Below are 115,343 nucleotides of genomic sequence, written 5' to 3'. Positions count from 1 at the left end.
GATAGAGAAATACGCTAGAGAAAAATATTTAATGAAAAAACCTAAAGAAGAAATATACATCTTAGTAGATGATGAAAATCAGCCTGTTGAGAAGTAATATATCTCTGAAACAAAACGGAGTAGAATCACAACCCCTCAATATTATTACCCTTTTTGAACTATATGATTAAAGTCCTGTTTGTTTGTACTGGAAATATTTGTCGTTCGCCGATTGCGGAGGAAACATTCAGACGTGCTGTAAAAAACAGAAATTTACAAAGAGTAATCCAATGCGATTCAGCGGCTACGCATAGCTATCACATTGGCGAATTGCCTGATCATCGCACTCGTAAAAATGCTAGTAGTCATGACATCGAATTACTTCATCGTTGTCGTAAACTGACTGGAGAAGATTTCTCCGTATTTGATTATATCGTTGGTATGGATGACTACAACATGGACAACATTCAGTCTATCTCATACCGAGCTACAGGGATGCATCAACCTGACGATATTTGCTTTATGTACCGTCGTTTCGATCCAGAGGTTGCTATTCCGAACAGAGATTTTCTAATAGATTCCTCTGAATATAAAATTCCAGAAGTTCCAGATCCCTATTATGGACAAAATGAAGATTTTGAAAATGTCTATCAAATTGTGAGTCGTTGTGCGGAGGAGTTTTTAGACTTTTTGGTTAGAACACATGGATTGCAATAAGTTATTGGAATATAGAAAAATTGAGACGTTTCATGTAATGTCTAAAAACCGAAATTTATGGTGAAGCAACTCTGTCTTTTATTCGTAGGTTTATGCCTTGCTACTCATACTCATGCACAAGCATGGAAGGATTCGGTGGAAGTTTTTCGTGAAAAATATAAAAAAGCGTTTCTAGAAGAAGCCAATAGTCCTCTCAAAGCAGATGATTTACAGTATCTCCAGTTTTACCAGCCCGACTCACTTTACCAAGTCGAAGGGCGTTTTTCCAAAATAAGTGATGGGACTATATTCAAGTTTCCTACTTCTAATGGAAAAATTAAGGAATACATCAAATATGGAGAAGTAAGTTTTGCTATTAACGGTAAAGCTTTAAAGCTGAATATCTACCGTAGTTTGGCCCTAATGCAAATACCAAAGTATCGAGATTACTTGTTTGTGCCTTTAAAAGATCAAACTTCTGGTAAGGAAACCTATGGTGCTGGGCGGTATTTAGATGTAAGCATAAAGGATATTAAGGAGGGAAAAATAGCGTTGGATTTCAATAAACTTTACAATCCTTATTGTGCTTTTAGTGAAGGATATAGCTGCCCGATTCCTCCTAAGGAAAATCATCTGTCTATTCGAATAGAAGCAGGCGAAAAATTGTTTTTAAAAGAAAAGAGCAATAATCACTAATTCCAGTGAGCAATGATAGGGTAGTTGAGTGTAAGTCGAAGACTATTTTCCCTAAAAAGGATTAACTTGCATAAAAATCCCTTTTGAAGGTCGTACTTCACAAAGTTCGACTTGAATAAATAATAATAACCAATTAACCAAAAAATTACGTGAACAAGAAGGTCGTATTAATGATTTTGGATGGCTGGGGTATCGGTACTAAGCCAGAAGTATCGGCGATTGAAGCCGCTAAAACGCCATTCATGGATTCTTTATATACAAAGTATCCACATTCTAAATTGGAAGCCTCAGGTTTGGCTGTAGGTTTGCCAGCTGGTCAGATGGGTAACTCAGAGGTAGGTCACATGAACTTGGGTGCAGGTCGTGTAGTTTACCAAAACTTAGTAAGAATTAATAAAGCAGTTGACGAAGGTACATTGGCTCAAGAGCCAGTATTGGCAGAGGCTTTTGAATATGCAAAATCAAATGGTAAGAAAGTACACTTAATCGGTTTGGTGTCAAACGGTGGTGTTCACTCTCATATCAATCACCTAAAGGCGCTTTGTACTGCGGCTAACACAGCTGGAGTAGCAGAGACCTATATTCATGCTTTCACAGATGGTCGTGATACTGACCCGAAATCGGGTATAGCTTTCTTGACTGAGTTGCAAGCGCATATTGCTACTACAGGTACAAAAATCGCATCGGTAACAGGACGTTATTATGCAATGGACCGCGACAACCGTTGGGAGCGTGTGAAGTTGGCGTATGATGCCATGGTAAAAGGTACTGGTGAAAAAGTAGCGGCTTCTGGTTTAATTGATGCTATTGCCGCTTCGTATGAGGCTGGTGTAACAGATGAGTTCATCAAGCCAATTATCATAGAAGAAAATGGCGCTCCTGTGGCAACTATTGCTGAAGGAGACGTGGTACTTTGTTTCAATTTCCGTACTGACCGTGGTCGTGAAATTACGCAAGCCCTGACGCAACGTGATTTCCCTGAGCAAGATATGCAAAAACTATCTTTGTACTACTTGACAATGACTGAATACGATAAGTCATTTGAAGGTGTAAAAGTAGTGTTTGACGATAGCAATATTCCAATGACATTGGGTGAGGTATTGCAAAATGCAGGCAAAAAACAAATCCGTATGGCGGAGACAGAAAAGTATCCACACGTTACTTTCTTCTTCTCTGGCGGTCGCGAAGAGCCTTTCGTAGGACAAACTAATATCTTACGTGCTTCTCCAAAGGTAGCAACTTATGATTTAGCTCCTGAGATGTCTGCTCTTGAATTACGTGATGCTTTGATTCCTGAATTGGAAAAAGAAGAGGTAGACTTCGTATGTTTGAACTTTGCGAACCCTGACATGGTAGGTCATACTGGCGTTTTCTCAGCAGTAGTTAAAGCTGTCGAAACTGTAGATCAATGTGCTCAAGCGGTTGTAGAAGCTGGTTTGAAACATGGCTACTCTTTTATCATTATTGCTGACCACGGTAACGCAGACTTCATGATTAACGAAGATGGTTCGCCAAACACAGCGCACTCAACTAACTTGGTGCCATGTATTTTGGTAGATAACGAATACAGCAATCCAATCAAAGATGGTAAATTGGGCGATATTGCTCCAACCATTTTGGAGTTGATTGGCGTAGCTCAACCAAAAGAAATGACAGGAGTAAGCTTGTTGTAATTTCTTGAAAATATATTGTCAAATCCCCGTGTAGATAAGATTTACACGGGGATTTGTTATTTATGGGAAATCTATATCCTTATAAATATCTTCTTCTTAAACAGCCAATGTAGTATCAGCCAATAGATCAATAACATTAATCCTCCATGAATTAAGGTCTGGTACGAATCTCCTAGAATACTGGCGTAATTTTCACCTAGATGAATCTTCAGTGATTTTGAGATATAAACGCCTAAGGCATCAGCAATACAATAGGCTGCTATAGAGTTCATTCCAATAACCTTTAAAAAATAGGCATCTGTAGATTGCTTCATATCGATGACCCAATAAAAAAATGCCAATAGCAAAAAGCACCAACCACCACTAAAAACTACCCAAGTAGGTGTCCAGATACGTTTTACGTTTGGACATACTCCCAAAGCATCTAATACTAATCCCAAGATTATACCCGATATTCCCAAGATTAAAAAACGCTTCAACTTTTCTTGAGATGAGCTACTCGACAGAAAGATATTACCAGCCAATAAACCCAATATCATCGTTCCCAAGGTTGGAATAAAGTTTAAGGTCGCATAACCACCTCCATTAAATAAGAATGGTTTTTCTCTTGGAAAAAGATTAAGAAACCAACGGTCAAAAGCCCATGCCAAATTGGTATTCTTATTCCAATGGGCAGCAAATCCAGATAGGTTATATTCCCAATCTTTCGTAACACCCGCATCGGTATAATTGAAGTTGGCGTCAGGTAAGGGATAGAGCGCAAACGCTAACCAATATCCTATCAGAATAGTAATGAGTGCTACTATTTGTACTTTCTGTGAACGAAAAGCAAGTATAAATAAAAAGGTGTATCCCAAGCCAATTTGACTAAGGGTATCTTCAAAGGTGAAATACGTTTGTGTTTTGTATTGGGAACGCAAAAAGATACCAAGAGCAATTAAGATGAGTGAGCGTTTGATGGTATGCCAAAGCGCTTGACTAAAAGAGCCTCCTTTGCTGAGTCGGTTTGCTACAGAATATGGCAATACCACACCAACAAGAAATGAAAAAGAAGGCTGGATCAAATCATGTAAAGCACAACCAACCCATTCGACATGGTCTTGGTGATGTCCCAGAAAAGCCCAGAAAGAGCTATTAGGAAGTGCTTTTGAAACGTCGCCGAAATGTAGTACTTCGGCCATCATGAGTAGCATGACAAATCCACGGTAGATGTCCGCAGAGGCAAGTCGATTTTGAGATGTCATTTGTTTAGGGATTATCTCTCAATATACCTAAATGCCAAGATATTTCTGATAGGTAATATGCTGAATCGTTAGTGCAAATACGAAGAAATTTTATTGGTGCCAAATCTTTTATGGTTGTAATAATTCAGACAAAGAATTATTACCTGAGAAGAAGGAACGACATAAAAGGCTTTTGTGTTAATTTTGTATCATGAAAAACATTCTAGCTAGTTTATTTTTAATGCTTTCTGTAATGGCTTGTAATCAGCAAGTAGAGCAAAGCAGTCTTAAATATTTTGACTTAAAAGGTACTTTCGAATCGCAAATCAAAGAGCTTTCACAACGCAAACCTGCTGTTCAAAAATCAGTAAAGGTAGGCGCTACTGCCGATACACAAACAAAGGTGATTCAGGATTGGGAGAAAGAATTAGACTTTTTTATTCAAGCAGATTTAAACAAGCCTGCTTTTGTGAATAGTTATCAAGTTACACAAAATGACTCTTTGGTGACCTATACGCTCAAGCCTACTGAAACACAATTGGTGAAGCAAATAAAGTTGATTCTGATAAATGGGAAGCTTCAACAAGTATATGCTTTGTTGTCGGATGAAAATTATTTGTACAAAACCCGAAAGGAAATTAAAGCAGATTTTGAGCAAAATCAATTGAAACATTATGAAATAGATGGATTTCAACAATTAGTTTTTGGTGAGAAGAAAGCTTACCAAATCAAAGCAACTATTCAGTAAAATCCAATCTTCAATTTTTCTAGTATGTTACAAAAGTTTTGGCTTAAGCTAGCTTTGATTATCACAGTTCCATTACTGGCACTAAGTCTAATGGCTTATATGGTCGATTCGGGATTACGAAAATCAGACCATACTGTATTAGCCGATTGGAATGCGCTTTTCAATGCCAAAATCAATGCTGATTTGTTGGTATTGGGTTCTTCACGAGCAGCTTTTCATATTTCTCCTTATATTCTGGATACCACTTTACACCTCAATTCATATAATTTGGGTATGTCTGCATGGCGATTCGATATGCAATGGACACGTTTTAAATTATATTTAGAACATAATAAAGCACCCAAATACATTGTGCATAATGTGGATTTGTATGGTTTTGCTAAACGTAAAAATCTAGTAGATTATCAACAGTTTTTGCCCTATCTCAACGAGCCACTTTTACTCAATAATCTAACAGGCATAAAAGGAGAGTTTAATGGTTTTCAGAAATACATGCCTATGTATAAGTATGCCAACGATTGGGACTTAGCTTGGGAAGGTTTTAAGTGTTATACAGGCTCTAAAAATGTAGCACATACCAACAAATACAAAGGCTTCCAAGGAAATGATATTCCTTGGGATAATCAGTTTGAGAAGTTTAAGAAAAAATATCCTAAGGGCATCAATTATATCATCGAAAAGGATGTAAAGGCAAGTTTTGAAGAATACCTACAGTTTTGTCAGAAGAAGGGGATAAAAGTTATTCTGGTATATGCCCCAGAATACTATGAAGTACAGCCTTTTTACAAAAACAAAAAAGCATTTAATGCACTTTGTCAGAATGCTGTCAATAAATACGGTTGTGTTTTCTTAGATTACACCAACGATTCTTTATGTTTTGAGAAAAAATGGTTTTACAATTCTCAACATCTCAATAAAAAAGGAGCAGAGGTTTTTTCTGCAAAGCTAGCAGAAGATTTGAGGGAGATAGGAGTGGGAAGATAAAGCGCAATCTGAATAAGCATAAATTATCTCAGATTTAGTGAGTTGCGTTTGAGGGCATGAGTGATTTTTATAAAATTTGCATTCTAGCAGTAGAGATAACACTTTACCTCTGAAACGGAGTCAGAGATAACATAGTGGTATTAAAAAAGCGGTTGAAAATTGTTTTTCAACCGCTTTTTTAATGAAGTTTACAGAATCATCTTGGTTTTAAAATTCGGGATGACTCATATTTTTTGGGATGTTACTATTTTCTCTGCAAACAAGCCATATAAAAACCATCGTATCCATCCTCAGCAGGAGAAGTACGACGTTCTTCTAATAATTCCCATTGTTCGCCTTGTTCTGCTAAGAAACGACGTACATGGTCTTCACTTTCAGAAGGTAATAAACTACATGTAGCAAAAACCATTTTTCCACCCTTTTTCAACATAGACGAATATTGCGTCAAGATAGTATATTGAATCGTGCGGAGGTTCTCGATAAATTCTGGAGTGAGTTTCCATTTAGCATCTGGGTTACGACGAATCACACCTAAGCCCGAACATGGAACATCGAGCAACAAACGGTCTGCACTTTCCTGTAAACGCTTGATTGTTTTAGGCTCGATCAAACGTGTTTCAAGATTCATGGCACCAGCACGACGGGCACGTTTTTGTAGTTCTTGAAGTTTACGCTCTTCTACATCCATCGCAATAATACGCCCTTTGTTTTCCATTAAAGCTGCGATATGCAAGGTTTTACCACCTGCTCCAGCGCATGCGTCAATCACACGCATACCAGCTTTTACGTCCAACATAGGTGCTACCAATTGTGAGGCAGCATCTTGTACTTCAAAAAAACCATCCTTAAACATAGATGTTTTGAATACACTTGGGCGACCTTCAAGGATAAGTCCATCGGGTAATTCATTGTTGTAATCTGCATTAATATCCTCATCACCCAACAAATCTGCTACATGTTCACGATTTGACTTAAGAGAATTAACACGTAAAATAACAGGCGCTTGCTGATTTAGTGCGTGAATCTCTTTATTCCATTTCTCAGTGCCTAGTTCTGCTTCACCAAGGGCATCTAACCAATCCGGAACAGATTCGATTATTTTACGAATATTTTTTGCTTCTTCGTAGCGACTAAAAATACGGTTAGTATTTACTTTCGAAAACTCAACCCAATCAGGTAATCTGAAGAGTGCCTCATCAGAATTAGCATGTTTGGCTTTGAGCAATTGCCAAGCCCCAAATGCTTGCCAGAAGTGATATTTATTTAGTGATTCTGGTGCTTCAATCACAAAATGGAGCATACGCCACCAGCGAACGATTTCGTAAGTATTTTCGGCAATGAACCCACGGTCACGGCTTCCCCATTTACGGTTTGATTTTAGTACATATTCTATAGCACGGTCTGCTTGACGTTTATTCAAAAAGATTTCTTGTAAAGTCCCAACAACGGCATCTGCCAAAGGGCGATGTATTCTCATGTGATTGTATTTTTGTATGAAACCACAAAGTTCCGAATTTTTTAGGAGTTTGGAAAGGATAAAGAATCATAGAGTGTATATTTCATTCATTATCAATTCTCAAGAAAACCTTACGTTTTGATTCTATAATCACAAATCTTCCTGCTACCTTTGTAGCCCGATTCGCTAAATGCTTATCCCTTACCACGTAATCCTGTTAACCGATTACACAATCTCGTAAAAAATTTATGTTTTTAGATAAAATCAAATCAAAAGAGTCTGGTATCTTATTGTATGGAATTACGCCTCCCAAAGCGCAGGTTGGTCCAGAAAAAGTAGTAGAAATTGCTGAAAAGACGTTAGCTCGATTACATAATCTTGATATTGATGCCTTGGTGGTATATGATGTACAGGATGAGTCGGCTCGTACAAGCGAAGAGCGCCCATTTCCATTTATTAGTGCTCATGACCCTTTTGAGTTTGCCAAAAATCATTTATCCTCTCTACAAGTACCCAAAATCATTTATCGCCCAGCAGGGAAATTTACCAAAGAAGAATTAAATGTTTGGCTGAGTGATGTAGTAGCTCATGGTTTTTCACCTGTGTTTGTAGGAGTGCCTTCTCCAGATTTTGTACCTGTTACCAGTTTACCAGAAGCTTATAGTGTTTGGAGACAATATCAAGACCAATCGGTCATTGGTGCCGTAACGATTCCTGAACGTCATGCGGTATTGAAGGATGAAGACCAACGTATTTTAGATAAAGTATCGTCGGGCGTAAGCTATTTTATATCACAATGTGTATTTAATGTAGATTATGCCAAAGCGATGTTAGATGCTTTGGTTCAAGCGTGCGAAGCAAAAAACCAAGAGATTCCAACAATTATATTTACATTGACTGCTTGTGGCTCGGTAAAAACACTCCATTTTATGGAATGGCTCGGCATACATATTCCCGAGGAACTAAAAGAAGAATTTAAGACTTCAGAAAATATATTAGATAGATCAGTAGAAGTATGTATTACGATTGCTGAAGAACTCATTAAATACGGTGTTCAGCTAGGAGTACCAGTAGGTTTTAATATTGAAAGTGTAGCAATTCGTAAAGAAGAAATCGAAGCATCAATTGCTATGGTAAACCAAATAGGAGAGATGCTAAAAGCGGAAGGTTTACGTAAATAATAGTTGATGCCAACAGTAGAGACGTAATATTTTACGTCTCAAGCCAAGTCAGATCAAAAAAGCGGTCGAAAAACAATTTCCGACCGCTTTTTTGATGAAATAGTAAGAATATTTTAATACTAAAATCTATGATGCTATATCTTTAGACGCAATGCTTTGCATCTCTATAGATAACATAGTCACTAATTCACTCAACCACTAAATCACTCAATTAAATTCTGGTTTTACGCACCAAAAAGGTCACTCGACAAATATCTGTCGCCACGGTCACAGATAATACATACAATTACGCCTGATTCAAGTTCTTGTGCCAAGCGTACTGCTGCTGAAGCTGCGCCACCGCTACTCATTCCTCCAAAAACACCTTCCACTTTTGCTAAAGTATTGGCCATCGCACGAGCTTCATCTTCTGAAATATCCATCACACGGTCTACACGACTTGGGTCATAAATTTTAGGGAGATACTCTTCAGGCCAACGACGTATGCCCGGGATTTTTGAGCCTTCTGTAGGTTGACAGCCCACAATTTGGATAGCAGGATTTACTTCCTTCAAAAATTTAGAAGTACCCATAATCGTACCAGTCGTCCCCATTGAGCTTACAAAATGCGTTACAGTTTGGTTGGTATCACGCCAGATTTCAGGACCAGTACTGTGATAATGCGCCATGTAATTGTCTGGGTTGGCAAATTGATTCAACATCAAAAAGCCTCCTTTAGCTACCTGTGCTTCTGCATAGTCGCGAGAACCTTCGATACCCTCTGATGCTGGTGTAAGTGTGACCTTCGCCCCAAATGCTTCCATCGTCAATACTCGCTCACGAGTAGAGTTTTCGGGCATTACCAACTCTATGTCAATGTCAAAAAGACGAGCAATCATTGCTAGTGCAATACCAGTGTTACCAGAAGTAGCTTCGATGAGTTTAATACCCGGTGTGATTTCTCCTCTTTCCAAAGCACCTTTAATCATACCATAAGCCGCACGGTCTTTGACAGATCCTCCGGGATTGTTTCCTTCTAATTTTCCTAAGATTTTTACATTAGGATTAGGATTAATACGGTTCAGTTCAACCAGCGGGGTGTTTCCCAGCAAATCCAAAAGTGTTGCCATAATTTGTATTTTATATGAGCCAATTGCTAGGTGATTCTAATATGCTAGGATAAGCAAAACTATTAGAGTAGCAATTTGAATAGTTTCTAAGTACTTGACAGAAAGGTTATTTTAAAAGACAAGAAGAGTTTCTGTATGTCTACAGCTCGTAGCCTATATGCTTAATTCAATATCTTTACTTGTTCTTGATGGTAAATTTTTGTTTGTGGAGGTACGCTTCTGGTGAGCCATACATTACCCCCAATAATCGAATGAGCACCTACGACTGTTTCACCACCTAAGATAGTCGCTCCCGAATAAATCACAACATGGTCTTCGATTGTCGGATGGCGTTTGAGCGATGCCATTTCTTTACTGACAGACAGTGCTCCTAAAGTGACGCCTTGATACAATTTGACGTGTTTTCCGATAGTTGTTGTTTCGCCAACCACCACACCAGTGCCATGATCTATCATAAAATATTCGTCGATATCAGCGCCAGGGTGAATGTCAATCCCTGTTTTAGAATGCGCGTACTCTGTTAAAATACGAGGAAGCATAGGCACATTCATTTCGTAAAGTGCATGCGCCAAACGATAAAAAGCAATTGCATAAAAGCCTGGATAAGCTCTAATTACTTCGTATTCACTTTGAGCGGCTGGATCACCTAGCAAAGTAGCCTGAATATCTGTTAGTAGAACCCGATAAATTTCTGGAAGATTTTGAATGTAGTTAGACGCCAAAATACGAGCATCTTCGTCAAGATGCTTTTGCATAGAGCGCAATAAACGTGTAAGTCGTAGCTCAATTTGGTCAAAAGCTTCTTGAAGTTCATCCAAACAACCATAATGTCTTTGGGTTTGCTCTGGGAAAAGCGTGAGCATTATATCGGTAAACAACTCTTTGACCGCCGACGTAGAAGGGAAGGTATTGGATTTTGTATGTTTTTGGCTTAATGCCTCTAAAAAGTCTTTTGGTAACATGTAAGCTGAACGTTTGGTAAACGTCTATTAATCATTGAGAAATTATGAGACAAAATTAGGTAATTGCACCTAGACTAACGAATATCCTACTAATAAACTTGGTTATTGCTTTACTGCCTTAGGACATTCTAAGAATAAATCCATTAGATGGAATAGTAAAATGTGTCAGGTCATTCAAATATCAATGTTATTTTAACGATAATAATGCCAAATAGATTCGTATTTTTGTGAAATAATCTCAAGAAGATAAGTTCCTAAATCTTCGATTGACAAATAAACGCTTGTTATAAAAAGCTTCCTAATAATTGGCTAGTATAGGATGAGTTTGTTGTTGAAATACAGCTAGTTACTGGGGTGGGAATCATTTTTAGAAACGCTCCAATAGCTATATGTTTAAATTAGCTACTTTATTGTTGTTGCCAAATTATATTTTGTGTTTTTGTCAAAAAGCAAGGAAAAATTATTAATTTTGACTACTATCTGATTGAAAAATTAGGTATGGTACGTTTTTAACAAGAAAAAATTTCACTATGTCAAGTTTAGCTACTCAAAAAGGTGTATTGCATGGAGATGCAGTGCAAGAACTCTTCGAAGTTGCCAAAAAACATCAATTTGCATTACCAGCTGTTAACGTAACAGGTACAGACACTGTTAATGGTGTATTAGAAGCTGCAAAAGCTGTTAATTCTCCTGTAATCATCCAGTTCTCAAACGGTGGTGCTCAGTTCTATGCTGGTAAATCTTTACCAAATGGCAAACAAGAAGCATCTATTGCTGGTGCAATCTCTGGAGCTCATCACGTACACCAATTGGCCGAAGCGTATGGCGTGCAAGTAATCTTACACACAGACCACTGTGCAAAAAAATTGTTGCCTTGGTTAGACGGTCTTTTGGATGCAGGTGAAAAATTCTATGCACAATATGGTAAGCCACTTTTCTCTTCACACATGATTGACCTTTCTGAAGAGCCTTTGCACGAAAACATCGAAATCTGTGCAAAATATCTTGAAAGAATGGCTAAGTTAGGTATGACTCTTGAAATTGAGTTGGGCGTAACTGGTGGCGAAGAAGATGGCGTTGACAACTCAGACGTTGATTCATCTAAATTATATACTCAACCTTCTGAAGTAGCTTATGCTTACGAAGAATTGAGCAAAATTTCTCACCGTTTCACTATTGCTGCTGCATTTGGTAACGTACATGGTGTATATAAGCCAGGTAACGTGAAATTATCTCCAGTAATCTTACACAACTCTCAAGAGTTTATCAAAGAGAAATACGGTTTGGAAGCTGAGAAGCCAATCAACTTTGTATTCCACGGTGGTTCTGGTTCTTCTCGTGAAGAAATCCGTGAAGCAATCTCTTACGGTGCTATCAAAATGAATATCGATACAGACTTGCAATGGGCATTCTGGGAAGGTATCTTGAACTTCTACAAAGAGAAAGAAGGATACTTGCAAGGACAAATTGGTAACCCAACAGGTGAAGATTCTCCAAACAAAAAATACTATGACCCACGTGTATGGTTGCGTAAAGGAGAAGAAACTTTCGTTAGCCGCTTGAAATTGGCATTCGAAGATCTTAACTCTGTAGATGTTAACAAGTACTTGTAGTCATACAATATAACATAAGTTCGAAGCCGTTCAATAGGATTTATTGAACGGCTTTTGTTTTATCAATTAATGCAATCAATTTTGTTACCTACTAAACATACCGAAATACTATAGAAATTAAGAATTATGACCATTTTAATCGTAGAGGATGAAGCTATTGTAGGAATGGACCTCGCTGCCAGACTTGATGCCGAAGGATATGATGTACTAGAGGTAGCTGATAACGGAAAAGACGCATTAGCTTTATTTAAAGCCAATGAAGTGGATTTGGTTTTACTCGATATTCAATTAAAAGGTAGTTGGGATGGCATTGTTACGGCACAACATTTGAAACAAATTAAGTTAGTTCCCTTTATCTACTTGTCGGGCCAGACAGATGATGAAACCCTAGAGAGAGCCAAAGAAACCTCTCCCTCTGCTTATTTGACCAAACCCATTAGCAATGTCGCTTTGCGAATTTCAATAGATTTAGCTATTCATAATTTTGCTAAAGCAAAAGATGAGACTTCAAATGTGAAGGCTTTGAATATAGTCACGAAAGAGCCTAATGCGACACGTGAGTCGATTTTACAAATCGATAATTTCATCTTTATCAAACAAAGCTATCAGTTTAATAAAGTCAAACTGAGTGAAATTTTGTACCTAGAATCAGACAACAACTATGTACATATTATTACAAGTTCAAAGAAATACACCTTACGTTTGACTTTAAATGGTGTTTTAGAACGTATAAATTTCGACAAACTAGTTCGCACGCATCGCTCGTTTGCTATCAATATCGATCAAATAGAGTCTTTTAACGACCATGAAATCATCATGGGAAAACATACGATTCCTTTAGGTCGAAATTACAAAGACGACTTTATGCGTTATTTTGATTTTCTCTAAAATTATTTTTTCTTCTCGACTAGCGATGCAGTCACTTCGTTGAGCACTCGGATTTTTTCCTGAAAATCTCCTTGTATTGATTTTCGTATTTCACGAAGATTATCTAGCAAGTTTTGAATATTATCAGGGATAATGTCATCCAAAAACTCTCGAATGCGCTTGGCCATAGTTGGAGATTTTCCATTAGTAGAAATAGCAATTTTCAAATCTCCTTTTTGAACAATAGAGCCAAGATAGAAATCACACAAATGCGGGGTATCAGCCACATTACATAAGATTCTTCTTTGTTTCGTGATCATCTTTATATTGGCGTGTAGCTGTGGATTGTCGGTTGCTAGAATTACCAAATCCTTGTCGTCTAGGTCTTGTTCTTGAAATTCTCTTTCAATAATTTGAACCTGTTCAAAATTGTGGATATACTCCCTCAAGCTATCCAATATCATAGGCGCCACAACGGTGATGCGGGCTTCGGGGCTATTTTGTAACATAGCCGAAATCTTTTCAAGGCCAACATTGCCGCCGCCAACCAACAGTACGTCGAGCGTATTAAGTTTTAAGAAAATAGGAAATAAGTCGTTTTGTGTCATAATTTTGGAGTGATTGTCTCTTGGTAAGACGAAGTTCTATAAAAATGTTTGAAATCTGTCTGAAAACAAACAAAAAACCTCGTCGGGAAGCCCAACAAGGTTTACGTAATCAAGCATTTATATAAAACATTTTTGAACCAATTTAGGTCAAAATCGTATCAACCGTTGCACGAATGGCTTTTTTATCGATTTTCCCCACAGAGGTTTTTGGAATCATTGTCGTAAAATTAATGGCGTCAGGAATCGTCCAAGGAGTTATTTTACCAGCCTCAACAAATTGCTTCATGTGTGATTTAAGCTCTTCTTTACTGAGACTTTTTCCTTCTTTTAGAACAATGAGCGCATAAGGTCTTTCTCCCCATTTTTCGTCTGGGATACCCACCACGGCTACTTCTTGAACAGCCTCCAGCGTACCAATCATATTTTCTAAATCTATAGAGCTAACCCATTCTCCACCAGACTTAATCACATCCTTGATGCGATCACTGATTTTGAGTGAATAATTTTCATTAAGAGAAGCCACATCACCTGTATGTAACCAACCATCTCGCCAGAGCTCCTCAGATTTTTCAGTATCTTTATAATATCCTTGCGTCAGCCACGGCGTTCGTACCGTAATCTCTCCAATATCTTCACCATTGGATTCTATAATTTGCCCCTCTGAGTCTATAAGTCTTAAATCGACTAATACAGAAGGAGTGCCAGTACGGGTACGTGCCTCTACTTGAAAATCTAAATCTGGGTTCATCTTATCTACAGCATTCAGATAAACAGTAGACAAAATTGGGCAAGTTTCAGACATTCCATATCCTGTAATAACATCCACACCCCGTTGTAGTGCTGCTTTTGCTAGGGCTTTTGGTAGAGCAGAGCCCCCAATCACTACTTTCCATTTAGATAAGTCAATTTGTTGGGTGGCTGGGTGCGCCACAAACATTTGTAAGATAGTAGGTACACAATGCGAAAAAGTAGGTTGTTCTTTCACAATGCATTTTAAGACAACCTCTGGTTCAAATTTCCCAATATATACTTGTTTGGCTCCAGCCATAGTTGCAACATAAGGAAAGCCCCATGCATGCACATGAAACATAGGCGTCAAAGGCATATAAACATCGGAGCTATTGAATCTGCACGTGCCATCTACAGTTCCAAAGGTAAAACACAAAGCAAGCGTATGCAATACAAGTTGGCGATGTGTAAAAAATACGCCTTTAGGATTGCCCGTTGTGCCAGTGGTATAAAATGTAGTTGCTACAGCATTTTCATCGAAATCTTGAAATTGAAAATCAGTAGATGCCTGCAATAGTAAGGTCTCATATTCACCCAAAATAGGCAATTTATCACTCTGTGGCATCATTTGACCATCAGTACATACAATCACCCCCTTTACTGTTGTAAGCTCAGAAGCTAAAGATTCTAACAAAGGTAAAAAGTCAAGATGACAAATAATAAGAGCATCTTCAGCATGATTAATAGTGTACAAGATTTGGGCGGCAGACAATCGCCAGTTGATAGTATGTAGTACATTTCCTGTCATCGGAATGCCAAAAAAACACTCCAAATATCGGTGTGAGTCATAGTCCAAAACAGCTACAGTTGTAGCACCATCCATTCCTGCCGAAGAAAGTACATTTGCTAGTTGCGCTACACGTTGGTTGAGTGTGATATAATTATATCGAACGAGGTCACGATATACTATTTCTCGATTAGGTTCAAGCTTTGTAGAGTAAGCCAAAATACTTTTGATCAACAACGGATAGTCAAATGCCTGAGAAGCAACTGGAAGTTTCTTAATTTTCATAATTTCATAGAATTAAGCATTTTTACTTAAAATATTTATAAAAAATATAAAATGGTTAATGTTTATTTCAAAGATACAAAACTATTTGAATTAACAGCTACAAAAAAAATGAATCCTTAGAAGAATAAATTAGCTACGCAGAATTAAGTAATAGTAGAAATAAGCAAGAATGATATGAATCATTTTTGCCTTTGAAAAGGAGCTTATCGAAAAATTAAACTATTAAATGTTGATTATTTCTTATATGTTTGTCGAAAATTCGATATATTTCGAAAACCAATCTATTGCATCGCGCCTAAGAGCTAAGTAAAAATCAAAAAAAAGAAGCCGATTATTATTTCAATAAAATCTTAAATATTTCATAATCAACTTAAAAGCATTGTGTAAAGGGTTGGGATACTTTTTTTATGCAGTCAGTAGATAATTGAGTAGCGCTAAACAGTTGAGAAAATATGAAGGGAAACTTCTTGAAAAAGAAGAAAATAGCCATTATACCGTTTAAAAAGTTTACCTTTTTTTCTATGGTATATCATCACCCATCCCTTAAATTTACTTAGTGTTTAACTATTTAATTGCAACTTTGTGAATATTCAAACACTACTCATTTGAATTCGATTCGCATGCAATGAGTAATCTTAACCTAATATCGTTTCTTAAATACTTGTTAACTTATGAGCACCCTTACTCGCAACAGTTTTTTAGCTTTAGCATTATTAGTGGTAGGTTCTGTGACCTCATGGGCTAAGCCATTGACAGAAGGCGGAGTCTTGTCCAATAAGAAGCCAAAAGCATTGGTGGAAGCAGCGCCTGTTGCTCCTTATGCAACTTACAAGGTACTCAAATGTGGGTACGAGCTTAGTCCAAGTGATGAAGGTCTTTATGTAGGCTTAATTGCGGAGAACTGTAACTCAGGAACCGTTCACTGGTATAATAGTTCAAATAACTCGGAAATTGGTACAGGTGCATACCTTGAAAATCGTATTACCTCCAATACTAGTTATTATGCTAAGTGTGAAGAGAGTTCTGTGTACAGCTTACCTTCAGCAGCAGTAAATATTCCTTATGCTAAAATTCCTCCTAGACCACAAGTGTATTCTGTTAATACAGGAAGTTTTTCTTATTACGAGACATGTCAAGGTCAAGCTAAGGAACCAGTTCGTTTAGCATCTACTATAACTGACCCTAGCTTTGATTATATCTGGGATAGAAATGGTGCTAATGGGGTTACTTCTGCTAATACTCAAGGTCAGGGCACACCACAGATAGAAATAGACTTGGGTGGGACTTATAATGTAAAGGCAATTTCTCGTAATTGCCCTACACCTGCTGGTGTTCAATATTCTAGTAACTACGTTACTGTTTTATTTATTGAGATTCAAAAGCAACCAGTTATTACGGGGGACTCATTGTTTTGCCAAGGTAAAGTGGTTTCTCTGAAGTCGGATAGCGCAACTCACGTTGCTTACTATAAATGGTATGTAAACGGTGTCTATCAAGACTCACTAGGTAACAAAAGTTCAATTAAGTTCAATAAGACTGCAAAAATTCAAGTACAAACGATCGAAAATCGTCAGGCTTGTTACTCAAAATTGTCGAACCCAATCAGCTTGAAAGCACTTAATGTTCCTGCTAAGCCAACAATTACTCCATCTAAAAAGAATGCAGGAATTTGTAATGGTGATACATTAACATTGACTTCTAGCTTAGGTTATAAATACAAATGGAATACAGGTGCAACAACAGCTAGCTTGAAAGGTATCAATGCCGTAGGTAAATATGCAGTTCAAGTAATAGACACAAGTGGTTGCGTGTCGCCGACGTCAGATACTACGATTGTAAAAGTTTATGCTATTCCTGCAAAACCTACAATTTCGTCTGATGGACCATTAGCGTTTTGTGATGGTTTTAGTGTTAATTTAACATCATCAACTCAAAGTAAATACGCTTGGAGTTCTGGAGAAATAACTAAGTCTATCAAAGTAACTAAGGCTGGCTCTTACACAGTAGCTGTTCGCGATACTAACAATTGTTTGTCTCCAACTTCTGACGCAATTCGTGTAACAGTGTACGCTTTGCCTGCTAAACCAACAATTACGGTTAAAGGTGATGGATTGGTAAAAGTTTGTGCTGATAGAAGTATCGTATTAGAGTCGTCGGTGTTAGCTTCAGGAGAAACAACAAGATTTAGATGGACAACGAATGATACAACCCGCTCGGTAACAGTAAAAGTAACTACGAAAGCTGCTGTTAGAGTAGTTGATCCAAGAGGTTGTGTATCACCGTTATCAGATACTGTAGCAGTTACAGTATTACCACTTCCTGCCGCTCCAGTGGTTACAGCCGAAGGTACAATTACTTTTTGCTCAAGAGATGTTACAGATTACACAAAAGAAAATAGCGTAAGATTGACAGCTTCTAGCTCAAATGACGTTACATGGAATACAGGTTTGGTAAGTAAAGTTCTTGACGCAGTAAAACTATCAGGACAATATTCTGCAACAGCTAAAGATGCAAATGGTTGTGTTTCTGCTCGCTCAAATGTTATTACTGTTACAGTTAAAGAAAGCCCTAGTGCTTCTGCTGCAAGTATCGTAAAAGATGGTGCATTTACATTGAAAGCTACTAACTTCCCAGACGGTACAGATTATCAATGGAAATACGGCTCAGAAGTGTTAACATTTGTAGAGGAAAGCATCAAAGCTAACCGTTATGGTGACTATTCAGCTCGTAGAAAAGTGGTTTACTCAGTACCTGCTCCATTAAACACTTTAGTTTGTTATACCGATTATTCTAAGGCTTATACCTTCAAAGAAGAGCCAGAGTTGAAAGGTTTAGCAATCTATCCAAACCCAAGTAATGGTCTAGTTACAGTAGAAACGTTAGAAAACTACAACAAAGTAAGTTTCTCAATCTACGACATGATTGGTCGTTTGATTTATACAGGCTCAATTCCAACTATTACAGGTAAAGTGGTAGTAGACTTGAGAAACCAACCAGAAGGACCTTATTTGTTCCGTTTCCAAGCAGATGGCTTTGAATTAACAAAACGTCTTGTTGTAAATAGATAATCAAAATATTTCCAGAAAAGCCCCGTCATTTGATATAATGATGGGGCTTTTCTTTTTATAGAAACCTTCATTAATCAACAAACCGTATGAGAAAGATATTCCTAACTTTTCTATTACTTTCCTTTTTGCATCTATCATCAAAAGCACAATGGTTGCGCCAGAATATCAATACAACAGCAAGCTTTAGAACTGTACACGTTGTATCTGATAAAAACGTATGGGTCAGTGGGAGTAAAGGCACTGTGTTGAGAACTATTGATGGTGGGCAAAATTGGCACGTAATTAATGTGCCTAATGCAGAGAAATTAGACTTTAGAGACATTTATGCCTTTAATGAAAGAGAGGCAATTATTGTAAGTGCAGGAGAAGCCTCAGAAGGCGCCGCAAAAATTTATCGTACTGAGGATGCTGGACAAACTTGGAATTTGGTTTTCCAAACAGAAGAAAAGGGTGTGTTCTTTGATGGAATAGACTTTTGGGATAAAAAAACAGGATTAGTATTCTCCGATCCTATTGACGGACATTGGTATTTACTCAAAACAATTGATGCAGGGAAAACTTGGCAAAAATTAACCACAATAGATTTGCCAGCCAATAGAGGTACAGAGGCGGCATTTGCAGCTTCAGGCACCAGTATGGTTACAGTAGGAAAAAAACAAGCTTATATCTGTACTGGTGGAGCTGAGATTGCAAGAGTATTTAGAACATTAAACCAAGGAAAAACATGGGAAGCAATTGATACTCCTGTACCTGCAGGTAAAGCATCAGGTCTATTCGGAATGAGATTTTGGGATAACAAACACGGTGTGGCCGTAGGCGGTGACTATTTGGAAGTTGAAAAAGACTTACCCAATGTATTGGTTACTGCTGATGCAGGCAAAACTTGGCAGTTGGAAGCTAATACCAATCCTGCTGGTTTGAAGGAGGGAGTCGCTATTTTTCAAAAGAAAATCCTTATTGCTGTTGGACCTTCAGGCACAAGCTATTCGAAAGACTTTGGGAAAAGTTGGATTATGATTGATAAAACTCCATTTCATGCTATCAGTATTGTTGGAAATAGCGTGTGGGCAGTAGGAGGAAAAGGAATGATTGCACGCTTGAATACAGATTTTTTAAAGTAGATAAGTAAAATCAGGGTACTTAATAATAAAGGGACAAAGTATAAAGCTTCGTATTTGATCAATATGAACTCTACTACTTTGTTCCTTTATCATTATAAGTTATCACTTACCTTTTACAGAAATCATCAATACTCCTATTAAGACTATTATCGTGCCGCCTATTTGCCAAATACTGATGGGTTCATTAAGAAATATGTTTGCCATGATAATCGTGGCAACAGGGCCAATACTCCCAATAATAGAAGCATTTCCTGAGCCTATTTTCTTAATGCCATCCGAAATCATAAACGATGGAATCACGGTAGTGAACAAAGCCATCACAAAAGAAAGTAAATAAGCTTCTTTGGGATAGGAGAACAAACTTGCATGATTCGTTAAAAAGAAATGTCCCATCACAATCACTGTTGAAATCAACATGGCATAACATGTAAATCGCAAAGAGCCTATTTTAGGAATCATTTCACCACTGCCAATCAAATATAAAGCATAAGTAAAGGCACTCAGAAATACTAAAAACGAGCCTAATAATAAATCCTTCTGCATCCCAATTTTGAGATCAGGGATAAAGGAAAAAAATACGCCTAGATATGTCACAACAAGTGCCAAATATTGAATTCTAGTGATTTTCTTTTTCAAGAAAATGGCTGAAACAATTACTACAATTGTTGGATATAAAAACAGAATTAATCTCTCAACACTAGCTGTTACATAATTTAGCCCCCAAAAATCGAACAGAGCCGCCAAATAATACCCAACAATACCAATCAAAACCATTGTTAGCCACTCTTTGCTACTGAGCGTTGGCTTTGTAGTATCTTTTATATTTTTGAACACCAGAATGCCTACATAAAATGGCGCTGAAAAAAGCATTCGAAGTGCAAGTAGCGAAATAGTATCTACGTGATAGTGTAGATAGTTATATCGTACCAATACGGCTTTGCCAGCAAAAGCTACCGCACCTACAAAGACAAGAATAACTCCTGCGAAATAACTAGACTTGTTGGTTGATTTTGTTTTCATCGAGTTTGAGGGCTTTGTGCGATAAGAGATTTGGTTAATTATGGAAGAAAGACTCCTACGCTTATCGCAAAACAAAAAAGAGCCTTCCTTATGCAGAAAGACTCTTTTGAGTAGTACCTTTTACCCATGACAAACCTTCCTACAACAGAAAACTGTTGAGCCAGAGTGTCGAGATAATAGTACGATTGATATTCATATTTATTAAAGGAGCAATCATTTTTAGCTGATTGGCAATTCCTTATTTTTTTCTAAAGAATAATTGAATTGGTACACCAGTGAAGTCAAAGTGCTCACGCATTTTGTTTTCTAAGTAGCGTTCATAACTTTCTCTGATATATTGAGGTAAGTTACAAAATAATACAAAAGATGGTGCTTTTGTTGGTAATTGAGTCAAATATTTAATTTTGATATACTTACCTTTCCATGCTGGAGGAGGATAGTTTTCAATTACCTGTAGCATTACTTCATTCAACTTAGAAGTAGGAATACGTTTTGTTTTATTTTCGTAAACCTCCAATACCTTTTCAACTGCTTGGAAAATACGTATTTTATCCTTTACCGAAGTAAAAATCATTGGCATATAGTTGAGCGGAGCCATACGTTGACGGATTGCATCCTCAAGGCGTTTTGAGGTCATTGAATCCTTTTCAACCAAATCCCACTTGTTGATCATCAACACAATTCCTTTTTTTGCACGGTGTGCCATCGAAATAATGTTCATATCTTGTGCCTGCAAACCAGTAAGAGGGTCGATAGTAGTCGCATCAATAACCACAACGGCAACATCACACTCTTCCATTGCTTTCAATGAACGAAGAATCGAATAGTATTCTAAGTTATCGTCGATTTTTGCCTTGCGACGAATACCTGCAGTATCTGTAATGATAAACTCTTTTCCATACAAAGTATAGTGATTATCAATGGCATCGCGCGTTGTTCCTGCGATATCAGTTACAATACTTCTTTGTTTACCTAATAGAGCATTCAAGAAAGAAGATTTTCCTACGTTTGGTTTTCCTACAATAGCAATTTTAGGAATGTCTTGGTGAGGATTTTCAATACCTTCTTCTGGAAAATGACTTACAATCCCATCAAGCAAGTCACCTGTACCCGAACCGTTTTCTGCCGAAATAGCAAATGGCTCACTTAAACCTAATTCATAAAATTCAGCAGCCATTAGACCTTTTTCGAAGGTATCAGCTTTGTTGGCTGCAACATATACAGGCTTTTTTGAACGACGTAGTACATTAGCAAAGTCTTTGTCTAAGTCGGTAATACCTGTGTGACAATCTACTACAAATAATAACACATCTGCTTCTTCGATAGCTAATTCTACTTGCTCACGAATAGCACCTTCAAATGTATCCTCTGACCCGTGCACGTATCCACCTGTATCAATAACGGTAAAGTATTTACCTGTCCACTCGCCAAAACCATAGTGACGGTCACGAGTAACACCAGATACGTTGTCCATAATCGCCTTCTTTTGCTCGATAAGGCGGTTGAATAATGTAGATTTACCCACGTTTGGGCGACCTACAATCGCTAAAATGTTTGACATTGATTTGTTTGTTTGAGCTGTTTCTCCAATTCATCCTGTCGAGCTTGTCATCGCAAGAAGGTGATTAGAAATGGAGCACCTCTGGTTAAAGATAAACTATGACACAAGTGCCAATAAAGTCCTACTAGGCTTAGCTTAATGCTTCAAGAGCTAATAGGAGAGTAGCACGACTGCTTTTACTCATTAATCTTGGCTATAACCAAACTGCTTGAGTTTTTGTGCTTTCGAACGCCACTCTGGTTCGACTTTCACAAATTGTTCTAAGAACACTTTTTTTCCAAAGAATTTCTCTAGTTCTTCACGAGCTTGAATACCTACTTTTTTGATAGATTCTCCTTTGTGACCAATAATAATGGCACGTTGGGTTACACGCTCGACGTAGATTTCTGATGAAATTCTGATGATATTATCTTCCTCTTTAAATGCCGTAATAGCTACTTCACAAGAGTAGGGGATTTCTTTTTTGTAGTTTTTGAAAATTTTCTCACGAATAATTTCCGAAGCAAAGAAGCGTTCAGGCTTATCTGTTAGCTCATCCTTTTCAAAATAAGGAGGATGATTAGGGAGACTATTGACAATAGTGTCGAAAATAGAGCCTATATTCTTTTGCCCAAGTGCTGAGATTGGAATAATTGCTTGCGTAGGGAAACGTTCACGCCAGTGAGCGATTTTTTCTTGCACTTGTTCTTCTGTAGCTAAATCAATTTTATTGATCAACAAAAGCACAGGAACATGATTGATGCGTGCTAATTTGTTGATTACATCATCTTCGTCATATTTTTCGAAAATATCCGTAACAAACAAAATAATGTCTGCATCTTCTAAAGAGCTATGCACAAAACTCATCATGGATTTGTGAAGCTCATATTTAGGCAAAATAATGCCTGGAGTGTCAGAATAAACTAATTGAAAATCTACACCATTGTGTTGCCCATTCAAAATCCCCATAATACGATGGCGAGTAGTTTGAGCTTTGGAAGTGATGATAGATAGACGCTCACCTACCAAAACATTCATTAAGGTAGATTTTCCTACGTTGGGTTTGCCAATAATACTGACAAAGCCAGCTTTGTGATTGATTTGTTCCATGAACTAGTCCACGATTACCCTTGCCATGTTAATGGAGTCCCGTACAAGATGAGAAAACTCTATCTAGGATTTAGGATGGCTTTGCCACCGTTTTCTAAATTCTCTAAAGATGAGTGTTTTGATGATGCTCGGGAGTTACCGTATCGGGCGATACAGCTCCCTATGGAATGACAACGATAAATTATTAAAAAATAAAAAGACGAGCCTTTTCAGCTCGTCTTTGCCTTGTAGCAGGAGCAGGACTCGAACCTGCGACCTTTGGGTTATGAGCCCAACGAGCTACCTACTGCTCCATCCTGCGGTGTTGTTGTGTTTGTTACTGGGTTGCAAAATTAGGGAGTTGGAGTGTTAAATGCAAATTATTGAGAAAGAAATTTTTAAAATTTTTGAAAATAATTTGTAATTACTTGTATTTCAGTGCCTTGAAAATGTAAAAATTTTCAAGAAAAATGGTGTGCGTATCTCTATATTTCATAAAAGTCAAAAAAGTAGGCTTCCTTGAAAACCTACTTTTTTGACTTTTATATAAATGTGTATCATGAAAATGAGCAAAGATCAGCTTTTAGAACATCCCTTTTGCCTTGCGAACATCTGGGTTTATCTTGTCACTTTCTACTAAGCCATCTCTCAAACGCAAAATTCGGTGCGCGTATTGAGCAATATCATCTTCGTGAGTTACCATTACAATCGTATTGCCTTTTGAGTGTAATTGGTCAAACAAGTCCATGATTTCGTAAGAGGTTTTACTATCAAGGTTACCTGTTGGCTCATCGGCGAGTAGGATAGAAGGGTCGTTGACCAAGGCTCTGGCGATAGCCACACGCTGGCGCTGACCGCCTGAAAGCTCATTAGGCTTGTGACCTGCACGGTTTTCTAAACCAACTCCTTTGAGAGCGAGCATCGCTTTTTCTATACGGTCGGCTTTGGAATAGCCTGCATAGATTAATGGTAAAGCTACATTTTCAAGCGAGGACTGACGTGGCAATAGGTTAAAGGTTTGAAATACGAAACCAATTTCCTTATTACGAACTGTAGCCAAAGCATCATCGCTCATTTTACTCACATCTTGTTCATTCAAAATATATTGTCCCGAAGTAGGTGTGTCCAAACAGCCAACAATGTTCATCAAGGTAGATTTACCCGAACCTGAAGGCCCCATAAATGCTACATATTCACCTTTGTTGACAGAAATAGAAATCGATTTGAGTGCGTCGATTACCTCTTCGCCCATGATATAGCGCTTTGAAATATTGGTAGTTTCAATAATTTTCATGAATGTTTGAATGGTTAAAGTGAAAGTAAACTTCCTATGCAATGGGCAAAAGGAGACTTGAGCTTTTTTCCTAAAACAAACATACTTATTTATTGAAAACCTGCACTTTGTTTTTCGATAAGAGCGATTTTAGCTTGATATTGAGGCAGAAAACGCTGATAATCGGTAGGGAAGCGTTTTTGAAGATCTATCAAAGCATCTTTGGCATAAGGTTCCATTCCAATCGAAAGGCTTTGTAATATATACATTTGCCAAATGGCAGGATTATCTTTTCGCCATTTTAACGCATTATTCAAAATGCGATAAGCTTCTTCCGGTTTTTTATTATTGTTATAAAAAACACTCACTTTTTCCAAGACTTTTTCATTGAGAGGATGCTGATATATGGCTAATTGAGCAGCTTTAGCATCTACAATATTTTCGGAAAAGGTGTCGCTGGTGCTCTCTTTTTTGACCAAGGTATTTAACAGCACTTGGTAATACTGTGTTTTGCTTGAACTGGTATCTGAGCTTGCCCAAGCTTGTAATTGTTCAAAAGTAAGCTGTTTGTCACCTTTGTAGAATTGTTGCATAGCATGGGCAAATTCTAAGTCTTCTGAATATTGGTCATTTTCGGCTTTTTGAGCGAAGTCACGTAAAGGAATTACAGCGCCAAGATTTTTCTGGAATAAAGCCGCATTGTAAATCAAAGCAAAAGTAGATACATCCAAGGCTTTTTGTTGGTTTGCTGAAATCTCGATCACTTCAGACTGCGCTTGCGTACTTAGCTTAAGAGCAAGTGCGTTGGCCTGATAGCTTGGATAATCAATTGCTTTGAGCTGTTGCGTATATTCCTTTTGAGTAGCTAGTTTGCCATTTTTTGCCCAAAATGCTACCAAATTACTAGCAGTAATAGGGGAATTATTAGAAAATTCCTGAGCTTTTTCTAAATAAATCAAACTGGAATCTAGTTGTTTTGCTCTGTTATAGAGATACGCTAAGTTTGTAAGAATTTCAGTGTTTTGAGGAAATTGCTTACTTGCTTCTTTAAGGGTAAACATAGCGTCAAAAAAGCGATCACGATCAGAGAAAGAACGTGCCAGCCCTTCGTAAGCATACGGAGATGGATTTTTGGCTAAAGCTCTTTTAAAATAGACAGCTGCTGTTTCATTATCGTTTTGTAAGAGTGCTAAGCTAGCCAAAGCATAGTTGGTTTTATGGTTGCGAAATTCGGCTCCTATGGCTTGTTTATAGGCCACTTCAGCAAAACGATAGTCTTGATTTGCTACCTGATGGTCACCCAATGAATTATAATACGATGCTATTGCCTGATTGAGTGTGTAGAAGGATTTCATCGAAAATAATGCCACCAAAATAATTAATGCCATGATACGAAATACATAGATAGGCAGACTTAGAGGCTTGTATAGTACCTTCGAAACAGGCAATCCTTGTTGGAAAAGTCCATAAAAATTGGATAGCACATACAATAAGAATAATAGGCCCATCACTAGATTGGAATAAGTGATAATATCCTCCCAAACTTCAATCATTGGGTCATTGGCAGTGGCGAAAGCATAAAAAATTCCAGATGTACTCAAAATTGCTAAACCAATATATATCAAGGCTGTAGCAAACTCATGATTGAGTACTTTGGCAGCTAAAATCATTCGGTCTGTGATACTCCAAATCCCTAATATCGTGGATGCTCCAAATAGCAAAAATGGATTGAGATAAAGCATATCCCAATCGATTACTTTGTTGTTGTGTAGGAAAATCAATAGCACATTGATCCAGTAAATAAGTGTAAGTACTACAAAATTGAGTAAATTTTGAGAGCCTTGAGCACGAGTACTGATAAAAACAAACCATTTAGGTACTTCATAAGCAATCCCAAATACAAAAAGAGTGCCTAAGATAAAAACTTGAGGAATGAGTTGAGTAGAAAAATGGGTAATTGCACTTAAGTAAGAAGATGTCTTGATTATAGCGCCTCCAACAATTAACCAATAGACTAAAAAAGTCAGAAACCTTATTACCGTAGAGGCATCACGTTTGAAGGCATGAAAAAAGTAACTCAAGCCTACAAAACCAATAATTATACCGAATCCTACCCAATTTCCTGTACGATTGAGAAACAAATCCCATTGCAAGGTCATAAGTAAAAAGACACATATACCTGTAAAGATGAGATACCAAGTACGAGAAATAAAGGTAATGCCAGTATAAATGAGCGAAAGTGCGACAATAGCTAAAATAGTAAAAATCCAAGAAGCTTCGACGTTGATACGCATCGTCGAAGCCAGAAATTGTTCACGAATAATATATGCTTTGCTTGGAATATGTAACATTCCATCAGCACTTTGGGCAGGGTCGAGACTGATAGTAATGTCGTCGAGTTCGCTTAGAATATCCCAATGAATGACATTTTCTAGATAATTGACATAGTAATAGGCCAAACCAACCAAGCTAGTCAGTAGAAGAGCTAGTGCAGAGAGAAAAAGCCACTGAGTATTTTTTTGCCAATGTTTCCAAAAAGCGAAAGAATGATTCATGAATTTGAGGGAATAAGATGATGCTAAACCACTACTGGTCGAATTAGTAGCGCAATAATACAACGAATTCTTTAGAACGTATACCTGAAAAATTGAGCTATTTAGTCAAATTCAATAAACGAGTAAGTTGAATTTGAATTGTTAGCTGAATTTTTTTTTAGGAAAATTTCGAAAAAAAATCTCATTTCGAAAAGATGAAAATTTGCCTTAATTTTTTTTGTCAAATTCTGAAAAAAACGAATTATCTAAAACAAATAGATTTTTTTTGGAACATTGAAAAGGAAAAATATGGCAAAAGCAAGAGTGTGCTGTAGAAAAAGCAGGATGGCAATAAGAGCCAAACTAAATAAGATTCAACAAAACCTATACCTTTTCAGCAAAAAAACTGGTAAAAATCCAAAAACAACAATTGGTTATCTGAGATTTACAGAGTAATTTTGCGCTCCGAAACGGTATAGCAAATTCACACTTTGCTTAATCACTTGATAATCAGATAACAAAATCACAATACAAAATGGCAAATGCAGTCAATAAAGGAAAGGTTACGCAAGTAATCGGTCCGGTTGTAGACGTAAGCTTCGAAGGCGAAGGCTCTAAGCTTCCTGCAATCTTGAATGCCTTGGAGGTTCAGAAAGCCAACGGCACAAAAGTTATCCTTGAAGTACAACAACACTTAGGTGAAGACCGTGTACGTACAATCGCAATGGAAGGTACAGATGGTCTTCAAAGAGGTCAAGAAGTATTTGACTTAGGTCAAGCTATTTCTGTTCCTACGGGCGATGCTATCAAAGGACGTTTGTTTAACGTAGTAGGTGAAGCAATCGATGGTATTGCTCAACCATCATCTGCTACAAGATTGCCTATCCACCGTCATGCTCCTAAGTTTGAAGAATTAGCAACTTCTACTGAGGTTTTATTTACAGGTATCAAGGTAATTGACTTGCTTGCTCCTTATGTAAAAGGTGGTAAAATCGGTTTGTTCGGTGGTGCAGGTGTAGGTAAAACTGTATTGATCCAAGAACTTATCAACAACATCGCAAAAGCTTACGAAGGTCTTTCTGTATTTGCTGGTGTAGGTGAGCGTACTCGTGAGGGTAACGACTTGTTGCGTGAGATGATTGAATCAGGTATCGTGAAATACGGTGAAGCATTCAAACACTCTATGGAAGAAGGCGGATGGGATTTGAGCAAAGTAGATGAAGAAGCTTTGAAAGAATCACAAGCAACCTTTATCTTCGGTCAAATGAACGAACCTCCAGGTGCACGTGCTCGTGTTGCTTTGTCAGGTTTGACAGTTGCTGAATACTTCCGTGATGGTGATGGCGAAGGCAAAGGACGTGATATCCTTTTCTTTATCGACAACATCTTCCGTTTTACTCAGGCGGGTTCTGAGGTATCTGCCCTTTTGGGTCGTATGCCTTCAGCCGTAGGTTACCAACCAACATTGGCAACTGAAATGGGTGCGATGCAAGAGCGTATTGCTTCAACAAAACGTGGTTCAATTACTTCAGTACAAGCGGTATATGTACCTGCCGATGACTTAACTGACCCTGCTCCTGCAACAACATTTACCCACTTAGATGCTACTACGGTATTATCTCGTAAAATTGCTGAGTTAGGTATCTATCCTGCAGTAGACCCATTGGATTCTACTTCTCGTATTCTTTCTGCTGACGTATTGGGTGACAAACACTACAATACTGCTCAACGTGTGAAAGAAATCTTACAACGTTACAAAGAATTACAAGATATCATCGCTATCCTTGGTTTGGACGAATTGTCTGAAGAAGATAGATTGGTTGTATCTCGTGCTCGTCGTGTGCAACGTTTCTTGTCTCAACCATTCTTCGTAGCTGAACAATTTACAGGCTTGAAGGGTGCGTTGGTAGACATCAACGATACTATCAAAGGTTTCAACGAAATCATTGATGGTTTGTATGACCACTTGCCAGAAGCTGCATTCAACTTGGTAGGTACTATCGAAGATGCAGTTGCTAAAGGTGAGAAATTGTTGGCAGACGCAGCTAAATAATTTGGAAATTTGAAAATGTGTCAGTTTGAACAGAATTGACACATTTTTGATTTGAATTCTTTTCAAATTTTCAGGTTCTCAAATTTTCAAATTCTTATAGAAATGAACTTACAAATTATTACTCCGGATAAGACGGTTTTCTCTGGTGAAGTATCAGTGGTAACCTTGCCTGGAACTAATGGTTCTTTCCAAATTTTGAAAGACCACGCCCCAATCGTTTCTACGTTGGGTAAAGGCACTTTGATGGCTGATAAGCAAGAATTTACAATCGACGGCGGAGTGGTTGAAGTAGTTAACAACAAAGTGCTAGTTTTGGCCGAAGCTGTTTTGTAATTTGCTTTACAATGCCTTCTTCAAAAGCGATACAGTCTGACTGTGTCGCTTTTTGTTTTTTATATGTTTCTACAGTTATTTATTTCTCCCCAAATCTAAACTCACTTTTTCTTCGTAGATATTTTCAGAACACTTCAGATAAGTAAAAGAAGTTAGCTGTTATTAGTGTATTAGTTATTTTAGAATGCTTTCATAATCATCTGAAGAATACTACCAAAATCTGCCGCAGATATACTATTCATTTAATCTTTTTTGCCGTATGGAAGTAACCAATCCATGGATAAATGATTACTATATCTCAAGCTTTTAGTTAATTTTTATCTGGAGTCTTAGCGTGCTGTTGTTGTTTTGAGGCTTTTACTCCTGTTAAGAAAACCATTCTTAGTTCTTAAAATTTGAATCCTTTATTGTAAAAATATTGGTGATGCTCCTTTGCATTCACCCTGATACTTTATTGTCCTTATTTACTAACCTTATTTTGTTTTATGTGGTATAATTCATTGCTCGAAAAAGATCTATTGCCCGATTTTTTAATTCGATATGGTATTCGACAATTGGTCGAACAGCGTTTGAAAGATGAAAATAAAGGCGAAACAGAATTGCAACATCAACATTTACTGAATCTCCTTGAGGAGCTTCGTAACTCGCCTATTGCTATCAATACAGCAGAAGCAAACGAACAGCACTATGAAGTGCCAACCCAATTCTATCAATATTGCTTAGGGAAGCATCTCAAATATTCTTGTGGTTATTGGAAAGAAGGGGTAACAGATTTGGATACTTCCGAAGCCGATATGCTTGAACTCACTTGTCAGCGTGCCGAATTAGCCAATGGACAGGATGTGCTCGAATTGGGATGTGGATGGGGCTCACTGTCATTGTATATGGCTGCTAAATATCCTGCAAGCCGTTTTACAGTAGTATCAAACTCCAAGACACAAAAGGCTCATATCGACGAACAAGCGCGTCAAAGAGGTATTGTAAACCTTCAAGTAGTAACCTCAGATATCAATGTGTTCGATACTCATAAGGAACATTATGACCGTGTAGTATCTGTCGAAATGTTTGAACACATGCGTAACTACAGACTTTTACTACAGAAAATATCGTCATTCTTGAAGCCTTCAGGAAAGCTCTTTGTTCACATTTTTACGCATAAAGAATATGCCTATAAGTTTGAAGTAATTGACGAGTCCGACTGGATGAGTAAATACTTCTTCACAGGAGGTATTATGCCAAGCGACCATTTGTTATTTTACTTCAATGACCATCTTTCGGTAGATAAGCATTGGCATGTGAATGGTACGCATTATGGCAAAACATCAGAAGCATGGCTACAAAAAATGGATGCTCACAAAGCGCAAATTATGCCTTTGTTTGAGCAAACCTATGGGAAAGACCAAGCAGTGAAATGGTGGGTATATTGGCGTTTGTTCTATTTGGCTTGCGCCGAATTGTTTGCCTACAACGGCGGTAATGAGTGGATGATTAGTCATTATTTATTTAAGAAAAACTAGATGGAAAAAATAGCAATCATAGGGACTGGCATTGCTGGGATGGGATGCGGTCATTTTCTCCATCAGGATTATGATATTTCTCTTTTTGAACAAAATAACTATATCGGCGGGCATACAAATACCATGACCGTCGATGAGGAAGGTACTCCTGTACATATCGACACAGGATTTATGGTCTTTAACTTTCAGACCTATCCAAATTTGTGTAAACTTTTTGAGGAAATAAAAGCTCCTATCAAAAAGACAGATATGTCTTTTAGTGTACAACATTTGCCATCTCAGCTAGAATATTGCGGCTCAGGATTAAATGGCTTGTTTGCGCAGAGAAAACAGCTTTTTTCGTTGAAACACTGGAAAATGCTTTTGCAAATCGGTCGTTTCAATGAACAATCTGTCAAGATTTTGGACGACCCCAAATATCAGAATCATACCCTGGGAGAATATATCCGTGAGTTTGGTTTTGGCGAGGATATGCTTTGGAAATACCTTGTGCCTATGAGCTCGGCGGTGTGGTCGACACCTATGGAATTGATGCTCGATTTCCCAGCTGTTTCTCTGATTCGATTCTTTTATAATCATGGTTTTCTGGGACTCAACACGCAACATCAGTGGTACACGCTCGATGGTGGAAGCCGTATGTATCGAGATATTTTGATAAAACCTTTTCAAGAAAAAATACAGATAGGGTGTGCTGCGGTAAGTGTAAAGAAAGAAGCAAATGGTGTGAGCGTGTTACTTAGCGATGGCACAACTGAGCTTTTTGATAAAGTCATCATTGCCACTCATGGCGACCAAGCGTTGGGCTTGCTCGAAGAGCCCTCTGTTTTACAAGATAAATTGTTATCCAAATTTAAGTACCAGAAAAATATTGCAACGCTACATACCGACGAGTCTATTATGCCTCAAAATCGCTTGACTTGGAGTAGTTGGAATTATCGGATTGAGTCAACCGAAAAAGGTTTGCAGCCTTCAATTATTTATTGGATGAATCAGTTGCAGGGCGTTTCTAAGAAGAAAAACTACTTTGTTTCGATTAACGCTCAGCCTAATATCGATCCTTCCAAGATATTGAAAGTGATAGAATATGAGCACCCACTGTTTGATGTTCCAGCTATGCAAGCACAACAACAATTGCATTTGCTGAATACCGAAGGAGGTATTTATTTCTGTGGAAGTTATTTCAAATATGGCTTCCATGAAGATGCTTTTACTTCTGCGGTGAACTTATGTAGAACGCTTACGGGCAAAAATATTTATGGCTCATGAAATCCTGTATCTATGAATGTAAGGTAATGCACCAGCGAAGTGAGCCCATCAAACATGGATTCACGTATAAGCTGTTTATGTTTTACCTTGATTTAGATGAACTTGATATCATTCCAAAACATGTGAAATGGATTAGTCGAAATCGTTGGAATGTATTTAGTTTTTTTGATAAAAACCATTTGCAGTACCCAAAAGAAAAGCCTGAAACCAATAAAGATGTGAAGGAGCAAATCTTGACGTACTTGCATGCTAAAGGAATAGATTTGAAAGGTGGAAAAATCATGCTTTTGACCCACCTTACTACATGGGGATATCAGTTCAATCCTGTATCATTTTATTACTGTTTTGATGAAAAAAAACACCCTGTATGTGTAGTTGCGGAGGTGAGTAATACATTCAGAGAAATGAAGCCCTATTTGATTCAGTCTTTTCTGGAAAAGGAAGAACGCTTTGAGCATCGAGAAGTCAAGCATTTTTATGTGTCGCCTTTTATTGATATGGATGCCGAATTTGACTTCAAACTTCGTATACCCAATGAGTCGTTGCATATCAAGATAGATGATTTTAAAGGTGACAAATCCTTTTTCAAAAGTACGCTTTGGGGTAAAAAAAAGCCACTAAACAATGCCAATGTCGCTTGGTATGCGATTCGATTTCCGATGATTACCCTTCGTATTATGTGGCTCATTCATTGGAATGCTTTTGTACTGTGGCTGAAACGGCTTCCGTTTTATGCCAAAAAATCGCATCCAGAGCTTCAAAGAGACATATATAGACCTCTTTCTCACTAACCATAAATCCTTATTTTGTTATGACAACAACTTTGAAAAATACACAGCGTACCAAACCTAGTTTTTATCAAAAAGCGATTTTGGATGTTTTGCAAAAAATGACCTTGGGTAAATTACAAGTGACATTACCAAGTGGAGAAGTGTTGTTTTTTGGAAACACGCAGGTCTTTCCAACAGCTAAAATTGAGATTAAAGACGAACGATTTTTTAAGCATATCATGCTTTACGGAGATATTGGTTTTGGCGAAGCCTACGTAATGGGCTTTTGGGATACCAATAATATTACGCAGGTAATTCGTTGGTTTTTGGATAACCTCGAAAATGTCCCTGTTATTTCTGGTAATAAAACCCAAAACTGGCTTTTGAACCTACTCAAGTTGAGTAATAAAATCTATCATATTGGGCGTGCGAATAGCTTGGATGGCTCTAGAAAGAATATATCCGAACATTATGATTTGAATAATGATTTTTTTGCGCTGTTTCTTGACCCTTCTATGACCTATTCAAGTGCTTATTTTAAAGAAAAAGGCTTGTCATTAGAAGAGGCTCAACTCGAAAAGTATGAACGTTTGTGCCGTCAGTTGCATCTCAAATCTACTGACCATGTACTCGAAATTGGAAGTGGTTGGGGCGCTAATGCTATCTACATGGCCAAAAATTATGGTTGTAGAGTTACTTCTGTAACTATCTCGGAAGAGCAACACAAGCTGGCAACTGAGCGAGTAAAAGCCGAGGGCTTGAGCGATAGAGTCGAGATTTTGTTGAAAGATTACCGCCTGATTACAGGGAAATTCGATAAGATTGTTTCTATTGAAATGCTAGAAGCAGTAGGACATGAATTTTTGCCAGTCTATTTTGCTAAATGCAACGAACTTCTCAAAAAAGATGGTATTCTGGCTTTTCAAGTAATTACTAGTCCTGATTCTCGCTATGAATCTTTAAGAAAAGGCGTGGATTGGATTCAGAAATATATATTCCCTGGTTCGTTGTTGCCTTCGGTAGGAGCTATTAATCAGGCTATCAACAAAACTAGTGATTTTACATTGGTCAACCTCAAAGATATGGGCTTGGATTATGCCTATACTTTGAAATTGTGGTATGACCAGTTTCATCAAAATATTCAACAAGTCAAGGCGCTAGGCTTTGATGATACGTTTATTCGTAAGTGGAGTTATTATCTGAATTATTGCGAGGCTGCCTTTGCCAGCCGTAATATTCATGTAATGCAATTGACCTATACACGACCGAATAATACCACTCGATAAGTTTTTCGTACCTATATCGTTAACTCTCAAAACAAGCCTGTATTTTTGGCGAAGTATTCTTTGGGTAGAAGTAATTGACAGCGTTTTAATATGAAGTCACTTACTTTTACTCAAAGATTTTTTGCTGTTATCCTATCATAAAACAGGAGTATGTATAAGATAGAAATACCTGTGTTTTGAGAAAAATGAAATTCCCCTTCTATTGCTTTTTGTTATTACTAACATTTGTTTGGGCTTGTAACTCTTCGGAGCCTCCCAAGCAGATCACACCAGCTTTTTATTATTGGAAAACCGTTTTTAAGTTGTCCAATGATGAAGCGCAAATCCTTACAGATAATCATATTCAAAAGTTATATGTCAAGTATTTTGATGTGGATTTGGATGAGCGTACCGCAAAGCCGACTTTCAAAGCCGTATTGATACCCAAGCAAAAAGTACCTCAAGGAATGAGTGTTGTACCCGTGGTATATCTGACTAATCAAACCTTGAAATGGCTTGAACCTCGATATTTGGAAGATTTTACTGAAAAAATAATAGATAAAATAGAGGTTATTCATCAGGGTTGGATAGGCGAATCTGTCGGGAATAATGAAATTCAAATAGATTGCGACTGGACTTTATCTACCAAGAAAAAATATTTTACTCTATTAACGATTCTTCGTAAGAAGTATCCTCATATCAGCGTTACGATTAGGTTGCATCAAGTTAAATTTTCAGAAAAAACAGGCGTACCTCCTGTCGAACGAGGTATGTTGATGTGCTATAATATGGCAGATTGGAAAAATGAAAAAACGGCAAATTCAATTTTTACGCCCGATGTTCTAAGCCAATACATCGGCGAATTGTCAGAATATCCTTTGCCTTTGGATTTAGTAATGCCTGCCTTTCATTGGACTGTAGGGTATCGAAATCATCAATTTCAGTATTTTTTGAATGCCGTCAGTTCCAAGGATTTTAGCAGTATATCTCTATTTGAACAAGACAAAAATCGGTTTATCGCACAGCGAGATATCACTTTATGGGGTATTGGAATTCGTAAAGGAGACGTGTTCCGAACCGAAGAAGTGGCTTATGATGACCTCTCAAAAGGTTGTCGATTGATAAAGAAGAAAATATCAAATCAAAAACTTACATTTGCCCTATATCATTTAGATTCCGAAAGTCTCAAAACTTACACACATGAACAAATTAAAGAACTATATCAACCTGAGTAAAAAGTCTGTTGCCTCACTTGTGATTTTTACCATTTTGGCCTGTGGTCCTGGCATGGCAGATTACGATGAATTTATGAGTTTTTTCATGCCTGAATCTGCTACCGTAAAAGGGGGTGATTTAAAATATGCGTATTCGTCTCAGTTTTTTTATAATGATTATGACGATTATAACGTCGGCAATGAAGATACTATTGACCACGAAAAACCGCTCAATATCTCAGCTTGGAGTAAATACGTAGGAGGGAAGATATCTAAAAAACAAATTGAACAATCACTTTACGGCACTTCTTCAGCATTACAAGATTGGTTGGCAAGTCATCAAAAAGCTGAAGCTGCCGATTATATTACATTTGTGCGTGGTATTGACCAAGCGTATAAGCGTGAAACGGTTGATTACTTTACAGAAACTAAAGTAGATACAGTTGCTTTGGTTGAGTTATTTACAAATGCCAAAGCCGCATTGCCTCAGTTGAAAGATGAGTTTGTGAAAGAACGTTATGCCTTCCAAACAATCAAGTTGGCAATGATGAACGACCAACCGCAAGAGGCCTTACAAGTATATGATGCAGCAATAAAACCTTTGAAGAAAAAGACCTATATCTCCGACTGGGCATTGTCTCGTAAGGCAGGAGCACTTATTGCCTTGGGTGATTCGGTACAGGCGTATTACGATTTTGCTCAAGTATTTGACCGCTGTCCAAGTCGTCGCCATGCGGCAGACTTAAGTATTCGCTCAAGAGGAATAGGATTTCAGGAAGGGGCTGTTGCCTTGTGTAAAAATAGTCATGAAAAAGCAGCAGTGTATGCTTTCGCAGCAATCAAACCTAGTGAAGAAGGGTTGAAGTTTTTAGAAAAAATGGTTGATTTAGACCCAACGCATCCTTTGATAGAGCTCGTGATGTCACGAGAAATCAACAAGAATGAAGCGCTTTACTACAAGCAAGTAGACTATTGGATGGGCGAACCTGATGCTAATAAAGAAAAAGAAAATCACGATAAGGCTATTCCATATTGGCAAAAACTAAAAGATTTTGCCACAGCTTGTTCTACTAATCCACAAGTTCCTAAGACAGGTTTTTGGTTGGGAGCCTTATCTTATTTGGAATATATAGAAAAGAATTTTGATAAGTCTGCTGAATATTTGGCTGAAGCAAAATTAGTGGTTAAGCCAAATACTGGTTTGAGTAAGCAATTGGAAATCCAAGAATTGTTGTTGCTAAGTAATAAATCACCTAAAATTACCCCAGAATTAGAAGATGAAATTACACCAGTATTGGCATCATTTGGCAAGCCGAAAGATTTTCGCATGAGCAATGCTTTAGCAGAAGCTTCAAAGCAATTGATAGCACGCTATTATGGTCGTTTGCCACACGAGAAGGAAGAAAAACAAGGCTGGTTGGCTAGTTGTATGAATAAGAAAAGCGAACCCGAAAAGGTTACGATTCCTTATCCCAAAGCCAAGGCATATTTGTTGGCTGCATTGACCAGCTACCAAACAAATTCTGGTCATGAGTATGGAGGATATATGTCGCAAACCGATATGTATGCCATCGAAGACACCACCGAATCCAAAACCATTGAACAAGTAATTGCCTATTTTCAAGAGTCAAAAAAATCAGCTTATGATTCTTTGCTTCAATCAATGACAGGTTTTAGCCAAGATCATTTATATGTATTGTTGGGTCGCCGTGCCTTGTCGGAGCATGATTATGCCAAAGCAACTAAGGCATTTGAAAAAGTAGCGCCAGAGGTATGGCGTCAGGAGCCTTGGAAGAGCTATTTCAACGAAGATCCATTCTTTATGACTACAACTAATAAAGAAAAACGTAGTACTTACACTCCAGTAGCTTTTGCACAAAAAATGCAAGAGTTGGCTAGTCGTTTGGCAGATAACCCTAACGATTTTGAAGCTGCTTATTTATTGGGTTGCGGAGCATACAGTATGTCGTATCAAGGTAACTCGTGGGTGCTATTACGTCGCGAATGGAGTACAGGCGAAGTTAATGGATATGTGCAGAAAGATTATGAGACCGATTATTATTTGGCAACTAAAGCAAAAAGTTATTTTGAAACAGCCTTAAAAAGCCCTGATGCTGAGCTTGCAGCTAAGGCAGCATTCGGTGCTGCCAAATGTGAAAATGCAGCTTTCTTTGTCCATGCCAATAGCCAGTCTGGTGAAGAAGATTACACCGTATTTGAAGCCAGAATTGCTAAAGATAAGGCTCGTGATTACGAACACTATTTTACGCTTTTAAAAGAAAAATATAAGAATACTAAGTTCCAGAAGTCCTTAATTCGTGAGTGCTCAGATTATAGCACTTTTGTGAAAGTCAAGAAGTAATAGTTCTTTAAACGTCGGCTAGTCAAAGAGATAGAATACCTATTCAGTTTGATAAGCAGGCTCTTTTTTGTATTTTTACCGTCAAGAATTAACACAAAAAACAATGAAAAAAATATTTCTCTTCGTAGTACTGGTATTTTCTTTAACTAGTTGTCAAAAGACTGTTTATTTAACAGGAAGCTTGATGCACACCTTACAAGAAAACGAACTGGATTTAGCTAAAATACAATTCTACAATGATAATCCATTAGTTTTGGAGAGAGAGGTGCCTTCTTCTAACGCCAATATCAAATCTGGTAAGGTATTCTTCAAAAATGGGCGATATATCAATCGCATATCTTTGGATAAAAATACACCAGGGATGGTTCAGCGCGAAGAAAATGGTTCTTTGTTAATTACATTCGAACAAACTTCTGATGGAGAAAACTGGTTGCGTTTTGGAGCTGTTCCTGGAGAAAAAGGTGAATATTTTTATCAGTTGATTGACCAGAAGGGAAGTCCAAGTTTTTCAAGAATTGATTACGAAGGAAACATGTATTTAGTGATATTTCCAACTCGTGTAAGATTACTTCTTTCTAAGAGTGTATTAACTAATTTGAAAGTGAAAGAAAGACACATGAAAGGTGTCCGTGTAAAATAAATTGTGATTTCAGTTCACAAAAAAAGAGGCTTCGAAAGAGCCTCTTTTTTTTTATCCATTGAAATAGAGCACTTAACCATTGAAAGACTCAGTAATGTAAAATATAGTATTTTTTTGATTTTCAGGAGGTAAGTGGCGTGAAATTTGATTCAAATAAGATATCCGCCGTAAACCAACTAATCATTTATAAACTTGTATGAAATATACATTTTGGCTCAATTTATGCGTTTTGACAAGCGCTGTGATTAATCTATCTTTTGTTGCTCCATTACCATATCATCCCAAAAATAAAGTGAAGCAACTGGTCTATGACAAAGAAGTTGTATTTCTCTTAAAATCTCACGATGATAATAACGTCCCTAAGTCATCATTACGAGGTAGAGCTGTAGGTCTTTCTAATGAACTTATTAACCTTAAGACTATTCTGGAAAATGACCAAGTAAAGTTTACTTGGACTGCCGAAACCAACGAAGTAAAGCGATATATCCTTCAATCAAGCTCTGATTTGGAGTCTTATGTAGATATTGCTGAAATTAAGGGAGGGAAAAATAATGAATTACTTACTTATACAGATGAGATTCACTCACAGGAAGCTGCTAAGTTTTATCGTATTCTTGCCGTAAAATCAGATAAAAATATCCAAGTATATGCCCCTATGGCTATCTATCGTCCTGATTTTAAAGGTGTAACAATTCATAGTGACGAGCAATCAGATATGATTCGAGTAAAACAAGATGATGTTGATACAGCCGAAATTTTAGTAAGTACAGCTTCAGGGATGGGTGTACCATGCCAAGTAATAGTAAAAAGTAGCTCTGAAGCAATTTTATGGCCTAGTTACGAATTATCTAATGGCGAATATAGCGTACGTTTGCGCACAACAAAAGGCGAACGAAAATTCAGATTACTTGTAGCCAAACCAGACAAGATGTTTTAATATCAACTAACCCTAAATAAATTCAGTAAAAAAGGATAGTCAAAACGATTATCCTTTTTTTATAAATAAATATATTGTTATGCTTGCATAATAATATATTCTTGCACAAATTTACATTTATATTAGTATGCTTAGCATACCTTTTACTAACTGTAGTAATAGCCTAAGATATATAAACCACTTAAACTCTATTCACTCGTATCCGCGACAATTTTACAGTTAGATTCTTGCCTCTCGCCCTATAGTAAGTACTAATGCAGAACTGTGAGTTATGATCTTAAAATGCTTAATCTCAGAAACTATCACTCTTCATTTTGTACGCTAGCTTAGATGATTTATGTCCCAATAATGAAAATCTTGAAGAAATATGAAAGCTGACAAAACCGTAGATTATCACATTAAGGCAGGATGGCATGCAATCAGTAGAATGTATAATTCTTATGCAGCACAGTTTGATATGACCATGGCTATAGGATATGTTTTGTTGAATATCGACAAAAACGGAACTCCTGCCACTAAAATAGCTCCCGCACTAGGGCTTGAGCCTCGTAGCTTGACGCGTATGCTCAAATCGCTTGAAGATAAAAAGTGGATTCGTCGTGAAACCGACGAGGACGACCGCCGTGTTGTAAAAGTTTATTTGACCGAAGAAGGTAAACGTAAACGTGACAAAGCTCGTAATGGTGTAATTATGTTTAATAACCTAATTTATGAAAAAATTGGAGAGGAAAAACTACAGACATTTTTTGAGGTGATGGAGCAAATCAGTGAGGTTGTCGACTCTGAAGCTGCCAATTATAAGGCGGAGAATATTGAAGAGTTTTTGTAATAAATAAGCACTCTATGTAGATACCAACAGAAGAGTGGTTGATGCGTCTTTACTATTTTTGCTTCTAGAAATAATACTATTTTTACTTTTTTAGAAAATATTTTAAATGTTATGCTTGCATAACATTTTTTTTATTTATTATATTTACAGAAAATTAGTATGCTTGCATACGATAGTCTAGCTTTTAGAAAATTTTCGAATCGTAAAATATTCAAAATATGGTACTTACAGATAGCAAATCATCCATTAAAGGAGGAGAGTTCTTGATAAAAGACATTGATGCTTCTCAAATTTTCATTCCTGAAGAATTCAATGAAGAGCAACAAATGATTGCTCAGACCTGTGTAGATTTTTTGCGTACAGAAGTACATCCGAAACTCGATGCTATTGATTATGCAAAAGATACCAACCTAATGGTCGAGTTATTGGATAAGGCTGGAGAATTGGGATTATTAGGAACTGCTATTCCTGAGGAGTTTGGTGGTTTTGGCATGAACTTCAATACTTCAATGCTTGTAACAGAAGCTTGTGGTGGTGGACATTCGTTTTCGGTAGCGCTTTCGGCACATACAGGTATTGGAACCTTGCCTATTTTGTATTATGGAACAGAAGAACAAAAAGCCAAATATTTACCCAAATTAGCAACAGGCGAATGGAAAGCGGCGTACTGTTTGACAGAGCCAGATTCTGGATCGGATGCTAATTCAGGAAAAACAAAAGCAGTATTGTCTGAAGATGGCAAACACTATATCATCAACGGGCAAAAGATGTGGATCACCAATGGTGGTTTTGCTGACTTGTTCATTGTTTTTGCTAAAATTGATAATGATAAGTCATTGACGGCATTTATCGTGGAAAAGTCGTTTGGCGGTATTACCATGAACGAAGAAGAGCGTAAAATGGGTATCAAAGGTTCTTCAACACGTCAGGTATTCTTTAATGATTGTAAAGTGCCAGTCGAAAACCAATTGTACACACGTGAGGGAGGTTTTAAGATTGCTGTAAATATTTTGAATATTGGTCGTATCAAATTGGCTGCTGCCGTAGTAGGGGCAAGCAAAGGAGTTATTTCTACCGCTGTAAACTATGCCAACGAACGTAAGCAGTTTGGTACTAGTATCTCTAGCTTTGGAGCAATCAAGCATAAAATTGGCGATATGATTGCTAAAGTTTTTGCTTCTGAGTCGGCTTGCTATCGTGCAGGACAAAATATCGATGATGCTATTGATACTTTGCTAGCATCGGGTATGGAGAGTGGACAGGCAAAGCTCAAAGGCGTAGAGCAATTTGCGATTGAATGTGCTATGTTAAAAGTTCATGGTTCGGAGGTATTGGATTATGTTGTAGACGAAGGGGTGCAGATTTACGGAGGTATGGGCTTTTCGGCTGAAGCACCAATGGATCGCGCTTATCGTGACTCAAGAATCAACAGAATCTTTGAAGGTACCAACGAAATCAACCGTTTGTTGTCTGTAGGTACTATCGTAAAACGTGCTATGAAAGGTGAGTTGAATTTGATGCCTGCGGCTATGGCAGTTGGGAAAGAAATTTTATCAATTCCTGATTTTGGTGCAGAAGAGGAAGATGGCTTATTTATTCCTGAGAAAAAAGCACTCAAAAACATGAAAAAAGCCATTTTGATGATTGCTGGTGCATCGCTTCAGAAGTTTATGATGAAGTTTGAGGAGGAACAAGAAATCATCATGAATCTTGCCGATATGTTGATTGAAACTTATGTGGCTGAATCGGTGCTGTTGCGTGTTGAAAAATTAATTACACTTCGTGGCGAAGAGGCTTGTGCTTTGGAAAAAGATGCTGCTTTGGTGTATTTACATTCTGCTATTGATAAGTTGAATTCTGCAGGAAAAGTAGCAATTACTTCATTTGCTGAGGGCGACGAATTACGAGTAATGTTGATGGGTTTGAAACGTTTTACGAAAATCGAGCCAATTAATTTGAAGGATGCAAGAAGAAGATTGGCTGATGCTGCGATCCAAAAGAACGGATATATTTTTATATAAAGATTTAAAGTCTTTAGCAGGTAAAAATTGTATTCGTAATATTATTAGAAATACTTTTAAACTTTAGGCTTACAGCATAAAGCCTAGAGCTTAAAGCGGGTAAAATGCCCACTAACTTAATTCGCTTACAGTTATTAGATTAAAATTTATGAAGGGGATTTTTAGGTAAATAGAAAGGAGGTGATGTTTTTCACCTCTTTTTTTGTGCTATAACTTAGCTATTGGGCATAAAAAAAGTCACTCTGTAAAGAGTGACTTTTTTGTATATTGCTTTTGTCAAGAGACTATTTCTTTTTAGCTTCTTTAACTTTTGCAGCTCTACCGTGTTTGCCACGAAGATAGAACAATCTTGCACGACGTACTCTACCTTTACGCAATACTTCGATTTTGTCGATGTTTGGTGACAACAAAGGGAAAATTCTTTCAACACCTACACCGTTAGAAATTTTACGAACTGTGAAAGTCTCACCAGCACCGCTGTTACGACGTTGGATCACAGTACCTTGGAATACCTGAATACGCTCTTTGTTACCTTCACGGATTTTAACGTGTACGTTCAAAGTATCACCTGCTGAGAACTCGGGCAATTCTGCACGGCGTGCAGCGTTTTCAGCTTCTACCAATTTGATTAAATCGTTCATCTTGAATGATTTTTATTGTTTAAGTCCTAAATTTTTTGACTTGATTAATAACTAGCGGTGATATTAAAGGTCTGAAAAACAATACATTATTGTAGTTTGACTGCCCAATCACATAATTACTAAATCTTTGGGGGTGCAAAGTTCCGAAAAAAAATATGTAAAACCAATAAATTGCTTAAGGATTTTAGAAAAAACTTGGAGGCTTTATGATGCATTTGGCTGTAAGCTCTAAACATTAGATACAAAAGCTTCAATTTTTCATCAGAAATACTATTTAACTTTTAGCCTACAGCATAAAGCCTAGAGCTAAAAGCGAATAAAACTATTTTACTTTTGCCACTAACTTACTTTTGCACACATCTTTAGCTTTTATACAATGAAAAAAATATTTGATGCCCAGCAGATTCGTAACTGGGATGCTTATACTATTGCACAGGAACCGATTACTTCCATTGATTTGATGGAGCGAGCCTCTGAAGCATTTACGGATAGGTTATTGTCACTTTTTTCAGACACCGACTTTACGATTTTTTGTGGAAAAGGTAATAATGGAGGAGATGGGTTGGCTATTGCTAGAATACTTGCCTCAATGAATAAAAAGGTTGAGGTTTATGTCATAGAATATAGTGCTCAAGCTAGTGCTGACTTTTTGATTAATTACGACCGACTAGCTAAAATAACCACTGTGCATACCATTAGTAGCTTGAAGGATTTTCCCGTTATTGGGCAAAATTCTGTTGTGGTAGACGCGATTCTTGGGTCTGGTGTGAATAGACCAGTAGAAGGTATTTTGAAAGATGTTATTCAGAAAATAAATCAAAGCAAGCTTCCTATTATTTCAGTAGATATCGCCTCGGGACTATATGTTTCTCAGCCAATTGCTGGGGACAATACCATTATTTGCCCTGATTATACCCTGACTTTTGAAGCTCCAAAACTAGCTTTTTTGATGCCTCAAAATCTACAATATGTGGGTGAATGGGAATGTGTCCCTATTGGTCTTTCGAGTAAATATGCTCAAAATACAATAACTTCCTATTTTTGGACAGATATGGTGTCGCTTAAAAAAAGGGCGAAATTTTCACATAAAGGTACATTTGGGCACGCTTTGCTGGCTGTCGGAAGTTATGGCTCGATAGGAGCGGCGGTACTTTCAGCAAAAGCTTGCTTGCGTTCGGGAGTGGGTTTACTAACCACCTATATACCCTCTTGTGGATACCAAATTATGCAGGCGTCTGTTCCAGAAGCCATGTGCCAAACAGATCCAGCAGAAAAAGAATTAAGTATTTGCCCCAACCTTGAAAAATACACTGTTATTGGCGTAGGGTGTGGTTTGGGGAAAAGTAATAAAACAAAAGCATTTCTGAAAGCGATTTTACAACAAGCAAAAAGCCCCATAGTTCTCGATGCAGATGCTCTAAATATCATTGCAGAAGAGTCAAATTTATTAGAATTGATTCCTCCAAAATCGATTTTAACACCGCATCCCAAAGAATTACAACGTTTGATAGGAGCTTGGGAAAATGATTTTGACAAACTAGAAAAAGTAAAAGTGTTCTCTCAAAAATATGATTGTATTGTGTTGATAAAAGGGATGTACACTGCTATAGTTTTACCCAATCAAGAAGTTTATTTTAACTCGACAGGTAATGCAGGAATGGCAACAGGAGGTAGCGGCGATGTGTTGACAGGCATTATCACAGCATTAATAGCCCAAGGGTATTCGTCGGAAGAGGCTGCGATTATTGGTGTATTTAAGCATGGTGAAGCAGGAGATATGGCAGCACAGGAAAGAGGACAAATGGCAATGCTACCAAGTGATATTATTGAAAAATTGAGATGGTAAACACGTAAGTCATTTCAAATTTAGTGATTTAAGAAATTGTGAATGAGTGATTTTTTAATAGGAATTTTACTAGTAGAGACGCAATGATTGCGTCTAAAGCCGAGTCATGTCTAGCATGGTAGTCTCAAAAAAGGCGGTTGGGAAATATTTCCCAACCGCCTTTTTTGATGAAAACTTGGAGAATAATTCCAATCCTAAAATTCGGGATTACTCATATTCTTATTTCAACAATTGATACACAATAAATGCCGATAAATATGCTAGCGTAGTCATATAAACCAACTGAATAGCAGGATAACGCCATGACTTTGTTTCACGATATGTTGTAGCCAAGGTACTCATACATTGCATAGCAAAGGCATAAAATATCATGAGTGAAAAGCCTAATGCTGCGTCGTACATCGGTTTGCCAGTTTCAGGGTTTACTTCGGCACGCATACGATTCATGACAGTGGTGTTTTCGTCGTCTACTTCGCCTCCTAAACTATAAATTGTGGACATAGTTCCTACAAACACTTCACGTGCTGCAAAAGAAGTTAACAAGGCAATGCCGATTTTCCAGTCATATCCTAAAGGCTTAATAGCAGGTTCGAGAACCTTACCAAAATGACCCGCATACGATGATTCCAGTTTTTGAGCAGCAATTTTATTTTCTAAATCCGCTCCTGTTAAAGTTGGATTTTCAGTTTTCACTTTTTGTTCTGCTTCTTGCATTGCATTGCCTGGACCATAGCTAGCCATTACCCAAAGCACAATCGAAATAGCAACGATAATTTTACCAGCTTCAAATACGAAAGCTTTGGTAGAATTAAGCAAAGAAATCATAATGTGCTTGAAACGAGGACCTTTGTAAGAAGGAAGCTCCATGATGAAATAACTTCTTTCTTTGGCTTTTAATACTACTTTTAGTATCCATGCCGACAGAATCGCCATTCCAAAACCTAGTAAATACAAACCAAATAAGGCAACTCCTTGCAAACTGAAAATGCCAAAAAGGGTGCTCTTTTCTGGAACTACTAGGGCAATAAGCACCGTATAAATTGGCAAACGTGCCGAACACGACATCAATGGGGTTACCATAATAGTAATCAAGCGGTCTTTCCATGAACCAATGCTACGAGTACTCATAATGGCAGGTACAGCACATGCTACACCTGAAATAAGTGGCACAACGGATTTACCATTCAACCCAAATCGGCGCATCAATTTGTCCATGATAAACATCACTCTGGACATATAGCCTGTTTCTTCCAACAATGAAATAAACAAGAAGAGGAATACGATTTGAGGTACAAATACGACCACACCTCCAATACCAGCAATCAATCCGTCTGTCAATAAATTCACCAGCTGGCTTTCTGGAAGGGTGTCTTTGAGGTATTGATTGAGCCACGCTACACCATTATCAATCAAGTCTTGTGGATAAGCAGCCCAAGTAAATACTGCTTGGAACATAACAAACAAAATGCCCAAGAAAACAAAATAGCCCCAAAACTGATGAAGAAAGACTTTATCCAAACGATCAGTCCAAGTTTTTACAGGCTCGTCTTCTACAGGAATTTGATGTAAACAACCATCTACGATTTCGTTGAGTACCGCATAACGAGAAACAGTTTCTTGCGCTTGGAATTTTTTGGAATTCCAGCCATATTTTTCTTGAAGTTTATCAAAACCTACTCTTTGCTCGGTATTGAATTGTTTCAAATTATCGTGTTCCGAAAGCCATAACAAGGCGTGGTAATCGTCGGTATCACCATATTTCTCTTTGATTTCATCAATCAATTCAGGAGAATATTCTACAGGTAACGAATCGTTAGAATTGAATCGTTGCTCAAGCGTCTTGTTGACTGCAAGGCGTAAGCCATTGAGTCCGATACCTTTTTTGGCATTGACTTCTGCAACTTCTACGTTGAGCTCTTTGGCGAGCTTAAAAGAATTGATTACGATACCTGAGTTTTCGGCAACGTCAATCATGTTGAGCGCCAAAACGGTAGGAATACCAAGGTCACGAACTTGGCTAAATAGTAATAGATTGCGTTTAAGGTTAGACGCATCGGCTACTACTATGGCCATATCTGGATAGTCAGGATGTTGTGGATTGGCAAGGATGTTGATAACAACTTGCTCATCGACTGATTTTGGATATATACTATAAATCCCCGGTAAATCTAGAATTTCGGCTTCAGTGCCTGTCTCCAAATTCCATTTCCCAATCAACTTGTCCATAGTTACGCCAGGAAAGTTTCCTGTCTTTTGGCGTAGCCCCGTAAGGCTATTGAACAAAGATGATTTTCCAGCGTTGGGATTACCGATTAATGCTATTTTGGGTGATTTCTTCAAGGCTATTAGCAATTTTTGGCTTCAAACTAATAACGTAAAAACGCATAGTTTGTTCCTATCTATTCACTTTGTTATTGATTAGTCTTTTATGAAAATAGAATAAATCCAAGACCAACCAAAGTGGTATTATTTAAGCAACAACAATAGTTGAGGCTTCATCTTTTCGCATTGACAAAACATAGCCAGAAACCTTTACGGCGATTGGGTCACCAAAGGGAGCAATATGTGTCATTGTTACTTGAGTACCGGGCAAGCAGCCCATTTCTAACAATTTGAGTGATAGAAGTTCGTCGCTAAAGCTCACAATCACGCCCTTTTCCCCGATTTTCAAATCCGCAACTGTTCTCATGATTACGCTTTCGATTAATAGTAGTTGTAATATAAAGTACAAATTTCTAAAGACTTAACAAATTACGAATTTGCACTTTATTTAGACTTATTCAAAACAAGTGCAAATAAACAAAGAGTTCCTTGTTTAAAGAAATATTTGCGAACTAAACCTCAAATTTTCTTTTTGATTATGATTTTAATCATTTTGAAACATTAGTTTTTGCATTCTATTTGTCCTCTAAAAATCTCCCTACAAAGTTGTTGGGCAAATGTCTCAAAATATTACTTCCTTTTTGAGTTTGCAGTTTGTTTGTGTCGTAACTTTGCGGAAAATTTTGAAAAAGGCTATCCAAATTTGACTCATCAACATTATGCCAAATATAGCCTCAGAGAGTTATTCGACATGGTAAACGAAATAAAAGCATTAATTGACAAAGAGATACGATTGGAGTTGAGGCAAAAATATGCTATCAATGGGATGCTTTTATATATTGTGAGTACGGTATATGTGTGTTATTTGTCGTTTCGATTGAAGACAAACCATATCGATAAAATTACTTGGAACACGCTTTTTTGGATTATCATTCTTTTCACAGCAGTTAATGCTATTGCCAAAAGCTTCACGCAGGAGCGTTACGGGCGTCTTCTCTATTATTATACCTTAGCTAATCCAGTTGGAATTATTGTTTCGAAAATTATCTACAACTCTATCCTGATGTTGGTATTGTCATTGGTAGGATTTGGGGTGTATGGTTTGGTGATGGGTAATCCAGTAGGTGATGTAGGGTTGTATTTGGTGGCGCTTATACTGGGGGCAATTGGTTTTGCAAGCACACTCACGATGATTGCTGGTATTGCATCAAAAGCCGAAAACAGTGCAACATTGATGGCAGTATTGAGTTTCCCAGTGATTATTCCGATGTTGTTGATGCTAATAAAAATATCAAAAAATGCACTCGATGGACTAGATAGAGGAGAAAGCCTAGACGAAGTAATGATTCTTTTGGCAATTGATGCTATCGTATTGGTATTGTCGGTGATACTTTTCCCTTTTTTGTGGAGAAGTTAGAGAATTGAGTGGTTTATAGTTATTACTAGACATTTGTAAAAATTTAGAAAAAACTCAATGATTCAACATAGAGTTAATAAATGACAAAATGAAACAGAATTGGTATAAGTATTTGGCAGTATTGATGCTGTCGTATGTAATGGTTTGGGGCTTTTTGGGGCATATTCCTCGTCAGCCTGTATTGCACGAAACGGCTCGTAACTTGTATTTCCACGTGCCGATGTGGTTTTCGATGTTTGTGATGTTGACAATTTCGGTTATCAATTCGATTAAGTATTTGAGAAATCCACTTACTGCTATCGACGACAAAGCGGAGTCTTATGCCTATACTGGGATTTTGTTTGGTGTTGTAGGTTGTGCAACAGGAAGTATCTGGGCACGTTATACATGGGGTACTTGGTGGACCAACGATGTAAAACTCAATGGCGCAGCTATCGGATTATTAATCTACTTTGCTTATGCTATTTTGAGAGGCTCGTTTGAAGACGAACAACAAAAAGCACGTATTTCGGCGATTTATAACATTTTTGCTATAGCATTATTGATTCCTTTACTAATCATTTTGCCACGTATGACCGATTCGTTGCACCCAGGTAATGGTGGTAACCCAGGTTTTAAACCAATGGATACACAAGGTGCTATGCGCATTGTCTTTTATCCTGCTGTAATTGGATGGATTAGTTTGGGTTATTGGATTACCAATCTTCGTTTACGTATTCGTAAAATTGAAAGACAAGCGAACGAAGCTTAGATAAGTTTTGGATGGAGAGTTGAGCATAAGGAGTTTTGCTGGATTCATCATTTGTTACTTACAATTCGGTACCAAACAAGAGTTTACTTATTTCTCATTAATAAAAGTCTTTTACTAAATAAAAAGCCCCAAGTTTATCACTAAAGGCTCGATAGATAAAATGAAAAAGTTATTATCATTTTTAACATTAATGCTAGTTTCGCTAGCTTCTTTTGCTCAAGACAATGCTGCTGGTGAGCCAGAAATGGCTGATAAATTATATGCAGATGGGCGTATTTACGCGGTAGTCGCTGTGGTGGTTACTATATTTTTGGGTGTTGTAATTTATCTGATAACATTGGATAAGAAAATTTCAAAAATCGAAAAAACTCTCAATTCGAAATAAGCGAAATCTCAAAAAGACGCATCAATAATCATGAAAAAAACACACATCTTCGGACTAATTATCATTGCCATTGCAGTGGTGATTTTGGTGTCAACGGGTACCGACGCTAGTACTTATGTTGACTTTGGTGTAGCCGAAAATATGGCTAAAGACGGTAGTGCAGAGAAGGTACACGTAGTGGGTAAACTTAAAAAAGATGCTGGGGGTAATGTTACAGGAATGAGTTATAATCCTGCACTTGATGCCAATCACTTTGAATTTACATTGGTTGATAACAAAGGACGTGAACAGAAAGTTGTATATGATGCTCCAAAACCTCAAGATATGGATCGTTCTGAGCAAGTCGTGATTATTGGTAATATGGAAGGTCAGGTTTTTAAATGTGAGAAAATCCTTTTGAAATGTCCTTCTAAATACCAAGATGGAAATGTGGATTTCAAAGAAGTGGAAAAACCTGCTTCTAAATCATAATTCGGCAGTTGGCTGTTGCCATATAGTTGATTCAGACTTACTGCTTACTTCAACAGATACGACTTCCAAACTCTTTTATTGAGTGTAGGAGTCGTATTTGTCTTAAAAATGCCTCAATGGTATTCAAAAATTAGGGTCTATCTCCCCAAACCCATTTTATCAAGATGTTACATACAACTATCGGAAATGTCGGTCATTTGTGTATTATTATCTCGTTTGTGACGTCGGTAATATCTGCATTTGGCTATTTCAAATCACTTCAAATTAAAAACCTCGAAGAACAAGAGTCTTGGAAGAAATTTTCTCGCTATTCTTTTTACCTACATGGTCTTTCGATTGTAGGAGTAATTGTGGCGCTTTATTCCATTATTTATAACCACTATTTCGAGTATCAATATGCTTGGTCACACTCGTCGATTGCACTTCCTGTATATTATATTGTTTCATGTTTTTGGGAAGGTCAAGAGGGTAGTTTCTTATTGTGGATTTTCTGGCATGCACTTTTGGGCTTGATTCTTATCAAAACCAATCGCAAATGGGAAGCTCCTTTGATGGTAGTTTTTGCTACTGTTCAAGCTTTTCTTTGTTCAATGATTTTGGGGATAGTATTACCACTTATTGACTTCAAAATTGGTTCATCACCATTCTTGTTAATGCGTGAGGCTATGCCTGATTTACCAGTTTGGAAAATGAATCCCAACTTTGTTCCAGAAGATGGACGTGGTTTGAACCCATTGCTTCAAAACTATTGGATGGTAATTCACCCGCCAACCTTATTCTTAGGCTTTGCTACAACCTTGATTCCATTTGCTTATGCGATTGCTGGTTTGTGGCGTGGAGAGTACAAAGAATGGATTCGTCCTGCTTTGCCTTGGTCGTTATTTTCGGCGGCAGTACTTGGCATAGGCATTATCATGGGTGCTTATTGGGCTTATGAGACCCTCAACTTTGGTGGATATTGGAACTGGGACCCCGTAGAAAATGCTTCATTTGTTCCATGGTTGGTATTGGTTGCGGCAATCCACTGCATGATTATTTATAAAACCAATGAGTCGGCATTGCGCATCTCATTCATTTTGGTGATTACTTCCTTTATTTTGGTTTTATACTCTACTTTCTTGAACCGTAGTGGTGTGTTGGGCGAGGCATCTGTTCACTCATTTACAGATTTGGGTCTTTCAGGACAGTTGTTGTTATATCTATTGTTCTTCTTGGTAGGTGCAGTAGGTTTGTTGATTTATCGTTGGAAAAATATCCCAACAGAAGAACAAGAGGCGTCTGTATATAGTCGTGAATTCTGGATATTTATTGGCGCTACAGCTTTGTGTTTGTCGTCTTTCCAAATTATTGCGGCAACCTCTTTGCCAGTATATAACAAAATAGTAGAAGCCTTGGGCTTTGTGTCTAAACTAGCACCACCTGCCGATGCGCCAACGTATTATTCAAAATTCCAGTTGTGGTTTGCAGCCGCAGTGGCTATTCTGACAGGTACTGGGCAATTTTTTTGGTGGAAAAAAATCAAAAAGGAAAACGTATCTCAGCACTTCTTAACACCTGCTTTGGTGTCTTTGATTTTGACTTCTTTAGGTATTTTAGCAACGACCAAGTTAGAGTTGGGAGATTTTTTCAGTAATCCAACCTATATCGCTTTACTTTTTGCGTGTATCTATGCTTTTGTTACCAACGGAACAATTTTGTTTAATATCGCTCGTGGCAACTACAAGCTATCAGGTGGTGCTGTAACGCACATTGGTTTTGCGATGATGCTATTCGGTATTTTGTATTCGTCGGGTTATTCTAAAGTAGTTTCGATTAATACATCGGGTTTTGCGATTTCGAATAAAGACGAAGCTTTTACCAAAAATAACGATAAAGAAAATAAAGAAAACGTAGTATTGTGGTTGAATACACCTTTAGAAATGGGCAAGTACACGCTCACTTACAAAGGGGTACGAGTAGAAGGTCGTGAGCTACCTGAGTATGTTCGTCCTGAGCTGGTAGAATTAATTGAGAACGATTTCCATGCTGTGGCTCTTCAAGATATTGAGCAACAAGGTAAAAAGTATTATGCCAAAGGCGATACTTTGCCAGTTTTTCCAGAAAATAAATATTACGAAATAGATTTCCGTGATAAAGATGGCAAAGTGACAACGTTATATCCTCGTGCTCAAATCAACAAGAAAATGGGGAATGCTTTCTCGCCAGACTTGAAACACTCGGCATTGGGTGATTTGTATACTTATGTAGCTTTGGCACCGAATTTGGACGAGAAGGAGTGGAGCAAAACGGAGAAATTCACGGTTGCGGTAAAAGATACCTTTTTCTTGAATGATTATGTGGCTGTATTGGACGAAGTAAAACGTGTAACTGAGTTTGAAGGAAAACCTCTTGGTCCACAAGATGCAGCAGTTCAAGCACGTATTTTGATTTCAGGAAAAGAGGCTATTCCACATGAAATAAAGCCAGTTTTTGTGATTCGTGATGGTATGGTAGCTATGCCACCAGTGGAAAATGCGGAGGCTGGTGTACGAGCAAGATTTGTGAGTGTAGACCCTCAGACAGGGAAATTCACTTTTGATATTAACACCTCCCAAAGAGACTTTATCATCTTGAAAGCTATCGAAAAACCTTTGGTGAATATCTTGTGGATAGGTACAATTATCTTATCGATTGGTTTCGTGATGGCAACAATCCGCCGTTATCGTGAATTCAAACTGATGCGAGATAAAGGATTTTAATTAAGCACAAACTCATGAGCAGAAAAGAAATATTATTGCTGTCAGCAGCTTTAGGCTTTTTGATAATTTGGGTTCTTGACCTTCGTGCAGGAACACCGCCAGAGGTAAATACTTTTTGGACAAAGATTTTTTACCATTATAGCTGGCTGATGATGTCTGTAGGTTGTTTGTTTTACTTTCAGTACTCTAAACAAATTCGTTTGAAGAAAGAAGAACAATCGAACAAAAGTGATAAAAAAGAGCCTGTTGGAGACCTCAAAAAGTCGCAACGTCAGGCTTTGTTAAAAGGTAAGAAAAAGTAAAATCCAGCTGTTGGGCATAGTATTTAAACATTAAGATTTTGTAAAAAAGCCCACAGATGTCAAATTTTTAGGGAGAGCGGTTTGATAAATCGCTCTTTCTTTTTGAAATTTGACCAAAAATATGCAATTTGATGTTTAGAGAATGTGAGTTTTTCTAAACCATACCTTCGTATTGTGTTGCTAATCAAATCACATACGGTTGTCTAACTCACAGATATAGATGTATTTAACCAATCAAGCATTCGACATCTATGTCTTCTAATTCAAAATTGAAACCAACCCCAGATGGACTCCCAACAAGCAATAGGTGTTATATTATCAATGGTTTTTTCAGCATTCTTTTCAGGTGTTGAAATGGCATTTGTTTCGGCTAACAAGTTATATTTTGAGCTACAAGCCAAACAAGGTGTAATCACTGGACAAATTATTTCTAGATTTATCAAAAATCCTTCTAAGTTTATCGGCACCCTACTTATTGGCAATACGTTGTCCTTAGTAGCTTATGGTATTTTTATGGAGGGCTATTTACATCATCAGATTGAGCACTATTTTCCCGTTTTTGGTACAGGTCTAGTTCCTGGCCTAATTGCGTCAATCTTAGGGACTGTTATTATTTTGGGTACTTCTGAGTTTACCCCCAAAAGTGTGTTTCTACTCAATCCAGATGGCTTTTTGGAGGTTTTATCTATTCCAATCTGGATTATTTATACGCTCATGTATCCCTTGGTATGGGCAATTGTAGGACTTTCAAGCTGGTTTATCAAAAATGTACTTCGTCTAGAATATTCGGAGGAAAAACCTGCTTTTGGTTTGACAGATTTGAACCATTATATGCAAAATCTTAATCGTAAAATTTCGACAGAGGAGGAAGCTGAAGTAGATACCAAAATCTTTAACAATGCACTTGAGTTTAAGCAGGTAAAAGTGAGAGATTGTATGATTCCACGTACCGAAATTGTAGCTATAGACTTAGAGGACGGTATAGAAGAGCTAAAGAAAATTTTTGTTGAGAGTGGTCACTCAAAAGTACTGGTCTATAAAGATACCTTAGAAGATGTAATTGGGTATTGTCATTCGGTGGCTTTGTTTAAGAAACCTAAAGACATTCAGAGTATTTTGAAGCCTATTCTGATTGTCCCAGAAGCAATGCCTGCCAAAGATTTAATGCTTCGTTTTTCTAAAGAACACAAATCCTTGGCCTTGATTGTAGACGAATTTGGAAGTACTTCGGGTTTGGTAAGTATGGAAGACGTAATGGAGCAAATTTTTGGAGACATTGAGGACGAATATGATGATAACGAAGATTTGATAGAGAAGCGATTAGAAGATAAAGTATATCTATTGTCAGCTCGTTTGGAAATTGACTATCTCAACGAAAAATATGAGTGGAATCTCCCAGAAGGTGATTACGATACCTTAGGAGGTATGATTATCAGTATTAATGAAGATATTCCAGAAGTAAACGAAACGATTATTGCTCATCCGTTCAATTTCCAAATTATTTCCATGATGGATGCTCGTATTGATACCGTGAAATTGACCATTATTGGAGAAATTGAGCGAAAAACAGAAAGCTTTTCGATGAAGCATTGAGGTTGAGTGGAGAGTTTTAAAAAAATACATATTGTAACTCGCAATTCTGCATTAATATTTAAAAGATAAAGGAAAAGGGATAGTAGCCAACGGTTACTATCCCTTTTCCTTTATCTGCGATGAAAAACATCTTATAAAATAACTCTCAAAAGCGTTTGGCTTTTCATTTCCGTCTCATACCATTCTTTCACTGGGTTAGAATCTTCAGTAATACCACCACCTGCAAAAAGTGTAGCTTGGTTGCCTTGAATTTTCATCGTACGAAGGTTGACAAATAAATGGCTTTCGTCATGAATATTTACAGGTCCTAAAAAACCACTGTAATATTCTCTGGAATGCAATTCATTTTCGGCAATATAGCGCAAAGCTGGTTCTTTGGGCATACCACATACGGCTGAAGTTGGATGCAAAAGCTCTATCATGACTGTGCCCAATTGTGGAAAATTCACCTCATGGGTATTGACACTATAATCAGTGCGGAGGTGCATCAAATTTCCTGCCTGAACAGTTTTGGGACCTACTTCGTAGTATTCGCGAAGACGAATTTTCTTAAAGCATTCAATGATATATCTGCTAACAAAAGCTTGCTCTTCGATTTCTTTAGATGCCCAGCGAATTTCGGCAGGATGGTATTTTTCTCCATTTGGTCCAATAGCTGATTGCGTACCAGCCAAGGACATGGTTCTAAAAATACCCTCTTTGTCCATGCTAATAAGCGTTTCGGGGGTTGCACCAAGCCATAAAGCCTTTTCCTGTGGTAAATACACCAACGATACAAAAGCATTTGGATATGCCACACAAAGCTTATTGAATGCCTCAACGACCTCAAAGTTTTCTGGTAAAGTAATTTGCTTTGTTCTCGAAAGCACTACCTTTTGCATGTCACCTCGCTGAATAGCATCAATGGCATCAGATACCATTTCGGCATAAGTAATCTCGTTGTAAAGCGATGATTCGGTGGGCGACTCAAAGTTTTTGGTATAATTTACGGTAAAATTGGCTGATGAAATGGGAGTGTCCTCGTGTTGTTCGTCGTAGGTGAGCTGAACTTTTCTGAAAAACTCTTGGGCTTGTTCCGAACTAGGATGAATATTGTTTTCTACCAATTGATTGTCTTGATCAAAATGATAGTACAAATCTCCTTTTAGAAACAAGGATTCGCCAATAAAAGGACTCATCGCAAAGCCTGAAGGAAGCTCCTCTAAGTCGATTTTCGTTTGGCTAGTACGTCCAGATAAATCTATAAGTAATTGTTTTTCAGTGGATTTAGGTAATCTCCAGAGGGCAACAGGTAGCCCTTCTGAAATTGCAGTTTTCCAGAAAAATTCTAGTTGTGGCACTTGCGTCGAAATATGAGTTTCCGAAGTTGGAGTCATATTTTTGAAATGTTTATATACGTCTGAAAAATATGTTAACTATTTGTTTAATAGATAGTTGAGTAAAATTATCCCGTAAGCTATCTTTACATTTTCAAATATAACATAATTTAGAATTTACTTGTTTCAAAAAAACAGAAAATTCCACTAACCAATTGGCTATTACCTATTTTATATCAATCACCATGGTTGTTAATCGGCTTACACAGATCAAGTCGCCAGCTTCGTTGGTAATTTGGGTTTCCCATACCTGAATATTACGTCCAATTTTGATAGGAGTACATTTGCCATATACAAAACCCGATTTAGCAGATTTGAGGTGATTCGCATTAATTTCAACACCAACAGCGGTTTGTTTGGTAGGGTCGGGAAGGCTCAAAAAAGAAGCTACACTACCCAATGACTCAGCCAATACTACTGAGGCGCCGCCATGTAGAAGACCCATTGGTTGCTTAGTACGATGATCGACGGGCATTTTTGCAACGAGGTAGTCGGCAGTAAGTTCTACAAATTCGATGCCCAGATGATTGAGCATATTGTTTTGCCCCATGGCATTTAACTGCTCAAGGCTGTAAGAAGTATTAAACATAGTGAAGTGAATTAAATTTTTCTAAAGATAGAAAACCTTAGTTAGAGATTTGACCTATTTTTCATTTATTGGATTAAATCCAACTGTCAAAAATCCATTATTAACATAGCGAGCTATATTATCATTTTTTTAACAAAAACTTACTTTTCTGTCAAAAATCATCTCTTTTTTAGTCATGAGATAGCATAATCACCTAAAAAATGTATTTTTGTGACAATTTTTCATAGCTCTATATTACTCCATATCAACTAAATAGCATGTCTAATACCCAAAGCAATATTCCTACTAAAAAAACAATTTACCTGATACGTCACGGTGAAACAGAATTTAACCGCCAAGGTATCGTGCAGGGAAGTGGTGTAGATTCTGATTTGAATGAGCTTGGACGTGCACAGGCAGAGGCATTTTTCCAAAGCTATAAAAATATCAATTTTGACAAAGTCTATACATCTGCTCTTAAAAGAACTCATCAGTCTGTTCATAAGTTTATAGAATCAGGTATCCCTTGGGAACAACATTCAGGATTAAATGAGATAAGTTGGGGTATCAGAGAAGGACGTGTGCCAAATGATATAGATAACGAATATTATAAAGTTCTTATCGAAAGTTGGGTAACAGGAGGCGTTGATATGGCAGCAGAGGGAGGCGAAAGTCCTTTGCAAGTATTAGAAAGACAAAAGCCAGCTATTGAGACAATCTTGTCTCGTCCTCATGAAGAAACTGTTTTGGTTGCCATGCACGGTCGTGCCATGAGAATTATCCTGACGATGTTGCTCGATAAGCCTCTACATGAAATGGATACATTTGAGCACTCGAACTTATGTCTGTACAAGCTGATTTACGATTACGAAACACAATCATTCTTTGCCGAACTCGAATGCGATACTACGCACTTGTTTGGTCTTTAGTTTTGAGAAGTCTATAAGTTAAGAAGCCCATCCCCATGGGCTTCTTTTTTTATTAATAATCACACAAAGAACGATTTATTTTAATAGTGAAAAATCTGTAAATTGCTGTAAATTATATCTCAATAAGATGTCAAGATTTATTAATCCATATACCGACTTTGGTTTTAAAAAGCTTTTTGGCGAAGAAGCTAACAAAGAGTTGTTGATTGATTTTCTGAATCAATTGTTACCACCTCGACACCAGATTACGGAATTGAATTTTCGTAATGTAGAGAGCTTTGCAGAACTCTCGCATGAGCGAAAGGCAATTTTTGACATACATTGCCAAACTCAAAGTGGGGAGCGAATTATTGTGGAGATGCAAAAGGCAAAGGTTAATTACTTCAAAGACCGTTCTCTTTTCTATTCAACTTTTCCCATAAGAGAACAATCTAAACGTGGAGAATGGGATTTTAGATTAAATCCTATTTATATGATTGCTATTTTAGATTTTCAATATGATGAAAAAGAGGAGAAACAAAAGTTTTTAAGAAGTATAAAATTGAAAGACCCATACGGAGAAATTTTTTACGATAAGCTAAACTTTAAGTTTTTACAAATGCCTCTTTTTGATAAGCAAGAAAACGAATTAGAGAGTCATTTTGACAAGTGGATTTACTTCTTGAAAAAGTTAGAAAGCTTTGATGAAATACCATCTATATTGAAAGAACCTATTTTCGAAAAAGCCTTTGGTGTTGCCGAAATTGCCAATATGACATCAGAGCAGTACGCCGAATATCAAGAAAGTTTGCTTACCTACATTGAGGTCAAAGAGGTAGTCAAAACAGCTAAAGATGATGGAAAAAGAGAGGTGGCAAGTGAATTAAAAAAACTTGGAGTAGCCTTGGAAATTATAGCACAATCCACAGGATTGTCAATACAGGAAATTTTATCGCTTTAGGAACAAATAGAATGACTGAAGCCCATCGCCACGGGCTTCTTTTTTTATGCCTGATTATGGGAGGTAACTATTGAAAAATACATTTACTAATAGTTTTCTACCCTAAATCCAAACCTTTTATCATCTCCTGATGCCATTCAATGATTTTGTGGGATAAATGTGCTTATTTTAACTGTAATTTTAAAAGAATCCTCCTGAGCAAAGCAGACATGAGTTATTACTCTAAATAAAATTTTGAAGGTAATAGAAAATTGTCGATAACTCATTTTAGCATGATTCAAAAACGATTATTTGCTTGTTGATACGAGCATAAATTTTTATTAATACAGACGAATTAGATAAGAAATAATGCCAAGAATCAAATTATATTGGACTCTACAGATTGTTGGTTGGTTAGCTTGGCTAGCCAATGAAGCATTGATTTATGTAAACTCTTTTGGGTGGTCGATTGACTGGTTTATTTCGGCAGACTTGAATATTGCTTTTGCCATTTTCTTGACACATAATTTCAGAAAAGTTATCAAAAAATATGGCTGGGTCGAGATGCCCATTCGTCAGGTAGTACCTCGTATTTTGGGCTCAGTGGTGTTGATGTCGATGATGATGGCGAGTATCAATATTCCGCTAGATGGTTACATCTTGCGCGAGCGTGAGCATGCTGACTTTTGGTCGATATTTTTCTTCATACAGTTTAGTTTCAGCTTTATGAAGCCATTGATGATTTGGACTTTGTTCTATTATGCGTCTCATTATTTTGAAAGAAAATCAGAAATTGAGGTCGAAAAAGTTCGTTTAGAATCTTCTATTCGTGAAACTGAGTCAAAGGTGTTACGAGCACAAATGAACCCGCATTTTATGTTCAATGCTCTGAATAGTATTCGCGCCTTGATTTTGGAAGAACCCGAAAAAGCACAAAAAGCAGTGACACAGCTATCCAATATATTGAGAAGTTCGTTGCTGGCCGACCGCCGTAAGACGGTTTCTCTTTCTGAAGAATTGAGGACAGTTGAAGACTATTTGGCGCTCGAAAAAATCCGTTACGAAGACCGTTTGCAGATACGTAAGAATGTTTATCCCGAAACACTTACTTGTCAAATTCCACCTATGCTGTTACAAACTTTGGTCGAAAACGCTATCAAACATGGCGTTTCAAAGCCAGTGAAGGGAGGATTTGTGAGTATCGAAACCAAAATGGTTGATAGCAAAGTCGTAATCGAAATTAGTAATACTGGCGTTTTAGAGACCACAGAATCGGGAGGTTTTGGGCTCGAAAATACAGCACATCGTTTGGAGTTATTATTTGGTGCTGATGCCAAATTTAAAATTTACCAAGCGTCCAAAGATGTAGTGACGGCTGAAATTACCGTTCCTATACCGAGTCAGGTCGTAGAAAATAAAGATAATCCTTTTGCTAAAATCACGCATATCGTGCGAGGATAGGTAATAGGCATTAGTCTTCAGTAATATACTTTTTTAATATCCAACGCTATTACTCCAAAACCGAATGAAAGCAATTATAGTTGATGACGAAAGGTTAGCACGTAATGAATTGAAACGTTTGCTAGAAAATTTTCCTAAAATCAATATTGTAGGCGAGGCACCCAATGCCGACGAAGCGATTCAATTAATTGATGAACTTCACCCAGACCTTCTATTTTTGGATATTCAAATGCCTGGCAAAACAGGGTTCGACTTATTGGCTGAGTTGGACGGCAATGTTCCAGAAGTGATTTTTACGACAGCTTACGACGAATATGCCATTAAAGCATTCGAATTTAATGCGCTTGATTATCTTCTCAAACCAATAGAACTACATCGTTTAAGTGAGGCTATCCAAAAAGTAGAGGAGGAGTTTGAACGCCAAAAGCAAATTTCAGATACTGCCAAAGAAGGAGCATCAGTTTTGAGCGAAAACGATCAAGTTTTTGTCAAGGATGGCGAAAAGTGCTGGTTTGTTCGCCTAGGAAATGTTCGTTTGTTCGAATCAATGGGTAATTACGTTCGTTTGTATTTTGATGACCAAAAACCATTAGTTCTTAAGTCGTTGAATGCCCTTGAAGAACGTCTTGATCCTAAAGTGTTTTTCCGTGCCAATCGTAAACATATCATTAACTTAAAATATATTCAAAAAATCGAGCCTTGGTTTTCGGGAGGTTTGCAAGTAACTCTTCGTGAAAGTGGTGACAAAATCGAAATTTCTCGCCGTCAAGCTATTAGATTTAAAGAGTTGTTGAGTTTGTAATAAGGCATAAAGGCAACAGTAATAAAGGCACAAAGTGGTTTCTGTATTACTAGAACCACTTTGTGCCTTTGTCACTTTGCTGCTTTTTGCCTACTATCCCAATATCCTTCCCCCACCTTTATGATGAATTTCGGCTTCGCCTAGCAGGTAACCATAATGCTTTAGTGAGTCAATATTGTCAAATACTACCTTGAGTATTGCAATGAATGGCAAAGCCAATACCAAACCCGAAATCCCCCAAAGTTGACCTCCCAAAATCAGGGCAATCATAGCCGCTAGTGGATTGATACTTACTTTTGAGCCTACAATATGAGGTGTAATGAAGTTCCCTTCTAAAAATTGCACAAACAAAAATACGCCAGCCACTCCCACAGCATACATTGGCGAATCTTTGGTAATAAGCGCCATTAACATAGGTAAAATTGAGCCTATCATGATACCAATGTAGGGGATCAATAACAAGAATGCTGCAAGTGTACCAAAGAAAATAGCATATTCAATATCTAGCAACCACAAGCCCAATGTATTGAGTGCCGCCACAATCAAAATTACCGTAAATAATCCTAGCAAATAACTCTGTACTACAGTGTAAATTCTGGTACAAACGAGGTCTATCTTTTTACGATTTCCTCTACCAAAAGCTAGATAAAAGAAGCGACGGAAAAAGTCGCGATAGAGTAAAAAGAAAAACACAAAAATAGGAATCAACATTGCCGACGATAGCGAGTTGAGTGTTGTACCCAGAGCGTTAGTAATGATATTGCCACTATTTTTGAGCAAAGTCAACGACTGATTGCGAAGCTCTGTTACTTGTTTTTTACGACTAATATGTAAGTTGTGTGACGCCCAAGATTGCAATTCATTAATGAATGTTTCGCCTTTTTTCAGAAAAGTAGGAAAGGTATCTGAAAAATCGGCAATTTGCAGTGCTATTAGGCTAATGACCCCAGCCATGATGGCAAGCGTAACCAATAGACATACAAAGATGGCTAAGGTTCGTGGAAAATGCCATTTCTCAAGTCGATGACACAAAGGATAGAGCAACATCGAGAATAGCACCGAAAACGAGACTAAAATGAGAATTTCTTGTAATAGGTACATCCACCAAACGATAATCGATACCGTTAGAAGACCAATGAGTAATTTGATAGATGGAGGAAGCTTGATTTCTGATAACATAGCAATGGATTATAGTATTGTCGATGCCTGAGAATAAAAAGAGATAAACCTTATTTTCAAAAATACTTAAAAAACTGAAAATAGCTAGTTTTATTATCGAGAACCTACAAATTACCCCAAAACAGTTTATGCTCAAATACAAAATTCTATGGTTCTTATTTAACCTAAAGGCATCGTTGGCAAGTTACCGACATGAAGTTCATGAATTAGGTTTTCAGAAAGGAAAAAAACATTTAAAAGTTGAACGAATAGGATACCTGCCTCAGCAAGTCAATGAGAGCTCTGGATTGGTATATTTAGCTCAGGATTCAACCTTATTGACACATAATGATAGCGGTGGTGCCCCTTATATTTATCAAATAGATTTGTCTGGAAAGTTACTGAATACCTATCCTATTTCTCAGGCTAAAAATGTTGATTGGGAAGATATATCTGCCGATGAGCAAGGGAATCTTTATATAGGTGATATTGGTAATAATTCGCATCAGCGTCGGGATTTATGTATTTATCAAGTAAACAAAAAGATAGATGCTGTTTTACAAAAAATCCCTATTCATTATCCTGAAAAACAGACTGTTCCAGATGCAGAGGCTATGTTTGTTGCACAGGGTTCTATTTATGTTTTTACGAAGAATTTGGATAAATCAGGCACAGACTTATTTGTGAGAAAAATAGGAGATAATGCTGATACTTTACAATTCAAATCGCATATCAATCTGAGGACGCCAATAACAGGGGCAGCCATTAATCCACAGAAAAATAAATTTGTGTTAATAAGTTATGGAAAGATTTATTATTTTAGAATTATAGAACACCAAATAGACTTTTCGAACCCGCTCTATTGTTTAAATTTTCCCCATAAACAGACCGAATCTATAGCATTTTTAGATGAAAATGTAGTAATTATCACCAACGAACAGGGTGAAATATATAGGGTCTGTGAGAATTAACAATTCCTTAATATTGAGATAACTAATTTTGTATTGGCTTTTGAGTGCAAGTAGTTATTAGCCGCGTTACTTAATGACACTTAATGCTGGGGTAATATTGGATTAATTTTTAATTAATTGCATCCAGTGAGTTGATTTTGTTGAGTAATGATACTTTCGCTCAACGACTAATTATCAAATATATGAGCAATACGCTACCAACTCCCAAAATCCTTTTGGTCGACGACGACCCAGATATTATTGAGCTATTAGAGTACAACCTTACTAAAGAAGGATTTGATACAGCCTCGGCAACAGACGGGCTTCAAGCCTTGGAGGTGGCAAAAAAATTTAAACCAGATTTGATTTTGCTCGACGTGATGATGCCAAAAATGGATGGAATCGAAACGGCTCGTCAATTGAGATTGCTGTCAGAATTTAAGGATACCTACATTTTGTTTTTGACAGCTCGTGCAGAGGAATACACCGAAGTAGCAGCGTTTGATGTGGGTGCTGATGATTACGTTGTAAAACCTATCAAGCCTCGTGCATTGCTAAGTCGTTTGAAAGCACTTTTGAGAAGAGATTCGCAGCAGTCAGAGGCTGAAGATAAATTGGAGATAGGCTCACTTTTTATCAACCGAGTAAACTACACTGTACTCAACGATGGTAAATCTTTAGTAATGCCTAAAAAAGAATTTGAATTATTATCGTTTCTTGCCCATCATCCCAACAAAGTATTTAGTCGTGATGAATTGTTGGAAAAAGTTTGGGGTAGCGATGTTTACGTGGTAGAAAGAACTGTAGATGTTCACATTAGAAAACTACGTGAAAAAATCCCTGAATATTATATCAAAACGCTAAAAGGTGTTGGTTATATGTTTTCGGTAGATGCTTAGAATTAATGAGATAAGATATTGACGAAATATTTTCTATTAAAAATATAAAAAAGTCCTCTCGTAACGGGAGGGCTTTTTTTGTTGCCATTTACTCATTTTAATCCTACAACATAGGATAAATTTAGCCATTGAATCAAGAAAGGATAAGATTCTGACATTTTATGAATAACTTGCAAAATAATGCTGTTGAGGATTTTTTTCTAACTAAGCCACCAACTCCCAGCAAGCATTCCTGCCACAATTCTTTATCTGAAATAGAACTGTATATCCTTATTTTGATTTAAAATCCTAAAAAAAGAGTTGCTTACGTGGCATCGAGTAAGTGTTTTGGAATGTGTATGTATAAGATTATTTTCCATGTATGTCTGTTTTGTGTTTTAGTATGTTCTAGTTGTCATTCTCAACAAAACAGAACGGCTGAGCTAACTTCTAAATATGAATTTAGAGCCGTTTGGATAGCTACTGTCGACAATATAGACTGGCCCAGAAAAGGGCAATATAATTCAGAGGAACAAAAAAGAGATTTCATCAGAATTCTGGATGAGCATAAGCGTTCAAATATGAATGCTGTAATGGTTCAGGTTCGTGATGCTTGCGATGCCTATTATGCCAAAGGACTAGAGCCTTGGTCTGAGTTTTTGACAGGTACTCAAGGCAAATTTCCTTCCCCATTTTACGATCCCCTAGATTTTATGATTCAAGAGGCACATGCTCGAAACATGGAGTTTCATGCATGGCTAAACCTCAATCGTGCGACCTTCAAAAGGGCTGGCTCTATTATGCCTGAGCATATTAGTATGACCAAACCCGAATGGATGATTCAGTATGATGGACAAAAAGTGTTGAATTTTGGCATCCCCGAAGTACGAGATTATATTGTGCAAGTAGTGGTTGAGATTGTAAAAAACTACGATGTTGATGGCATTCATTTTGATGACTATTTTTACCCATATCCTGTGCAAGGGCAACAATTAAATGACGTTGAAACTTTTCGAAAATATGGCACAGGCTATAGAAATATCGAGGACTGGAGAAGAAGTAATACCGATATTTTGATTCAACAAATAGGTGAGGCAATCAAACGCATAAAGCCTTATGTAAAATATGGTATTAGCCCATTTGGAGTTTGGCAAAACTATAGCCCTATTGTTAAAGTAGGCTCAAAAACACAGGCGGGCACCACCTCGTATCAAACACTCTATGCTGATACGCGTAAATGGATAGAGAAAGGTTGGGTAGACTATATAGTACCACAGGTGTATTTTGAACGTAGTCACCCTAAAGTGCCTTACAAAGTCCTGACCGACTGGTGGAGTCAACATACTTATGGACGTCATTTATATATCGGTCACGGTATTTATAAAATCAAGTCAGGCTGGAATAATGTGGAGGCTACAAGTCAAATTCGCTTAGACAGAAGTAATGCCAATATTCAAGGAGGTATGTTTTTTAGTTCAAAGTGCCTAACCGAGAATTATGGAGGTGTTCAAGATTCTCTAAGAGCATCGTTATATCATTATCCTGCTATCATTCCTCCTATGAAATGGAAAGATAGTATTGCCCCAAAACCACCTCAAAGGGTTATTGCGTTGAAAGATAATGGACTGAATAAGTTAGTTTGGCAACCAGGAGAGAAAGCTTCAGATGGTAACGAAAATGTATATTTTGCCGTTTATCGATTTGAAAAAGCAGAAAAGATTAACCTTTACAGAGTTGATAAAATTCTTTACGTTGGTAGAGATATTACTTTTTTAGATTATACTTCCGAAAGAGCCAGAGGCTATGTATATGCCGTCACTTCTTTTGACCGTCTTCATAATGAGTCAACACCCACAATGGTTGTTGTCAATTATGGGGATACGCGATAATTTAACGATTGGCTTGTTACCTTGAGCAAAATGTAGGTCATTTAATTTCAAATCCCCTATAGCACCGTGCCTAAAAAAGAGGATTACTAAAATAGCAATGACCTGTCAAGTGTCAATTTATCATATTTGATAACTACACAGTGTTGAGTACTGTACGGAGGATTCCCAACTATTGCAGATTTGGGATTTCTGATTTCGGAAACATAAACAAACACCTTCTTTTTTTATAAAATATAGTAGATTACACTTCCGCAATCCGATATCAGAAATAGATGATTTGCAAAACCCTTCGTACACTACTAATTCAAAATTCACTATTATTACCTAATAATACTGTCCTCTATCGGCAGTATTCCAACGAAGACCGATTGAAAGAAGATTAGTGACATTATTAAGATTACTTTGCTGACTTTTAAAATCCCTACGTAAATAGTGTAAATCTACAAAGAAGTTGTGTTTGAACTGATATGAAGCTCTTATATCAAAAGTCAAATGTTGTGAAGCTACGCCCTGTCCCAAAGTATTGCCATTATTATCGTTATAATATGCTAAACGACTACGAGTATTATAATCGAGAAGTATATTTTTTCCCCAGTTTGATCCATTACTGTCCTCCCCATAATTAGCAAAAATAGCTCTACTAACCAGTTGTAGTTTTGAAAATGGTTGAGCACGCAATGTACTAGTCAATTCTGAAAAATTTGCGCCTAAAGGATGGGCTAATGCTTGATTATAGTGAGAGTAGCTGAGACCAGTTTTACTATGACTATAAGTGTAAGGGCGAGCCATATTATATTCTCCTTGAAAATCTAAATGTTTTATCCCCAGTATATCAATATATTTAACCCCAACCTGAGCGCCATATTTATTAGTCCAAGAGCCTGAATTGGAAAAAATCTCTTTTATAATAAATTCATCTAACATGAATTGACCATATAAAGAAAACTTTTTGGCAAAATTGTATTTAAAATCAAGTCCGACTAAGGCGTTATCACCACTTCCTTGAAAACTTTCTACAAATCGATAAAAGATTACAGGATTGAGATAGTTTAACTCAAACCCCCCTACGCCATTTGTGCTATCTCTTTTAAAAATCACACTTTCTGTAAATCCGATATTTAATTTTGAAGAGAGGTTCACACTGAGGTGATGCATTGCCATATATTTTTTGGGGAATATTTGATCAGGAGGAATACGACCTGGATTAATAAGTTCTGTAAAGAGATTTTGATATTGAAATGCGCCAATTTGAGTGGTTAATTTTAAAAATAAATATGGAGCTGAATTATCAGAAAGAATCATAGATCTAAAACCATTACCAATAATATTTTTATCGTGTCCAAATTGGATACTTATATTTTTACTAGCTTGGAAAGTTAGATAGGCACGTGCCGAGAAGAAGTCTGTTGTCAATAAATCTTGTTTAAAATATTTAGTTAACCCTTCTCCTGGCATTCCTGCTATAGGTATAGGAGATGTTGGTATATTTTGATTGAATGAATCAGCGTAGTCTTTGATATAATCTGGTACTCTAGAAATGTTATCTGTCATATAGGTATAGAAACCAATTCGATTGTTGATTATTCCTCTAATCTCAATACCACGTGTATTTAAGGAATAGTAGGATTGATTGCCTCCAGCTATCGAACCAATTTGGACATTCATTACAGGGTTAATGTGTACGTCGATATCCTCATTATGAAAGGAGTATGCATCTGCCTGTTTTTTATAAAAGTATTTGCCTATTCCTTTATGGCTGTCGCCAAAGTCTTCGGAAACCCATTCCCAGTTATCGTTTTTGAAATAATTGAAGTTAAATTGGTCAATCATATCAGCATGAAGGCTAGTGTCTTGGTCGATAGCTTCGATAAACTGGGCAACATCCTTACGGGTGTATGGTTTTATACCTGTGTGAAAAGTTTTTGAGAAACGCCCATATTTGATCTCATAGCGATCAAGTAGGTCATAATAGTCAGCATTGAGAGGCACAAAGACACTTTGAGCTTGGAGGCTAGTAATGACAGTAAAAATAAGAAATATGATACCAAGAAGGCGTTTAGAGAACATAAGTAAGGCTTGCATGAAACAAGATTAAGGTTTATATATAACAAATGACGATAGAGTTGTAACTTTGTCACGAATCAAAATTGCTACTTTGCTATGGCCATAGGGAAATATTTTACGGTAATGGTGGCTACTGCAATCAAATTTTTTAACGGTCCTATTGCTGGACTATTATTGGAATTGACATGGTGGGAGACCGCTGTTTGTACCATTTTGGGAATGATGCTTACCGTAATCAGTGTCTTGGTAATAGGGACAAGTGTTCGTAGCTTGATACAAAAATATAGAAAAACTCCTGCAAAGCTATTTTCTCGCCGTACAAGATTTGCGGTAAAATTGTGGAAGAGAGTTGGTATTTGGGGAATATCATGCTTTACGCCCTTGTTTTTCACACCAATAGGTGGCACATTATTGGCACTATCTTTTCGGGTGCCTGTGCTCAGAATTCTGGTTACAATGACCATTTTTGCTGTATTTTGGGGCATTACACTTACTTATGCACTTTTTCAGCTTAGTACTTTACAAATGCTACTTTTGCACAAATAAAAAGGATGAGGCAATAAGCCTCATCCTTTTTATTTGTATTATTTTTTCTTCATATAATCACCTCTAGAGAAAAACTTCTCAATCATACAGTAAAGTAAAATAAAGAAATAACGGCTACCCATTTCTTTGATTTTAAGCTTTGATTCACCGTACTTACGGTTAGTCCAGCTGTTTGGTACTACCGCATAGGAATAACCTCGTACGTATGCCTTCAGAGGTAGTTCAACCGTTAGATTGAAGTGTGGAGACATGAAGGGTTTAATCCCCTCGATAGTTTCACGCTTGTACAATTTAAAGGCATTGGTAGTATCGTTGGTTTTGATACCTGTGGCAAGTTTAACGATGAAGTTAGCGATGCGGTTGATGAATAATTTCAAACGAGGATAATCATATACTTTTCCACCTTTGATAAAACGACTTCCAAAAACAGCATCTACATTTTGTTCAACCATGGTGTTGTAATACTTCACCAAGTCTTCTGGGTCGTCAGACATATCAGCCATCATAACTGCTACACAATCGCCCGAAAAACGTTCTAAGCCATAGCGTACAGCGTACCCAAAACCATTGGGACCTTTGTTGGTAAAATATACCAAGGTTGGAATTTCAGACTGTAACGACTTCAACACCTCTTCAGTACGATCTTTTGAGTTATCGTTGGTTACACAAATTTCGTGGTCAATATTGTATTTTTTTAGTGTTGCATACAGGGTTCGTAGTGTTTCAGGAATAGATTCCTCTTCGTTGTATGCAGGGATAACTACACTTAATTTCATTTTATGATGTTGATTTATTTGGCAAATGATCTATAATATTAGTTAATCTTACAGAGCTCTGTCGAGTCTACTTGTTGTATTAATTCATGATATTCGAGTGCTGGAATAAAATGCTTTTGAGTTCGATAGTTCAATACAGTAAAAACTAAGAAAAGGGAACTCAAAAAGGCTTGTAGTATCACAATTACTGCTGTAGAAACAAGTGTTGTTGCCCAGCCTGGTGAAGCATAAGGCGTGGTAAGTCGAATAATGGATACCACCAATGCCACTAAAATAGACAAAACAACCAGTACCAGAGAACTTATGACGATTCGAACAGCAACGGTGTCAAGATACACTGAAATAGCACTCAACCCGTGAAGAATCAAGGATACAAAGTTCATTTTAGATTTGCCCGCCAGACGAGTACCTCTAATAATAGGAACAGAGTTGTATGACAGTTTGGAACGAATTACTCCGCCAGGAAAATGATTCCAGATTTCTGAAACGTAAGCTAATTTCTTGGCTTGCTCAAAGGGAAGTATACTGAAATTTCCAAATTCAATAACTTTTCCTGTTAATAATCCGAAGAGTGCTTTATAGATCAAATACCCTACTCGAAAGATAGGTCCTTCACTACGCTTGGCACGTTTTGCAAAAACAATTTGCTTCGTTTTTACACAAGCATCATATAAGCGCTCCATGTCTTCAGGGCGGTCTTCTCCGTCAGAATCCATTACTAAAAGATAATCAAAAGTGCGTTCCTTTGTCAAATAAGAAAGACCTAGTGCAATAGCTTTTTGATGACTTACATTACGCCAAAGCCTGATAATTTCAAGTTTATATGCCGCAAAACGATTTACATCACAAGGAATAGAAGAGCAATCATCCACAATTACAAAAGAAAGTTGCTCAAAAAAGCTAGCCTCAACGGTATGTTTAATACGTTCAAGTAGAAGTTCTAAAGCATCCCAATCGTTGTAAAGAGGAATGAGGATTTTTATGGAATTGGGCATAATATTTTAATTGTAATACCAATAAGTTGTTTGTATCAAACAAAATTAATGCAAATTTACCCCAAACCTATGTATTTCTCCCACTTAAATACCCTGAAAATACATCAATTAGTCCGAGTACTAGCTATGTCGTTCGTAAATCTTTTGATTTAGGGAGTAGTCGGGGTAGTAGAAATAAATAAGATGTAGCTTTTTGAAATGTAAATACTATCTATAGAAAGAATAAAAAAGGACTTAAGAGTTTGTCCTAAGTCCTTTAAAAATATTACAATCGGCTAGTGATACCGTCGTGAATCTGTTGGAGAGTTTCGTTCAAACCATATTTCCAGTTCCAAGTTGGATAATGCTCTTTAAACTTCGAAAGGTCTGAAATATACCAAATATGGTCGCCAATACGGTTTGTTTCTGAGTAGCTATAACTCATTTTCTTGCCAGTAATTTCTTCACAAATTGTGATACCTTCTAGCATTGAACAGTTAGCAAAACGACCACCACCAGCGTTATATACTTCACCTACACGTGGGTTTTGGTAGAAATGCCAGAACATATTTACCAAGTCATAAGAGTGAATATTGTCACGAACCTGCTTTCCTTTATAACCAAAAATAGTATAGTGATTACCCGTAATAGCACATTTCATCAAGTATGCCAAGAAGCCGTGCAATTGCGTACCAGAGTGATTTGGACCAGTCAAACATCCGCCACGGAAGATACCTGTTTTCATACCGAAATAACGACCGTATTCTTGTACCAAAATATCTGCTGCTACTTTTGAGGCACCAAACAATGAGTGTTTAGTATGGTCAATACTTAAGTTTTCATCGATACCATTTTCGAAATACTGGTGGTTGGTATCAATTTCCCAACGAGTTTCAGTTTCGATTAATGGTAAGAAGTTTGGATTGTCTCCGTAAACTTTGTTTGTAGATGTAAAAATAAATACAGCTTCAGGACAGTGCAAACGAGTCATTTCAAGCATGTTGAGTGTACCATTTGCATTCACTGAAAAGTCTGTAAATGGTTCTCTTGCTGCCCAGTCGTGAGAAGGTTGTGCTGCAGTATGTAAAATTAATTTGATGTCTGCACCAAATTCTTTGAAAATCACTTCTAATTGAGAAACTTCTCTAATATCAGCTTGATAGTGTTTATAATTAGCAAATTGTTCTTCTAGGCGATTACGATTCCAAGCAGTTGAAGCTTCTTGACCGAAGAAGTATTGGCGCATATTATTATCAATACCAATTACAAGGTCGAATTTTTCAGAAAAGAATGATACTGCTTCACTACCAATAAGGCCAGCTGAGCCTGTAACTAATGCAATGTTCATAATTATAAAAAAGAGGGGGTTAAATAGAAAAGGATAGGTTGAAGCCCTAGTACCCTTCTAACTAAAAAGCGTTACAAACAGAGTCGCAACGCTTTTTATCATCTATAAAAAAAGATTAAAATCTTAGAGTATTAATTTCCTTGAGTAATTTCAGCAGCAGGACCGTACAATTTCTCACGGATTTTTGCAGCTCTTACTTCGTTTTCTGGCTTAGCTGTGTACTTATTTTTTGTTTGACGTGCAGCACTGTCTGGGTGAACGCCGTACACATACTCATCTCCTGCGCGTAGGTCTTTTTGCTTGATAGTATTGTTTTTTTGGTAGTCACAAGCTACTGCTAACATGGCTACTGCTGCGATGGCTAAGATATTTTTGCGATTCATTGCTATGTATTTATTTGACTCGTTATCAGAAACTAGGTTACAAAAATAGCCCCAGTTTTTTAATTAAAAAAGTTTCTTGCAAAGTTAAACTACCTTTTTTCGCAAATATGATATATCAGTTCTTCTACAAGCATTTAGAATTACCCAAACTTGTACTATTCTTAGAATGGCAAACCTATCGCAATGTTTAGAATTAGGTTTTCTTTGCGCCAATCAGAGCTTGAAAAGTCGATGTCTTTAATAACCCATCTCTCTGCCTCTGGTAAGTATGGCTTACGAAGGGGCGTTGCTAAATCAAAGCGAAGTAAGAGATAAGTAAAGTCGAAACGTAAACCAACACCAGCTCCAACGGCAAGCTGCTTATAAAAATCCTTCCCAAATACACCATCTGCACCATATAAAACCTCATCTTTATACATCCAAACGTTACCTGCATCTACAAATAATGCTCCTTGTATAAAGTCGTTAACTTTGGCTCTAAGCTCGGTATTCATTTCTAATTTCATATCACCAGCTTGTGCTCCTAAGAACGTTGTGGCGTTATCACCAGAGGCATAATAAGCTCCAGGACCAATGCCACGTGCCACAAATGCCCTGATACTATTGCTACCTCCCACAATATATTGTTTTGGAAATGGAAGGGAATTGGAGTTGCCATAAGGTAAACCAAAGCCAAGCATGACACGATTCGCCCATTTGATTTTACTATTGATAGTTTTGCTATATCGCATATCCAAATCACTTCGGATATAGCGAGCATAGCCTACACCAAATAAAGTTTGGGCTTCATTCGTTGAATTGGCTGATTTAGCAAGCACACTTGCTAAATTTCCCGCAATTTCAAAACTTCCCGACAGGGCAAAGCTTGAGCTTTTGGTAGGTCTTGGATTATAAAAAAACTGATAAATAGAACTTGGTATAATCGTGTTTTGGTCTAAAATAGTACCTAATTGTTGTGGCGCGAACATAATCATGTAATTGATATAATCAAATGAAAAATCAAATGTTCGTACATAACTGATTGAGAGTGGTGTAAACGTATGTCTTAGTGTTGAGTTCTGACTCCAGTCATAGGCCAAAGAACCACTCAAAGAGGTAGTTCTATACATATTACCTCGATTGATATATTCGTAATTGACGTTGAATGTCGTAGAAGGCAAGGACTGATTACGCGTTGGATTGAACTTGATAAATGGTACTGCAAAACGTGGAAGTGTAAGGGAGGTTGCCACTTTGTAAGTCGAGTTATTGATGGCATTGGCTCCACCACCCACTTGAAACTGGAGACCTGTTGAGGCTGAAATGGTAAAAATTTCAGCACCTCTAAACAAGTTTAAATTACGCCAATTTACCGCAATATCTGTACCATTGAAGTTGTTTGATTTCGATGAACCACTCAATTCGGCCTGTAAGGATTTGTGTTTTTGTGGGGTCAAATAATAGTACACATCCAACAATGCCGAGTCTGAACGAGAAACTAATTCAAACTTATTTTTGACAAATTTGAAATTTTTGAGATTAATCAAACGAGATAAAGAAACGTCCTGAAAACGGCTAGAATAATTACGACCATGACGGAAGCCAATCGCATCTGCAAACACTTTTGGACGGTATCTGTTGAGGGGATCTTGAATATCAATTCCTTGATAGTTCGTTTGTTTAATATTGGTCGTATCTACTCTTAAATCTCCGTAATCAGCAATCACATGAATGTCGTTGATATAGTAAATCTTTTTGGCTACCTGAGCAACATTGGGTTTTATCTCGACCGAAATATCCACTTTTGTTTTTTTACTCATCGAATCTGCTTTGAAGATTACATAATCGGGACGGAAGTAATAAAATCCACGCTGTTTTAGCTCGCGTTCAATACGATTGCGCTCTGCCACTAAGGTTTCATAATTATACGGGTTACCCTTTACCAAAAGCGTTCTTTTCTGAGTATTGAGTAGCGCTTTTCCAAATACACTAGTATCTCCATCTGTTTCAAAATGTATCGAATCGAGCAGATATTGCGGTTTTAGATTGATGGTATAAACGGCTTTGGCTAGACGTTTTTGGTCAACAAGGTCACCTGTAGTGGTGGTTCTAAAAAAACCTTGGTTGTTCAATAAGACATTAATTTGTTTGGTATTGGCATTAATGACGCCACGACTTGCTAGCACAGGAGGCTCACCAAATTTGCGGCGAAACCATGATCTAAATCCTTTGGGTTTGCGTGGCTCGCCCATGACATAATATAGCCACACTCGATACGGAAAACCCATAATAGCTGTATTGGGTTTGGGTCTTACAAACTCGGCCAGTTCAGCATTTACACGTTCTATCTCTGATTTTTTGATGCTCGAATCGGCTTTGACTTTAATTTCGGCACCCGTGTATAGGCTTTCGCCAGCAGGGAGCTTTTTTGTCACTGAGCAGCTGGCTAGTAGAAGTATAAGGCCGATATATAGTGCACTCTTTTGAATCATGTTTGTAATGGCTATTTTAGGCTTTGAGCATTATGCTACAAGCTATCATATATAAGTTTAAATTATAGTTTTTGCTACAAGATGAGCTTTATTTCATCTGATAGCTATGACTTTTACATTATAAATTGCTGCTTTAAGCTCTAGGTTAAAAGCAACAATAAAAAGCTTTTGACTAACGTCTACGGCTTACAGCCTAAAGCCTAATAATGCAATCTCATTTTACCTTATTACTTATTATTTTTTTGAAAAAACTCTTTCACAGATTGGTATTCCAAGGTAATGACAAAACTCACGCCTGTTTCTACCACAAAACCTTCGAGTACTGTTTGAAATTGATTTTTACGGAATGCCCTAAAACGATACCTTCCATCTTCTGTAAGACTATAGTTTACAGCGACGTTATCAAATACTTCAGTTGGATTTCGTTGTACACCGTTGGTGTTTTCAAGTTCAAAGTTTTTCCCAACCTCAACTTTCAATCTATCATTGAAAAAAGCTTTGGAGAGTCCAAGGTTCAAATCTGTTCGGGCAGATGACTGCCCTGCAATATTACTTTGACTAGAATTAAGGTTTACACTCAAGTTTACCCCTTTAATCACATCAGCAGCCAATCTTTCGAGCTGGTCAGAAAGAAGTTTACTCACACTTTGACGAGCAATGGCTTCGGGGTTGATTGTAGAGAAAAAGTCGGATGATTTTTCTGAGAAAAATCTGTTTAAAATCAATAAAGCAAAAACCTGTTTGTTGTTTTCCGCAATATCTGTTTGTGCCAGATACTTTAATCTATCATTTATCTTCGTTTTGACGTCATTGTCTATGGCCAATTGTGTTTTGTCATTTAAGGTAATACTAAAAGACGTTTCCAATTTTTTCATTGGACCGTTAAGATTTAGGTTTACATCAAAAGGCATTTTTTGACGATATTGTGATTCTGTAGAACTCAACAGGTCGGAAGGAGAGGCCATGGTCTGGTAAATCGCTGTAATGTCGATATTACCGCTCAAAGGGTCACCCATCCAAACGATATTACTGCCGGGCTTGATTTTAAACTGCTTTTTGAGGAGTTCAAATGACAAATCGTAGCTCCCTTCTGTAAGTGAATACATCCCCAAAATGTAAGGTTGACCATTGGAGCTTATCCCTGCATTGAGTTGAGCTTTGCCACGTACTTTGAGGTTATCGCCGTTTAATTCATCTACAACAATAGTCATTTCTGACTTTTCGTCGGCTTCCAATAACAAACTTACTTCCGAGATAAAACTAGTATTGTATTTGGTCTGAGTGTTATTGGTTGAGTCTTTGGTCAATGCTTTTTTATTTTTATCGACAAAAACTACTACATCGTTGATGGCTTCTTCACTTACACTATTGTCGGGCATTAGTACGAAAATGCTACTTTTCTCAATCAACTTTACATTGCCATCTACAACCGCTGTACTTGTTGAGCCGCTGATATTCATGTTGGCATCAACAAAGGCTTTGCCATAGAAGAAATCATTGTCTTTGCGCGTTGAATTGAGCACCATGAAGTTTTTGGTCGAAATCGCCAGTTTATATTCTACTTCAGGTAGTTTTTGGAAAATAACTTTACCGTTGACTCTCAAAGGTTGGTTGAGCGTATCGCTGAGCGTAAAGTTTTTGAATTCCATTTCATGATTTTGGAAATAGATTTTTTGTTTATCAATCAAGAGTTTTGTGCCTAATTGAGAAACATCAAATGCCACTTTTTCAAAACCAATAAATCCTGCAATATCTGGTTGTTCGTTTGCTCCTTTAATTGTGATATTTCCGTTGAGACTACCATTGGCTCGGCGCATTTGTCCAAAACTAAACGCCTGAATAGTTTTTGTGCTCAACTTGTTGATATTCAGCGAGAAATTGAGTGGTTTTTTGTCGCCCAAGATGTAGTTTCCGATTAAGGCTATATCATTTTGGTCATTTTTTAAGGTGGTATTTACCGAAATCTTCTCAGGTGTCTCGTTATACACATGTGCTACCAAATCCCCAATGGGTGTATTTTGGAAGGTAAAACCTTGTACAGTTACATCACCTGTAAATGAGGGGGATTTCATGTAGTTTGCCAAAATGATTTTTCCGTCGATGGTTCCATCTGCAATTGTGGAGTCAGGATATACGAGCTTAATCATTTTGTGTAAATCCAATTTTTGGGCAATAATCTCTAACGGAGCATTGGGCGCCATCTCTGGGGTATGAATCTGAAGTAATTGTTCTTGATTTTGTAAAGAAAAATTACTCACAATCAGTCCTGCCTCACCGTATTGTAAGAAACCATTCTCGGCAACTTTCCACGGCTCGTAATTGAGTTTCAAACCATTTGGCAAAAGATTTATTCTGAATTGGTCTGAAAAGTTGGCGACTTGCCCTGCCACTCTATGATGCTCTTTTTGAAGAGAGTCTAATAAAACAAGGTTAAATTGTGCGATATCGTCGTTTACTTCTCCATCGAGTTTAGTCTTCAGCATTTGGAAAGCATTAAAACTCAATTTTTCTAAACTCGTTTGGTAAGTAATTTTGCTCGAATCAGAGCGCATGCCGAAGGCAATTTGTTGCACACGAATGGTATCATATTCAACAAAAGGTATTTTCAAATCCATTTGCATGGTATGACCCGCTTCGTTACTCAGTGTCGCGTTGAACGTGGTAGAGTCTAGTCTGGTCAGAGCTGGTACAAAAGCTTTGATGGCAGGGTGACCAATCGCTTTGGCTTTGATGGTAATGTCGTAAGGCTCGGTGATAAGTTTCGGATTTTGATTCGGGATTCTGAAATGACGATTAATATCCGAAATGATAATGTCAGCTAACTGCACATAATTAAATTGACCAAACATTTGGGCTTGCAGGAATGGCGCTTGAATACTGAAAGCATTACGCTCATTGTTGTTTTGCGCCAAAATCTTAATATCGTCCAGAGGTATTGGCTTACCATCTTGCGTCACAACGGCTTCATCAATCGAGATGCTGCCATTGAACTTAGCAGGATTAGTATTGGTCAAATTCATTTTTACTTGTCCTTTGATAGCTATATCATCGGGGTAAAGATGAAGATTTTTGAGCTTGAGCTGTTTAATAGCTAAAGTACCCTGAATAGCTGGATATTCGTTTGCTAGATTGGCTTTTGCTTGTAGATTGAAATTTGCATTTGGGTCTTCAAAAAGAGCATTAATCTGCGCTTCTTGATTACGAATCGTGGTGGAAAACTGCAAATCTTTGTAGTCATACCCCTTGATAACTGCTTGTTCTATCTTGCCTTTTATTTCGGCATCCATAGTTTTTGGATTTGTCCCTTTTCCATGAAAATCCGTTACTAAAGTCATTTTGCCATATTGCTCTGGCTGTTTGAGTAATTTGCCTAAATCAAACTCATTGAGTGACAACTGACCGTTGTATTGCTGTTTGTTTGGAACAGTTATATTGACAAGTGTACCTTTAAATTGTGCTTTGCCAAGGTCAGAAATCAATTGTGTATTTACATTTAGATTATTGACTTTACCTCCGATTATCCCTTTCAATACAATTGTTTCGGGCAGTTCAATCGCCGTTGGAAGCATTTCTTTTGGTACGATTTTCTGAATATCGCTTTTAGTCACGGATACTTCATCGATACCAACTTTTACACTTGTTTTTTCAACAGAAGGTAAGCCAACGATATTGCCATGCAACTGAATTTTGCTATGATCAAATCCTTGAATCGTCAAACCTGCGATACTCAAATTATTTACAGTACCTGTAGCTTTGCCTTTAAAACGCAATACTTCCTGACTATTTCCTGCGAGAGGAGGCGTTTGAGCCAGTTGTGGCGCAAGTAAGAGTATGTCAGAAAAGGCTAGTTTGCTATCTTTAAGGTTGACTAAAACTCTTGTTGCTCCTATATTTTTACTTAGCTGGTCGAGAGAGTTATAACTTAGACTTACCTCATCACGAATGATACTTTTGGGTGTTTGAATAGTAAGTTTTTTAAGGAATGCTTTTTTATCAGTATAAGCGAAGTCGGTTTGGAATTTTTGTAAAACAAAACCGCTTTTTTCCTTCATCGAGATGTTCTGAAGCCATCCTGTTACTCCTTTAGACGAGTATTGAATTCTTTCGGCTTCTATATTTAATGGCGTGATGCCAATATGTGCAGGGTCTAGACCTTTACTTTGACGAGGTTTTCCCAAATCATCATAAGCAATGGTGTTGTTTTTCATCAAAATCTTTTGAACACCAAACGTCCATCCTTTTTCTGGAGTTTTAGATTGTGCTACAGTAGGAGCAGGGACTGGCTTTTGGGAAGATTTTGGCGTTGGCTTGATATTGACTTTAACAGATGAATTGTCGAGGTAAAAGGTTTTGAGATGAATCAGTTGCTCTGCCATCGAAAACTTATCTGCTTCGGCACTGGCTTTGGTAATGTATCCTTTGGTTGAAAGTCCACCTACTTGGTCGCTAATATCAAAGGCTATATCGTCGAGATTAACTTTTTCAAAACCAAAATTTACGGGACTTGAATTTGTATCTGGAGGCGATACTTTTAATGCTGGATAGGTTTTTAATAGCAAATTAGCACCATTGAGCTTCGTAGTTGCTAGTTGGTAAGTAGATGAATTAAGGTCAATTTTCTTGAAAGAAGTTTCAAACGACCTGAATGCTACATCTGCATCAGTACCGATGACGTTATCTAGATAAGTAACATGAATATCTTTTAGACTTACCTTGCCAATGTTCATCAACAAACTACTAGGTGTTGTATCATTTTTGGTAGGAGTCGCATTAGGAGAGGCGAAAGCTTTTACAATATGGTCAAAATTGAAGGTAGTATCAGGTAAAGTCCTTTTGATTTTGGCACGAATACCTTCCAGTTCAATTTTATTGATGGTCACTTTGCTTTTGAGCAAAGCAAGCATATCCAAGTCTACATACAGTTTTTGGGCAGCTACGAGTGTATCTTTTTTATTATCAGCAACAAATACCTCGTCGAGTTCTATCCAATCGGGGATATGATAGGCAATACGTTTGGCTGATACTTTCGAGCCAAATTTGTTTTCTAAAAATTTTGTCACTTCCGTAGTAACTAGTGCTTGTCCACGTGGTGTTTGCAAATAGACAAAAGCCCCTATGACTAATAGGAAAATGATAGCAATTGAAAATAGTATGATGCGGATATATGACTTCATAAGTAGGGTAAAAAACATTATGAGTAGTGTTTTATGACACAGAATCATAAAAGAACTACTCATAATGTTATCTATCAAAAAGCACTTTGGGTTGTAAGGTTATTACAACTATTTTTTGAATACGCTGGCTTCAATTTTATCATTGAATGTCACCGTTGTTGTTACTTTAGTATTACGTTTTTCAACAGTGCTATAGTAAGTCGATGCACTTGGGTAGCTGATGCCGTATGGAGTTTTTGTATAGGTTGTAAACTCCTGAGTGATTTCTTCTCCTGAAGCCAAATTAGTTTTTAGTTTTGACAAAAGATAAGTCGTAGCATCAAAAAACAAGTTGTATTTTACATCTTTACCTGACAATTCAATCTGATGAACAGGTTTCCCGTTATCTGCTTTCAAGCCCACATAGGTTGCAATATATCCTTTTTTAGCATAATTGATAAATGGCAACAAACCATCTGTCATTTCACGCTTTAGTCCAGCTTTGTCTTTGTCGCTAAGGTCTTTGGTTTCGTAAACAACATTTTTGTCAAGGCTACCAGTTGGCACTCTGAAATAAGCTTCAGTTGGATTAGCACCGTAAATAAAGTCTCTTTTTAAGATAGTTTTCGTTTTTAAGATACCTTGATTAGCTACCGAAACTTTAGTTTCTTGGGTAAAGTCTGTTGGAGCATTTGCTACAAATGCCTGCTTGATGGTATAACTATTAACACCTTTCCACAATTCTGTGCCGCCAGTTGCGTCATAATATCTGTCAAAAATTTCGTCTGCAGTTTGAGCTTGGACCTGTAGAATAAGTGCAAAAAGTAGTCCAAAAATAAAGCTAATCTTTTTCATAAAATTGATTGTTTAATATGTCTGTAAATGCGGTATATATTTTCCTTTATTCTTGAAGTACAGTTTCTTGTAATGAGTACATAAACCTTTCCAAAAATCGAAAATATACATCTTTATAACAAATTTAACGGCATAATATTTTAATAGTCACCCTAAAATGTCATTGGTTAGACAAGAAATTGAGTATAAGGTTCAAAATAAACATTCAGGTTAGAATTTTCTTGAAAAAATCCTAACCTGAATGTTAGTGATGCATTAGGAATTTAAAAATCATTCATTTCGGATATCGGATGTTGGATTTCGGAAGTGTAAGCTTCTATATTTTGTAAAAAATAAAGGTATTTTTACTTTATTTCCGAAATCAGAAATCCCCAATCTGAAATTGTTTGAAATCCTTCGTTGCTACTTGAATTTTGCGTAGAGGGTAATAGTATTAGAATTCAAGCCATTCGAGCGCATATAGTGTCCATAGCGAAGCTCGAGCGAAGCCCAGCTTTGAATACCAAATACACCATGAGGAGGCATAATACGAATACCCGTGCCTACCATATTGCTATTAAGTTTTGATAAATCGTAGTCACTTGTATAATATTGGTCACTCAACTTATGCACACCATAAGCGGCAAAGTAGTCCGCAGCAGTTTGCGTATAATAACGATAGTATGGACTCAAGGTTAGGAATGGCGTCATTTTGATTGGCGTTTCCAATTCAAATGTATGAGCCTTTACGCCCCAGTTGTCTTGATAATAACGATAGAATGTACGAATTACGACTTTGTTTCCTGCAAAGTAATTCAAACGAGCACCAATAGGTAATTTGAAACGGGTATCAGGAAGTTCTTCTGACTTTACAGTTCCATCAGTAAAATATACACGTTGGTATTTGGTAGCCAACAAACCTGCTTGATAGGCTGGGTCAACTGTCAATAAAACCTGCATTCTTTTGTTGACAACTTGTGCCAAAGAAAACGAAGAGCTGTAAGAATTACGAGGTTTGTAATCGACTGGATATGGATCATGCTCTCCACCTGAGCCATAGAAGTAGTAAGTGCCATCTGCTCGATAAATGGTACGAAGCTCGGATGGTAGAATTACTTTCCATGTATCAAAAAACGCATTTACTTTGGCGCTAAACTCACGGTTGCCATCTTTAGAGGTTTTTGAAAAGTTTAGCCCTGTTCCATAAGATTTGTAATCGTACTCGGTCGAATACGATGCTACTGCACCAAAAGTTGTTCCTTTTTTGGCATTATTCACACTCCATGCCAACGACGGATAGATACGCTTATCAGTCATGGAAGCAGAGGATATAGTGTATGGGTCGATTTTGTCTGAGGATGCCGACGAATAAGCATCTACGCCTAATTCAAAAGTAAAAAAATGCTGACGAGCTTTGCTATCCCATTTCGAGAAACGAATATCAAAGGTATTACCAAAGTCGGTTAATTTTTCGGTACCAATACCGCCCGTTACAGCCGAGTTGTTACCATCTTGATGATAGTAACTAGACACAATATTAATTTCTTCTACTTTTAACTTACGGCTTTGGTAATTGCTAGTATCAGCCGTTTTTTGAGCAGATGCACTAAGAAGTACACCCATATATAAACCTATCGCCAGTGTAAGCTTTTTCATGTTTCAATGAATTTAGTGTAACTGCACCTGGAAAGAGTCTTGATGTTGAACACAAGAGCTATTGTTGGTCGTACACAATTGGTAAATGATTTTGCCTGTAATTTGAGTGTGAGATTCGAGAACTTGAATGGCTTGTGTAAATCGTGCTTTTTTTTCAAAATACACTACTTGTCCTTTCCAGAATGTGTCCCTCTCTTTGTGGGGATTAATAGATTTTAGCCCTCCAATAAGTTTAAAACTAGCATGGGGCTGAATCACCAAATAAGCAGGTTTAGGCCCTGGTACAACCTGTGCGTCGCTAGCATATAATTTCCAGTTAGGAAAAATTTGTGCTTCGAGTACAAGTTGAATCGTCTCGCCTTTTTTCGGATATTTTTTGGTAGTAGATACCGAAAAATTTGCTCGTTTGGTCTGTGCTTGTAGAGGGGAATAACCTATACAAAAGACAATTAGTAGTATTCTTAAAAAGCAATTCATCATAAATTAGTTACAGCCGCAACCGCCACCTGTTTTACCGCCGTTGGCACCCGAAGCACCTTCACGATACAGTTGGAAGTTTTGTTCAAATTTGACAACCTTACGAGAACTCAATTCCATATCAGAATCATTAATATACGCCTTTTGGTAAGGCTTTACAGTTTGGCAAGCGCTTGTGGCTAGGCCTCCCATCAATAGCAATGCTGCTATTTTTATGTTAAAACGTGTTGATTTCATACTGAGTAGTCGATTTGTTTGTGAAATATCAACAAAGCTTTGGCAATATGCGAAAAGTTGAAAATTGTAAAACGGACAAAATATAATTTTACGATTTGGTTATCATCGATTTTCGGACTGCATTATTACTTTATGTTAATATTCCGTGAGGTATAAATTTTGTTTTGGTCATCAATAATAATACAAGCTATCTGTCGCATCTGGTTGATTAAGTCTAGTCCTACTCTGATACCCATCACCATCACAGGAGTAGCCATAGCATCAGATAGTTCTGCGTTGGGACTTATAATAGTTACGCTTTGTATGCCTGACACAGGTAAGCCTGTTTGTGGGTCGATGGTATGTGAATATTTTTTGCCATCAATCATCACGTATTTTTCATAATTGCCCGACGTAGCTACAGCCACATCGCTGATCGACAAATACGAAAAAGGACTTTCGCCAGCTTGTGGATTGGCAATGCCAATGGTCCAAGGTTTTCCATTGGGCTGATTGCCCCAAGTAGTGAGGTCACCAGCAGCGTTGACAATACCGCTTTTTATACCTAACGATTTTAATAATTGTTTAGCTTTTTCGGCGGCATAACCTTTTCCGATACCACCAAATCCGATACGCATTCCTTTTTCTTTCAAAAAAACTGTGCGACGATCTGGATTCAAGATTACATGTTGATAATTAATCAAGCGAACAGACTCCAAGGCGATTTCTTTACTTGGCAAAGCAGTCATGCTGGTATCAAAATTCCATAAGCTTTTGTCAATCGAGCCATAAGTAATATCAAATGCACCTTGCGTCAGAGCTGATATTCGTTGTGCACGAGCAATCAAATCAAACATTTCGGCATCCACTTCAACAGGAGCAATCCCTGCCATTGCATTGACTTGATTCGTTTGACTTTGGTCGTTGAAGGTAGTCAGAAGGCGTTCAATGCGCTTGATTTCTTCTACGGCTTGGTCGATACAGCTATTAGCGTAGTCGGCATTATCGCTGACTACGCTAATTTCAAAATAATTACCCATCAAGCGATGACCTTGCTTATGTACTTCGACTTGGCTCATGCTATTTGGCATTCGTAATCTTGTTAATTTGAGAGATAAATTCTTCAGGAGGCGTGTTGGTATAGCCATCCCACGTTTTTACGACTTTACCATTGGCATCAATCAATAACGTGTAAGGGAATTTACCTTCGGGATTATATTTTTCTGCTAAAGCTTCATTATGCTCGGTTTGCTGTGGGCTTAACTTGTTTTTAGACAATCTAGGAAAATCCGCACGAACTAATACCAGTTTTTCAGTAGCGAAGTTTTGAAAAGTACCTGTTTCAAAAACATCCTTTTTCAATCTAATACAAGGTACACACCAGTCTGAGCCCGAAAAGTTTAGCAAAATATACTTGTGAGATTGTGTAGCTTCTTGCTTTGCAGAAGCAAAGTCGGTTTTCCATTCGGGAGCTAGGCTCAAAAGAAAGGAAATAACAAAAGCACTTAGTATTTTCATCTTTTTTTAAGTTATAGATGGCTTTATCCGAAAACATAGCCATCGAAGTTGACGTTACTCTTATGTTCTAAGAATAAATACGTAACGAATTTCCAGATAGTTCGGTTTTATACACACTTAATCCTGCACTTGCATAACTATTTAGTCCAACTCCTGCTGTAGTAAAGCGAGCGCCGTGTTCTGTACAATAAAATTCATTGTTTAGAAATACCACTTTTGTTCTTGCTTCATGTGTACAAATATGCGAACCTGCCACATAAGTGCCTTGCGATGTACGTGCTACTACAACATTGCTATTGATAATATAACCACCGCTATTTTTTAAGGCAGCGTTGGCTGAAGTTGTTAAGTCAAGTGTAAAATCTACACTTCCTGGGGTTGCAATAGGAGATAAATCAGAGCTTTTACTACATGCAGTAAGAAGAGTCATTAGGGCGGCTCCGCCAAACCCTGCATTTTTTAAGAATTCGTAACGTGTCATTGTTAATATGGTTAGTAAATGGACTTATTTGAGTTTTGAGTGTCGAATTAGGAGTTTTGAGTTTTAATAATTAATATAGGTAATTGATTGATATACAATCTTCTATATTAATTGTTAAAGGCTTTTTCTCTTTATTCAGAACTTAAGTATTAATGCAAAATAAAACTGCATTAATACGCTTTAGGCTGTAAGTCATAGGCATTAGGCAAAAGAGCTTAAATTATTTCATGAGAAATTCTTTTCAACTTTTAGTCTACAGCATAAAGCTTAATGCTGGTAAAATTTAAGATTGTGCTTGGTTTCAGGTAAGGGCTCTCGGCGGTGGGTTTTGGAAAAAGCATGGCTGTGGGTAATAAAAAACATTTTAACACTCTGTGCCTTGTGCCTGTCGCCTAGTGCCTAAACACATAACTTAAATCTTATTCTGCACGATTACTTATGATTATGAGCAATTTTATGAAATTTCTAATGTATTACCATTGACGGTCACTGTATATACTGCTAAACCTTTGGCTCCATAGCTGTTAAGTCCAACACCTGTAGTGCTATATCTGGCACCATGTTCTGAACAGAAAAATTCACCATTTAGAAAGGTCACTTTTTTCTTTGGTTCATGACTACAAGTTTGTGTGGCTGCCACATACGTATTTTGAGCAGTACGTGCTACAACAATACTGTTGACGATAATATAACCACCACTGTTTTTTAGAGCCGCATTTGCAGTAGCTGTTAAGTCTACAGAAGCTAAAAGCGTTGAGCCAGAAGAAGAGCCAGACGATGTGCCTGTACCTGAGGTAGAGCCGGATGTACTCCCCGAACTAGATGAGCTGCTACTACTTGATGACGAACTTGAACTGGTGGTCGAAGTGGGAGTAGGGTCATTATTAGATTGGCAAGAGGCAAGCAATGCCATTAATGCGCCTCCCTGAAAGCCCATCGATTTTAAGAACTCATAACGTGTCATTGGATGAAAGATTTTGTTAAAATATATGGTTAGTCTAAACGTAAAGATGGCACAGGTAATAAGTTTGTAGCAGAAAGATGAACGATTGGTTTCAAGATTTCATCCATAAAAACTATGGATGAAATCTTATGGCTATATTATGCTAGGGGATGTTGTTCTACCAAGTCAAAGAAATAAGTCGGATTTTTTTCTGACGATAAATCTTTTAATTCAAATGTAAGTTCTTGGTTAGCAATCGTAATAGCCATCTGAAAGCCTCTGAAAAGTTTTAACCCAAGTGTTTGTTTGCACCAATAACAACACTGAGAAAGCTTTTGTACAATTTCATCGTAATGAGGTCTTTGCGGGGTTTTAACCGTGCAAAGTGTCATACTTTCTGATACGTTCATAATTATTTGTTAATTAATTTGGGGAGATAGTTTTTGATCATAAATTTCTCGTTCCTCATCGGATTATCTGCATAATTTTCATGGGAGGTGTAATTTAATAAAATTCCTGCATTCTGACGAGCGCCATTGGTATTTGGTACCGACACGCCCATCACAGTTAAGGCTTTGTTAAATAACGGTTCATAATCGTTCCCCAGAGGCTGTAACGGCAATACATTGTCATCTACAGCATAAGTTGGTGCAATTCCGTTTATATTTCCATAGTCTGATTCCCCATTGGCATTTTGAGTAATACCTAACATCATGTAAATTCCCCATTTCCAACGCTTTTGGTCGTCAGCCACCAGCGTTCCAAAAAGGTTTTTTCCATAGGTATGTTCCCCAATCGTAATTACTTGCATATATGGCTTTAATCCATTGATCACCAGCTCGCTTGATGATGCTGTTCCGTTAGATGTTAATACGAACACTCGGTTTAGATTATTGCCAATATTATTTTTTTCAATAGAAAAATAGTTGTTAAATATATTGCTTCCATATTGTTTCGCAAAATAAGTTTGATATTTACTATTGTATTGATCTTTAAAAAAAACCTTATTCGTTGTTAAGTTGTTGACAATCAGTGATGCCAATGTTGTGGCGCTACTGATATACCCTCCTGGGTTAAACCTCAAATCCAATACTAATTCGTTGACCCCAGCAGCTTTAAAATCTGCAAAAATGCTACGCAACTGGTTATCGTATTTCAAGGTATCGCCACTGTCAAGTCCTGGCACAAATTGTGTGTAAACCAAATACCCGATGGTTTTATTAGCAGAGGTTTTTTGAACAATGCTTGAAAATGCTACAGGATTTTCAGTGACCTCTGTTTTGGTAACCGATACAGTATTCGAAGTGGCCGCAATACTGCCATTGGTAATACTTCCTAAAGTAAAAGTAACCGTTTCGTTACCCATCAAAGATGAAAAATTACTACTAGTAATATTCTGTCCATTGATTTTTACAATAATATCACCTCTGTTTAGTCCTACTACCGCAGCAGGGCTTCCTGTAATTACTTGAGTTAAAACAAGACCCACATTGGTTTGTGTATTGTCCAAATAACCAAGCATATAGCGAATGCCAAAAACTTTTGACACACCATTGAACTCTTTTTCGAGTTCATCAACATCGTCTGTTACCATCGAGAATCTATCGACGGTGCTGCGTTGATATACCAGCTTTTCAAAGAAACTATCAGAAGCATCCGTTAACGATAGCGTACTAATGGCTGGCAACTGATCATACCAATAATATGCGTCTGACATCGTATCATAAATCCACTGATTAATCTGCTGGGTATTGTCTGTAGGAGTAACTGTTGAGTCTTCCTTTTTTGAACATGCCGTAAACACCAACAGGCTAATACTGACTACGGTTATAAATTTGATGATGTTGAAACGTAGCATACTATTCATAAAATTTAGTGAGTTTTATAATGCTTGACTTCTTAGCTAAGACTAATTGTCACATAGCTGGAAATAATATTGATGTTTACGAACTTCAAAACGATAGTGTCTTAGTATCTGACTGGCCAACACTCGATGTCCAAGCGCATTGAGGTGCTTGCCATCGTGCAAGAAAAAATAGGGGTGAGGTTCAATCACCTCCATTGTTTTAAACCAATTGAAATCCTGTGCTTTACAAACGTCTTTAAGAATATCCTCCCCAAGATTTCTTAGCAATTGTGTGCAAGGATTCAAACTAGGCTGTGGTCCAAGTAAGATTACTTTTTCTTTAAAGTTTTGAAGCAAATTTATCATCACCTTGAGCTGTCGTTCAAAGTGCTTGATTACACCAAGCTTCCCTGTACTCGCCATTTTATTTAATAGCATCCTTTTGATATAAGGAAGACAAGGAAAACTTAGAGATGGTTGCTTCAGAGTAGGGTTTGGTCGATATAATTCCCGCATTAGTGCCAAATTAGATGGAACAATAATTGCTTTGCGGTACACTTCGTCTGTTTCTACTTGATGATTAAATGAATGGAATGAGTCACTAAATAAATGTGTCCAAGGACGCTCTCCATCAAGTTCATCTAATCCACTTTGAATGATTATTAACTGATAATTAGATATATAATTGCCAAGTCCCATGAGCGCCTCGATGGTTTTTTCCATAGAAAAATGTACCAAGGTGTCTACAGTTACCTGCTCGTGGTCGAGTGTGCTTACACTTTCGGTAAGCACATCGACAAATCCTTTAGATGCAGCGACACCATATCCAAAAACCTGATGCCCACCAATGACCAAGATTCTCATGTTGTATCAATGCTAATTTTTGAACCTGTTCCTCTATACGTTATTTGCTTTTCTTTTGAAGCGAATGATCAAATAAACCAAACTTCAAGCCTATATTTACCGACGGACCGTTCACTTGATTGTAATCTAACGTACTAGTTGAGCGACGATTGTCGATGCCAGCAAAACGATAATTCGCTCCTACAAAAACTTTAGCATATTTGAATAAATTACCTTCTAGATTTATGCCTCCCTGTGCTACGAAAAAGCGATTTCCAAAACCATTTCTCGATGGCCCGCCCCAAGGCTGTGGATTTCTATTGTCGTTGTCCATTCCTAGTCTATCATTAGCTGAGCCCATTCCTAACAATACTGGGACACTAAAGTGAAAGCGTTTGCTGGGTCTAAAAGTATATTCAACTTTTACGCCACCATATCTAAAATCAACTCCATCACCATTGCGAAATCCCCTTCCAGTACTATAACCACTCAACCCGATGCCTAATTTTTGATTTAACAGAATCATCGCTGAGCCCCCAAACAAAGGTTTTACATGACCATCCAGATAACTGATTTGTGTTTCGGGAGCCACATATACTCCTATCTGTTTTATTTTTACAGGTCTTAGTCCTTTCAAAATGTATTCTGTCTTACTAGAATCTTTTACAGCAGCGCTTTGCTGAGCCATAGCGCCAACAGTCATGGTAGTTAGGCTAATTAATACAAGTGTTCTTAACTTTTTCATAAAATGTATATAATAAATGGTTCTTACTATACAGTTACATACCAAGATTTGAGTTTACTCATTCTCAATATGTTATTGGTTTGAATTCAATAAACATGACCTCAATCGTGTGATAAAACGTTGCCTAATTTTTTTTTTTTTTTCAGGCAACGGAAAACACTAAATCTCAGTCAAACTATTTAGAAGAATTTCAGATAAGGGAAAATAGGAGATTATGATGGGTAGAATTGAATATCAGCCCATTACAATAGTAGATAGTCTGTTCAAATGTTTAACTTAGCTTTATAAAACACTTAAGCCTTTGTTTTTCAGAAAAAAAAATACCGACTTTGACAAGGATGACCTTGAAAGTGTCTTAAGAGCTTGCCGTGAACAAAATCCCGACGCTCAGAAGGTACTCTTCAAGAGTTACTTCAGTTATGCCAAAAATATCTGTCAAAGGTATGCCTCCAATCAGGAAGATGCGGAGGAAATACTTAATGATGGTTTTATGAAGGTATTTCAAAATATCCATCGTTATGAAAATATTCAATCGTTTAAGGCTTGGTTTAGAACGATTCTCGTAAATACGTGTATTAATTATTATCACAAACGAGAAAAGAACTTATACAGCCTAGAGGTTGAACATGCAACTATGCCTGTTTATGACGAAAACGTGATTGATAAAATGGCGGCAGAGGATATTTTGGCATTGGTGCAAAAGCTGCCCACTTCATACCGAACGGTTTTTATGATGCACGTAGTAGATGGATATAATCACCGTGAGATTGCAGAGATGTTGGGTATCAATGAAGGAACGTCACGTTCTAACTTTATGAAAGCCCGTTTGAAACTTCAAGAGATGATAAAGACATATTATCCGCATTTATTTTCAGTCGGATTAACGAACAATTTTTATGAAAACTGATCAATTTGATGATTCTATCAAGAAAAAACTTGATGGAATTCAGCCCACTTTTCAGGAGGAAGATTGGGACAAATTCCAAGCTTTCGCTCAAGCCCACCAAGTACCATACTGGAAAGTACTTGTGAGCAAACAAGCAATGTATATTGCCGCTAGCATTACGATTGTGAGTCTACTTTTTACCACCTTAACCCAATACTATGCAAAAAAAGATTTACAGCAACAATTAATTTCAGTAACAGAAACAAAGGATAGCCTTTTGGTGGAAAAGCAAATGCTAGCCCAGCAAGTAGAACAACAAGAACAAAAAAATGTTGAATTAGCTCTTGCTTTAAGTACTAGCCAAAACCAAGAAAAACAATTGAAAGCCTCTGTTCAACGATTGAATGTGGAGAAGCATTCATCAACTGAAGCTGACTTTAGCTCAGGTGACTGGCAGGTGGCTCATCAGGGTTCTTTACACAAAGGGCAAACTGCGATTGGAAATACTGAAAGAGATAGCCAAGGAAACTTGATTGTTAGGAGTGCTGATGAATCTGAAGAATCGATTGCGAAAAATTTGGCTATTCCAGATTGGCATAAGTTGAAGTCCAAAACATGGAAATTGGACTCAGCCGATACCAAGGCTCAGATTTCGAAGACTAATTTTACTTATTACGAACCTGAAGATACCACGCAAGGTCCACAACGAATGCGCTTCTCGCTAGCCGATGCCTATGTGCGCGCTGGTGTTGGAGGTGTGGTATCAAAAGCGCAATTGGGTGTTGGAGCACATGTAGAGTTATTTTTGGATAAGCGTTTGAGTATCACTGCGGGTATTCAATATTCGCAATTAGCTGTACAGCGTTATCCAAATGACGATCATTTTAAAATGCGCAACGATTTTGATTTTAGAGTAAATTTTGCTCCTAAAATTCCATTTGGTTCACCAATCAAGAACATTGAGGAACAAAGTACACTGGTACAAGTTCCAATCCGAATTGGCTATTATTTGCCGTTAAAGAGCGATTTTTATCTACTTGGGAAGGTAGGAACAGACTTAGATATTTCTGGTACCAGAAGAGTAGATTTTGATTTTAGAGATAAAAATATTGAACAAACTGTCAATAATGTCAATTCGTCAATAGAGACCAAATTGTTCAACAATTATGTGGTTTCATTGGGCATGGAGAAGCGTTTTAATAATTTCTCGATCCAACTGACACCAACTTATATTTTCGAACAAAAAAGTGTGAATTATCGTAAAGATTATGGATTAGGAGGGGAGTTGAAGTTGAATTACACTTTTTAAGAAAGAATCATTTTGAATTTTAGATAGAGGCTAAAGCCTGTCGTCCTTATCGAGATGGCAGGCTTTTTTGTTGTTTTAAAGTAAGGATCATAAAAAAAGCTAATCAAAAATTAGAAGATCCTGTGCACTGGATGTCCTAATTTGTGATTAGCTTTTGGGAAGCACTCAAGCATATTAGCTCATAGACTAATTTATGGACTGTTTGAGTGACTCGACATTAACACTATGCTCATGAGGCTTCTTTAATTCCCGCCATTGAATCAAAGAGCTATGACGTGCTTGTGATTATTGATTCAAAGGTACTCAGTTTATGTTTTGAAAAAATAGCGGAGATATGAACAGCACGATAAATGCAATGAACAGGCGATTTTAAATAACAAACAGTTTTTGAATGTATGATTACAATTATTTACGAATAGGAAATAGGCTCAGAAAGGCATACAGGAGAAGAAAAACAAAAAGCATTTGCTCTAGACATAATAAGTATAAACACTTATTATGTCTAGAGCAAATGCTTTTGAATATATACGGAGATAATCTATTAGCGATTCATCGAAGCTAAAAACTCTTCGTTGCTGCGGGTATTTCTCATTTGTTGTAACAAGAAGTCCATTGCCTCTACCGAGTTCATGTCGCTCATGTGCTTGCGCAAAATCCAAACACGTTGTAGTGTTTCTTTGTCCATGAGTAAGTCTTCGCGACGAGTACCAGAAGCAGGCACGTCGATAGCAGGGAACATACGACGGTTAGATAACTTACGGTCGAGTTGCAATTCCATGTTACCAGTACCTTTAAATTCTTCGAAAATAACTTCGTCCATTTTCGAACCTGTATCGATAAGGGCTGTTGCAATAATCGTTAATGAACCACCATTTTCAACATTACGAGCGGCACCGAAGAAACGTTTTGGTTTGTGAAGCGCATTGGCATCCACACCACCCGATAAGATTTTACCTGACGATGGAACGACGGTATTATACGCACGAGCCAAACGAGTGATAGAGTCGAGAAGAATAACAACGTCATGACCACATTCAACCATACGTTTTGCTTTCTCTAGAACGATACTCGCAACCTTTACATGGCGTTCAGCTTGTTCGTCGAACGTAGAGGAAATTACTTCTGCACGAACACTACGTTGCATATCTGTAACCTCTTCAGGACGTTCATCTATCAATAAAATTAGCAAATATACTTCAGGGTGATTTTTGGCAATAGCATTAGCAATTTCTTTCAACAAGACTGTTTTACCAGTTTTGGGCTGTGCTACAATCATACCACGCTGACCTTTACCAATTGGCGCAAATAAGTCAAGAATACGAGTTGAGTATTGGTCTCCTCTTGATGAAAGGTTTAATTTTTCATCAGGAAACAACGGCGTTAGGTATTCGAAAGGAATACGATCACGAATTTCTTCGGTAGTTTTACCGTTGACAGACTCTACTCTTAAAAGGGCAAAGTATTTTTCACCTTCTTTAGGAGGACGAATCGCTCCACGAACGGTATCACCCGTTTTAAGGCCAAAAAGCTTGATTTGAGAAGGCGATACATAGATATCATCTGGAGAAGCCAAATAATTATAATCAGCCGATCTCAAGAAACCATATCCACCATCTTGCATGATTTCGAGTACACCTTCGTTTTCGATGATACCGTCAAATTCACGGATAGCTTGATTATAGATAGGTTTACGAACAGTAGCAGCAGTATTTGGCGCAGTGTTCGGTTTGTTGCCTTCAGGACGAATATCTGTTGGGGGATCTTGTTTAAAACCTAAATCAAAATCTTCACCTCCTGTTGTGATAAAAGAAGTATCGATGTCAGCAAATTCGTTTTCTACATCTTCTGGCAAATCGATAACAATTGGGTCTTCATCAAAATCAAAGATAATATCTTCTACCGCTTCAGTTTTGGCTTTAGGCTCTTTAGCGGTTCTTGTTCTGACGGTAGTTTCCTTTAAAGCAGGTTCCGATTTAGTAATTGGTTCTGCTTTTGCGATTGTGTTGGCTTCTGCTACAGGATTATCAACTTTTTGAATACGTTGTCTTTTTGGGCGTGGGCTGTCTGAAGCAGGGGCTGTGTCTTTCCTCACTTTTCTCTCTGGTTTTTGTTCATTTTCCATAGCATCGCTAATTGCAGGAGTCGATAACGGGGTGTTACCTTTTACCTGCTGGTCAAATATTTTATAGATGAGTTCTTTTTTTGGTAGGTCAATTGTATTGTTGATATTTAATTTTTGAGCAAGTTCACGAAGCTCCGATACGAGCTTAAACTCTAATTCTTCAATAGTATACATACGAGTAAAAAATAAGGCTGATAGTAATGAAAAGAGCCTTACAGGAAAATGGTGGTTAAGTCGTCTTTACAGTCGTACAACAAGATGATAAATGTTACAATTAAAATTCGGAAATCTGGTACGAGGTGGAAGATAATTGTTAAGCAATTATTAGTAAGGAGCTTAACTGAAGAATATCACTGAACAGTTATTCGTGATGCAATGATAATACCAATCTTTTAATTTGTCAAGGAGTTTGGTTATTTTTTTAAGTCTATTCCCTGTATCCTAGGCTTTTATCATCTAATTATTTTTCTGACAATCTTAAGATAAAATGGTTTAAATCATTTCAGGAAAAATATTAAAACTTCAATCTCTATGGGCTAAAATCTTGCAATAGAACATACCCATCTTGTCTCAAGTGCATTGCATTGAGCAAGTTAGGTTAGGTCACTCAGACAAGTTTGATGATAGTGGCAGGTATTAGAATATACGAGAATTGGCAAATTGAAGAAGACTAATAACCAAAATCAGATTGTCATTTAACAAAGCTCTATTTTATTTCTGGAGAGTTTTACTTTTCCTATTTTTTCTAATTGTTTCAACAAACGAGATACCACCTCACGTGAGGTAGCGAGTTCACCAGCCAAAACTTCATGTGTGATATTGATGATAGAACTTTTACTTTGCTTGCTTTTGCGTTGCAACAAGTTGAGTAAACGTTCGTCGAGTTTATGAAATGCAATCTCATCAATGGCATTGAGTAAATCCTCAAAACGACGCTGATAGGTCAAGAATACAAACTGTTTCCAAGTACTGTATTTACACATCCATTCTTCTACTTTTTCGACTGGTATAGTGATAAGCGTTGTCTTCTCTTCTGTAACAGCTAATATTTCACTTTGCTTACGATCAAGACAGCAACTCAATGACATAGCGCACGAGTCCATTCCTCCCAAATAATAAAGCAGCGCTTCTCGTCCTTCATCGTCGGGGCGGAGGATTTTGATGGAACCACTCAGTACAATTGGTACAGTGCGGATATAGCCTCCAGGACGCATAATTACATGACCTTCATCGAGTTCCATGTAATTTCCTATTTGTTCTAATTCATCGAGCAATCCTTTCTCGAATATGCCTATAAATTTCTCCTTTACAAAAGATAAATTCATGTTAAGTGTGTCTATTTTAAGTTGGGGATAATGTTTGACAAGATACAATAATATATCAATATATGAATTACTATCAATATACTTTGTCAAGGTTTGATATGAAATAAGCCAAAGAAGGGTAGTTGTGAACTATCTTCTTTGGCTTGAAAATAAAGGGTTAGGTTATTAAGCTTTTCCTGTCAAAATTCTATTCCAATACAACCACGGTAAAACATATTTTTTGAGTAGCCACATCGTCCAGCGTGGTTTTGCTTGGTCAAAAGGGAAGGTCATTTTTGGTGTGTTACTGTAGTCAAACTCCGCTAGCATTAGTTTGCCATATTGCGTTGGGATTGGGCAAGCGCTGTAGCCCGTATATTCGGCAGTAGGAGTTTGTTGTGCCAATACTCTCAGTGTATTCTCGACAACTACAGGAGCTTGTTTGCGGATAGCAGCCCCCGTTTTGCTACAGGGAGCATTGGTACAGTCACCAAGGGCGAAAATGTTAGAATAACGACTATGTTGCATCGTATTTTTGTTGATTTCAACATATCCTAAAGCATTGTTAGGATCAGCTAAAGGACTTTTTTTGATAAAATCAGGGGCACTTTGTGGAGGCACCGCATGACACATATCGAAGTTCAGACTTTTCTGAACAATTTCTCCCTCTGCATTTTTTTGTTCATATAAAACGGTTTTGCTTTTTCCGTCAATTGCTACGGTATTAGCGCCAAAATGCGTAAGAATATGATTGTCTTCTACAACTTTTTCTAATGTTTGGGCATATTCCTTTACGCCAAATATTACACCAGCGCCTGATATATAGTGTACTTCGCACTGGTCGAGAATACCTTTTTTGCGCCAATAATCACAAGCCAGATACATGATTTTGTGGGGTGCTCCACCGCATTTAATGGCAGTACTCGGGTTGGTAAAAACAGCAACACCGCCTTTGAAGTTTTTGATAAGCTCCCACGTATATGGAGCTACATCAAATGAGTAATTACTCGTTACCTCATTTTTACCGAGTGTATCGTTTAAACCCTTGATTTTTTGCCAATCAATCTGGATGCCTGGGGCTACTATCAAAATCTTGTAGGTATATTTCGCTCCGCTTTTACAGGTCACTTGATTTTGCTCTGGCTCAAAGGTTGCTACAGCATCTTTAATCCATGTACTTCCTGCTGGAATATAATCCTTCTCGTTCTTTTCAGTTTCGGCAATATCAAACTCGCCAGCACCCACCAAGGTCCATGCCGGTTGATAATAGTGTTTCTCTGATGGCTCAACGATACCAATAGATAATCCAGATTTTTTTTGTAACAATTGTGCTGCAACAGATAAACCTGCGTTGCCGCCACCGACTATAAGAACTTCGAATTGATTATTCATGGCACAGAAATTTGGTTTTTTCTGCAAATTCTATAAATAAACAAAGATGTTCTGTGATATTTGTTACATAGCAAAGATGTTATTTGAAAATAGATAAAATGAGAAAAGCACCTTACAAGGGTGCTTTTCTCTTAACTAATAATACTTTAACGTTTCGTCTTGCTGACTCTAGTTAGGTAATTTTTCCTTAAAATATCCATACGTCCAAGTGCCAGCAATAGCACTCAAAAGTGTAACAAGTACTGCTACAAAACCGCTACCAATTTGAGCAAATAATGGCCCTGGACAAGCACCAGTTATCGCCCAGCCTAATCCAAAGAGTAAACCGCCATAGATTTGTCCTTGTTGGAATTTTTTGGGATGAAACTCTACCGTTTCTCCTGATATCGTTTTGATATTGAATTTTTTGATGAGAAATACCGAAATCATACCTACCACCACAGCGCTACCAATAACGCCATACATGTGAAAGCTTTGCAAACGGAACATTTCTTGAATTCTGAACCAAGAAATAATCTCTGCTTTTACGAAAACGATACCAAACATAATTCCTACGATGAGGTATTTTAGATTAGCAAAACCGCTTTCTGAAGTTTTCATGTCGTTTGGCGCTTCGCAAACGAATTCTTCTTTTTCTACTATCGGAGTTTCAAATGTCGATTTCATGATAATATTTTTATGGAAAATATATGAGAGGAAATAGGGATAGCTCTTTTAACACTCTGTGCCTTTGCTCCTTTGTGCCTGTTCCCTTTTAAAATAACTTAAATATCAATGGCAATAACAAGTGCGTTGAGGCAAAACCGCCAACCATAAAGCAACAAGTTGCAATGACTGATGGGACTTGTAAGTTAGAGATACCCATAATGGCATGTCCCGATGTACAACCGCCTGCCCAACGTGTGCCAAATCCTACCATAAAGCCACCAATTACAAAGAATATCAACCCTTTTAAACTAAAAATATTTTCAGTTGCAAAAATATCTGAAGGCATCAAGCCATTAAAGTCTTTAATCCCTAAGGCACTTAAATCTTTGATAGTTTGTGGATTGATCACAATGGAATTAGGGTTCGCTAAGAAATTGGTTGCGATAAAACCACCAATCAAAACGCCCAATACAAATACCAAATTCCAGATTTCTTTGCGCCAATTGTATTTAAAAAATGGTATATCTGCTGGCATACAGGCTGCACAGATATGTCGTAATGATGAGGATATACCAAATGATTTATTTCCGATTAATAGTAGGGTAGGGACAGTGAGTCCGATTAAAGGACCTGCTACATACCAAGGCCACGGTTGTTTAATGAATTCAAGTAGTTCCATGATTATGTTTAAATTAATTATAAATAATGTCTATAGATTAAGTATTTTATTTTCTAATTTCTTAAAAGAATATAGAATGTCTATAACGCTGAGTAATTTATTTGTAAAAAATGCTTGAAAATTAAAAGATGTCTATCTGAAGAAGTAGATAGCATAAGTATCATTTAAACAAATAGTTAGCGATATTTAGTTTCAAAAAGAATAAAGATAAGTCGTCACTGAGTAGATGATTATTCTTTTTTGATGATACAAAGTTATTTTAATGATAAGGCATTAAATGTAACTTTTATCACATAGCGCAAATTTTCTGTAAAGAGACTATTATTAATGGATAGAATTACTTTCTTGGGTGAAATAAAAAATGCCGAAAATGGTTTGATACCATCCTAGGCATTCAACTACTCGGATGTAAGAAATTTGCTTACAAAAAATGTTGATTAGTCTTTTGTTAACACTCAAGTTGATTATAAAATAGCTTTAAAGTGTTGAAACACGAGATGTTAATGCAAAATAAAATTCAGCTATTCGGCTGTCAGCCATGGGCATTAGGAAAAAGCTTTTCTGCCTAATGCCTACGACTTATTGCCTAAAGCGTATGAATACTTAAATGGCTACCAATTTTGTTTCTACTTTTTCTTCGTTCATGAACGACAAGTCAAGCTTGATGTTTGGCAATAATTCCTCTTCCAATTGATCTGCCCATTCATTGAGATATAGCATGACATCGTCACGGTAATTATGGCGCATTTTGTCGCGGCGCTCTAGAGGAATTCTAGCTAAAACTTTTTTATCACTCAAACGTTCTAGATTCTGTAAGTCGGATGTTGTCAAACCATGGTTGAGCATATCTGCGATGAGAAGATCCATTGGAAGCCCACTGGTAGGACAAAATTCCTCTACCTGTTCGCGCCAATCGCCACGGCCTTGCATCGCAAACTCATGAATTTGCGCTTTGCTAAGTTGGGTTAATTCTTGCGCCAAGTTGCCACAGTTACAACTTCCCATGTGCCCCCATTGGTATGGATTTCCGCTAGATAGCTTTTGTGCCGTACGACGCAAGGCTTGGATGAGTTCTGGATTTGCATGTGCCATAAAATACAATAGGATATAATGAAACAATCTTTTGAATGAAGGCTAAACTCGCTGTTTGTATATTTTGTTTAAGTAAATTTTTTATTAAAAATATTATATTTTATGCTTCCGATAACCTAATTGAGAAGGATAAGCATTTATGAAAATATGTGTATATTGGGAGTTATTGCTTGTAAAAATTTTGCCTAATATTTTTTTGCAAAGATTTTGGATAAAAAAGTATTAGTCGTTTCGTTAAAGCTTACTCGGTCTGAGTATTCAATACTATTTTTCAAGCTATAATAAAGATAAGAAATATCCCCAAAGACTAAAAATAATCCCATTTTCTTACTACTAAAAGACAAACTTATGGAAAGACGTAATGCCTTAAAAAGTATGGCGATGCTCATCGGAGGAGCGATAGCCTTACCCGAGTGGGCAAATGGTTGGTCGACCAACTCTCTGACAACACAAAATTGGTTGCGTCCTAATTTAGCAAGTGTATTAAGCGAAGCAGTTGAAACCATTATCCCAAAAACTAATACGCCAGGGGCAAAAGACCTTGGTTTGGATACTTTTGTACAAAAAATGATCGCCGATTGCTACTCCAAGGAAGTGCAATCAGCTTTTGCCAAAGGTATTGGTCAAATAGATGCTGTAGCGCAACAACAATATAGTAAACCATTCACGCAGCTCGATACTCCACAGCGAATAGAGTTATTGAAAGGCTTTGAAAAAGGTGCTGAAACCAAAGATTTTTATGGTTTGCTTAAAGGTTTAACGGTTCGTGGTTATCTCAATTCTGAGTATGTGATGACCAACATCACACATTATGAAATGGTACCAGGTAGATACCATGGATGTGTAAAAGTAAAATAAGTAATAAGGCTTTCGGAAATGAGCTATGGGCATTCAGCAAAAATGCCTCTATGATTTAAACAGAAGCGCTTTTTAGACATAAATCTGTAAGCCGAATCCCGACAGCTCTTCAAATAATCATTGATTCCATGAGTAATTTTAATATAGATAGTACAAAAAATAGAACCTACGATGCCATTGTAATTGGCTCAGGTATTAGCGGTGGCTGGGCAGCCAAAGAACTTACAGGAAAGGGCTTACGTACGTTGGTGCTCGAACGTGGTCGTGATGTGCGTCATGTGGTAGATTATCCGACCACAATGTTACAACCTTGGGAGTTTGAACACAGAGGACAATTGCCTTATGAAGTCAAGCAAGAAAACCCCATCGTAAGCAAATGTTATGCCTTTTATGAAGGCACAACGCAGTTTTTTGCCAAAGATAAAGAACATCCTTATGTACAAGAAAAGCCTTTTGATTGGATTAGAGGTTATCAAGTAGGTGGAAAATCGTTACTATGGGCACGCCAAACGCAACGTTGGAGTAATTTTGACTTCGAAGGACCAGCACGTGATGGCTTTGCGGTAGATTGGCCTATTCGTTATAACGACTTGGCGCCTTGGTATAGTTATGTGGAGAAGTTCGCAGGTATTACAGGCAATAAAGACGGTTTGGATACACTTCCAGATGGTGAGTTTTTGCCACCTCACGATTTGAATTGTGTCGAGAAGTATTTCAAGGAACAAGTTTCCAAAAATTACAAAGACCGCCATATTATTATTGGTCGTGCGGCGCATATTACCAAAGCACAACCAATTCACTTGCAGCAAGGTCGTGCGCAGTGTCAGCATCGTACTATTTGTGAGAGAGGCTGTCCATTTGGGGGATATTTTAGTAGTAATGCCTCAACAATACCTTGGGCAATGAAAACGGGTAAAATGACACTTCGCCCTGATTCGGTAGTTCACTCGATTATTTATGATGAGAAAAAAGGCAAAGCAACGGGCGTAAGAGTAATTGATGCGAATACCAAAGAAATGATTGAGTTTTATGCTAAAATCATTTTTGTGAATGCCGCAGCTTTGAACACCAATTTGATTTTGTTGAACTCTACCTCAAATCGTTTCCAAAATGGTTTGGGTAACGACAGTGGCGTTTTGGGTAAATACGTGGCTTTCCACAATTACCGTGCGCGTGTGTCAGGCGAGTATGATGGATTATTGGATTCAACAACCGATGGTCGTCGTCCGAACAGTGGTTATATTCCTCGTTTCCGCAATGTGTATAAGCAAGAAACGGACTTCTTGCGTGGATATGCCGCAGGTTTTGATGGTCGCCGTATAGAGTATAACAGTAGCGAAGGTATCGGAGAGGATTTGAAAGCAAATCTTGGAAAGGTAACACGTGGAGCATGGAGTGTAGGTTCGCACATGATGGGCGAGACTATCCCGAAAGAATCCAATTACGTTGCACTCGACAAAGCATTGAAAGACCCTTATGGTATTCCGCAATTGCGTATTGCTGTAGGTTATGATGATAATGACGAAAAGATGGTCAAAGATTACTTGCAACAAATGACAGATATGTTTGAAAAAGCAGGTTTTAAAAATATCAAGACCTATGATTCAAAACAAGCTGCTGGTTTGGATATTCACGAAATGGGTGGTGTGCGTATGGGTAAAGACCCTAAAACCTCGATGCTCAACAAGTGGAATCAAATGCACGCTTGTAAAAACGTATTTGTAACCGATGGCGCATCGATGACATCAACCTCAACACAAAACCCATCATTGACTTACATGGCAATGACAGCTCGTGCAGCCGACTACGCCGTGAAGCAAATGAGAATGGGTAATTTATAAGCTTATCCCAAAACACTTTTTAGCCCAATACACTGGTTGTATTGGGCTTTTTGTTTTACTACAAAAGAATAATGTTTGTAAAAAAGGTCACTAGACAGTTATAAAATCTACTCAATTCGCTCAACTCCTGACTTTACCCGCCAAATAGCATACAAAAACCAACTACTTAAAACTGTTTTTTTCTTAATTTCGTCAAAAACATTTTTCACCAACAAATCGACCATGAAAAAAATACTGTTGATTTTTTCTGGCTTGGTTGCTTTCTCTAATTTAGGGGCTTTGGCACAACAAACTGCCAACCCTTATAACGGCAACAAGCGTTTTGAACAACTAGGCACTGACTTGCCTACGCCAAACTCGTATCGTACTGCATCGGGTGCGCCTGGCAAGGACTATTTCCAACAACGTGCTGATTATGACATCAAAGTAGAACTAGATGATATTCAACGTAAAATCACTGGTTCTGAAACTATCACGTATTTCAATAACTCTCCTGATGAGCTTCGTTACCTTTGGTTGCAATTAGACCAAAACCTATTTAAGGAGGATGCCATCGGTAATACTACCAAAACAGGTGGTTTAGGTCCGCAAGCTAGTACAGCTCAATTCAAAAATTTGACTGATCCTAGAAAATACGGTTATAACATTACATCGGTTCGTGATGCTAAAGGTGGTAATTTACCTTACACCATCAACAACACAATGATGCGTATTGATTTGCCAGCTCCATTGAAGTCTGGTGCTAGTGTTTCTTTCTCGATTGACTGGAACTACTTGATTACTGAGTACTATGGTCGTTCGGGTTATGAATATTATGCGAAAGATGGCAATTGTAATTACTTCATAGCACACTGGTTCCCTCGTATGGCTGTGTACAATGACGTATATGGTTGGCAACACAAACAATTCTTGGGTCAAGGAGAATTTACTTTGAACTTTGGTAACTACAAAGTAGCTATCACAGCACCCAACGATCACGTAATTGGTGCTTCAGGTGAATTGCAAAACCCAGCTCAAGTATTGTCAGCTGAACAATTGAAGCGTATGGAGAAAGCAAAAACTGCTACTCGTCCAGTATTAATCGTTTCACAAGAGGAGGCAGAAGCTGCTGAAAAAGGTAAACCAACGGGTAAGAAAACTTGGGTTTATAAAGCTGATAATGTGCGTGACTTTGCTTTCGCTAGTTCACGTAAATTTATCTGGGATGCCATGCAAGTAGACGTAGAAGGCAAAAAAGTGTGGGCTATGTCTTTGTACTCTAAAGAAGGTAATCCACTTTGGGGACAATATTCAACAATGGTTGTAGCACATACCTTGCGTTCGTACTCGAAACACTCTGTGGCCTATCCTTATCCTGTAGCGTATTCTTGTCACGCTACTTCGGGTGGTGGTATGGAATATCCAATGATTTCATTCAATGGTGGTCGTCCTGAGCCAGATGGTACTTATTCTGAAGCTACAAAGGCAGGTATGATTGGTGTAATTATTCACGAAGTAGGTCACAACTTCTTCCCAATGATTATCAACTCAGATGAGCGTCAATGGTCTTGGATGGACGAAGGTTTGAATACTTTCTGTCAATATTTGGCAGAACAAGAGTGGGATAGAGATTTTCCTTCTCGTCGTGGCGAGCCTCAGTATATTGTACCTTACATGAAAACTGACCCTACTCAACAAGTACCTATCATGAGTGGTTCTGACAATATCATGGCATTTGGTCCGAACGCTTATGCAAAGCCTGCAACAGCTTTGAATATCTTGCGTGAAACCGTAATGGGTCGTGAATTGTTTGATGCAGCATTTAAGGAATACGCACGTCGTTGGGCTTTCAAACAACCATATCCTGCTGATTTCTTCCGTACCATGGAAGACGCTTCTGGTGTGGATTTGGATTGGTTCTGGCGTGGTTGGTTCTACGGTGTTGAGCCTGTAGACCAATCTATCGAAACTGTTGAATGGTTTGGTATCGATAACCAATCTCCTGAGCAAAAAAATGCAAAAGCAAAAACAGAAGCTGAAGCAAAACGCCAAACGATGAGCAATATCCGTAACAAAAAAGATATTACTCAAACAGTGGTAGAAGCTAACCCAGATATGCGCGATTTCTACAATAGCTATGATCGTTATGCAACTTCTGAAGCAGATAAAAAACGTTTTGAGCAAGCAACAGCAGGTCTTTCTGACGAAGAGAAACAATTGGTGAATGGCAACAAAAACTTCTATGTAGTGAATTTGAAAAACAAAGGAGGTTTGCCAATGCCAGTGATTATCAAAATGGTATTCGAAGATGGTACAGACGAAGTGGTTCGTATTCCTGCGGAAATTTGGCGTTTGAACGACAAAGAGGTGAAAAAAGTAATCCCAACTGATAAAAAAGTAGCAAAATGGGTACTTGACCCATTCTATGAGATTGCCGATATCAACACAGAAGACAACGCATTCCCTCGTGAACCAGAGCAACCAACTCGTTTCCAAGTGTTCAAAGGACAACGTCCTTCTATGCCAAACCCAATGCAACAACAAAAACAAGCAGCAGGAGCGGTACAAGGTGCTAAGAAATAATAACAATTCTTTATAGCGAAAAAGGAGGTTATCCCGAATTTTAGGATTGGGCTTATTCTTCAAATTTTCATCAAAAAAGCGGTCGGAAAATATTTTCCGACCGCTTTTTTGATGCTACCATACTAGATTTTATTCAGCTCAAGACGTAATCATTGCGTCTCTACTACTAGAATACAAATTGTAACATAATCACTCATCCGCTCAAGCACTAAATCACTCAATTAGGGATGACTCATGTTTATTAGCTAAAACTCAGAAATGGCTTTTCTAGTGAATTTTGAAACATTCTTCACTAAAGTTCTGACAATTTTGTTATCTTCGAAACTTAAACTTCAAGAATTGTCTCTTGAAATAAATAGATCGTAATCTTTATTTTACCCTTTTAAATATCTTAGTAAAGTGTTGATAACCTGTTTGTTATTGTCTTTGCCAAAGATGGGTCGTTTATCTGTATGTCTTCAAAACCTCAACACAACTATCTGCCACAGTTAGATGGTATTCGTACTATCGCCATTGGTTTAGTGTTAATATTTCATTGGTTGCCAACTACCCATTGGATTAATACCCTTCCGAATGGTACGATTGGGGTAACGCTCTTTTTTGTTTTGAGTGGGTTTTTAATTACGGATATTCTTATCAAAAATAAAACGGAGTCTTTGGGCGGCGCTGTGCAGGTCTATAAAAATTTCATGATAAGAAGAGCACTTCGTATTTTTCCGATTTACTATCTGACTTTAGCCGTTGGTTTTGCATTACCCAAACTGCATATTCCTTTTACGACTGATTTGTATCAGCATCCTTGGTACTATATTCTTTATACATATAACCATTTGCTGGAAAAAACAGGGTTCTGGGCAGACGCATTTTCGCCCTATTGGTCGTTGGCTGTGGAAGAACAGTTTTATTTGGTTTGGGCATTTGTAGTGCTCTTAATACCTAAAAAACATACGATTACCCTACTTTGGACTACGGTGATTTTAGGAATAATTTTTAGATTTTACTTTATCTATATCCAACAAGGACAAGGTTTGATTACTGTTACTTGCATCGATTGTTTTGCTTGGGGAGGTTTACTTTCTTGGTATCGAATCAATCACGTGCAGGATCAATTACACCGCCTATTGCGATATACGGTATTGCCTTCACTAGCCATACTTTTGTATGTATCGTTTGTGAAAGATAACACCGCTACTTTGGTGAAAATCTTATTCTTGCGTACCGCAATTTCTTGTATTAGTGCATATATTTTATCGCTGATTTGCAGCCCAAAACCACATTGGCTCAATACAGTGTTGTCGAGTGCGCCAATGGTTTTTGTTGGTAAAATCAGCTATGGTGTGTATGTGTATCACATGACTGTGCCTTTACTGTTTTGGTTTGTGTGGCAAAAATTTCATTTGCCAGCCATTGGTAATCACTTTACTAGCTTAATTGTTTTATTGGTAGCTAGTTATCTTTCTTGGATTATTTTCGAAAAACCGATTAATAACCTGAAAAAATATTTTCCATATCAGGAAAAAAAATAAGAAACACAATTATCAAAATCAAAGCTGGAAAACCTGTTTAAACCATGTTTTCCAGCTTTGATGATTCTAGAGCATTCTTGTTTTCATTTCATCAGTAACTAACATCATCTTACAACCACTCTGCTCTGATAAATTGTCCAAGATTAACTCCGGATATTAATATTTATCATTTTTTTCAAAAAAACTTTTGATATAAGTAACATATATCACAGAATTCTGTGTTATAAGCTTATAATTTTGAAGCATAAATCGATTAAATAGACTTTTAAAAATATTCATAACTATCTTAAAGCCATGAAAATAGAACAAATTTATACAGGATGTTTAGCGCAAGGGGCATATTATATTGAGTCGGAAGGTGAAGCAGCCGTAATAGATCCACTTCGCGAAGTACAGCCTTATATCAACAAAGCTCAACGCAATAATGCAACAATCAAATATGTATTCGAAACACACTTTCATGCGGATTTTGTTTCAGGACATATTGACCTTTCGCAAAAGACAGGTGCGCCTATTGTGTACGGTCCCAATGCAGTAACGGGCTTTGATGCACATGTGGCAAAAGATGGTGAAGAGTTCCAATTAGGAAAGCTTAAAATCAAAGTATTGCATACACCAGGGCATACGATGGAATCCACTTGTTATTTGTTGATTGATGAAAACGGACAAGAAAAAGCGCTTTTTAGTGGTGATACTTTGTTTATCGGAGATGTTGGTCGTCCTGATTTAGCACAAAAATCTGATTTGACTATCAACGACCTTGCTGGATTTTTGTTTGATTCATTGCGCAATAAAGTGATGACCTTACCCGATGACGTAATTGTATATCCTGCACACGGTGCTGGTTCGGCTTGTGGTAAAAACATGAGTAAAGAAACAACCGATACTTTGGGCAATCAAAAACAAACCAACTACGCCCTTCGTGCTGATATGTCGAAAGAGCAGTTTATCAAAGAAGTAACGGATGGTTTGAGTAAGCCACCGCAATACTTCCCACAAAACGTGATGATGAACAAGCAGGGTTACGAAAGTATCGACGTAGTCATGAATCGTGCGGCACAAGCTTTGTCTCCAGAGGCATTTGAAGCGGCAGCCAACGAAACAGGCGCAGTATTGTTGGATACTCGTAATGCTCAAGTTTTTAATAAAGGATTTGTACCAAACTCGACTAATATTGGCTTGAATGGACAGTTTGCACCATGGGTTGGCGCCTTGATTCCAGACTTGAAACAAGAAATTTTATTAATTACAGAAAAAGGACAAGAAGAAGAAACCATCACTCGTTTGGCTCGTGTAGGATATGACTTTGTGATTGGCTATTTGGATGGCGGTTTTGAGTCTTGGGAAGCTTCAGGCAAAGAAATTGATACGGTAGAGTCAATTGATGCAACCGAATTTGCAACAAGACTAGCTTCAGAGGAGGCACCTTTGGTAATCGATGTGCGTCGTCCTGGCGAGTTCTCAGCAGAACACGTAGACGGAGCAATCAACTTGCCATTGGATTATATCGATGAAAATTTGTCGGAGTTTCCAAAGGATAAACCATTTTATATTCACTGTGCTGGAGGCTATCGCTCAATGATTGCTTCTTCAATTTTGAAAGCACGTGGTATCGATAACTTCATTGATATTAATGGCGGCTTTGGTGCTATCCAAAAAGCAGGAATTAAAACAACCGATTTTGTATGCCCATCGACATTGAAAAAATAGGGACTTAAAGTGTAAAAGGGATAAGGCACAAAGGCACAAAGTGGATATTTTATCAGATAAAGTAGAACCCTTTGTCTCTTTGTGCCTCTGTCACTGTTCCCTAATTAACGACCTTTTTTTAGTATGATTTTAGGTAAAAATTGTAAAAGATACAGTTGCTTTAACTGTATCTTTTTTTTTATCATTTTCTACCCCAACTTTAGGGGAATTTGATTTCAGGAAAATAGTTTTTCAACAAAATTTTCTTGAAAAACGCTAGCCACTATCCCCACAATACAATCTCAATCTAAACTTCACAATGTTATGGATACAGCGTTTTTATCCCGCATTCAGTTCGCCTTTACGGTGGCGTTTCACTACATTTATCCCCCTCTCAGTATTGGTCTTGGTATCGTGATGGTTATCATGGAAGCCCAGTATCTGCGCACAGGCAAAGAAGCTTATGCTCAGATGACTCGTTTTTGGATAAAAATCTTTGCCTTGATTTTTGGTATTGGCGTAGCTACAGGTATCGTGATGGAATTTGAGTTTGGTACCAATTGGGCTGTTTACTCTCGTTATGTTGGCGATATTTTTGGAAGTGCCTTGGCAGCAGAAGGAATTTTTGCGTTTGCCCTCGAATCGGGCTTTTTAGGAATCTTACTTTTTGGATGGAATAGAGTAAGCCGACGAGTACACTTCTTCTCAACCATCATGGTAGCAATGGGTTCGATGTTTTCAGCTATTTGGATTGTTGTGGCTAACTCGTGGCAACAAACGCCAGCAGGTTTTCGCATCGAAGGTAAGGGAATTCATGCCCGTGCGGTGATTACCGATTTTTGGGCAATGGTTTTCAATCCATCTTCAGTTGAAAGGCTTTCTCATGTGCTGTTGGGGTCTTTTTTAGCAGGTTCGTTTTTGGTATTGAGTGTCAATGCCTATTATTTACTGCGTAATCGTCATGTCGAAATTGCTCGAAAAGGATTTAAAATAGCCTTGGTTGTGGCTACGATTGCTTCGCTTTTACAGCTATTTTCAGGACATAAATCAGCGGATGGCGTGGCGCACAATCAACCTGCCAAACTTGCTGCTTTTGAAGGTCATTATGAAGCATCTGCCGTAGCGGATATGTATTTGTTGGGCTGGGTAGATACCCAAAAGCAGGAAGTGTCAGGACTTAAGATTCCGAAAGGACTAAGTTTTTTACTTTATCAAGATTTTAACAAACCCGTTACAGGCTTAAATGCCTTCAAGAAGGAAGACCAGCCCAAAGCCGTCAATTTTGTATTTCAGACCTATCATTTGATGGTTGCTATTGGAATGACATTGATTGCATTGACTTTGCTAGCATCGTTCTTGTGGTGGAAAGGCAATTTATTTGAACAACGTTGGCTATTACAAATTTTTGCGTGGTCGGTATTGTTGCCACAATTAGCCAATCAATTGGGCTGGTATTCGGCGGAGGTTGGTCGCCAACCTTGGGTTGTATATGGTTTGCTGAGAACATCCGATGCTTTGTCGCAATCTCTGAAAGCATCACAGGTGATTTTTTCACTGGTATTGTTCACCTTGGTGTATATTCTCTTGTTTGGCTTGTTTGTGTATTTGCTTAATAAAAAAATCAAACATGGACCAACCGACGACTACTCAGGAGATTATTCAGATGATATTCCTGATTATTCAAAACGTGATAACCCAATTTTACAATAAGCTAAAGCCTTTGGCAAAACAGATATTATGGAAACAATCTTTGGACTCGACTTACCTACGTGGTGGTTTTTGGTTGTAGGTGGTGTATTTACTGGATATGCTATTTTGGATGGTTTTGATTTGGGAGCAGGAGCTTTGCATTTATTTTTCAAAAAAGAAGAAAGTCGCCGTATTGCACTCAATGCCATCGGGCCTGTATGGGACGGTAATGAAGTGTGGCTAGTAATAGGAGGAGGGGCGTTATTTGCAGGTTTTCCAGTAGTATATGCGACGGTGTTTTCGGCTTTTTATGAGTTGTTTATGCTGTTTTTGGTATTATTAATTTTTCGTGCAATCTCCATTGAATTTCGTTCCAAAGAACCAATGGCTTGGTGGCGTCAGCTATGGGATGTGAGCTACAGCGTTTCGAGTATTATGTTGGCGTTGTCTTTGGGGTTGGTACTTGGAAATATCATTCAGGGTTTGCCAATCGACGACCAATTTATTTATAGAGGAACAGTTGGGGATTTCTTTAATCCATTTTCTATTTTGATGGCGATTACTACATTATCGTTGTTTATGATGCACGGGGCTATTTACTTGGTGATGAAAACAGAGAATCGTCTTTATGCTAAATTGACGGTTTTGGTAAAAAATACCACCATCTTTTTTGTGTTGATGTTTGCTTTAAGTACGGTTTACACGCTGTTATATTTGCCACACATGGTCGAAAGGTTTAAGGAAGTACCGATGATGTTTTTCTTCCCTGTACTTACAATTTTGGCTGTAGCTAACATTACACGACAAATTACGAAGCGTAAATATCGTTTTGCTTTTTTTTCTTCCGCTTTTGTAACAGCAATGTTAATGGCATTGGTGGCTGTAGGCTTATTTCCCAACATTGTGTTATCCACAATCGACCCACAGTTTCACATAGATATCCACAATGGGTCATCAACTGATAAATCTCTGAAAATTATGCTAACGTTTGCTGTCATTGGCGTGCCTTTGGTGGGACTCTACACAGGCTTTGTATTTTGGACTTTTAGAGGAAAAGTAAAATTGGACGAAACAAGCTACTAGTGGAGATACGTTTAATTTTAGATTGATGTGTCATTTCTAATTGAGTGAATTGAGATTGAGTGATTTTCATGTTATCAAGCAGGTTAATATCATTTTTTCGAATTAGAATTATTCTTCAAATTTTCATCAAAAAAGCGGTCGGAAAATTATTTTCGACCGCTTTTTTGATGCTACTATGCTAGATATAACTTGGCTTAAGACGCAATCATTGCGTCTCTACTGATGGAATACAAATTTTTACATAATCACTCACTCGCTCAATCTCAATTCACTTAATTAAATCAGGGATATAGGGATATTTTTTTAAAAAATAAATTGTCCTATGTAACATATATCACTGTAAGGCAGTGACTTTATAGCGAACTTTGGTCTATAGTTAAAGATGCCAAGAGGTATCCTTTAACCATTAATATTTTAAATGTCTAAGACCATGTTCGATTTTTTTAAAACTAAGAAAAACTACGAAAATATTTCTTCATCAGCATTCAAGGCTATGATATCAGAAAATCCTAATGCTGTAATTATTGACGTACGTACTGCTTTAGAATTTAAACAAGGTTCGATTCCAAAAGCAATCAATATAGATTTGATGGATGTGAATTTTTCACAAAAAATAGCACAATTAGTTAAAGACAAAACGTACTTGGTGTACTGTCGTAGCGGTAATCGTAGTGGGTCTGCATGTAAGTATATGGGAGATAACGGCTTTGAGCACGTGTACAATCTGTCTGGAGGTTTTATGAATTACTAATAAGGCTATGTTTTTCAATACCTTAACCACTTATAGATTTTTAAAAAGTAGATTATAGAAAGGGCAACTTAAAACTCGATGGAATATTTCTGTCGAGTTTTTTTATGTCAGTAACTCGCCAATTGACCATCCTCAAAATAATGAGTTAAGAAACCAGATTCAACAATATTCCGATGCTTGTCTCGTTGGAGATAACTTCAACAAGGACAAAATGTATTGCGTTGTTGGTTATTTATTCGTTTTCCGCATTTAATCGTTTCATAATGACTGATCGTAGTTTTTCTTCGTTATCATCGCCCCATTGCCCTAAAACCGAGAGCACAGGAATTAAAGACTTACCAAATTCAGTCAGGCTGTATTCTACCTTTGGTGGAACAACAGGGTAAATTTTCTTGGTCACTAGATCGTGAGCTTCCAATTCATTCAACTGGATATTCAACACCCTACGAGTTGCATCGGGTATTTTACGTTGTAATTCGCTGGGGCGTTTGTGACCTTCATTGATAAACCACAACAAACGGATTTTCCATTTGCCGTAAAGTACTTCTCCAATTAAATCGAGACCACAATTCAGGTTTGGTAAAATTTTTCTTTCATACATAAAACAAAAGTAATCCATAGTTCTAAAAGGTGCAATATGGGAATAATTTAACCCTATACGAATCGTATTTCCGTAATTGTTTCATGTGTATGTATGTCGGAAATTTGTACAAAAAACAACAGAAATGGAACAACACTTTAATTTCAATAATGAATTATCGGGCAAGATTGCCTTGGTAACAGGAGGTACAAAAGGGGCAGGGAAAGCCATTGCAGAAAGGCTTTTACAAGCTGGTGCAACTGTCATTGTCACAGCCAGAAATGCTCCTGAAGATGAAAATGAACAATTAGATTTTATAGCCGCCGATTTGAGTAAACCAGCAGGAACACAAAAAGTAGTCAGCGAAGTACTATCGACTTATGGGACACTAGATATTCTTGTGAACAACCTTGGGTCTTCAGTAACTCCTGCTGGTGGTTTTGCGGTGTTAACTGATGACGATTGGGAGTCAACCTTACAAGCTAATTTATTTGCTCCTGTTCGACTAGACAGAGGATTTTTACCGCAAATGTTAGCTAAAAAAAGCGGTGTTATTATTCACATAGCTTCTATTCAAGGTAAACTACCGCTATATGATTCCACATTGCCCTATGCAGCCGCAAAAGCAGGATTGATTAATTATAGCAAAAGTTTATCAAATGAAGTTACCCCAAAAGGAGTTCGTGTCCTAACTGTTTCGCCAGGTTGGATAAATACAACAGCATCGAAAGCTTGGTTGGGCGAGATTGCAAGAAATGCTAATAGTACTGTAGAAGAAGCACAACAAAGTGTGATGGACGCTTTGGGCGGAATTCCTTTTGGTCGCCCAGCCCAACCTGAAGAGGTGGCTGAATTCGTTGGCTTTTTGGTTTCACCAAGAGCCAATTATTTAACAGGGACAAATTATGTAATTGATGGCGGCACAGTACCAACCATTTAATCATCTAAAATCAAGAATATGAACTTACCAAATGTAATTGTAGATTTAACAAAGGCACAAAATAGTTTCGACAGTATGGCTTATGCCAATTGTTTCACAGAAAACGCCACAGTCTTTGACGAAGGAAAAAATCATAATGGGAAAACAGAAATCCAACAATGGATTAAAAAAGCTAATGAAGAGTACCAAGCCGTGATGAAACCTGTGGAATATTTAGCAAAAGAAGAAGTCTTAAAAGCAGAAGTTTCAGGTAATTTTCCGGGTAGTCCCATTGTGTTATCGTATCATTTTAAATTAAAAGATGGACTAATTGAGTCGTTGAAAATTACGGGCTGATATTAGAGTAATAAATCACACTTAAGGTTTCACAAGTTGAAAATTTTTTCTGCCCTTGTTGGAGAAAACCACGATTTTAATAGAATAGATTATAGAAAGGGCAACTTAAAACTCGATGGAATATTTCTGTCGAGTTTTTTTATGTCTTAAGATTTATCTATCAGCATTGTGGTTCATCATTTTTTTCATTGACATTTATCACTGAGCCTTTGTGAGGAATGTTACAGAAGAGCGTGGAGGACTGGACTAATTTTGTTCTATCAAATTTCAAACAGGAAAACATTATTTAACCAACTGGAAGTCATGAAAGTAGAACAAATTTATACAGGATGTTTAGCTGAAGCAGCGTACTATATTGAGTCAGCAGGAGAGGTTGCTATCATTGATCCACTTCGCGAATCAAAACCTTATATCGAGCGTGCCGAGAAAGATAATGCGCAAATCAAATATGTTTTTGAAACGCACTTTCATGCCGATTTTGTTTCGGGACATATCGACCTTTCTAACAAAACGGGCGCCACTATTGTATTTGGTCCGACTGCTCAACCTGCCTATCCAGCATATATTGCTGAGGATGGCGAAGAGTTTAAAGTAGGTAATATCAAAATCAAGGTTTTGCATACCCCAGGTCATACCATGGAGTCGTCTTCGTTTTTGTTGATTGATGAAAATGGAAAAGAAAATGCCATCTTCTCTGGAGATACACTTTTTATTGGAGATGTGGGTCGTCCTGACTTAGCCGTAAAATCTGACCTAACACAAGAAGATTTGGCTGGGTTATTATATGAAAGTCTTCAAAACAAAATTTTGACTTTGCCCGACGATGTTATTGTGTACCCAGGGCACGGAGCGGGTTCGGCTTGTGGCAAAAATATGAGTAAAGAAACGACCGATCGATTGGGCAATCAAAAGCGTTTTAATTATGCATTGCAGGCAAAATCAAAAGAGCAGTTTGTCAAAGAAGTACTCACAGGATTAGTAACGCCACCTCAGTATTTTCCTAAAAATGCTGTAATGAATAAAATGGGTTATGCCAATGTTGATGAGGTAATAGCCAAAGGAACACAAGCGCTTAGTCCCGCAGCATTTGAAGCGGCAAGTAACGAAGAAAATGCCCTTGTGTTGGATGTTCGTGCTGCGAACGATTTTGCCAAAGGTTTTATTCCAAATGCAATTAATATCGGTCTGGAAGGTCAGTTTGCTTCGTGGGTAGGTACTTTGATTACTGATTTACAACAACCTATTTTGTTGATAACTGAAGAAGGAAATGAGGAGGAAGCAGTCTTACGTTTATCGCGTGTGGGTTACGACAATTGTATTGGCTATTTAAAAGGAGGCTTCGAAGCTTGGGCTGCCGAAGGTCGTGAGATAGATACCGTAAATACTATTTCGGCAGAAGATTTTGTGGAGAAATTTAGTAAAGATAATACTCTCAAAGCCATAGATGTACGCCGTAAAAGCGAGTATGATTCTGAGCATGTGGTGGGAATAGAGAATGCTCCTTTAGATTTCTTGAATAATTACATGGCTAGTATCGATCGTGATGTCACTACTTATGTGCATTGTGCAGGAGGTTACCGCTCTATGGTGGCCATTTCTATCTTGAAAGCTAGAGGATTTGAAAATCTTGTTGATGTTACAGGTGGTTTTAGTGCTATCAAAGCAACTAATAAATTGAAGCTCACAGACTATGTTTGTCCTAGCACACTTTTGTAATTGAGTGAATGGATGGGGTGTGATTGAGGGATTATTTAAAGAAAATGTCATCCGTAGAGACGCAATGCATTGCGTCGTGCGTCTCTACAAATTCATTCACAACTCATTTGATTATTTGAGTCTTTCCCAAAACTCATCTACTTTTTCTGGAGAGATACCAGCTACCAATCCGCCTTTGATATTGAGATAACCTCCGTCACTTTTGACAAATTCTACTACGCTTTGTAAGTTGACGAGATAGGACTTATGTGTTCTAAAAAAATAGGGAACATGAGAAAGTATTTCTTCGAAATGCTTTAGATTGCGACTTGCTAAAATTCTAGTTCCATCTTGCAGATATAGTTCACTGTAGGAACCTTCACCTTTGATCATCAGAATGTCTGATGGACTCAGCAGCTTGTAGTTTTGACCGTTGGGCACAACGATTCTTTTTTCTTCCCAAGATTTCGATACATTCAAATTGTTCTGTAAAGCCTTTAATTGTTGACTTTGCGATTGTTCCCTTTTGCGACTAAACCTTTCGACAGCTTCCATCAGTTGGGTGTGTTGTATTGGTTTGAGAAGATAGTCAATCGCCGAAAACTTAAAAGCTTGAAGAGCATATTCATTATAGGCAGTGGTGAAAATGATACCAAAGTTCACTTCTTCTTCATCAAAAAAATCTAATAATTCAAGTCCACTATGCCCTGGCATTTCGATGTCAAGAAAAATAAGATCAGGTTTATACTTTTTGATAGCTTTGATTCCTGAAGGTAGGTCATTACACAAGGCCTCTACACTTACCTTGGGACAATATTGCTCAACGATTGCATTGAGTAATACTCTTGCTTTGGGTTCGTCGTCTATGATTATACTTTTTATGTTGCTCATGGGGGTATTTGTTAGTGAACAGGGACAAAGGCACAAAGTGTTTTTTAGGGTTGAGGGGTGAGGGGATAGGGATTAGTGAATAGGGGTTTAGTGAACAGGCACAGAGGCACAAAGTGTTTTTTTAAGGTTTAGGGTGAGGAGATAAGGTTTAGTTTTTTTGGAAAAAAGCAAAAAAAGTTTGTGAAAACCGAGTAGATAAGGCTGGGGTCGATTTTTTTTTTTCTAATTGCCTATTGCCTATTGCCTATTGCCTATTGCCTATTGCCTATTGCCTATTGCCTATTGCCTATTGCCTATTGCCTATTGCCTATTGCCTATTGCCTATTGCCTATTGCCTATTGCCTATTGCCTA

At 37.5% G+C, this 115,343-nt stretch carries 96 protein-coding genes and 1 tRNA gene (1 of these 97 running past the window's edge); 52 read left to right on the top strand and 45 right to left on the bottom strand.

Annotation, left to right across the window (positions count from 1 at the left end; genetic code table 11):
* The 4 genes from QM481_RS11975 to gpmI form a co-directional block, all read left to right on the top strand.
* On the top strand, positions 1-97 hold the 3' portion of the coding sequence (locus QM481_RS11975) for an FtsB family cell division protein (RefSeq protein WP_166549721.1). The gene continues 212 nt to the left of window position 1, outside the view; the window shows 97 of its 309 coding nt (coding positions 213-309); its start codon lies off the left edge, out of view; it ends in the stop codon at positions 95-97.
* Between the two features lie 65 nt (positions 98-162).
* Entirely contained in the window at positions 163-696 is a 534-nt protein-coding gene (locus QM481_RS11970) for a low molecular weight protein-tyrosine-phosphatase (RefSeq protein WP_283381958.1), read from the top strand.
* A gap of 57 nt (positions 697-753) precedes the next feature.
* The gene (locus tag QM481_RS11965) at positions 754-1,371 is read left to right on the top strand and encodes a DUF1684 domain-containing protein (protein WP_283381957.1); all 618 of its coding nucleotides are present in this window, start codon (positions 754-756) and stop codon (positions 1,369-1,371) included.
* A 149-nt stretch (positions 1,372-1,520) separates the two neighbouring features.
* Positions 1,521-3,044, top strand: coding sequence for a 2,3-bisphosphoglycerate-independent phosphoglycerate mutase (gene gpmI, locus QM481_RS11960; RefSeq protein ID WP_283381956.1), 1,524 nt, complete (start codon positions 1,521-1,523; stop codon positions 3,042-3,044).
* Between the two features lie 71 nt (positions 3,045-3,115).
* On the opposite strand, the gene QM481_RS11955 is transcribed toward gpmI, so the two are convergent.
* Positions 3,116-4,288 carry an acyltransferase family protein gene (locus tag QM481_RS11955; protein WP_283381955.1) on the bottom strand — a complete coding sequence of 391 codons (1,173 nt, stop codon included), beginning with the start codon at positions 4,286-4,288 and terminating at the stop codon, positions 3,116-3,118.
* Between the two features lie 190 nt (positions 4,289-4,478).
* Between QM481_RS11955 and QM481_RS11950 the strand changes: the two genes are divergently transcribed.
* Together QM481_RS11950 and QM481_RS11945 are read left to right on the top strand one after the other, a co-directional pair.
* Positions 4,479-5,015, top strand: coding sequence for a hypothetical protein (locus QM481_RS11950; protein WP_283381954.1), 537 nt, complete (start codon positions 4,479-4,481; stop codon positions 5,013-5,015).
* A gap of 24 nt (positions 5,016-5,039) precedes the next feature.
* Complete coding sequence (locus tag QM481_RS11945) at positions 5,040-5,999, top strand: SGNH/GDSL hydrolase family protein (RefSeq protein WP_283381953.1); 960 nt, start codon at positions 5,040-5,042, stop codon at positions 5,997-5,999.
* 244 nt (positions 6,000-6,243) lie between these two features.
* On the opposite strand, the gene QM481_RS11940 is transcribed toward QM481_RS11945, so the two are convergent.
* Positions 6,244-7,476 carry an RsmB/NOP family class I SAM-dependent RNA methyltransferase gene (locus QM481_RS11940; protein ID WP_166549727.1) on the bottom strand — a complete coding sequence of 411 codons (1,233 nt, stop codon included), beginning with the start codon at positions 7,474-7,476 and terminating at the stop codon, positions 6,244-6,246.
* A gap of 227 nt (positions 7,477-7,703) precedes the next feature.
* On the opposite strand from QM481_RS11940, the gene QM481_RS11935 reads away from it, so the two are divergent.
* Positions 7,704-8,636 carry a methylenetetrahydrofolate reductase gene (locus tag QM481_RS11935; protein WP_283381952.1) on the top strand — a complete coding sequence of 311 codons (933 nt, stop codon included), beginning with the start codon at positions 7,704-7,706 and terminating at the stop codon, positions 8,634-8,636.
* Positions 8,637-8,860: 224 nt separating this feature from the next.
* Here QM481_RS11935 and cysM read toward each other — a convergent pair whose 3' ends face one another.
* Positions 8,861-9,745, bottom strand: coding sequence for a cysteine synthase CysM (gene cysM / locus QM481_RS11930; protein WP_283381951.1), 885 nt, complete (start codon positions 9,743-9,745; stop codon positions 8,861-8,863).
* 161 nt (positions 9,746-9,906) lie between these two features.
* On the bottom strand, positions 9,907-10,707 hold the full coding sequence (locus QM481_RS11925) for a serine O-acetyltransferase (RefSeq protein WP_166549730.1): 801 nt from the start codon (positions 10,705-10,707) through the stop codon (positions 9,907-9,909).
* A 530-nt stretch (positions 10,708-11,237) separates the two neighbouring features.
* Here QM481_RS11925 and fbaA point away from each other — a divergent pair.
* Together fbaA and QM481_RS11915 are read left to right on the top strand one after the other, a co-directional pair.
* On the top strand, positions 11,238-12,320 hold the full coding sequence (gene fbaA / locus QM481_RS11920; RefSeq protein WP_095160713.1) for a class II fructose-bisphosphate aldolase: 1,083 nt from the start codon (positions 11,238-11,240) through the stop codon (positions 12,318-12,320).
* Positions 12,321-12,446: 126 nt separating this feature from the next.
* Positions 12,447-13,208 (top strand): LytR/AlgR family response regulator transcription factor, encoded by a 762-nt coding sequence (locus tag QM481_RS11915; protein ID WP_283381950.1) that lies wholly within the window; start codon positions 12,447-12,449, stop codon positions 13,206-13,208.
* Positions 13,209-13,210: 2 nt separating this feature from the next.
* Here the strand turns inward: QM481_RS11915 and QM481_RS11910 are convergent, their stop codons facing one another.
* Both QM481_RS11910 and QM481_RS11905 read right to left on the bottom strand, forming a co-directional pair.
* Positions 13,211-13,795 carry a precorrin-2 dehydrogenase/sirohydrochlorin ferrochelatase family protein gene (locus QM481_RS11910; protein ID WP_283381949.1) on the bottom strand — a complete coding sequence of 195 codons (585 nt, stop codon included), beginning with the start codon at positions 13,793-13,795 and terminating at the stop codon, positions 13,211-13,213.
* A 142-nt stretch (positions 13,796-13,937) separates the two neighbouring features.
* Complete coding sequence (locus tag QM481_RS11905) at positions 13,938-15,596, bottom strand: fatty acid--CoA ligase (protein WP_283381948.1); 1,659 nt, start codon at positions 15,594-15,596, stop codon at positions 13,938-13,940.
* Between the two features lie 671 nt (positions 15,597-16,267).
* On the opposite strand from QM481_RS11905, the gene QM481_RS11900 reads away from it, so the two are divergent.
* Together QM481_RS11900 and QM481_RS11895 are read left to right on the top strand one after the other, a co-directional pair.
* Entirely contained in the window at positions 16,268-18,664 is a 2,397-nt protein-coding gene (locus tag QM481_RS11900) for a T9SS type A sorting domain-containing protein (protein ID WP_283381947.1), read from the top strand.
* Between the two features lie 86 nt (positions 18,665-18,750).
* Complete coding sequence (locus tag QM481_RS11895) at positions 18,751-19,785, top strand: WD40/YVTN/BNR-like repeat-containing protein (RefSeq protein WP_283381946.1); 1,035 nt, start codon at positions 18,751-18,753, stop codon at positions 19,783-19,785.
* A 102-nt stretch (positions 19,786-19,887) separates the two neighbouring features.
* On the opposite strand, the gene QM481_RS11890 is transcribed toward QM481_RS11895, so the two are convergent.
* The 6 genes from QM481_RS11890 to QM481_RS11865 form a co-directional block, all read right to left on the bottom strand.
* Complete coding sequence (locus tag QM481_RS11890) at positions 19,888-20,805, bottom strand: DMT family transporter (protein ID WP_283381945.1); 918 nt, start codon at positions 20,803-20,805, stop codon at positions 19,888-19,890.
* Positions 20,806-21,043: 238 nt separating this feature from the next.
* Positions 21,044-22,366 carry a ribosome biogenesis GTPase Der gene (gene der / locus QM481_RS11885; protein WP_283381944.1) on the bottom strand — a complete coding sequence of 441 codons (1,323 nt, stop codon included), beginning with the start codon at positions 22,364-22,366 and terminating at the stop codon, positions 21,044-21,046.
* Positions 22,367-22,549: 183 nt separating this feature from the next.
* The gene (gene era / locus QM481_RS11880) at positions 22,550-23,455 is read right to left on the bottom strand and encodes a GTPase Era (RefSeq protein ID WP_095160705.1); all 906 of its coding nucleotides are present in this window, start codon (positions 23,453-23,455) and stop codon (positions 22,550-22,552) included.
* A gap of 228 nt (positions 23,456-23,683) precedes the next feature.
* Positions 23,684-23,756: transfer RNA gene (locus tag QM481_RS11875), tRNA-Met, on the bottom strand.
* A gap of 261 nt (positions 23,757-24,017) precedes the next feature.
* A complete protein-coding gene (locus QM481_RS11870) occupies positions 24,018-24,728 on the bottom strand; it encodes an ABC transporter ATP-binding protein (RefSeq protein ID WP_166549750.1) in 711 nt (236 codons plus the stop codon).
* An 89-nt stretch (positions 24,729-24,817) separates the two neighbouring features.
* On the bottom strand, positions 24,818-27,262 hold the full coding sequence (locus tag QM481_RS11865) for a hypothetical protein (protein WP_283381943.1): 2,445 nt from the start codon (positions 27,260-27,262) through the stop codon (positions 24,818-24,820).
* A gap of 514 nt (positions 27,263-27,776) precedes the next feature.
* Here QM481_RS11865 and atpD point away from each other — a divergent pair.
* From atpD to QM481_RS11805, 12 genes are all read left to right on the top strand, one after another.
* Positions 27,777-29,294, top strand: a complete 1,518-nt coding sequence (gene atpD / locus QM481_RS11860) for a F0F1 ATP synthase subunit beta (RefSeq protein WP_283381942.1) — start codon at positions 27,777-27,779, stop codon at positions 29,292-29,294.
* Positions 29,295-29,396: 102 nt separating this feature from the next.
* On the top strand, positions 29,397-29,627 hold the full coding sequence (gene atpC / locus QM481_RS11855; RefSeq protein ID WP_095160701.1) for an ATP synthase F1 subunit epsilon: 231 nt from the start codon (positions 29,397-29,399) through the stop codon (positions 29,625-29,627).
* A gap of 485 nt (positions 29,628-30,112) precedes the next feature.
* Positions 30,113-31,144 carry an SAM-dependent methyltransferase gene (locus QM481_RS11850; RefSeq protein WP_283381941.1) on the top strand — a complete coding sequence of 344 codons (1,032 nt, stop codon included), beginning with the start codon at positions 30,113-30,115 and terminating at the stop codon, positions 31,142-31,144.
* Positions 31,145-32,410: an NAD(P)/FAD-dependent oxidoreductase gene (locus QM481_RS11845; protein WP_283381940.1), complete on the top strand. Its 1,266-nt coding sequence runs from the start codon at positions 31,145-31,147 to the stop codon at positions 32,408-32,410.
* Positions 32,407-33,201, top strand: coding sequence for a DUF1365 domain-containing protein (locus QM481_RS11840; protein ID WP_283381939.1), 795 nt, complete (start codon positions 32,407-32,409; stop codon positions 33,199-33,201). The genes QM481_RS11845 and QM481_RS11840 overlap by 4 nt, the downstream gene beginning before the upstream one ends.
* A 20-nt stretch (positions 33,202-33,221) precedes the next feature.
* Complete coding sequence (locus QM481_RS11835) at positions 33,222-34,466, top strand: SAM-dependent methyltransferase (RefSeq protein ID WP_283381938.1); 1,245 nt, start codon at positions 33,222-33,224, stop codon at positions 34,464-34,466.
* 185 nt (positions 34,467-34,651) lie between these two features.
* Positions 34,652-35,680 carry a hypothetical protein gene (locus tag QM481_RS11830; RefSeq protein ID WP_283381937.1) on the top strand — a complete coding sequence of 343 codons (1,029 nt, stop codon included), beginning with the start codon at positions 34,652-34,654 and terminating at the stop codon, positions 35,678-35,680.
* Entirely contained in the window at positions 35,646-38,021 is a 2,376-nt protein-coding gene (locus tag QM481_RS11825) for a hypothetical protein (protein ID WP_283381936.1), read from the top strand. The genes QM481_RS11830 and QM481_RS11825 overlap by 35 nt, the downstream gene beginning before the upstream one ends.
* 103 nt (positions 38,022-38,124) lie before the next feature.
* On the top strand, positions 38,125-38,661 hold the full coding sequence (locus tag QM481_RS11820) for a hypothetical protein (RefSeq protein WP_166549759.1): 537 nt from the start codon (positions 38,125-38,127) through the stop codon (positions 38,659-38,661).
* A 196-nt stretch (positions 38,662-38,857) separates the two neighbouring features.
* Entirely contained in the window at positions 38,858-39,598 is a 741-nt protein-coding gene (locus tag QM481_RS11815) for a hypothetical protein (protein WP_283381935.1), read from the top strand.
* A 367-nt stretch (positions 39,599-39,965) separates the two neighbouring features.
* Positions 39,966-40,427, top strand: coding sequence for a MarR family winged helix-turn-helix transcriptional regulator (locus QM481_RS11810; protein WP_095160692.1), 462 nt, complete (start codon positions 39,966-39,968; stop codon positions 40,425-40,427).
* 218 nt (positions 40,428-40,645) lie between these two features.
* Positions 40,646-42,448 carry an acyl-CoA dehydrogenase FadE gene (locus tag QM481_RS11805; RefSeq protein ID WP_283381934.1) on the top strand — a complete coding sequence of 601 codons (1,803 nt, stop codon included), beginning with the start codon at positions 40,646-40,648 and terminating at the stop codon, positions 42,446-42,448.
* 284 nt (positions 42,449-42,732) lie between these two features.
* On the opposite strand, the gene rplS is transcribed toward QM481_RS11805, so the two are convergent.
* Entirely contained in the window at positions 42,733-43,089 is a 357-nt protein-coding gene (gene rplS / locus QM481_RS11800; protein ID WP_095160690.1) for a 50S ribosomal protein L19, read from the bottom strand.
* Positions 43,090-43,465: 376 nt separating this feature from the next.
* Between rplS and QM481_RS11795 the strand changes: the two genes are divergently transcribed.
* Positions 43,466-44,935: an NAD(P)H-hydrate dehydratase gene (locus tag QM481_RS11795; protein ID WP_283381933.1), complete on the top strand. Its 1,470-nt coding sequence runs from the start codon at positions 43,466-43,468 to the stop codon at positions 44,933-44,935.
* A 219-nt stretch (positions 44,936-45,154) separates the two neighbouring features.
* Here the strand turns inward: QM481_RS11795 and feoB are convergent, their stop codons facing one another.
* Both feoB and QM481_RS11785 read right to left on the bottom strand, forming a co-directional pair.
* Entirely contained in the window at positions 45,155-47,275 is a 2,121-nt protein-coding gene (feoB, locus tag QM481_RS11790; RefSeq protein ID WP_283381932.1) for a ferrous iron transport protein B, read from the bottom strand.
* Positions 47,276-47,405: 130 nt separating this feature from the next.
* Positions 47,406-47,624, bottom strand: a complete 219-nt coding sequence (locus QM481_RS11785) for a FeoA family protein (RefSeq protein WP_095160687.1) — start codon at positions 47,622-47,624, stop codon at positions 47,406-47,408.
* A gap of 384 nt (positions 47,625-48,008) precedes the next feature.
* Between QM481_RS11785 and QM481_RS11780 the strand changes: the two genes are divergently transcribed.
* The 7 genes from QM481_RS11780 (at position 48,009) to QM481_RS11750 (ending at position 54,914) form a co-directional block, all read left to right on the top strand.
* A complete protein-coding gene (locus QM481_RS11780; RefSeq protein WP_095160686.1) occupies positions 48,009-48,674 on the top strand; it encodes a heme exporter protein CcmB in 666 nt (221 codons plus the stop codon).
* Between the two features lie 88 nt (positions 48,675-48,762).
* The gene (ccsA, locus tag QM481_RS11775) at positions 48,763-49,425 is read left to right on the top strand and encodes a cytochrome c biogenesis protein (protein WP_166549765.1); all 663 of its coding nucleotides are present in this window, start codon (positions 48,763-48,765) and stop codon (positions 49,423-49,425) included.
* Between the two features lie 160 nt (positions 49,426-49,585).
* Positions 49,586-49,810, top strand: coding sequence for a CcmD family protein (locus QM481_RS11770; RefSeq protein ID WP_166549766.1), 225 nt, complete (start codon positions 49,586-49,588; stop codon positions 49,808-49,810).
* 30 nt (positions 49,811-49,840) lie between these two features.
* Positions 49,841-50,281, top strand: coding sequence for a cytochrome c maturation protein CcmE domain-containing protein (locus tag QM481_RS11765; protein ID WP_095160683.1), 441 nt, complete (start codon positions 49,841-49,843; stop codon positions 50,279-50,281).
* Positions 50,282-50,445: 164 nt separating this feature from the next.
* Positions 50,446-53,019 carry a cytochrome c biogenesis protein CcsA gene (gene ccsA / locus QM481_RS11760; protein WP_283381931.1) on the top strand — a complete coding sequence of 858 codons (2,574 nt, stop codon included), beginning with the start codon at positions 50,446-50,448 and terminating at the stop codon, positions 53,017-53,019.
* A 14-nt stretch (positions 53,020-53,033) separates the two neighbouring features.
* Positions 53,034-53,321: a hypothetical protein gene (locus QM481_RS11755; RefSeq protein WP_283328854.1), complete on the top strand. Its 288-nt coding sequence runs from the start codon at positions 53,034-53,036 to the stop codon at positions 53,319-53,321.
* A 285-nt stretch (positions 53,322-53,606) separates the two neighbouring features.
* Positions 53,607-54,914: a hemolysin family protein gene (locus QM481_RS11750; RefSeq protein WP_166549770.1), complete on the top strand. Its 1,308-nt coding sequence runs from the start codon at positions 53,607-53,609 to the stop codon at positions 54,912-54,914.
* A 131-nt stretch (positions 54,915-55,045) separates the two neighbouring features.
* Here the strand turns inward: QM481_RS11750 and QM481_RS11745 are convergent, their stop codons facing one another.
* Both QM481_RS11745 and QM481_RS11740 read right to left on the bottom strand, forming a co-directional pair.
* Complete coding sequence (locus tag QM481_RS11745) at positions 55,046-56,290, bottom strand: chorismate-binding protein (RefSeq protein WP_283381930.1); 1,245 nt, start codon at positions 56,288-56,290, stop codon at positions 55,046-55,048.
* A 166-nt stretch (positions 56,291-56,456) separates the two neighbouring features.
* Positions 56,457-56,879, bottom strand: coding sequence for a hotdog fold thioesterase (locus tag QM481_RS11740; RefSeq protein ID WP_166549772.1), 423 nt, complete (start codon positions 56,877-56,879; stop codon positions 56,457-56,459).
* A gap of 257 nt (positions 56,880-57,136) precedes the next feature.
* Between QM481_RS11740 and QM481_RS11735 the strand changes: the two genes are divergently transcribed.
* The 4 genes from QM481_RS11735 to QM481_RS11720 all read left to right on the top strand — a co-directional run bounded on the left by QM481_RS11735 (position 57,137) and on the right by QM481_RS11720 (position 60,969).
* A complete protein-coding gene (locus QM481_RS11735) occupies positions 57,137-57,787 on the top strand; it encodes a histidine phosphatase family protein (protein WP_283381929.1) in 651 nt (216 codons plus the stop codon).
* Between the two features lie 127 nt (positions 57,788-57,914).
* Entirely contained in the window at positions 57,915-58,727 is an 813-nt protein-coding gene (locus QM481_RS11730; RefSeq protein WP_283381928.1) for an Rpn family recombination-promoting nuclease/putative transposase, read from the top strand.
* A 348-nt stretch (positions 58,728-59,075) separates the two neighbouring features.
* Positions 59,076-60,167 carry a sensor histidine kinase gene (locus QM481_RS11725; protein WP_166549774.1) on the top strand — a complete coding sequence of 364 codons (1,092 nt, stop codon included), beginning with the start codon at positions 59,076-59,078 and terminating at the stop codon, positions 60,165-60,167.
* Positions 60,168-60,231: 64 nt separating this feature from the next.
* Complete coding sequence (locus tag QM481_RS11720; RefSeq protein ID WP_095160675.1) at positions 60,232-60,969, top strand: LytR/AlgR family response regulator transcription factor; 738 nt, start codon at positions 60,232-60,234, stop codon at positions 60,967-60,969.
* A 93-nt stretch (positions 60,970-61,062) separates the two neighbouring features.
* Here the strand turns inward: QM481_RS11720 and QM481_RS11715 are convergent, their stop codons facing one another.
* Positions 61,063-62,148: an AI-2E family transporter gene (locus QM481_RS11715; protein ID WP_283381927.1), complete on the bottom strand. Its 1,086-nt coding sequence runs from the start codon at positions 62,146-62,148 to the stop codon at positions 61,063-61,065.
* 128 nt (positions 62,149-62,276) lie between these two features.
* Here QM481_RS11715 and QM481_RS11710 point away from each other — a divergent pair, with 128 nt between their 5' ends.
* From QM481_RS11710 to QM481_RS11700, 3 genes are all read left to right on the top strand, one after another.
* The gene (locus QM481_RS11710) at positions 62,277-63,098 is read left to right on the top strand and encodes a YjiK family protein (protein WP_283381926.1); all 822 of its coding nucleotides are present in this window, start codon (positions 62,277-62,279) and stop codon (positions 63,096-63,098) included.
* Between the two features lie 182 nt (positions 63,099-63,280).
* Positions 63,281-63,976 carry a response regulator transcription factor gene (locus QM481_RS11705; RefSeq protein WP_283328863.1) on the top strand — a complete coding sequence of 232 codons (696 nt, stop codon included), beginning with the start codon at positions 63,281-63,283 and terminating at the stop codon, positions 63,974-63,976.
* 338 nt (positions 63,977-64,314) lie between these two features.
* Positions 64,315-65,844, top strand: coding sequence for a glycoside hydrolase family 10-like protein (locus QM481_RS11700; protein ID WP_283381925.1), 1,530 nt, complete (start codon positions 64,315-64,317; stop codon positions 65,842-65,844).
* A 324-nt stretch (positions 65,845-66,168) separates the two neighbouring features.
* On the opposite strand, the gene QM481_RS11695 is transcribed toward QM481_RS11700, so the two are convergent.
* Positions 66,169-67,926 carry a hypothetical protein gene (locus tag QM481_RS11695; RefSeq protein WP_283381924.1) on the bottom strand — a complete coding sequence of 586 codons (1,758 nt, stop codon included), beginning with the start codon at positions 67,924-67,926 and terminating at the stop codon, positions 66,169-66,171.
* A gap of 78 nt (positions 67,927-68,004) precedes the next feature.
* On the opposite strand from QM481_RS11695, the gene QM481_RS11690 reads away from it, so the two are divergent.
* Positions 68,005-68,454, top strand: coding sequence for a hypothetical protein (locus QM481_RS11690; protein ID WP_283381923.1), 450 nt, complete (start codon positions 68,005-68,007; stop codon positions 68,452-68,454).
* 38 nt (positions 68,455-68,492) lie between these two features.
* Here QM481_RS11690 and QM481_RS11685 read toward each other — a convergent pair whose 3' ends face one another.
* The 18 genes from QM481_RS11685 to QM481_RS11600 all read right to left on the bottom strand — a co-directional run bounded on the left by QM481_RS11685 (position 68,493) and on the right by QM481_RS11600 (position 89,118).
* Positions 68,493-69,230 (bottom strand): glycosyltransferase family 2 protein, encoded by a 738-nt coding sequence (locus tag QM481_RS11685; protein WP_166549781.1) that lies wholly within the window; start codon positions 69,228-69,230, stop codon positions 68,493-68,495.
* Positions 69,231-69,268: 38 nt separating this feature from the next.
* Positions 69,269-70,225 carry a glycosyltransferase gene (locus QM481_RS11680; RefSeq protein WP_283381922.1) on the bottom strand — a complete coding sequence of 319 codons (957 nt, stop codon included), beginning with the start codon at positions 70,223-70,225 and terminating at the stop codon, positions 69,269-69,271.
* A 265-nt stretch (positions 70,226-70,490) separates the two neighbouring features.
* On the bottom strand, positions 70,491-71,552 hold the full coding sequence (locus QM481_RS11675; RefSeq protein ID WP_095160666.1) for an NAD-dependent epimerase/dehydratase family protein: 1,062 nt from the start codon (positions 71,550-71,552) through the stop codon (positions 70,491-70,493).
* A gap of 131 nt (positions 71,553-71,683) precedes the next feature.
* Positions 71,684-71,935 (bottom strand): hypothetical protein, encoded by a 252-nt coding sequence (locus QM481_RS11670; protein WP_095160665.1) that lies wholly within the window; start codon positions 71,933-71,935, stop codon positions 71,684-71,686.
* A gap of 161 nt (positions 71,936-72,096) precedes the next feature.
* Positions 72,097-74,406, bottom strand: a complete 2,310-nt coding sequence (tamL, locus tag QM481_RS11665) for a translocation and assembly module lipoprotein TamL (protein WP_445451973.1) — start codon at positions 74,404-74,406, stop codon at positions 72,097-72,099.
* Positions 74,407-74,633: 227 nt separating this feature from the next.
* Entirely contained in the window at positions 74,634-79,580 is a 4,947-nt protein-coding gene (locus QM481_RS11660) for a translocation/assembly module TamB domain-containing protein (protein WP_283381920.1), read from the bottom strand.
* A 108-nt stretch (positions 79,581-79,688) separates the two neighbouring features.
* Entirely contained in the window at positions 79,689-80,414 is a 726-nt protein-coding gene (locus tag QM481_RS11655; RefSeq protein ID WP_166549785.1) for a hypothetical protein, read from the bottom strand.
* 402 nt (positions 80,415-80,816) lie between these two features.
* The gene (locus QM481_RS11650) at positions 80,817-82,049 is read right to left on the bottom strand and encodes a DUF3570 domain-containing protein (protein WP_283381919.1); all 1,233 of its coding nucleotides are present in this window, start codon (positions 82,047-82,049) and stop codon (positions 80,817-80,819) included.
* A gap of 12 nt (positions 82,050-82,061) precedes the next feature.
* Positions 82,062-82,529, bottom strand: coding sequence for a protein-disulfide reductase DsbD domain-containing protein (locus QM481_RS11645; RefSeq protein WP_166549787.1), 468 nt, complete (start codon positions 82,527-82,529; stop codon positions 82,062-82,064).
* Between the two features lie 3 nt (positions 82,530-82,532).
* The gene (locus QM481_RS11640; protein WP_304529114.1) at positions 82,533-82,718 is read right to left on the bottom strand and encodes a DUF4266 domain-containing protein; all 186 of its coding nucleotides are present in this window, start codon (positions 82,716-82,718) and stop codon (positions 82,533-82,535) included.
* A 170-nt stretch (positions 82,719-82,888) separates the two neighbouring features.
* Complete coding sequence (locus tag QM481_RS11635; RefSeq protein WP_283381918.1) at positions 82,889-83,821, bottom strand: FAD:protein FMN transferase; 933 nt, start codon at positions 83,819-83,821, stop codon at positions 82,889-82,891.
* 1 nt (position 83,822) lies between these two features.
* Positions 83,823-84,260, bottom strand: coding sequence for a thioredoxin family protein (locus QM481_RS11630; RefSeq protein WP_166549790.1), 438 nt, complete (start codon positions 84,258-84,260; stop codon positions 83,823-83,825).
* 67 nt (positions 84,261-84,327) lie between these two features.
* On the bottom strand, positions 84,328-84,741 hold the full coding sequence (locus QM481_RS11625; RefSeq protein ID WP_166549791.1) for a Rieske 2Fe-2S domain-containing protein: 414 nt from the start codon (positions 84,739-84,741) through the stop codon (positions 84,328-84,330).
* Between the two features lie 454 nt (positions 84,742-85,195).
* A complete protein-coding gene (locus QM481_RS11620; protein WP_166549792.1) occupies positions 85,196-85,705 on the bottom strand; it encodes a Rieske (2Fe-2S) protein in 510 nt (169 codons plus the stop codon).
* 137 nt (positions 85,706-85,842) lie between these two features.
* Positions 85,843-86,094: a hypothetical protein gene (locus tag QM481_RS11615; protein WP_166549793.1), complete on the bottom strand. Its 252-nt coding sequence runs from the start codon at positions 86,092-86,094 to the stop codon at positions 85,843-85,845.
* Positions 86,095-86,096: 2 nt separating this feature from the next.
* A complete protein-coding gene (locus QM481_RS11610; RefSeq protein ID WP_283381917.1) occupies positions 86,097-87,551 on the bottom strand; it encodes a S41 family peptidase in 1,455 nt (484 codons plus the stop codon).
* Positions 87,552-87,593: 42 nt separating this feature from the next.
* Positions 87,594-88,394 (bottom strand): SGNH/GDSL hydrolase family protein, encoded by an 801-nt coding sequence (locus QM481_RS11605; protein ID WP_283381916.1) that lies wholly within the window; start codon positions 88,392-88,394, stop codon positions 87,594-87,596.
* Positions 88,395-88,434: 40 nt separating this feature from the next.
* On the bottom strand, positions 88,435-89,118 hold the full coding sequence (locus QM481_RS11600) for a hypothetical protein (protein WP_283381915.1): 684 nt from the start codon (positions 89,116-89,118) through the stop codon (positions 88,435-88,437).
* 301 nt (positions 89,119-89,419) lie between these two features.
* Between QM481_RS11600 and QM481_RS11595 the strand changes: the two genes are divergently transcribed.
* Both QM481_RS11595 and QM481_RS11590 read left to right on the top strand, forming a co-directional pair.
* A complete protein-coding gene (locus tag QM481_RS11595) occupies positions 89,420-90,025 on the top strand; it encodes an RNA polymerase sigma factor (RefSeq protein WP_166549796.1) in 606 nt (201 codons plus the stop codon).
* Entirely contained in the window at positions 90,015-91,313 is a 1,299-nt protein-coding gene (locus tag QM481_RS11590) for a hypothetical protein (protein WP_283381914.1), read from the top strand. Before QM481_RS11595 ends, QM481_RS11590 begins: the two co-directional genes overlap by 11 nt.
* 541 nt (positions 91,314-91,854) lie before the next feature.
* Here the strand turns inward: QM481_RS11590 and rho are convergent.
* From rho to QM481_RS11560, 6 genes are all read right to left on the bottom strand, one after another.
* Positions 91,855-93,609 (bottom strand): transcription termination factor Rho, encoded by a 1,755-nt coding sequence (rho, locus tag QM481_RS11585; protein ID WP_166549798.1) that lies wholly within the window; start codon positions 93,607-93,609, stop codon positions 91,855-91,857.
* Between the two features lie 521 nt (positions 93,610-94,130).
* Positions 94,131-94,760 carry a Crp/Fnr family transcriptional regulator gene (locus tag QM481_RS11580; protein WP_166549799.1) on the bottom strand — a complete coding sequence of 210 codons (630 nt, stop codon included), beginning with the start codon at positions 94,758-94,760 and terminating at the stop codon, positions 94,131-94,133.
* A gap of 165 nt (positions 94,761-94,925) precedes the next feature.
* Complete coding sequence (locus QM481_RS11575) at positions 94,926-96,131, bottom strand: NAD(P)/FAD-dependent oxidoreductase (protein WP_283381913.1); 1,206 nt, start codon at positions 96,129-96,131, stop codon at positions 94,926-94,928.
* A gap of 168 nt (positions 96,132-96,299) precedes the next feature.
* Positions 96,300-96,797: a DUF6691 family protein gene (locus tag QM481_RS11570; protein ID WP_283381912.1), complete on the bottom strand. Its 498-nt coding sequence runs from the start codon at positions 96,795-96,797 to the stop codon at positions 96,300-96,302.
* A gap of 88 nt (positions 96,798-96,885) precedes the next feature.
* Positions 96,886-97,458, bottom strand: a complete 573-nt coding sequence (locus tag QM481_RS11565) for a YeeE/YedE family protein (protein ID WP_283381911.1) — start codon at positions 97,456-97,458, stop codon at positions 96,886-96,888.
* Positions 97,459-98,061: 603 nt separating this feature from the next.
* The gene (locus QM481_RS11560; RefSeq protein ID WP_283381910.1) at positions 98,062-98,550 is read right to left on the bottom strand and encodes a hypothetical protein; all 489 of its coding nucleotides are present in this window, start codon (positions 98,548-98,550) and stop codon (positions 98,062-98,064) included.
* A 348-nt stretch (positions 98,551-98,898) separates the two neighbouring features.
* Here QM481_RS11560 and QM481_RS11555 point away from each other — a divergent pair, with 348 nt between their 5' ends.
* The 8 genes from QM481_RS11555 to QM481_RS11520 all read left to right on the top strand — a co-directional run bounded on the left by QM481_RS11555 (position 98,899) and on the right by QM481_RS11520 (position 110,549).
* On the top strand, positions 98,899-99,408 hold the full coding sequence (locus QM481_RS11555; protein WP_283330140.1) for a gluconate 2-dehydrogenase subunit 3 family protein: 510 nt from the start codon (positions 98,899-98,901) through the stop codon (positions 99,406-99,408).
* Between the two features lie 128 nt (positions 99,409-99,536).
* Positions 99,537-101,249, top strand: a complete 1,713-nt coding sequence (locus QM481_RS11550) for a GMC oxidoreductase (RefSeq protein WP_283381909.1) — start codon at positions 99,537-99,539, stop codon at positions 101,247-101,249.
* A 222-nt stretch (positions 101,250-101,471) separates the two neighbouring features.
* Positions 101,472-103,811, top strand: a complete 2,340-nt coding sequence (locus tag QM481_RS11545; protein WP_283381908.1) for a M1 family metallopeptidase — start codon at positions 101,472-101,474, stop codon at positions 103,809-103,811.
* Positions 103,812-104,263: 452 nt separating this feature from the next.
* The gene (locus QM481_RS11540; protein ID WP_283381907.1) at positions 104,264-105,337 is read left to right on the top strand and encodes an acyltransferase family protein; all 1,074 of its coding nucleotides are present in this window, start codon (positions 104,264-104,266) and stop codon (positions 105,335-105,337) included.
* 294 nt (positions 105,338-105,631) lie between these two features.
* Complete coding sequence (locus QM481_RS11535) at positions 105,632-107,047, top strand: MBL fold metallo-hydrolase (RefSeq protein WP_283381906.1); 1,416 nt, start codon at positions 105,632-105,634, stop codon at positions 107,045-107,047.
* A 303-nt stretch (positions 107,048-107,350) separates the two neighbouring features.
* Positions 107,351-108,736 carry a cytochrome ubiquinol oxidase subunit I gene (locus tag QM481_RS11530; RefSeq protein WP_283381905.1) on the top strand — a complete coding sequence of 462 codons (1,386 nt, stop codon included), beginning with the start codon at positions 107,351-107,353 and terminating at the stop codon, positions 108,734-108,736.
* A 27-nt stretch (positions 108,737-108,763) separates the two neighbouring features.
* On the top strand, positions 108,764-109,798 hold the full coding sequence (gene cydB, locus QM481_RS11525; RefSeq protein ID WP_166549810.1) for a cytochrome d ubiquinol oxidase subunit II: 1,035 nt from the start codon (positions 108,764-108,766) through the stop codon (positions 109,796-109,798).
* A gap of 430 nt (positions 109,799-110,228) precedes the next feature.
* A complete protein-coding gene (locus QM481_RS11520) occupies positions 110,229-110,549 on the top strand; it encodes a rhodanese-like domain-containing protein (RefSeq protein ID WP_166549811.1) in 321 nt (106 codons plus the stop codon).
* 232 nt (positions 110,550-110,781) lie between these two features.
* Here the strand turns inward: QM481_RS11520 and QM481_RS11515 are convergent, their stop codons facing one another.
* Entirely contained in the window at positions 110,782-111,150 is a 369-nt protein-coding gene (locus QM481_RS11515; protein ID WP_166549839.1) for a winged helix-turn-helix transcriptional regulator, read from the bottom strand.
* A 124-nt stretch (positions 111,151-111,274) separates the two neighbouring features.
* On the opposite strand from QM481_RS11515, the gene QM481_RS11510 reads away from it, so the two are divergent.
* From QM481_RS11510 to QM481_RS11500, 3 genes are all read left to right on the top strand, one after another.
* Entirely contained in the window at positions 111,275-112,069 is a 795-nt protein-coding gene (locus QM481_RS11510; protein WP_283381904.1) for an SDR family oxidoreductase, read from the top strand.
* Between the two features lie 18 nt (positions 112,070-112,087).
* Positions 112,088-112,405, top strand: a complete 318-nt coding sequence (locus tag QM481_RS11505; protein WP_283381903.1) for a nuclear transport factor 2 family protein — start codon at positions 112,088-112,090, stop codon at positions 112,403-112,405.
* A 303-nt stretch (positions 112,406-112,708) separates the two neighbouring features.
* A complete protein-coding gene (locus tag QM481_RS11500; protein ID WP_283381902.1) occupies positions 112,709-114,121 on the top strand; it encodes an MBL fold metallo-hydrolase in 1,413 nt (470 codons plus the stop codon).
* A gap of 111 nt (positions 114,122-114,232) precedes the next feature.
* Here QM481_RS11500 and QM481_RS11495 read toward each other — a convergent pair whose 3' ends face one another.
* A complete protein-coding gene (locus tag QM481_RS11495; RefSeq protein ID WP_283381901.1) occupies positions 114,233-114,991 on the bottom strand; it encodes a LytR/AlgR family response regulator transcription factor in 759 nt (252 codons plus the stop codon).
* Positions 114,992-115,343: the final 352 nt, after the last annotated feature.

It is taken from the genome of Flectobacillus rivi (genome assembly GCF_030056655.1).
GTDB lineage: Bacteria > Bacteroidota > Bacteroidia > Cytophagales > Spirosomataceae > Flectobacillus > Flectobacillus rivi.
Note: the sequence above shows the minus strand (reverse complement) of the source record. Positions and strands in the feature narration are given on the sequence as shown.

Coding starts and splice junctions, on each gene's coding strand:
- QM481_RS11970 (WP_283381958.1), top strand. CDS start 163: ATGATTAAAGTCCTGTTTGTTTGTACTGGAAATATTTGTCGTTCGCCG.
- QM481_RS11965 (WP_283381957.1), top strand. CDS start 754: ATGGTGAAGCAACTCTGTCTTTTATTCGTAGGTTTATGCCTTGCTACT.
- QM481_RS11955 (WP_283381955.1), bottom strand. CDS start 4,288: ATGACATCTCAAAATCGACTTGCCTCTGCGGACATCTACCGTGGATTT.
- QM481_RS11950 (WP_283381954.1), top strand. CDS start 4,479: ATGAAAAACATTCTAGCTAGTTTATTTTTAATGCTTTCTGTAATGGCT.
- QM481_RS11945 (WP_283381953.1), top strand. CDS start 5,040: ATGTTACAAAAGTTTTGGCTTAAGCTAGCTTTGATTATCACAGTTCCA.
- QM481_RS11940 (WP_166549727.1), bottom strand. CDS start 7,476: ATGAGAATACATCGCCCTTTGGCAGATGCCGTTGTTGGGACTTTACAA.
- QM481_RS11935 (WP_283381952.1), top strand. CDS start 7,704: ATGTTTTTAGATAAAATCAAATCAAAAGAGTCTGGTATCTTATTGTAT.
- cysM (WP_283381951.1), bottom strand. CDS start 9,745: ATGGCAACACTTTTGGATTTGCTGGGAAACACCCCGCTGGTTGAACTG.
- QM481_RS11925 (WP_166549730.1), bottom strand. CDS start 10,707: ATGTTACCAAAAGACTTTTTAGAGGCATTAAGCCAAAAACATACAAAA.
- fbaA (WP_095160713.1), top strand. CDS start 11,238: ATGTCAAGTTTAGCTACTCAAAAAGGTGTATTGCATGGAGATGCAGTG.
- QM481_RS11915 (WP_283381950.1), top strand. CDS start 12,447: ATGACCATTTTAATCGTAGAGGATGAAGCTATTGTAGGAATGGACCTC.
- QM481_RS11910 (WP_283381949.1), bottom strand. CDS start 13,795: ATGACACAAAACGACTTATTTCCTATTTTCTTAAAACTTAATACGCTC.
- QM481_RS11905 (WP_283381948.1), bottom strand. CDS start 15,596: ATGAAAATTAAGAAACTTCCAGTTGCTTCTCAGGCATTTGACTATCCG.
- QM481_RS11900 (WP_283381947.1), top strand. CDS start 16,268: ATGAGCACCCTTACTCGCAACAGTTTTTTAGCTTTAGCATTATTAGTG.
- QM481_RS11895 (WP_283381946.1), top strand. CDS start 18,751: ATGAGAAAGATATTCCTAACTTTTCTATTACTTTCCTTTTTGCATCTA.
- QM481_RS11890 (WP_283381945.1), bottom strand. CDS start 20,805: ATGAAAACAAAATCAACCAACAAGTCTAGTTATTTCGCAGGAGTTATT.
- der (WP_283381944.1), bottom strand. CDS start 22,366: ATGTCAAACATTTTAGCGATTGTAGGTCGCCCAAACGTGGGTAAATCT.
- era (WP_095160705.1), bottom strand. CDS start 23,455: ATGGAACAAATCAATCACAAAGCTGGCTTTGTCAGTATTATTGGCAAA.
- QM481_RS11870 (WP_166549750.1), bottom strand. CDS start 24,728: ATGAAAATTATTGAAACTACCAATATTTCAAAGCGCTATATCATGGGC.
- QM481_RS11865 (WP_283381943.1), bottom strand. CDS start 27,262: ATGAATCATTCTTTCGCTTTTTGGAAACATTGGCAAAAAAATACTCAG.
- atpD (WP_283381942.1), top strand. CDS start 27,777: ATGGCAAATGCAGTCAATAAAGGAAAGGTTACGCAAGTAATCGGTCCG.
- atpC (WP_095160701.1), top strand. CDS start 29,397: ATGAACTTACAAATTATTACTCCGGATAAGACGGTTTTCTCTGGTGAA.
- QM481_RS11850 (WP_283381941.1), top strand. CDS start 30,113: ATGTGGTATAATTCATTGCTCGAAAAAGATCTATTGCCCGATTTTTTA.
- QM481_RS11845 (WP_283381940.1), top strand. CDS start 31,145: ATGGAAAAAATAGCAATCATAGGGACTGGCATTGCTGGGATGGGATGC.
- QM481_RS11840 (WP_283381939.1), top strand. CDS start 32,407: ATGAAATCCTGTATCTATGAATGTAAGGTAATGCACCAGCGAAGTGAG.
- QM481_RS11835 (WP_283381938.1), top strand. CDS start 33,222: ATGACAACAACTTTGAAAAATACACAGCGTACCAAACCTAGTTTTTAT.
- QM481_RS11830 (WP_283381937.1), top strand. CDS start 34,652: ATGAAATTCCCCTTCTATTGCTTTTTGTTATTACTAACATTTGTTTGG.
- QM481_RS11825 (WP_283381936.1), top strand. CDS start 35,646: ATGAACAAATTAAAGAACTATATCAACCTGAGTAAAAAGTCTGTTGCC.
- QM481_RS11820 (WP_166549759.1), top strand. CDS start 38,125: ATGAAAAAAATATTTCTCTTCGTAGTACTGGTATTTTCTTTAACTAGT.
- QM481_RS11815 (WP_283381935.1), top strand. CDS start 38,858: ATGAAATATACATTTTGGCTCAATTTATGCGTTTTGACAAGCGCTGTG.
- QM481_RS11810 (WP_095160692.1), top strand. CDS start 39,966: ATGAAAGCTGACAAAACCGTAGATTATCACATTAAGGCAGGATGGCAT.
- QM481_RS11805 (WP_283381934.1), top strand. CDS start 40,646: ATGGTACTTACAGATAGCAAATCATCCATTAAAGGAGGAGAGTTCTTG.
- rplS (WP_095160690.1), bottom strand. CDS start 43,089: ATGAACGATTTAATCAAATTGGTAGAAGCTGAAAACGCTGCACGCCGT.
- QM481_RS11795 (WP_283381933.1), top strand. CDS start 43,466: ATGAAAAAAATATTTGATGCCCAGCAGATTCGTAACTGGGATGCTTAT.
- QM481_RS11785 (WP_095160687.1), bottom strand. CDS start 47,624: ATGAGAACAGTTGCGGATTTGAAAATCGGGGAAAAGGGCGTGATTGTG.
- QM481_RS11780 (WP_095160686.1), top strand. CDS start 48,009: ATGGTAAACGAAATAAAAGCATTAATTGACAAAGAGATACGATTGGAG.
- ccsA (WP_166549765.1), top strand. CDS start 48,763: ATGAAACAGAATTGGTATAAGTATTTGGCAGTATTGATGCTGTCGTAT.
- QM481_RS11770 (WP_166549766.1), top strand. CDS start 49,586: ATGAAAAAGTTATTATCATTTTTAACATTAATGCTAGTTTCGCTAGCT.
- QM481_RS11765 (WP_095160683.1), top strand. CDS start 49,841: ATGAAAAAAACACACATCTTCGGACTAATTATCATTGCCATTGCAGTG.
- ccsA (WP_283381931.1), top strand. CDS start 50,446: ATGTTACATACAACTATCGGAAATGTCGGTCATTTGTGTATTATTATC.
- QM481_RS11755 (WP_283328854.1), top strand. CDS start 53,034: ATGAGCAGAAAAGAAATATTATTGCTGTCAGCAGCTTTAGGCTTTTTG.
- QM481_RS11750 (WP_166549770.1), top strand. CDS start 53,607: ATGGACTCCCAACAAGCAATAGGTGTTATATTATCAATGGTTTTTTCA.
- QM481_RS11745 (WP_283381930.1), bottom strand. CDS start 56,290: ATGACTCCAACTTCGGAAACTCATATTTCGACGCAAGTGCCACAACTA.
- QM481_RS11740 (WP_166549772.1), bottom strand. CDS start 56,879: ATGTTTAATACTTCTTACAGCCTTGAGCAGTTAAATGCCATGGGGCAA.
- QM481_RS11735 (WP_283381929.1), top strand. CDS start 57,137: ATGTCTAATACCCAAAGCAATATTCCTACTAAAAAAACAATTTACCTG.
- QM481_RS11730 (WP_283381928.1), top strand. CDS start 57,915: ATGTCAAGATTTATTAATCCATATACCGACTTTGGTTTTAAAAAGCTT.
- QM481_RS11725 (WP_166549774.1), top strand. CDS start 59,076: ATGCCAAGAATCAAATTATATTGGACTCTACAGATTGTTGGTTGGTTA.
- QM481_RS11720 (WP_095160675.1), top strand. CDS start 60,232: ATGAAAGCAATTATAGTTGATGACGAAAGGTTAGCACGTAATGAATTG.
- QM481_RS11715 (WP_283381927.1), bottom strand. CDS start 62,148: ATGTTATCAGAAATCAAGCTTCCTCCATCTATCAAATTACTCATTGGT.
- QM481_RS11710 (WP_283381926.1), top strand. CDS start 62,277: ATGCTCAAATACAAAATTCTATGGTTCTTATTTAACCTAAAGGCATCG.
- QM481_RS11705 (WP_283328863.1), top strand. CDS start 63,281: ATGAGCAATACGCTACCAACTCCCAAAATCCTTTTGGTCGACGACGAC.
- QM481_RS11700 (WP_283381925.1), top strand. CDS start 64,315: ATGTATAAGATTATTTTCCATGTATGTCTGTTTTGTGTTTTAGTATGT.
- QM481_RS11695 (WP_283381924.1), bottom strand. CDS start 67,926: ATGCAAGCCTTACTTATGTTCTCTAAACGCCTTCTTGGTATCATATTT.
- QM481_RS11690 (WP_283381923.1), top strand. CDS start 68,005: ATGGCCATAGGGAAATATTTTACGGTAATGGTGGCTACTGCAATCAAA.
- QM481_RS11685 (WP_166549781.1), bottom strand. CDS start 69,230: ATGAAATTAAGTGTAGTTATCCCTGCATACAACGAAGAGGAATCTATT.
- QM481_RS11680 (WP_283381922.1), bottom strand. CDS start 70,225: ATGCCCAATTCCATAAAAATCCTCATTCCTCTTTACAACGATTGGGAT.
- QM481_RS11675 (WP_095160666.1), bottom strand. CDS start 71,552: ATGAACATTGCATTAGTTACAGGCTCAGCTGGCCTTATTGGTAGTGAA.
- QM481_RS11670 (WP_095160665.1), bottom strand. CDS start 71,935: ATGAATCGCAAAAATATCTTAGCCATCGCAGCAGTAGCCATGTTAGCA.
- tamL (WP_445451973.1), bottom strand. CDS start 74,406: ATGATTCAAAAGAGTGCACTATATATCGGCCTTATACTTCTACTAGCC.
- QM481_RS11660 (WP_283381920.1), bottom strand. CDS start 79,580: ATGAAGTCATATATCCGCATCATACTATTTTCAATTGCTATCATTTTC.
- QM481_RS11655 (WP_166549785.1), bottom strand. CDS start 80,414: ATGAAAAAGATTAGCTTTATTTTTGGACTACTTTTTGCACTTATTCTA.
- QM481_RS11650 (WP_283381919.1), bottom strand. CDS start 82,049: ATGAAAAAGCTTACACTGGCGATAGGTTTATATATGGGTGTACTTCTT.
- QM481_RS11645 (WP_166549787.1), bottom strand. CDS start 82,529: ATGATGAATTGCTTTTTAAGAATACTACTAATTGTCTTTTGTATAGGT.
- QM481_RS11640 (WP_304529114.1), bottom strand. CDS start 82,718: ATGGGAGGCCTAGCCACAAGCGCTTGCCAAACTGTAAAGCCTTACCAA.
- QM481_RS11635 (WP_283381918.1), bottom strand. CDS start 83,821: ATGAGCCAAGTCGAAGTACATAAGCAAGGTCATCGCTTGATGGGTAAT.
- QM481_RS11630 (WP_166549790.1), bottom strand. CDS start 84,260: ATGAAAATACTAAGTGCTTTTGTTATTTCCTTTCTTTTGAGCCTAGCT.
- QM481_RS11625 (WP_166549791.1), bottom strand. CDS start 84,741: ATGACACGTTACGAATTCTTAAAAAATGCAGGGTTTGGCGGAGCCGCC.
- QM481_RS11620 (WP_166549792.1), bottom strand. CDS start 85,705: ATGACACGTTATGAGTTCTTAAAATCGATGGGCTTTCAGGGAGGCGCA.
- QM481_RS11615 (WP_166549793.1), bottom strand. CDS start 86,094: ATGAACGTATCAGAAAGTATGACACTTTGCACGGTTAAAACCCCGCAA.
- QM481_RS11610 (WP_283381917.1), bottom strand. CDS start 87,551: ATGAATAGTATGCTACGTTTCAACATCATCAAATTTATAACCGTAGTC.
- QM481_RS11605 (WP_283381916.1), bottom strand. CDS start 88,394: ATGAGAATCTTGGTCATTGGTGGGCATCAGGTTTTTGGATATGGTGTC.
- QM481_RS11600 (WP_283381915.1), bottom strand. CDS start 89,118: ATGAAAAAGTTAAGAACACTTGTATTAATTAGCCTAACTACCATGACT.
- QM481_RS11590 (WP_283381914.1), top strand. CDS start 90,015: ATGAAAACTGATCAATTTGATGATTCTATCAAGAAAAAACTTGATGGA.
- rho (WP_166549798.1), bottom strand. CDS start 93,609: ATGTATACTATTGAAGAATTAGAGTTTAAGCTCGTATCGGAGCTTCGT.
- QM481_RS11580 (WP_166549799.1), bottom strand. CDS start 94,760: ATGAATTTATCTTTTGTAAAGGAGAAATTTATAGGCATATTCGAGAAA.
- QM481_RS11575 (WP_283381913.1), bottom strand. CDS start 96,131: ATGAATAATCAATTCGAAGTTCTTATAGTCGGTGGCGGCAACGCAGGT.
- QM481_RS11570 (WP_283381912.1), bottom strand. CDS start 96,797: ATGAAATCGACATTTGAAACTCCGATAGTAGAAAAAGAAGAATTCGTT.
- QM481_RS11565 (WP_283381911.1), bottom strand. CDS start 97,458: ATGGAACTACTTGAATTCATTAAACAACCGTGGCCTTGGTATGTAGCA.
- QM481_RS11560 (WP_283381910.1), bottom strand. CDS start 98,550: ATGGCACATGCAAATCCAGAACTCATCCAAGCCTTGCGTCGTACGGCA.
- QM481_RS11555 (WP_283330140.1), top strand. CDS start 98,899: ATGGAAAGACGTAATGCCTTAAAAAGTATGGCGATGCTCATCGGAGGA.
- QM481_RS11550 (WP_283381909.1), top strand. CDS start 99,537: ATGAGTAATTTTAATATAGATAGTACAAAAAATAGAACCTACGATGCC.
- QM481_RS11545 (WP_283381908.1), top strand. CDS start 101,472: ATGAAAAAAATACTGTTGATTTTTTCTGGCTTGGTTGCTTTCTCTAAT.
- QM481_RS11540 (WP_283381907.1), top strand. CDS start 104,264: ATGTCTTCAAAACCTCAACACAACTATCTGCCACAGTTAGATGGTATT.
- QM481_RS11535 (WP_283381906.1), top strand. CDS start 105,632: ATGAAAATAGAACAAATTTATACAGGATGTTTAGCGCAAGGGGCATAT.
- QM481_RS11530 (WP_283381905.1), top strand. CDS start 107,351: ATGGATACAGCGTTTTTATCCCGCATTCAGTTCGCCTTTACGGTGGCG.
- cydB (WP_166549810.1), top strand. CDS start 108,764: ATGGAAACAATCTTTGGACTCGACTTACCTACGTGGTGGTTTTTGGTT.
- QM481_RS11520 (WP_166549811.1), top strand. CDS start 110,229: ATGTTCGATTTTTTTAAAACTAAGAAAAACTACGAAAATATTTCTTCA.
- QM481_RS11515 (WP_166549839.1), bottom strand. CDS start 111,150: ATGTATGAAAGAAAAATTTTACCAAACCTGAATTGTGGTCTCGATTTA.
- QM481_RS11510 (WP_283381904.1), top strand. CDS start 111,275: ATGGAACAACACTTTAATTTCAATAATGAATTATCGGGCAAGATTGCC.
- QM481_RS11505 (WP_283381903.1), top strand. CDS start 112,088: ATGAACTTACCAAATGTAATTGTAGATTTAACAAAGGCACAAAATAGT.
- QM481_RS11500 (WP_283381902.1), top strand. CDS start 112,709: ATGAAAGTAGAACAAATTTATACAGGATGTTTAGCTGAAGCAGCGTAC.
- QM481_RS11495 (WP_283381901.1), bottom strand. CDS start 114,991: ATGAGCAACATAAAAAGTATAATCATAGACGACGAACCCAAAGCAAGA.